Source organism: Bradyrhizobium sp. CCGUVB23 (genome assembly GCF_024199885.1).
Lineage (GTDB): Bacteria > Pseudomonadota > Alphaproteobacteria > Rhizobiales > Xanthobacteraceae > Bradyrhizobium.
Genome location: NZ_JANADQ010000001.1, coordinates 7,157,051 through 7,271,192 on the forward strand (window position 1 = coordinate 7,157,051; position 114,142 = coordinate 7,271,192).

Below are 114,142 nucleotides of genomic sequence, written 5' to 3' on the forward strand. Positions count from 1 at the left end.
TCGTCACCGGCACCTATATGGACTACGCGCTGCCGCGCGCGGCCGACGGTCCGGCCTTCGTGTTCGAGACCCACAACGTTCCCTGCAAGACCAATCCGCTGGGGGTGAAGGGCGCGGGCGAGGCCGGCGCGATCGGCTCGTGCCCCGCGGTCGTCAATGCCATCGTCGAGGGCCTCTGGCGCGAATACAAGATCGACCACATCGACATGCCGGCAACGCCGGAGCGGGTGTGGATCGCCATCACCGAGCACCATCGCCGTCACAGCCTCTAATGCGTGATCTCCGCACGCGGGAATAAAAGCCCGCGGCGGGGTTCTATTCAGGGATGGGCCATGCCTCCCGCAATGCGGAGCATGGCCCTCTCTTGAAACGCCTGCGAGCCCGGAGAAATACCAGATGAAACGGACGATTATTGTCGTGGGCGCCTTGTTGCTGGGTGCCGGCGCCGTGATGGCGCAGCAGGAGATTGCCGTTCAGCAGGACAATCTGATGCGCTCGCAGGCCAAGAGCCTGTATGACGTCATCCAGAAGATGTCGAAAGGCAACATTCCCTACAATCAGAAAGCGGTCGACCAGGCGCTCGCCGACCTGGAACAGAGCGTCGCTAAGATCGCGAAGACGTTCGAAGTCAATCCCAAGGAGGATGTGGTCAACGCCACCTACGGTGCCTCGCAAAAGGTTTGGCAGAACAAGGCCGACTTCGACTCCAAGATCCCGCCGGTGCAGAAGGCGATCGCGGACGCCAAGGGCAAGGTCCACAACGTCGCCACCCTGAAGGCCGCCTACACCAGCATCAACGACCGCTGCAGCGACTGCCACGAGACGTATCGCGTGAAGTTGAAGTAGCCTGTCGGCCCCGTGCGGGCCGATAGAGCTCGTAGCCCGGATGAGCGAAGCGATATCCGGGGCAGGTGTCCCCGCATGTCGCTTTTCTCATGCGGGCTACGCAGATTCCCACGCTCGTCATTGCGAGGAGCAAAGCGACGAAGCAATCCAGAGTCTCTACGCGGAAAACTCTGGATTGCTTCGCTGCGCTCGCAATGACGAGATTGTCGCACACCTCCGCGACACTCTCACTGCCAACGCCCGCGGAGGAAATTCTTTCGAAGGGCCCGGCGAGTCGCTGTCAGCGCGCGAAGTATGCGCTATCCTGAACACCAGCCGCCGCGACGTTGACGATGAGTCGTTGGATGCCGGCGCATCCAATTCCTGACTGCTTTCGATTGCAGGGTTCCAGCGCACGGCGAGGATCCGAATCAAGAACAGCGAGACAGGCCATGGCAAAACCGTTCCCGTCCAAGACCCACATCGGCAACCATATGCTGCATCCGGAAACCCTGATGCTGACCTATGGCTATGATCCGCAACTGTCGGAAGGCGCCATCAAGCCGCCGGTGTTTTTGACCTCGACCTTCGTGTTCAGGACGGCCGAGGACGGGCAGGACTTCTTCGATTTCGTCTCCGGCCGGCGCGAGCCGCCGGAAGGGATGGGGGCAGGCCTCGTCTATTCGCGGTTCAATCATCCCAACAGCGAGATCGTCGAGGACAGGCTCTCTGTCTATGAGCGCACCGAGAGCTGCGCGCTGTTCTCATCCGGCATGGCGGCGATCGCGACCACGATCCTCGCCTTCGTCCGCCCGGGCGACGTCATCCTGCACTCCCAGCCACTCTATGGCGGGACGGAAACCCTGCTGACCAACACGCTCGCACGCCTTTCGATCAGCGCCGTCGGCTTTGCTGATGGCATCGACGAAGGCGCGGTCAGCCAAGCCTCCGAGGAGGCCATCCGAAGGGGCCGCGTTGCGATGATCATCATCGAAACCCCGGCCAATCCGACCAACGGCCTCGTCGATATCGCGATGATCCGCCGCGTTGCCGACGCCATCGGCAAGGCCCAGGGCCACACGCCGATCATCGCGTGCGACAACACGCTGCTCGGCCCTGTATTTCAGCGGCCGATCGAGCACGGCGCGGATATTTCGCTGTACTCGCTGACCAAATATGTCGGCGGTCATTCCGACCTCATCGCCGGCGCCGCGCTCGGCGCCAAGGCCGTCATCAAGGGCGTCAAGGCGCTGCGCGGCGCCATCGGCACGCAGCTCGATCCGCACTCGTGCTGGATGATCAGCCGTTCCCTGGAGACGCTGAGCATCCGCATGGAGAAGGCCGACGGCAATGCGCGGCTCGTGGCCGACTTCCTGCGCGACCACCCCAAGGTGGCGAAGGTCCACTATCTCGGTCACCACGAGGAGACGTCGCCGGCCGGACGCGTGTTCGCAAGGCAGTGCCTCGGCGCGGGATCGACGTTCTCCTTCGACATCGTCGGCGGCAAGGCGGCGGCCGTGAAATTCCTCAACGCGCTGCAAATCCTCAAGCTGGCGGTGAGCCTAGGTGGAACGGAGTCGCTGGCCAGCCTGCCTGCGACCATGACCCATTCCGGCGTTCCCGCGGACATCCGCCAAAAGATCGGCGTTCTCGATTCCACGATCCGGCTCTCGATCGGCATCGAAAACCCCGCGGACCTGATTGCTGATCTCACGCAGGCGTTGAGCGTGGCTTAGGCGCGGTGGAGGTGTCACAGCGGATTCGACGTTGGCGATGCACGGGTCCTCGAGCTGGCAATCTAAAGAGCCTGATGGGCCGACGGTAGCTGTTCGACAAAGCCATGGATCGCGGAGGCGGTGGGCGCCGCGCGCGAGTCTGTTCCGAAATCTGAAAGCTGACGCGAGACGGGTCAAGAAATTGCCATTGGCTGCGACGATATCAGGGCGAGGCGGGGATGAACCTGATCGGGGTGGAACTGAAAGGACTCGCGAATGGCAAAGAACACGATTTGCCTCTGGTACGACAAGGACGCCGAAACTGCTGCCCGCTTTTACGCCGAGACGTTCCCCGACAGCAAAGTGAGCGCCGTCCGCCGTGCGCCCGGTGACTATCCATCCGGCAAGGCGGGCGATGTGCTGACGGTCGAATTCACGGTGGCCGGAATTCCTTGTCTCGGCATCAATGGCGGTCCCATGTTTAGCCATAGCGAAGCCTTCTCGTTCCAGATCGCGACCGACGATCAGGAGGAGACAGACCGCTACTGGAATGCCATCGTCGGCAATGGCGGGCAGGAAAACGCGTGCGGCTGGTGCAAGGACAAATGGGGCATTTCCTGGCAGATCACCCCGCGGGTGCTGATGGAGGCGCTCGCAGCCGGCGGTGGCGAAGCAAAGCGCGCGTTCGACGCGATGATGGGAATGAAGAAGATCGACGTCGCCGCGATCAAGGCGGCCCGGCGCGGCTGATTTGCGCTTGCAGCTCGCAGGACGCGCTGCGAGCTGGTCACCGCTTTCGCTCGCCCCGCATATCATTGCCGTCCTGATGAAGAACCAGATGGGAGATTTGTCCTGTGTCGGTTGCGAAGAATTCCAGCCGGACGTCGACAATCTTCGCGGAGAACATGGTCTGAGACTCGGCAAAGAGCGGCAGCTTGCGCTGATGGGTCGCCTGCGCTGTCAGTTGCCCATCCTCCAGCGTGACGGCGATCGAAAATGTGGGCGTGATCTCATAGACGCCGACATAGGTCGCGAGAATGGCGGGGTCGACCTTGACGCTCGCCCGGACGATCGGATGGAAATCCGGCCAGCCATAGACCGAGGCGATACCGCGCAAGATCTCGTGGGCCAGGAGATGGCCGCCTTGTGCATTGGTCATCACGACCGCGCCGTTGCCGCTGCGCTGATAGGCGGCGAGCACGGCTTCGAAACCTGCGTCGATCCCGCCATGCCAGAAGAAGGGATTTTCGGGCGAGCCCCCGATCTCGAAACCGAGGCCATGCTTGCCAATGCCCGCATCGAGCATTTGCCTGGTCATATCGGTTGAGAGCACGTGGTTGGCATCGCCGCGCAGCGAGCGCTGGACCTCGATTGCGCACCGCGCGAGATCGGTCGGCGTCGTCCACAGCCCGGCGGCGGCCATTTCCGGATAGGTATGGAAGCCGCCTTCTATGGGCGCACCGTCTGCTTTGTAGGGTGTTGCGGCCTGGACGCGGAGCTCCACCGGCAGCGGTTGTTCGTAGGTGCTGTGGGTCATGCCGATGGGCGCCAGCACGGTGTCGCGCAGCAGTTCGGGAAAGGGCTGTTGCGAAACGTCGAGCAGCAATTGCTGCATCACCATGTAGCCGCCGCCCGAGTATTTCCAACGGCTGCCGGGGACGGCCTCGAGGCGGATGGGAGCAGTGTTGGCGGGCGTCACACCATCGAGAATCTGGACGAGCGTGGGAACGGCTGCACCCGCGGCGTAGCCCGGAAATCCGTGCACAGTGAGTCCGGCGGCGTGACTGAGCAGCTCGCGCAGCGTGACCACGGCTCCCGGTGCGGCCGCGCTCGGCGGAATTGTCCAAGAAGTCAGTGCCTGATTGACGTCCGCATCGAGCGAGAGCTTGCCTTGTTCGACAAGATGAAGCGCAGCCATCGCGGCGACGGGCTTGCTGATGCTTCCGGCCTGGAAGAGCGTCTCGGTCGTGACGGGATCGCCTCCTGCCTCGACGACCCCAAATCCCTTCGCCCATTCGATGGCACCCTCATGGATAACGGCAATGCTGACGCCCGGCACATGGTAGGCGGCCATGCGGTCCGCGAGCGCTTGGCAGGCGCGAGGGTCGCCCCGCTCGACCACCTTCGTCATGAGGCGCGCGCAGACTTCGCCGATGCGACGCTGGATGTCGGGCGAGGGCATGGTTTAAGTCGCGATGCTTACGGGGTGAAACGATAGTCCGGCGAGGCACAGCAGTGCTGCCAGCAGGCCGGCTCGCAGCACAATCATGGATTGCTTCCTATGGGCCCGTCAACGTTAGCCGAGCTCGATCATGCAGGCGAGAGAAAAGTGGGCCGTGAGCTGAGTTTAGAATTCGCCTTCGACGACGAGCACATTTCGGCCCGTCCGGCCTGATTGAGCGCTTTGCTCCGCAGCCGTCATGTTGCGGATTCAACGGGTAGCTCGATGACGCACTGCAAGCCGTCAGGCCGCAAATCGAACCGCGTCGTCGCCCCAAGCTGTCCGGGGAGTGCCTGTTCGAGCAGCGTCCGGCCGAACCCGTGTCGATGCGATACGACCAGCTCGGCGAGCTTGCGTCTGCGTTCGCTCCATTCGAGACGCAGGGCGGGCTTGTCGGTGCTCGCCAGCTTCCAGCGGATCTCCAGGGTGCCGCCGGAGCCGTTGAGGACACCGTGCTTGATGGAGTTCGTGCCCAGTTCATGCAGGGCGAGCGAAAGCATCTGCACGGAATCCCGAGGAAGGGCCAGGTTCGGACCTCCAATCGAGACGTCGGAGGAGTCCGTTACGCCCAGCGAATTCATTTCCATGTGCACGAGCTCATCAAGGCCAATCGCTTCCGACTCCTCGCGGGAGAGAAGGCCCTGAACCCGCGAAAGCGCGCCCAGGCGCCCGTTGAAGTCGCCTGCATAATCGTCAAGCGACGTGCTCGTCGCGCGTGTCCGTTCCGAGATTGACCGGACCACAGCGAGCAAGTTGCGACTTCGGTGCTGCAATTCTCGCACCAGAAGCTCCTTGGCTCGCGCGGAGCGCTGTTCCGTCTCGATGCTCCGGAGGGCCGATATTGATCCCGCCAGCTCAGCGGCGACCAGCATCAGGAAATCAAGATATTCTGAATCGAGATGCAGGCGCGAATTGGCGCCGATGAGCAACGCGCCCACCAGGTTGTTACCGGGGCTCTTGCGCAAAAGCGGCAATGCGACGAGTTGCGTCGTCGGTTCAGGCCAGCTGCCGCCCGGCAGCGCGAACCGCGGTTCGGGCGATCGCTCGATGATCCGCAGCGCGCGCGTCTTGAGGACATTGACGATGCCCCATACATCGTCGGGTGATAGGGCCGACAACGAGGACGGAAACAGGGCGCGATCGATCTGGCTTGCAGCGACAAGCCGAGCGTGCCCGCTCTCGTCGGCGATGAACTGAACGGCGAACGGGATGTCGGGATTGTCGGAACAGAGCAGATCCAGGAGATTCTGACAGGTCTCCTCGATCGTCACGTCACCCGTCGTTGCTTCGATCGTCGCCTTTGACAATGCACCCAAGACACGCATCCGGCGCTCGGTCAGGATGCGCGCGGTCGTTTCAACGACGGCCGTGAGGACGCCGACGATCTTGCCGGTGGCATCGATCAGCGGACTGTGTGAGTACGTGAAATAGCATTCCTGCATGTATCCGTGGCGGTCGCTCGCCAGCAGCAGGTCTTCCGACCAGCTCGCAACGCCTTTGAGCGCGCTTTCGAATTGTTGACCGACTATCGGCCAGGTGTCGGGCCATGAGTCCGCGCCTGGTCGGCCGAGGCCATGGCGATGCTTGGTCTCGCCGAGGATGGGCTGCCACGCATCATTGTACAGCATGATGAGCTGCGGCCCCCACCAGACGACCATGGGAAAGCGGGAATTGAGGCAAGTTGCGACTGTTGACTTGAGCGTGTCCGGCCATTGCGCGGGTACACCGAGCGGTGACGTCAACCAGTCGTGCGCGCGCATCAGCGCGCCCATCTTGCCGCCTCCGTTGAGGAAATCGGTCGAGTGCCCGCCCATGACCTGACCTTGTCACGTGCCCGAACGGTCGCTTGGCCCAGCCATTCAAACGGCAATCCGGCGCGAACTCTGCATTGTGTTCGAAAAGTCGGCCGCCTGCACAACGCGTGCGACCAACGACCATAACCCGAAATCACCAGTCAAACCATCGAATTTCGCCAGGCCAAGGCGGACTGCGCATCGGCGTCCGGTGCTGATCAATTTCGATCAAGCAGACGATGCCGGCGCGTGGCACACTGCGCATACTCTATTCGTCGACAGCACATTGGTTCAGCAGCAGCGGTCGAGACTCACATGTTCCGCGTGACGGCAGATACATTGCAGGCCTACCTCGATTTCGATCCAGAGCGAAAGCATGACCTGGTCAACCTTCACAAGCTGATCGTCCAGGCCGCTCCGGCTCTCAAGCGGTTTTTCCATAAGGGAACACAAGCGGGAGAGGCGGGTATGCGGATGAAGATGATCGGCTATGGAAAATTTCGCTATGCGATCAAATCCGGGAAGACCACCGAATGGCCGGTGATCGGTGTTGCTCTTCAGAAGAACTACATCAGCGTCTACGTGGCGGTGACCCGGCAAGGCGCGCCGATCGTACCCGGATATGCGGGACAACTCGGCGAATTGCGAATGGGTGGAAACAACTTCAGTTTCGAGAGGTTCGATGATCTGAAGCAGAAGGCGATGTCGCTGCTCTTCACGGAAGTTGCCGACATCTTCGCGTCGGATCCGGAGAACCCTGTTCGATACATGCAGGGCTCGTGACGTGCCTCGCAGGAGCTAGGGGATGACGGCGAAACACCTTGCTCCGTCATTGCGAGCCAACGGGTCCGCGCAACGCGCGGCCCGATGACAGGCTCCGCGAAGCGATCCAGACTGCTGCCGCGGAAAGATTCCTGGATTGCTTCGCTGCGCTCGCAATGACGACGTTGAAGCAGGTTTGCGCCCGCCTCTTCGGTCGTAGGCCGGAAAAAGACCGGACGCTCCTGCGAACGCCCGGCCTCATTTCGTGGCAAGATAATGCAGCGCTTACTTCGTCACCTGGCCGCGAATCTCGCCGCCCGGGTTCGCTGCGGTGTGGATGTTGACGTAGTATTTGCCGCTGAGCAGATCGGCGGCTTGCGCGTCGGTGAGCGTCGCTTCGCCCTTGACGGGGCTCGACGCAGCATTCGGGATCGCGACTGCGACGCCAGCGTTCTTGCCGGACTCGGCCGGGCCGTGGAAGTGAGCGGCGGTCGCGGGGCCCGAAAGTCCGGAATAGGTGACGGTCCAGGAGAGTTTCTTGCTGGCGGCATCATAATCCAGATCGGCCGTGCCAGTGCCGCTGCTGGTCGTCGCAGGCACCTCGGCCTTGCCGTCCAGTGTCGCCTTCAGTTTCTCCGCGCAGGCGGGTCCGGCAAACGCAAATGCAGCCGTCAGCGCGAGCGTGGCAAAAAGGGGCTTGTTCATGGTTCTCTCCCTGTTGACCTCGAAAGGTGGCAAACCTCCAAACAGTGCGATTTGGAATTTATTCCCGTCGGGCGTTCAAACCATCTAAATTATTCGTGGCTGGAGCGGCCGCGGCCACGCCTTTAAGTTCGCCGGACATCGATGGATCTCACGAATGTTGCGACGAACAATCATTGCTGCGCTGCTTGCCGCCGGTCTCGGCCTCGCGCTCTATTGGTGGCTCACGGCGCCGGTCGCACTGGCGCTGCCGGCGACCTCGCGCGCGCCCGATCTTGTCAACGGCCAGGAGCTCTTCAACGCCGGCGGCTGCGCGGCCTGCCACGCTGTGCCGAACCAGCCCGACCGCCTGCGGCTCGGCGGAGGCCTTGCCATCGGCTCACCGTTCGGCACCTTCTACGCACCGAACATCTCGCAGGACCCAAGCGACGGCATCGGACGCTGGAGCGAGGTCGATTTCGTCAATGCGGTGATGAAGGGTGTTTCGCCTGATGGCTCGCACTACTTTCCGGCGTTTCCCTATACGTCCTACGCGCATGCGAAGGTGGACGATGTCCGCGATCTCTTTGCCTATCTGAAGACGCTGCCCGCCGTGTCGGGCAGGGTGCGCGATCACGACCTGCCGTTTCCGTTCAACATCCGCCGCAATGTCGGGGTCTGGAAATGGCTGTTCATGGACGGCGCGCCGTTCGTGGCGGATGCTGCGCGCTCGCCGCAATGGAATCGCGGCGCCTATCTCGTGAACAGTTTTGGCCACTGCGCCGAGTGCCACAGCCCGCGCAATCTGCTCGGCGGCCTCATCACGTCGCAGCGCTTTGCCGGCGGCCCCAGTCCGGAAGGCGAGGGATGGGTGCCGAACATCACGCAAAAGGGAATCGGCGACTGGAGCGAGAAGGACATCGCCGATTTCCTCGAGACCGGCGACATGCCAGAGGGCGACAGCGCCTCCGGCGCGATGCGGCCCGTGATCAAGAATCTCGCGCAGCTCACGGCCGAGGACCGCGCCGCGATGGCCGAATATCTGAAATCGCTGCCGCCGGTCGAGGGACCCAAGCCGCCGCCGAAGCGGAAGGAGGGCGGCTAGCGGCCGCCAAATGCCTTGAAGGTGATGATGGTGAGGGTGTCCTGGATGCCCGGCAGGATCTGCACCTTCTCATTGATGAAGTGGCCTATGTCGGTGTCCTTGTCGACATAGAACTTCACCAAGAGGTCGTAGTGACCCGCCGTGGAATAGATCTCGGAGGCGATCTCGGCTTCGGCGAGCGCGTTGGCGACCGTGTAGGACTGGCCGAGCTTGCATTTGATCTGGACGAAGAAAGGAACCATCGCGGCTACTCCGAAGGCATGATTTGGCGGCTAATAGGCCAAAATCGGCCGACTTTAGCAAGCGAACTTGCTGCCCCCGGGCGCAAGCCAGCTTGCTGCCCCCGGATCTGCGGGTTAGGACAGAACATGGCCCCGATCCAACGAAAAGGCGCGCCATGACGACGCCCACAGCGCTGACCATCGCCGGCTCCGATTCGAGCGGCGGCGCCGGCATCCAGGCCGACCTGAAGACCTTCGCCGCGCTCGGCGTCTATGGCGCCTCCGCGATCACGGCGCTGACCGCGCAAAATACCAAAGGCGTGACCAGCATTCATGCGGTGCCCGTCGCGTTCGTGACCGCGCAGATCGATGCGGTGTTCTCCGATCTCGATGTCCGCGCGGTCAAGATCGGCATGGTGGCGCAGGCCGTGAGCATCGATGCGATCGCCTCCAGCCTGACGCGATGGTCGCCGCGGCATGTCGTGCTCGATCCCGTGATGGTCGCGACCTCCGGCGACCGGCTGCTGGCGGCAGAAGCCGTCGAAGCGCTGCGCAAGAGACTCATTCCGCTCGCGTCGCTGATCACGCCGAACCTGCCCGAGGCTGCCGCGCTGCTCGACGAGAAGGTGGCGGAGAGCGAGGCCGGGATCGAGAGCCAGGGGCGACGCCTGCTCGCGCTTGGCGCTCGTGCGGTGCTGATCAAGGGCGGGCATGGGACAGGTGCCGAGAGCATCGACTATCTCGTCAGCGCGGATGGCTTGATAGCGCTCGCCGCGCCGCGGGTCTCCACCAAAAATACCCATGGCACTGGCTGCTCGCTGTCGTCTGCCGTCGCAGCAGGTCTCGCCAAGGGCGAAGACCTCGCGACCGCCGTGCGCAATGCCAAGGCCTGGATCAGCGCGGCGATTGCGGCTGCCGACCGCTTCAGCGTCGGTCACGGCCACGGACCGATCCATCATTTCCACAAGCTCTATTGACCTCGGCCGCGATGGCGGCGGCGGCCGCGCGCGGCCCGCTGGCGTTAACCAACAAACCTATCGGTTTCCGGTGTTTTGCGGAGGCGTCTGCGACGCCATGTCGCCTGATTGTCGCATGCGGCTGATATCCGCGGGGAGGGCGAGGCAAAGTTTGATTCGTATCTGAGGGTGCCTCACAGGTTCAATCGGTCATCCCCCTGTCACGGGACATTGTTACAGGCTGATGCATGGGAAGTTACGATATGAGTGACGAGAGTCCCGAACGGCGCTTTCGGACCTTGTTCATCTCCGACGTTCATCTCGGGGCCCGCGGTTCGCAAGCCGATCTTCTGCTCGACTTCCTGCGCTACCACGATGCCGACACCATCTATCTCGTCGGCGACATCGTCGATGGCTGGGCGCTGAAATCAGGCTGGTACTGGCCGCAATCGCATAACGATCTCGTCCAGAAACTGCTGCGCAAGGCGCGCAAGGGCGCCAAGGTCATCTACATCCCCGGCAATCACGACGAGTTTCTGCGGAACTATTACGGCACGCATTTCGGCGGCATCGATGTGGTCGAAAACACCGTCCACACCGGCGCGGACGGCAAGCGTTACCTCGTGATCCACGGCGACATCTTCGACCTCGTGGTGCAGAACGCGCGCTGGCTCGCCCATCTCGGCGACAAGGCCTACGATTTCGCGATCCAGGTGAACCGGCTCGTCAACTTCTTCCGTCGCGCCTTCGGCGTGCCCTATTGGTCGCTGTCGCAATGGGCGAAGCTGAAGGTCAAGAACGCCGTCAACTATATCGGCGCGTTCGAGCAGGCGCTTGCCGCCGAAGCACGGCGCCACGAGGCCGACGGCGTGATCTGTGGCCACATCCACTATGCCGTGATCCGTGACGAGAACGGCATCCGCTACATGAATTGCGGCGACTGGGTGGAGAGCTGCACCGCCTTGGCCGAGCATGACGACGGTCAATTCGAGATCATCACCTGGGCCGACCAGTTGCGAAAGGCCGCGCCGGTCGTGCCGGTGGCCGCAAGAGCTGCGTGATGCGCATCCTGGTCGCGACCGACGCCTGGCACCCGCAAGTCAACGGTGTGGTTCGGACGCTGACCAAGCTCGCCGACGCCGCGAAGGCGCTGGACGTCGAGTTCAGCTCCCTCACCCCGCAATCGTTCCGTACCTTCGCGATGCCGAGCTATCGCGACGTGCGGCTCGCGATGCCGCGGCCAGCGAAGATCGCAAAGCTGATCGAGGAAGCGCGTCCCGACAGTATCCATATCGCGACCGAAGGGCCGATCGGCCTCATGGTCCGCCGCTATTGCCGGCAGCGCAAGCTGCCGTTCACGACGAGCTTCCACACCCGCTTTCCTGAATATGTCCGGGCCAGGGTGCCGGTTCCGGGATCGCTGATCTGGCGGGCGCTGCGCCGCTTCCACGCGCCCAGCCGCGCCGTGATGGCGGCGACCCCGGCACTGGCGCGTGAGCTCAGCGAGCGCGGCTTTGACAATGTCGTGCTGTGGCCGCGCGGCGTCGACAACAAGCTGTTCTATCCCCGCGCCATCGATCTCTGCTTTCCCGCGCCGGTGTTCCTCTGCGTCGGCCGCGTCGCGGTGGAGAAGAATCTGGAAGCATTCCTCGACCTCGATCTGCCCGGCACCAAGGTGATCGTCGGCGACGGCCCGGCGCGCGCTGGCCTGGAGCAGGCCTATCCCCAGGCGATCTTCTTAGGCGAAAAGCACGGCGAGGCGCTGGCCGAAATCTATGCCGCGGCTGACGTGTTCGTGTTTCCGAGCCGGACCGACACCTTTGGCCTCGTGCTCCTCGAAGCGCTGGCGAGCGGCCTGCCGGTCGCGGCCTTCCCGGTGAATGGGCCGCGGGACGTGATCGGCGATGCGCCGGTCGGGGTGCTGGACGAGGATCTGCGCAGCGCCTGCCTCGTCGCACTCGACATTTCCAGGCAGGCCTGCGTCGAATTTGCCGCCAATCATACCTGGGAGGCCTCGGCGCGCGCCTTCGTCGACAGCATCCGGGCCGTCGGCGCCGTGCTGCCGCACGCAGGCGGACGGGAACAGCCGCGCTTCGTCGCCTGATACTCTCACGCGGCGGTGTCTTCCCAGCCGTGGGCGGCCGGGATACAAATTACCCATGACGGAACAGCCCCTCCCGGTCGGACCCGCCGACATCGATGCCGCAGCGCGCGTGATCGCGCCCTTCGCCATCCGCACCCCGCTTTTGTCCTTTCCTGTGCTCAACGAGCTCGTCGGTGCAAAGGTGTTCCTGAAGCCGGAGATGTTGCAGCGGACCGGCTCGTTCAAGTTCCGTGGCGCCTTCAACAAGGTGTCCTCGATCCCGCAGGACAAGCGCAGCGGCGGCGTGGTCGCGTTCTCGTCAGGCAATCACGCCCAGGGTGTGGCGGCCGCGGCAAAGATCCTCGACATGCAGGCGACCATCGTGATGCCGTCGGATGCGCCGCTCTCCAAGCGCGAGCGCACCAAATCCTACGGCGCCGAGGTCGTGCTGTACGATCGCGACCGTGACGATCGCGAAGCGATCGCACGCGGCATTGCCGAGAAGCGCGGCGCGACGCTGGTCAGGCCCTATGACGATCCCTACGTCATCGCAGGGCAGGGTACCGCGGGCCGCGAGATCGCCGAGGACATGGCGGCGCTCGGTATCGCGCCCGATATCGTCGTGGCGCCGGCCTCCGGCGGGGGCCTGATCGCGGGCGTCGCGACCGCCGTGAAAGCCCGCTATCCGCAGGCCCAGCTCGTCGTGGCCGAGCCCGAAGCGTTCGACGATCACAAGCTCTCGCTCGCCGTAGGTCACCGCGAGGCGCATGCGCCCGCAGGACGCACGATCTGCGACGCGCTGATGGCGCTGATCCCGGGCGAGATGACCTTTGCCATCAACGGCAAGCTGTTGTCGCGCGGCGTCACCGCATCGGACGCGGAGGTCGGCGCGGCCGTTGCGTTTGCCTATCGCGAGCTGAAGCTGGTGGTCGAGCCCGGCGGTGCCGTCGGCCTCGCCGCGCTGCTCGCGGGGCGTCTCGATGTTGCCGGCAGGAACATCGTCATCGTGCTCTCGGGCGGCAATGTCGACGCCGATTTGTTCGCCGAGCTCGTGGCCTGATTCTTTGTCGGTTGGTGTGAGTCGAAGAGCTCCGTTTACCTCTCCCCGCTGGGGAGAGGTAAAAACCGAGATCGTACTTAATCACACGCGACCCTGACATGGGAGAGAGGGCGGAGCATCGCTGCTCTGCCCTTCGTCATTGTTGCAGTTCGTGATGATCAGTGCATGAAGCCGACGCGGCGATTCATGCCGGCGTTCGCCGGTGCCTGATTCATCGTCTGGGCATATTGCGGCTTGAAGTTGTTGTTCATCGCGCCGCCGCCCATCCGGTTCGGCATCGTGTTGAGCTGCGGATGGTTGGTCCGCGCCTGGATGTTGTTCGGCGGATTGTTGTTCTGCTTGACGATACCGGTATTGCCGTTGCCGGTCCGGATCGGCTGGTTCTGCCTTTGCACGTTGTTGGTCTTCACGTCGATGTTCTTGATGTCGACGTTCGAACCGCCCTTGCCCGCGGTCGTGATCTTGCCGGTGTTGCTGGCGTTGTTGCCGGCATTCGTGGTGTTGGTTACCGGCAGCGTCACGATCTTGCCGACGGTCCCGTTGTTGGTCGTGCCATTGGTCGGCGCAGGCAGGGTGACGATCTTGCCCGGAAGCTGCGACGGCGTGGTGTTCGGCTGGTTGTTGGAAGGCGGCGTGCCGATCTGGCCGCCATTGCCGAGCTTGCCGATGACGTTGCTGTCGATCGGGATCGGCTTGTTCTGCGCGCCGCCATTGCCCTGCTGCGCGAGTGGGATGTACTTGGTCGGACCGAGATTGCCGAGCTTCAGCGTCGGCGCGATGGTCTGCGGCGCTAGGAAATGCGTCGCCTGCATCAGCGGGATCTTCTTCGGCTCGACCTGGAGCTTCAATGCCGGCGTCGCATAGGGGCTGCTGGCGTAGCTGTCGTGGAAGTTCTTGTAGGCGAGCGGCGAGTTGGCGAGAACGGCCTTGTGCCAGGCTTCCACCATCAAGAGGTTGGCGAGCAGCCAGCGGATGTGGTCGCACAGCGGGTCGTGCGGGTACATCCGGACGAACTCCTGATAGTACTCAGGATTGCCCTCGGAGAGCACGTAATCGTAGGCCTGCCGCGCGGAGCGGCTCGGCAGGTTGGACGCCATCTGCACGACCGGCGACTTCACCGGCGGGCGGTTGGCGGCAACCGCGGTGTCGCCGAAGAAATAGAAGTCGCTCGTCAGCGATGAGCTTTCCCACGGCGTCTGCTGGCCGTCGGTGGTGTGGTTCACCTCCAGCCGCACCCGCTTGAACAGCTGCTCGATCGGCACGTTCGGTTCGCGCGCGACGTTCAGGAAGGCCTGGGTGTAGGGACTGTGACCGCCCCGGCCGTCGAGTGCCTCCGCGCCCGGCGCAGTCGAGTAGCCGACGATCGAGCCGTTCGGCGCGTCGACGATGGCAAGGCCACGACTGGCGTCGGTCAGGTATGGGAACGGATTGTTGCGGCAGGCATCGAGAATGACGATGCGCATGCGGCTCGGGATCGTCTCGAGCGTCGACATCACGTCGACGAGGCGCACCGAGTTGTTGACGAGCTCGGTGGGGCTCGAGACCTTTGCATCGACCGGCACGAGATAGTTCTCGCCGGCAAGCTGCACGCCGTGACCGGCGTAGTAGACCATCGCAACTGTGTTGGGTCCGCGCGCGGCGACCTTCGCGGAAAAGTCCTGCACGACCCTCAGCATGTCATTCTGGGTCAGGTCGGTCGCGGAAATCACCTCGAACCCGGCGGAGTTGAGGAATTGCGCCATCGACTGCGCATCATTGTCAGGGTTCGCGAGCTGCGGCGCGTTCTGGTAGTTCGAATTGCCGATCACCAGCGCGACGCGCTGCTCCGGGCCTTGCAGCGCGGTAGGCGCGGCATTGCCCTGCTCGACGATCGCGGTCTGCGCGGAAACGGGACTGCACGCAAAGCCGAACAGGCTTCCGAGCAGGCCCGCATACATCAGCAACGATTTGAAACGGAACATAAGCGTGCTCCCCTAGGGACTAATCTCGATGTGAGATTGGTTGCGGGGACGCTAGACCGCGTTCAGGGGAGAGGGACGTGATGCCGGTCACCCAGGCGGCGGACGTGATCTGGGTCACACTGGCGCCGGCCGTGGTTAGGGAAAGCTCCTGACGACCTCGATCAGGCCGACAATGGCGGCGTTGAATGCGTCGAGATCTTGTGCAGGGATCCAGTATTCCAGATGGGATCGACCGCCTGCCTCCTGCACGTCGTACCTGTCGATGTAGCTCCGCTTGATCCGGAAGCGCGTCACGAAGCCTGCGCCGCTCGCAGGCACATTCCAGTCGCGCGCGATCTTGATCGCGTAGTCCTCGGTGAGTACCGGATAGAAGATCGGCTGATCCGGCAGGCGCGGTGGGAAAGCGCGCATACCCGCTTGTTGGATCAGCTCAAGCTCCTTCGGTCCGACTGGCCGCCAGAGGGTGAGAGTGTCTTCGTCAGCCGGCATTGTTGGGCCTGTTGGATGAGCTCGGGCTATTGCGGTGACAGTTGTTGTAGCGCGCTGTCTCAAGGCCGTCATTGCGAGCGGAGCGAAGCAATCCAGAATCCCTCCGCGGAAAAGTCTGGATTGCTTCGCTCCGCTCGCAATGACGGAGCAAGATGCGTCAGCGTGATTCTCCGACTCACACGAATGCGCTGCGTTTACGAGAAGAACGCGATCTTCTCGGCCTGGGTCATGCGACGGATCGGCGCCAGCGGATCGTTGGCGGGTGCGCGGGGCTTTTGCAGCATGCCGCTCGCAAGTATCGTCGAGCCGAGCGACGGCTGCTCCGGCAGCGGCGAGGGCATGGGAAGGGGCGAAGTCTGCGAAGCCGCCTGTAGCGTCGCATGTAGAGCTGCCAGGGCCTCTGCTGGCGCCGGGCGCTCCATGATCGCGACCGCGGGCTCGAACGGCGCGACTGGCGCGATCGATTGGGCTGCGATCGACTCGGGCAAAGCTGGCTCTTGCAAGACCGGCTCCGGCAAGACTGGATCGGACAAGTCTGGCCCGGCGGCGACGGGCGCCTCGACAGCGGCTGCGACTTCAACAGGCTCGGCGATCGCCTCGTCGAACTCGGGATCGGGCGCGGCCATCTCCATCGCGATCCGCTCGAGAATGGCTTCGTCTTCCGCCTCGGCTGCGGCATCGAACGGAAGCTCGTCGGCGGCATCCGCGAGGGGGGCAGGCTCGGCAACGCTCTCTTCGATCGCGACGCGGCCTTCGGCGACCTTAGCGATTCCGGTCTCTCCAGCGACGTCCATCGCCTCACTGATGGCCGTCTCATCGGCGACCTCGGCCGCAGCAACTGTGGCCTCAGGCTCGGAAACTGTCGCGACCGCCTGCGGCATCTCCGCTGCGGGCGGCTCGCTTGCCGCCATCGCCACCTCGGCATCCGCCATCGCGAGCATCTCGGGCGCCGGAGCAGGTGGGGGGTGAGTCGCCGCCGCGTCTCCCGTTTCGACCCGCTCGACATGGTCCCTGAGCAGATCGAAGGCGGCCTTGAGGTCGGTGCGGGGGTCGATGGTCGAAGTCTGACCACAGGCGGCCTCGATGGCCGCGAGCTGCGAATCAATCAGGTCGCAGATTCGCCCGTCGGCGCCGATCTCGCGCCAGCGCCAGGAGATCTCCTTGATGATGCGCACACCGCGGTGGATCGGCCCGAGGCTGGTCTCGAGCAGAGCGGGATCGAACGCCGCGATCGCGATCGTCTCGGCCTCGCGGATGGCGCGGCGGATCGCCACGAGCGCCTCGGGCAGCCGGTCCTCGACGACGGGTTGGCGCTGTGCTGCAAGGGTTTCCTCGATCTTTGCGACCGCGTCGAGCACCATGCGCGTGTCGGCGTTGCGGTTGCGCTTGGCGTATTCGCCGAGGAACCAGCGGCCGCGCGCGGTCTCCATGAAGGCTTCGCGGATCGCATCGTAGTCCTGCTCGTTCGGCTCGGCCGCGCGGGCAGACATAGGCGAGAGGGCGAATGCTTCAGTGGCCATGGCAATCTCGTCGCGCAAATCAGTGCGCGTTACAGTAACGATCATCACGATATCGACCGAATCGCAATTGGTTTGATGAAGAGCGAATCACAAATCCCCATCGCAGCGGCGCAAGGCCGGCGATTCGCCGTGTACCTGGCACTGTTCTACAGCGTCTCGTTCGCCGTCCTCGGCACGCATCTGCCCTTCTTCACGGTGTGGCTGAAGGCGGTCGGCATCGAGCCGGCCTGGATCGGAATCATCAGCGCGGTCCCTGCGGTGACGCGCTTCACCACACTGCCCTTCGTGACCGGCTTCGCCGAGCGGCGCCAGGCCGTGCGCGCGGCACTGATCCTGACCGCATTCGCGTCGGCGATCGGCTTCGCGCTGGTCGGCACGCAGCATCAGCCCCTGCCGGTGCTGCTGCTCTACATCGTCACCTGCTGCTTCTGGACGCCGCTGCTGCCGCTGACGGACGCCTATGCGCTGCGCGGCGTCGCCCGCTACAAGCTCGACTACGGGCCGTTGCGGCTATGGGGCTCGGTGGCCTTCATCGCCGGCGCGCTCGCCTGCGGGCTCCTGGTCGATGTGATCGCCGCGCGCGAATTGATCTGGATCATCGTCGCGCTTGCGGCGCTCACTGCCTTCACCGGCCTTTCGCTTCAGCCGCTGGATGAGTCGCGACGAAAGAGCGCAGCCGCGCATGGCGGCAAGCGCCTCCTGCGCGATGCGAGCTTCCTCGCGATCATCGCCTCGGCGGCGCTGATCCAGAGCAGCCATACCGCCTACTACACCTTTGCCTCGATCAACTGGCAGGCTCACGGGCTCGGCGGGCTGACGATCGCCGGCCTGTGGGCGCTCGGCGTGTTCGCGGAGATCATCGTCTTTGCGGTGTCGCCGCGGCTTTCGCTGCATCCCTCTCTGCTGGTGGTGATCGGCGGCCTGAGTGCGGTGGCGCGCTGGTCGATCACAGCGCAGGAGCCTCCAGTCGCAGTGCTTGCGATGGTCCAGCTCGCACACGGGCTGAGCTTTGGCCTCACCCAGGTCGGGGTCATGAACCTGCTGGTGCGTCACGTGCCCGCGCATCAGATGGCGCGCGGGCAGGGCTACTACGCGGCGACCAGCGGGCTGTTGAGCTCGACGACCTCGATCATCTCGGGCGCGATCTACGCGCGCTATGGCGAGGCGCTGTATTACCTGATGGCCGCGATGGCCGGCACGGGCGCAATGCTGATGTGGACTGCGCGGCACCGCCTGTTCGCTCATCCCCAGAGCGATGCCTCCGGCGGATAGACGAGGCTTTCGTCATAGCGCAGGCCGTGATCGCGATCCCTTGCCAGCAGCAGCGGCCCGTCGAGATCGACGAACCGCGCCTGCGGCGTCACCAGCATTGCGGGCGCCATCGACAGCGAGGTCGCGACCATGCAGCCGACCATGATCTCGAATTCCAGCGCTTGCGCAGCATCGGCCATCGCGAGCGCTTCGGTCAGGCCGCCGGTCTTGTCGAGCTTGATGTTGACGGCGTCGTAGCGCTCGCGCAGGGGCGCGAGCGAGGTGCGGTCATGCACACTCTCGTCGGCGCAGACGGCGAGCGGCCGCCTGATGCGCGCCAGCGCCTCGTCCTGGCCGGCCGGCAGCGGCTGCTCCACCAGGGTGACACCGACGTCGGCGCAGGCAGCCAGGTTTTGCTCGAGATTGGCCAGCGTCCAGGCCTCGTTGGCATCGACGATCAGTTCCGATTCGGGGGCGGCCTTCCGCACTGCGGCGATCCTTTCAGGATCGCCTTCCCCGCCGAGCTTGATCTTCAGGAGCGAGCGGTGCGCCGCCTTGGCCGTCGCCTCGGCCATCGCCTCAGGGGTGCCCAGTGAGATCGTGTAGGCGGTGGTGCGCTCCCCCGGAACCGGGCGGTCGAGCAGGTTCCACGCCCGCAGGCCCGCCTCCTTGGCCTCCAGATCGATCAGGGCGCAGTCCAGGGCGTTGCGGGCCGCCCCAGGGCCCATCGCGGCCTGCAGGGCGCGCCGGTCCAGTCCGCCCCGGATCGCCTCCTGCATGGCCTGGAGCGCCCTCAGTGTGGCCTCCGGGGTCTCCCCATAGCGCGCGTAGGGCACGCATTCGCCGCGGCCGGTCAGGTCGCCCCGGCTCACCTCGGCCACGACGGTCACGGCCTCGGTCTTGGCGCCCCGGCTGATTGTGAAGAGGCCGGCGATCGGGAAGCGCTCGATTCGCGCCGCCAACATTGGAAGTTTGCTGGAAGTCATTTAGAACTCTGGCAATTTCTGAACCGGCTGGTTACCTGATGCAACTAACTATGGCTGGTTGGGGATACCTTCTTCAAGGTAAGGGCGCGTGCGCAACCATCTCTTCTCATCCGAACCCTTCGCTAGGGAGCGGACATCTTGAACGGCGATCCAAAGCTGGAGCGGATTGCCAAGGGCAACTCGCTGGCACTTTGCGCCACGGGAGCCTGGACCGCGAGCTTCGCGCCGGCCCTCGAGCGGATGGTGGCTGACGCCGAGAAGCTTGCCGGCAGCCGGCCGAACATCTTCATCGACGTCTCCGAGGTCTCCAAGCTCGACACCTTCGGCGCCTGGCTGATCGAGCGCTTACGCCGTAGCCTGACGCAAGGTGCAGCCGAGGCCCAGATCGCAGGGCTCTCGGCGAACTATTCGAGCCTCGTCGACGAGGTGCGGCGGGTCAAGGCGACGCCGGTCATCGAGACCGGCGCCATTACCATCACCGGCATGCTGGAGCAGATCGGCCGCGGTGTCGCCGGCCTCACCGGGACCGTGACCGATCTCGTCGACATGCTCGGCGCGGTGCTCGCAGCCAGCGGTCGCGTACTGATCCGCCCGCGCTCGTTCCGTCTGACCTCGACGGTGCATCACCTCGAGCAGGTCTGCTGGCGCGCGGTGCCGATCATCGTGCTGATCACCTTCCTGATCGGCTGCATCATCGCGCAGCAGGGCATCTTCCACTTCCGCAGGTTCGGCGCCGACATCTTCGTCGTCGACATGCTGGGCGTGCTGGTGCTGCGCGAGATCGGTGTGCTGCTGGTCGCGATCATGATCGCCGGACGCTCCGGCAGCGCCTACACCGCCGAGCTCGGCTCGATGAAGATGCGCGAGGAGATCGACGCGTTGCGCACCATGGGGTTCGATCCGATCGAGGTCTTGGTGCTGCCGCGCATGCTGGCGCTGGTGCTGGCGCTGCCGATCCTTGCCTTCCTCGGCGCGATGGCCGCGCTCTACGGCGGTGGGCTCGTCGCCTGGCTCTATGGCGGCGTCGATCCCGAAGCCTTCCTGCTGCGCTTGCGCGATGCGATCTCGATCGATCATTTCATCGTCGGCATCGTGAAGGCGCCGGTGATGGCGGCGGTGATCGGCATCGTCGCCTGCGTCGAAGGCCTTGCCGTGCAGGGCAGCGCGGAATCGCTCGGACAGCACACCACCTCGTCGGTCGTGAAGGGCATCTTCTTCGTCATCGTCATGGATGGCGTGTTCGCGATCTTCTTTGCATCGATCGGGATGTGATGATGGCACCCGAAATCCAGGACCCCATCATCCGCGTCCGCGACATCACCGTGCAGTTCGGCGCGACGCGCGTGCTCGACGGGCTGAACCTCGACGTCAAGCGCGGCGAGATCCTCGGTTTCGTCGGCCCGTCCGGCGCCGGCAAGTCGGTGCTGACGCGCACCATCATCGGCCTCGTGTCGAAGGTCGCCGGCCGTATCGAAGTGTTTGGCGTAGATCTGGATTCGTCCAATAGCTCGCAGCGCCGCGGCGTCGAGCGGCGCTGGGGTGTGCTGTTTCAGCAGGGGGCGCTGTTTTCCTCGCTGACCGTGCGGCAGAACATCCAGTTTCCGATGCGCGAATATCTGAAGGTCTCGCAGCGCCTGATGGACGAGATCACCATGGCCAAGCTCGCCATGGTGGGCCTGAAGCCGGAGGTCGCCGAGCGCTTTCCGTCGGAGCTGTCGGGCGGCATGATCAAGCGTGTCGCGCTGGCCCGTGCGCTGGCGCTCGACCCCGAGCTCGTGTTCCTGGACGAGCCGACCTCGGGCCTCGATCCGATCGGTGCCGGCGATTTCGACGAACTGGTCAGGACGCTCCAGCGCACTTTGGGCCTGACCGTTTTCATGGTAACGCACGACCTCGACAGCCTTTACACAGCTTGCGATCGCATCGCCGTTTTAGGGAACGGTAAGATCATTGCGGCAGGGTCGATCGCCGACATGCAGGCCTCGCAGCATCCCTGGTTGAGGCAGTATTTCCATGGCAAGCGCGCCCGCGCGGTCATGAGCTGAATATCCGGAGCACTTCATGGAAACGCGGGCGAATTACGTGCTGATCGGGTCGTTTACGCTGGCGGTGATCGCCGCGGCGATCGGCTTCGTGCTGTGGTTCCAGTCGCTGCACACCACCAAGCAGCGCAGCCCCCTGCGGGTCGTGTTCGAGGGTCCGGCGGCGGGCCTGCGCAACGGCGGCAGCGTCAACTTCAACGGTATCCGGGTGGGGGAGGTGGTCTCGGTGAAGCTGGACAACCCGCGTCGGGTTGTCGCACTCGCCATGGTCGAGAACAACGCCCCGATCCGCAAGGACACCCTGGTCGGCCTCGAATTCCAGGGCCTGACCGGCGTCGCCGCAATCTCGCTGAAGGGCGGCGAGGAGGCGGCCCCGCCGCCGCCGCTCGACGAGGACGGCATCCCGACGCTCACCGCGGACCCCAACAAGCTCCAGGACGTCACCGAGGCGATCCGCGGCACGCTGCAGAACATCAACAAGCTCGTCGCGGACAATCAGGAGTCGGTGAAGAACTCGCTGAAGAATCTCGAGACCTTCACCACCTCGCTGGCGCGCAACTCCGAGCGCATCGATGCCGTCATGGGCAAGGTCGACGGCGTCATGCTCAAGGCCGACAGCCTCATGCTCGGCCTCAACACGCTCGCCGGCGGCAAGGATGGCGGTGAACTCTTCCAGGCCGTGAAGTCGATCCGCGAGCTTGCCGATGATTTCGACAAGCGCTCGGGCGCGCTCATGACCGACGGCCGCCGTACCCTCGGCGACATCAGCCGCGCCGTGAACAATTTTGACCGCAACCCGACCCGCGTCCTGTTCGGCGCCAGCAACAGCAGCGCGCAACAGGCCCCGCCGCCGGCCGAACCGCCGAAGCCGGCGCCTGCACCTGCTAATGCGCGCGCCACAGCGCCAGCTCAGGCTGCGCAGGGGCAGAAGCGGCAGTAGGCTCACCGTTTGCGGAATCGGGTCTTCGAACTGTCCGGAACGTAGATGTTCAAATCGATGGCGATGCGCAAGTCGGCCGCTACCCTCAGGAGTTGAAATTCAAGAGTATCGCCGGCGTGCTCGTCGCAGAACCATCCGACGAAGAGGCTGATCGGGCCCCCAGTTGCGGACAAGGTTCTGAGAGCGCGACGATGCGGTTTGAGCCGCCTAAGTACGGTCCGTATTCGCTTTGCGAGCGGCTCGCGCTTGTCTCTTCCGAAAGGGATCGAGCAATAGGATCCCGTGCCTCGACCGCCAATGCGCGTTCCCTTGGGAGTTTGCCGTTCGTCGCCCGCCGTCCACATGATTGCCGGCGTGAGGCCTAGCCGGCTGCAGATGACGGATAGGTCGCGCGTGCGATGGCTGATGTGTAGTGCAATGTCCATCAGCTGCGGTGACATCACGAATTGCAGTTTCTGTTGCGTGGCTTCGTCAAACGAAAACGGAGGCCGCGAGGCCTCCGCATTCTAGTTCGTTGCTGTCTGCCGCTTACCCCAGCCGTCCCGCCGAGTGAGCGAGCAGCGTGTAGACTAGGCCCGTCTCCGAGGTCAGGTGGCCGCGCAGCTCCTGCGGGCCGCGGCCGTCGCGGGCGACTTCGTCGAGCAGACGCTCGAACTCCGAGATGTAGCGGTCGACCGTGCCCTTGAAGTTGCGGTCGGCGCGATACTTGCGGGCGACCTCGTCAAAAGCCTTCTGGCCGGCGGGCGTGTAGAGGCGCTTGGTGAAGGCCTTGTTCTCGCCGCGCTGGTAGCGGTCCCACATCTCGGCGGCGAGGTTGCGGTCCATCAGCCGGCCGATGTCGAGCGACAGCGACTCCAGCGGATTGCCGTTACCTTGCGGCGCCTGAGGCGGCTGCTGCTGCGGACGGCCGCGTGGTGCCTCACGGCCCGTCGGAGCCGCCGGGCCGGTATCGGCGCGGTTCAACAGATCCGACAGCCAGCCGTCGCGGCTTTGGTCGTTGCCGGCCGGCGCGACCGGCGGGGCTTCAGTGCGGCGAGAGGCGGGCACGCCGAGGTCCGGCGGCGGCAGGGTCGACGCGCTGCCGGTGTCGCGGATGCGCGTTTCGGTGCCGCGGCTGACGGCGGTCGCCAGCATCGGCTCTTCCTGACGCGCAACCGAGGCGCGGCCCGCGGTCGTGACGTCGAGGCCACGGCCGTGCTGGGCGACGATGCGGTTGAGCTCGGCGAGGGCCTCGATCTGGTCAACGATCACCTTGCGCATCTGCGCGGTGCTTTCGGCGGCCTCCTGCGGCATCTCGAGCACGCCGCGGCGCAGCTCGTTGCGCGTGGCCTCGAGCTCGTTGTGCATCTCGAACGCCATCTGCTTCATGCTGGCGACGAGGTTGCCGAACTTCTCGGCCGACTGCTTGAACATCGTGTCCGCCTCGTCGGTGGTCTGGCGGTAGATGTCGTGCATCGCGTCGATGGTCTGGCGGTGCTCCTCTTCGGAAGCCACGCGCACCGCCTCGAACTGGCGGGTGATCGCGGCAGATCCCGCACCGGCGGTCTCCGCTACGACGCGCGCGATGTCGCGGGCACGCTCTTCCGCAGCGGCAAGCGACTCATCGAGCAGGCCGGTGAAGCGCGACAGCCGCTGGTCGAGATCGGCGGTGCGCAGGTCGATCGTGGTGACCAGCGATTCCAGCGCCTGCTTGCGCTCGGCGAGCGAGGCGGTGGTGTTCTTGTTGCTCTGCTCGACGACAGCGGCGGCATCGACCAGCGCCTTGCCGTGCGCGTCGAACTGGGTCGAGAGCTCGCCGAGGTCGACCAGCGCCTTCGTGGTCTTGGTGTTGAAGACGTTGAGCTGCTCTTCGAGGTTCTGCGTCGCCGCGCCGTTGCGCGCGGTGACGTCGTTCATCGCCGAGACGAAGTCGGCGACGCGGGTCACCAGCGCACGCTCGAGCGAGTTGAGGTTGTCGTGCGCACCGGTCAGCACCTCCTGGAGGAGGATGTTGCCTTCGCGCAGGCGCTCGAACAGGGCGACGGTGTCGGTGCGCAGGATCTTGCTGGTCTCCTGCATCTCGGTGACCGCCGCGATCGAGACCTGGCGCGACTGGTCGATCGCCGCGCGCGAGGCCTGCTCGAGGTCCCTGAGCGACTTGTTGACCGCGCCGGTCGCGACTTCGCTCGCCGCGTTGATGGTGCGTGCGACCTCGTTGCCGTTGCCCGACATCGACTGCGAGAACGCCTGGCCGCGCGTCTCGATCGACTTCAGCGCGTCGGAGGTGACGCGGTCGATGTCGAGCGTGAGCTGGCTGGTCTTCGAGCCGATCGCGTCCACCAGCGTGCCGCGCTTGGCGTCGATCAGGTTCGACAGGCGGTCGGCCTGCTGCTGCACATAGGTGACGATCTCGTCGGTCTTGGCCGTCATGGCCTGGCCGAAGGAGCCGCTGGCGGCGAGCACCGAGCGCTCGACGTCGGCCGAGCTCGACTTGACCCGCGCGCTCGCCTCGTTCGAGGCGGTGATCAGCGCATTCTGGGCGTTCAGTGCGCTGGTCTGGATGTCGTTGGTGGCGTTCGAGGTCGCCGTGCCGAGCGCGCGCTCGATGTCGGTCGAGATCGCGCGGATCTGGCTGGCTGTATCCGCCGACGTCGCGGTCAGCGACGACTGCGCCTCGCGTGCGCTGTTGAGGATCGCCGCCGCGGTATCGGCGCCGACCGCGGTGAGCGTGCGTTCGATGTCTGAAGACAGCGACTTGATCTGGCTCGCCGCTTCCGAGGAGGCGGTGACGAGCGTTCCTTGCGCGTCGCGGACGCCGGCCGTGAGCGCCTCGATGGTGGCGCCGCCGGCCATGGCCAGCGAGCGCTGCATCTCGGCGGCGAGCGATTTGACCTGGCCGGTCTGCTCGGCCGAGACCGCGAGCAGGGTGCTCTGCGCGTCACGGGCGCTGGTCGTGATCGTCTCCGCGGTGGACTGGCCTGCCTGCGACAGCGAGCGCTGCACTTCGGCCGCGAGCGACTTGACCTGGCCGGCGGCATCCGAGGACGCGGTAACGAGGGTGTTCTGGGCCTCGCGCGCGCCGGCCGTGATGGTCTCGGCGGTCGAGGTGCCGGCCATCGAGAGCGAGCGCTGCACATCGGAGGACAGCGCCTTGATCTGGTTCGACGTCTCGGTCGAGGCCGCGATCAGCGTGCTCTGTGCGTCGCGTGCCCCGGCGGTGATGGCCTCGGCCGTCGTGCTGCCGGCCAGCGACAGCGAGCGCTGCACGTCGGCCGTGAGCGTCTTGACGTGGTTGGCGGCATCGGAGGAAGCGGTGATGAGGGACGTCTGCACCTCGCGCGCGCCGGCCAGGATCGAGGCAGCGGTGGCCGAACCCGCCGCCGACAGGGTGCGTTCGACGTCGGCCGACAGGGACTTGATCTGGTTGGAGGCTTCGCCCGATGCGGACACCAGGGTCGACTGCGCCTCGCGGGCGCTGGTCAGGATCGAGTTCGCTGCGCCCGTGCCGACGGCAGTCAGCGCGCGCTCGACCTCGGACGAGGTCATCTTGAGCTGTGCGTTGACGTCCGAGGACACCGTCATAAGCGACTGCTGGGCGGTCCGCGCGCCGGTCTGGATGGTCTCGCTGGTGTTGACCACGAGGTTGGTCAGCGAACGCTCGGCGTCCTCGACATGCGAACGGATGGTGGTGGAGATCATCTCCGCGCGCGACATCAGGTCGTCGCTGGCCTGGCGTCCACTGCTCTCGATGCGGCCGGCCACTGCCTCGACCCGCGAGCCGAGCAGGTCCTCGAACTGCGCAACGCGCACGTCGATGTCGTTGGCGACCGAGCCGACCTTGGTCTCGATGGCCTGGTGGATTTCCTGGAAGCGCGCGGCGACCGTGCTGGTGAGAAGCGAGCTGCGGCCGTCGATCGTCTCGGTTACGCCGGTGATGCGGCGGTCGACAGCCTCGATCGCCTGCGCGGTGCCGTCGGACAGGGTGGAGGTCAGCAGCGTAAGCCGCGAGTCGACCGACTGCACCGCCTGCGCCGCCGTGTTGGTCAGCGAGAGCGTGAGCTCGGTGAAGCGCGAATCCATCGACTGCAGCGCCTGCGCCGCGCCGCCCGTCAGCGACGTGGTCAGGTGCGTCAGGCGGGCGTCGATCGACTGGATCGCCTGTGTCGCACCGTCGGTCAGCGACGCCGTGAGGTGGGTGAGGCGCGAGTCGATCGACTGGATCGCCTGCGAGGCACCGTCGGTCAAGGACGTCGAGAGCGCGCCGAGGCGGTTGTCGATCGTCTCGGTGACGGACTTCGCGCGCGTGTCGAACGACTGTTCCAGCGCGACGACCCGGCCGCCGAGTTGATCGTCGAGGGTCTTGAAGTGGCCTTCGATCACACCGTCGAAGTTGGCGAGCTTGCTGCCGAGCGAGCCGTCAAGATTGGTGACGCGTTCGCCGAGCGTGGTTTCGAACTGCACCAGGCGCTGGTCGAGCGCCGCGGTGATCTCGCCGCCGTTCGAGGTGAGGCGGGTGTCGAAATTGTCGACATAGGTCTTCAGCGTCTCGGCGATATCGGTCGTACGCTGGCCCATGCGCTCGACGATCTCGCCGCCGAAGGTCTTCACCGTACGGTCGAACTCGGAGATGTGGCGGGTGATCAGCGCGCCCAGCGTGCCGGAGTCGCGAGCGAACCTCTCCACGAGGTCGGCGCCCTGGTTCTTCACCAGCTCGTCGAACGCGCTCATCTGCAGGGAGAGGGAATCGTGCGCGGTCTCGGTCTGGCTCACGACCTTGGCGACCAGCGTGTTGACGGTGGCGTCGAGCGCCTCGCTCGCCTTGTCGCCGCTCGTCATGATGTGGCCGGCGAGCCGGTTGCCGGCGTCGTCGATCTTGGCGGAGAGGTCGTTGCTGCGCAGCTCGAGCTCGAGCAGGAGCGAGTCCGAGGAATTCTTCAGGGAGTCGTGGACCTGCTCGGTACGCTCCGAGATGCCGTCGACGATCGCCGACGAACGCTGCTCGAACTCGCCGGTGATGCGATCGATGCGCTCGTTCAGCATCTCGTGGACGCGGTCGGCGAGGTCGACGAACTCGTCGTGGACGTGACCGGTCTTGAAGTTGAGGCTGGTGGTCAGCCGCTCGCTGGCGTCGAGGACCGCGCGCGTGGTCTCGTTGCTGGCTTCCTCGAGACGGTCGAGCAGGTCGCCGCCGCGCTCGCCGAGCGCGAGGATCATGTTATCGCCGGCATTGCTCAGCGCCTGCGTGATGTGGGCGCCGCGCTCTTCCAGGGCGCCGGTGATGGATTTTGCGACCTCGTCGACGCGTGAGGCGATCGCGTCCGAGATCAGCGCGATGTCGTGGCGCAGGTCGATCTGCACGCCGGAGATGGCGCTGCGGACCTGCTCGGCCTGGCCGACGAGGTTGTCGCGCTGATGGGCGATGTCCTGGAGCAGGGCGCGGATGCGGACTTCGTTGTCGCTGTAGGCGCGCTCGAGGGCGGCGACTTCGTTCGCGACCAGCGTCTCCAGTTCGCCGGCGCGCGCGATCGCGCGCTCGATGCCGTCGCCCATTGCCGCGACCTCGCGGCGGATGGCCTGGCCGACGGTGACCATGGAATCGGAAGCCGAACCCTCCGGCTCGGAGAAGCGGATCGCGACCTGCGCCATGGCCTGCGCGATCATGCGCATTTCCTGGCCGCGCCAGACGAGGCTCGCGAGGAAGTAGAACAGCATGATGGGCGCGAAGAACATCGCGACGAGGCCGGCGATGACCAGCACGCCGCCGCTCTGGCCCATGGCGGCATGGATCGATGGCAGGAAGCCGACGGTCAGCGCGGCGCAGGCCGCAAGCCAGATCCCGGCGAAGACAGTTGCGAAAGTGTAGACGCTGCGGGCAGGGCGGCCCTTCTGAAGCGCCTGGAGGAGCTGGCCGATGGTCTCGCGGTCGTCATTGGCGGCGCGGCGCGGCGTGCGCGGCTCCTCGATCGGGTCGAACACCGGCCGATCGGTCGCGGCAGGGCGCGCCTCGAAGGTCGGCTCGTCGAACGCGGGAGGCGGCAGCGCCGGAGGCCCATTCTCGGTCCGTACCGCAGAGGCGCGGCTGGTGTCCGCAGCCGTGTCGCTGATGTTCAGGGCTTCCTGGATTGCAGAAAGCGCGACTTCCGTGGGGTCTTTGACCTTCTTGGGAGTATTCGCCATGTTCAGTTTGAGCCCTCGTTACTTGTACACGTCCCCCGCGAGGCCCGCGCATTCCGCAAGCTCACAGACCGGTGCATGCCGCTAACGCGGATCCATTGCCGTCCTCCACCCGAGACGGCTTGTCCGCCAATTTCCGCAACATCCTATTGGCAGAGCGCTGCGAATGAAATGGCCGCGATTAAGACAATCTTAATCATCGTTAACAGGATCGGGCCGTAAGGCCTTAGCAATAAATGAAATTTTCCACGGAACTCTGCGGATTGCGGCAACTTTTCGTCAATATGAGGGCGGAATTGGGTAAAATAGGCATAACGTTCCATTAACCATTTCCGTGGTTGGGTTAGGTCGAAAGCTTCGCCGCCAGACCGGCGCGTTGCCAGCGATGCCGGGGCCCGCGCCATGATGCCTGATCTGCAACGGATGGACTGGATGCCCTCGCCGCCGCTTGCTCCGCTCGACCATCCCCTCGATCTCGACCATCTCGCGCGCATGACCCTCGGGGATGCCGAACTCGAATCCGAGGTGCTCGCGATGTTCGTGGAGCAGTCGAGCCGCCTGATCGCGGCGATGGCGGCGCTCCCCGCAGATGCACCCGCGCTGGCGCACATGCTGAAAGGCTCGGCGCGGGGAATCGGCGCCTTTGCGGTGGCGGACGCAGCCGCTGAACTCGAATGCGCAATCCGGACCGGTGACAATCCGACCCGCGCCTTCGCTGTGCTGAGGGAGGCGGTCACTGAGGCCCGCGAAGCGATCGAGGCGATCCTGCGCCGCGCCTGAGGGCGGTCCCCAAATCCATCGGATTGCCGGAGACTGGCGCACTAGCGCTGCGCCAAGCGACCCGTTATAGGACAGCGCGGACCCTCCCTCATTCCCAAGACTCCGGCAGCACGAGCACACATGGCCAAAATCCACTATGTCGACCACAAGGGCGAAACCCGCACGGTAGAAGTCGAGAACGGCGCGACCGTGATGGAAGGCGCCATCCGCAACGCCATTCCCGGGATCGAGGCCGAATGCGGCGGCGCCTGCGCTTGCGCGACCTGCCACGTTTATGTCGACGAAGCCTGGCGCGAGAAGGTCGGCAGCCCGACTCCGATGGAAGAGGACATGCTCGACTTCGGCTTCGACGTGCGCCCGAACTCGCGCCTGTCCTGCCAGATCAAGGTGTCCGACGAGCTCGACGGGCTCGTGGTGTCGACGCCGGAGCGGCAGGCCTAACTAAAGAATCTAGACCTTCGACGGCGCGACCTCGATGCCGCGCTTGTGCCAGGGCTTGAGCTTCTCGATGACCTCGGCGGTGAGGGGCGTCGGCCGCCGCGAGGCCTCTTCGATGAGGACGCCGACCGAAATCGCGGAGGCAACGCATCTGCCTTCGGAGAACACGACCTGCTCGAAGGTCACCGACGTCCGTCCCAGTTTCACGACGCCGAGCCCAAGCTCGATCGTGCCCGGCCAGCGCAGCTCGGCGCGGAAATGGATGTCGAGCCGCACCATGATCCAGGCGAGCCCCGGCGGCGTCAGCCCGATCTTCGGGTCCTTCATCAGCGTGACGCGGCCGGTCTCGAAATAGGTGGCATAGACGGCGTTGTTGACGTGCTGGTTGGGATCGAGATCGCCGAAGCGCACATTGTCGCTGAGGCGATAGGGGAAATCCGCAAGTCGCGGCGCTGAATCCAGGCGGCTTGGTGCATTCACCGGTTGATCTCCGTCATTTCCTCCGCCGTTACATCCCAGTTATCCTGTCCCGGCAAGTAGCCCTGCCGGCAGGCGGCCAATGCTTTTATGCCTTCCCTGGGCCGTCGGCCTTGGCTAGACAGGAACTGCCCTTTCCGTTGCCTGCCGGGCGCCGTCCAACCGATAACGACCGATAAAGAGACGACATGAGCGACGCGATCAAAACCGATGTGCTGATTATTGGCGCCGGCCCCTGCGGTCTGTTCGCCGCCTTCGAGCTTGGCCTTCTCGACATGAAGGCGCATTTCGTCGACATCCTCGACAAGGTCGGCGGCCAGTGCGCCGAGCTCTATCCGGAGAAGCCGATCTACGACATTCCCGGCATTCCGCATGTCTCGGGGCAGGGCCTCACCGGAGCGCTGATGGAACAGATCAAGCCGTTCCATCCGACCTTCCATCTCGGCGAGATGGTCGAGAAGGTGGAGAAGATCGGCGATCCCGCGTTCCGCGTTACCACCGATGCCGGCAAGGTGTTCGAATGCAAGGTGGTGGTGATCGCCGCCGGCGGCGGCTCGTTCCAGCCCAAGCGCCCGCCGGTGCCGGGAATCGAAGCCTATGAAGGCACCTCGGTGCATTACTCCGTGCGCAAGATGGAGCAGTTTCGCGACAAGGAGATCTTGATCGTCGGCGGCGGCGATTCCGCGCTCGACTGGACGCTCAATCTGCATCCGCTGGCTAAGCGCATCACGCTGCTGCACCGTCGCGATGAATTCCGGGCCGCGCCTCACAGCGTCGAGCAGATGCGCGCGCTGGTGGCCGCAGGCAAGATGGATTTGAAGCTTGGTCAGGTCACTGCATTGTCCGGCTCTGACGGCAAGCTCGCCGGCGCCACGATCAAGGGCAACGACAACAGCGTCACCGAGATCGCCTGTGACACCATGCTGCCGTTCTTCGGGCTCACCATGAAGCTCGGCCCGGTCGCGAACTGGGGCATTGCGCTCGAGAACAATCTGGTGCCGGTCGAGACATCAGCGTTCGAGACCAACGTCCCCGGCATCTTCGCGATCGGCGACATCAACACCTATCCGGGCAAGATCAAGCTGATCCTGTGCGGATTCCACGAGGGCGCGCTCATGGCGCAAAAAGCCCATCGCTACGTCTATCCGGAGAAGCGGCTGGTGTTCCAGTACACGACGTCCTCGTCCAGCCTGCAAAAGAAGCTCGGAGTCAATTGATCCGGGCCGGAACGGGGAGAGCATCTCTCCCATGTTTCTGGTGCTGGAACCCTTCGCGAAATAGCCTTAGTCTGCGGCCATTCCAGTCGTGGGTTAACCAGGTGATCATAATGCGGAATATCTTTTCCAGCTTCCGACTGCTCTCGCTCGTCGCGCTCGGCCTCGCGCTGTCGCTCGCGATGCCGCGGCCCGTCGCAGCGCAGGCCCAGCAGCCCACGGCTGCGGGCCTCTGGCAGAAGATCGAGGACGGCAAGCAGGTCGGGTGGTTTCTCTTCATCGACCACAACGGCATCTTCGAAGGTGTGATCGCAAAGACCTTCCCGCGTCCGGGCGATGATCCGAACGAGGCCTGCACCAAATGCACGGATGATCGCAAGAATGCGCCGGTGCTCGGCCTGTCCTTCGTGCGCGACATGAAGCGTGATGGCCTGAAGTACGAAGGCGGCAACGTGCTCAATCCGCGCGACGGCAACATCTGGAAGGCCAACATGAAGGTCAGCCCGGATGGTCAGACGCTCACCTTGCGCGGCTATCTCGGCATCTCGCTGCTCGGCAAGGACGAGACCTGGACGCGCCTGCCGGATGCCAACATCGCGCAGCTCGATCCTGCCATCGTCGCAAAATATCTCCCCGCGCAAGCCGTCGCCGCAAAGCCGCCAGCGCCCGCCGCGAAGAAGGGCGGCGCGATGATGGCGCCGATGAAGCAGTAGGGCGCGCGCCGCGACACTGGTCGCGCAATCTCTCGCTCAACATACCGCTGCCATGCCCCGCCACCGGGTCTCGCCTTCGGCGAGCCCGTTGACAGGGTCCGGCGGGGCATCCAGTACGCTGCGGCTTATCGATTCATCACGGACATCTCGGAGTGCTGGATCGCCCGATCAAGTCGGGCGATGACACCGAGGGTGTGGCATACACGCGCCCCAATCTCGTCATTGCGAGCCACCGGGTCCGCGCAAAGCGCGGCCCGATGAAAGGATCCGCGAAGCAATCCAGAAATTCCTCCGCGGTAACACTCTGGATTGCTTCGCCGCACTCGCAACGACGCAGGTAGGCGACAGCTCATGGGAATGCAGTCCTGTTTGCATGAGTCCAAAGGCGCATGCCGCCGATGTCCCCAACAGTAGTTCCCCGGAATGTGTTTTGGCGCCCGTTTTGCATAGTGGTCGGGAAAGCTGCTGGGGGAGCGAATCGCTATTTCTCCACGCCTGCCGGTCCGTGGCAGACGAATAGCGGCGCTTGCGCCCCGCGGTGACACCGACCCGCGGAGACGAAGGAATGTTTGCAAGACATTGTGCCGCACTCGTGCTTGGCGTGATCATGCTGGCTACGACCGCGTTCGCGCGCGACGACGGGCGCTATGCCAATTCACCGCTCAAGCCCTGGTTCGAGAGCCTGCACAGCCAATACGGGCAATGCTGCTCGGACGCCGATGGCTACGTCATGGCCGACGTCGATTGGGAGTCCGACAACGGCCATTATCGCGTGCACATCGACGACGAATGGGTCGTGGTGCCTGACGGCGCCGTCATCACCGAGCCGAACAAGATCGGCCGCACCATGGTGTGGAAGCACTATGTCGACGGCCACCCACGCGTCCGCTGCTTCATGCCGGGCAGCATGACGTAAGGCGTTTCAGCCAATGTGCGGTCTGATCTGATCCGCGCGGAACGCGCGCGATTGACGTGTGCACGATCTTTTACGGCGGCTTGCACCCAGGCGTCGCGCGAATGGCTTGCTTGAGCAATTTTTCCTGGGCGCCGGATAACGGGGCCTCGTTGGCACACAAATGCATGGCTTCGCAGGCTGTGCTGGGCGTACCAGGCCACGACGTGCGTCCCGCGATCGCGCTGTCGCAGCGCTTCCATGCGGTGTGGCCGTCCCACGCGATCCGGCTCGGAAAAATCTCTTCCAGGATGAGGGCATAGAAGAGCAGCGGCAGCGGCCACATCATCACAAGGGCTGCGATCACGAACCCGGCGATGCCGGCCGCAATAGCGCGTTTTCTCCTGATCATCCGACCGCTTGCGTTATTTCCGTATACGGCGCGCCATCGAGCGCGCCGCGACCGCCGATTAGCGGGACTCGTTGTCCGAGTTTGCGCTCGCGACTACCCTGACGCGCGGCGAGAGCACTGTGATCTGCGCGGGCGAGGCGGGCATGCCTTCGACGGTCAGCATCGGCGTGGAGGCCTGCTCCTGAACGCCAGTGGCGCCGAGCAACTGGACCTGCGTCGCAGAAATCGGAAATGAGTTCACTTCGTAAGAGGGAAGCTCGCCGGCAAATGCGCCGGCAGTGCTGGCAATCATCGCGCCGGCAATGGCAATCATCGAAAGAATCCGCATTGCAAGTCTCCTTGGGAAGATGAGCACTCGGAGAGTTGGTCGCGATAACGCCTGAACAGGTTCGCAAATCCGCGCAGCGTGAGCGGAGATATTTGGTTGCGAGATGTGAAGCGCGATGAAGCGATCCGGAAACGCCGTGCCGCTGCGTTTCAGGACGGTTTCGCGGAGGTCCGTCGCATGCGACCTGTCGCCAGTCGGCGAGAGTAGTTACGCGCGCCCCAAATGGCCTCATACCTGTGGTACCCCCGCCGCGTCTCGCGCGTTATCGGCAGCCAACTCGGGAGAGCAGAATGGCTGTCGAGACCGAACTGAAGTTCCGCGTACCCGTGCGCCACTTCAAGACGTTGGCGAACGGACGCATGGCGGGCGGCAAGATCGGACCGCGATCCGAGAACGATCTGGTGTCGACCTACTTCGATACCAGAAAATGCAAGCTGAAACGGCACGGCCTCACGCTGCGCGTGCGCGATGACGGCGACAGGCACGTCCAGACGGTCAAATCGGCCAACGGTGCGCAGTTCGGCCGCGGCGAATGGGAGGCGGAGATCAAGAACAGTGCGCCGAACCTCGGCAAGGCGCAGGGCACTCCGCTCGAGCCGTTTGCATCCGGGAAGTTGCGTCGCAAGCTGAAACCCGTGTTCGAGACATCGGTGCACCGCATCACGTTGCCGCTTCGCACCAGGAAAAGTGAGATCGAACTCGCCATCGATCGTGGACGTATCGTCGCCGGGCAACACTCCAGCCCGGTCGAGGAGCTTGAACTGGAACTCAAGAATGGCCTGCTTGTCGATTTGTTCCGCGTCGCGAGGTCGATCGAACGGAAATCGCAAGCCGAGCTCGATCTGAAGTCGGACCGGGGTTATGCTCTTGCGCGCGGCGAGGAGCATCCGGTTCTTTCCGCCGCAAGCATCGCCTTGAACGCCGACTTGAATGCGGGTGATGCCTTCCGGACCATCGGTCGCGCAACGATACGCCATTTCTCGGGTAACGCCGACGCCGTCCGCAATGGCGATCCGGAAGGAATTCACCAGATGCGGGTGGGATTGCGCTGCCTGCGCGCGGCGATCTCGTTATTCTCGAAGGTCCTGTCCGGGGCGAGCACGGACAGGATCAAGCAGGAACTGAAGTGGCTCACCAACGAACTCGCGCCGGAACGTGAGCTCGATGTCTTCGTGACGGAGAATATCGAGCCTGCCACGCGCGACGTGCTGTTGCGCAGGGGCGGCAAGGCGATCAAGAAGGAGTTCTGTGCCAGGCGCGAGCGCGCTTTCGCGCGCGCAAAAGAAGCCGTCAACACGCAGCACTACCGGTCCTTGCTGGTCGATACGCTGCAATGGATCGAGGCCGACCAAACGATTGCGACTGAAGATGCGAAGACGCCGATCCGCAAATTCGCCGGCAGGCTGCTGCATCGCCGCATCAAGAAGCTGCGCAAGCGGGGACGGCATCTCGACGAAATGTCTGCCCAGGAGCGGCACAAGCTGCGCATCAGGGCCAAGAAGATCAGATATGCGATCGAGTTCTTTGAAAGTCTTTTTCAGTCTCGGAGCGAACGGAAGCAGGTGGCAGCGTTGTCCAGGCATCTGAAAAAGATTCAGAACGCGTTTGGCTCGCTCAACGATTTTGTCGCGCATCGCGACATGGCTGTCGACGCAGCGCTCAAGGCGCGGGCGCCACGCCATGAAGGGCGTGCGCGTGCCTTTGCCTCGGGCGTGGTGCTCGGCCGGGAGGACCAGGCGGTCAAGCCGCTGGTGAAGGTTGCAGAAAAGGAGGTGCGGGGTTTGGAGGCGATTTGAAAGGTGCGCCGCATCGCCGGCGTTTTGCCTTTCACTCCGCCGTCATTCCCCGCGACCCGGCTACGCCAAGGCTTCGCCGGGGTTTGCAACGTTGGCTCGCCGAAGCTTTAGCGTAGGCGGCAAGCGGGGAATCCAGTACGCCGCGGCTTCTCCGTATTCGTCACGGTCTCTGGAATACTGGATCGCCCGGTCAAGCCGGGCGATGACGCCTGAGCGTGCTGCCCGCGTCTGAATTCGCGACTTAAGTCACCGGCGCGGGATTGAACAGCGTCAGGTCGTTGTGGATGCCCCAACGGTCCGACCAGGGCTTGGTGCGGCCGCTGGCGACGTCGAGGATCAGGCGGAACAGGTCCCAGCCGGTTTCCTCGATGGTTTTTTCGCCGGTGGCGATGCGGCCGGCATCAAAGTCGATCAGGTCCTTCCAGCGCCGTGCAAGCTCGCTGCGCGTCGCGACCTTGATCACGGGGGCGGCCGCGAGGCCGTAAGGCGTGCCGCGGCCGGTGGTGAACACCTGCAGCGTCATGCCGGAGGCGAGCTGAAGCGTGCCGCAGATGAAATCGGACGCAGGGGTTGCCGCAAACAGCATGCCCTTCTGCGTCGCCTTTTCGCCGGGCGAGAGCACGCCGGTGATGGCGCTCGAGCCGGACTTGACGATCGAGCCGAGCGACTTCTCGACGATGTTGGCAAGCCCGCCCTTCTTGTTGCCGGGCGTGGTGTTGGCGCTGCGGTCGGCGCCGCCGCGCGCGAGGTAAGAGTCGTACCAGGCCATCTCGCGCACCAGCGCGCGGCCGACGTCCTCGTTGATCGCGCGACGGGTGAGCAGCTGGATGGCGTCGCGCACTTCGGTGACTTCCGAGAACATCACGGTGGCGCCGGCGCGCACCAACAGATCCGCGGCGTAGCCGACGGCGGGATTTGCGGTGACGCCGGAGAAGGCGTCACTGCCGCCGCATTGCAGGCCGATGACGAGATCGGAGGCGGGGCAGGTCTCGCGCTTGCGCGCGTTGAGAATTTTCAGGCGCGCCTCGGCCTGGGTCATGATCGCATCGACGATCGCACCAAAGCCGTCGAAGGCTTCGTCCTGCATGCGTACGATGGCGTCATTGACGCCCTCAGGCACGAGCCGCTCGGGCGCGAGCTTCTCGCAGCCCAGGCCAACCACGAGAATCTCGCCGCCGAAGTTCGGGTTCAGCGCGAGGTTTTGCAGCGTGCGGATCGGCACCACCGCGTCGGGCGCGGTGATCGCGACACCGCAGCCATAGGCATGGGTGAGGGGAACGACGTCGTCGACGTTCGGATATTTCGGCAACAGCTCGGCGCGGATGCGCTTGACCGCATATTCCATCGTGCCCTTGACGCATTGCACGGAGGAGGAGATGCCGAGGATGTTTTTGGTGCCGACCGAGCCGTCCGGATTGCGATAGCCCTCGAAGGTGTAGCCTTCGAGCGGGGGCAGCGGGGCGGGGACGGCGGTGGAGATTTCGAGCTTGTCGAGCGCAGGCGCCTCCGGCATGCGGATGCGCGCCTCGTCGACCCATTCGCCGGCCAGGATCGGGGAGAGAGCATAGCCGATCACCTCGCCATAACGGATGATCGGCGCGTCTTGCGCGATATCGACCAGCGCCGTCTTGTGGCCTTGCGGCACGAAGGCACGCAGCGTCAGCCCGCAGGCAAAGCGGGAGCCGGCGGGAAGCCCGAAATCATTGACCACGATCGCGACATTGTCGCGCTCGTTGAGCTTGATGTAGCGGGGCTGCTCTTTCGCTGCGACTGACTGGTCCATCTGCTCTTGCCTCAGAACTTGAAGTCGTAGGGTGGGCAAAGGCGCAACGCGCCGTGCCCACCATGCTTCACACCGAACATAAGCGGTGGGCACGCTTCGCTTTGCCCACCCTATGATATCTACGATCGCATCATCAGCCGGGGAATGTGTAGCCGGTCTTCACCGTGGTGTAGAATTCGCGGGCGTACGAACCCTGCTCGCGGGCGCCGTAGCTCGATCCCTTCCGGCCGCCGAACGGCACGTGATAGTCGACGCCGGCGGTCGGCAGGTTGACCATCACCATGCCGGACTCGCTGTTGCGCTTGTAATGCGTGGCGTATTTCAGGCTGGTGGTGCAGATCCCGGAGGCGAGGCCGAACTCGGTGTCGTTGGAGATCGCCAGCGCTTCCTCGTAGTTCTTGGCGCGGATGACTGCAGCGACGGGACCGAAGATTTCCTCACGCGCGATGCGCATGTTGTTGTTGGCCTCCGTGAACAGCGCCGGCTGGAGATAATGGCCGGGCGTTTCGCGCTTGAGCAGCTCGCCGCCCCAGGCGAGCTTTGCGCCTTCGTCCTGGCCGATCTTGATGTAGCGCAGGTCCTGGTCGAGCTGGCTCTGATCGACGACGGGGCCGATATGGACGCCCGCCTTGAGTGCGTCGTCCACCGACAGGCCTTTCAGGCGCTCGGCCATCGCCGCGACGAAGCGGTCATGGATGCCTTCGGTGACGATCAGGCGCGAGGACGCCGTGCAGCGCTGGCCGGTCGAGAAATAGGCGCCGTTGACGGCGACCTCGACGGCGGTCTTGAGGTCCGCATCGTCGAGCACGACCAGCGGATTCTTGCCGCCCATCTCGAGCTGGAATTTCTTCATGGGGTTCGAGAGCACGCAGGCCTGCGCGATCTTGCGCCCCGTCTGCACCGAGCCGGTGAAGGAAATCGCGGCGACGTCGGGATGGTCGAGCAAGGTCTGGCCGACCACGGAGCCGGAGCCGACGACGAGGTTGAATACGCCGGCCGGAATGCCGGAGCGGGTGATGATTTCGGACAGCGCGTGCCCGGAGCCCGGCACGAGCTCGGCCGGCTTGAACACCACGGTGTTGCCGTAGCAGAGCGCGGGCGCGATCTTCCAGGCGGGGATCGCGATCGGGAAGTTCCAGGGCGTGATCATGCCGATGACGCCGACCGGCTCGCGGGTGATCTCGACCTCGAGGCCGGGACGCACGGAGGCGCCCTTCTCGCCGATCAGGCGGAGCGCTTCGCCGGCGAAGAACGCGAAGATCTGGCCGGCGCGGGCGACCTCGCCAATGCCTTCGGAAAGGGTCTTGCCTTCCTCGCGGGCGAGCAGGCGGCCGAGCTCTTCCTTGCGGGCGAGGATTTCGGTCGAGATCCTGGTCAGCGCGTCAAAGCGCTCCTGCGGCGTCGAGCGCGCCCAGGCCGGGAAAGCGGCCTTGGCAGCCGCGATGGCCTTTTCGGTCTGCGCCTTGTCGGCCTTGGCATATTCGCCGACGACGTCGTTGGTGTTGGAGGGGTTGATGTTCTTGGTGATGCCGGAGCCGTCGACCCATTCACCGCCAATGAAATTCTTCAAGATCGCAGTCATCTTTTTCCTCCAGGGAAGTTTTTAGCGCACGAGGCAAGGACGCTTGTCGTCGAAGGTCCAGCCGGGGATCAGGTACTGCATGGCAATAGCGTCATCCCGGGCACCAAGTCCATGCTGCTTGTAGAGGCCATGCGCGGCTTCGATGGCTGCCCGGTCGATTTCAATGCCCAGGCCCGGTTTGTCGGGGATGGCGATCTTGCCGCCCTTGATCTGGAGCGGCTCCTTGGTGAGCGCCTGGCCGTCCTGCCAGATCCAGTGGGTGTCGATCGCGGTGACGTTGCCGGGGGCGGCGGCGCCGACATGGGTGAACATGGCGAGCGAGATGTCAAAGTGGTTGTTGGAGTGCGAGCCCCAGGTCAGGCCGTTGTCGCGGCAGGTCTGGGCGACGCGCACCGAGCCTTGCATGGTCCAGAAGTGGGGGTCGGCCAGCGGGATATCAACCGCACCGAGACGCAGCGCATGGGAGAGCTGGCGCCAGTCGGTCGCGATCATGTTGGTCGCCGTCGGCAGCCCGGTGGCGCGGCGGAACTCGGCCATGATCTCGCGGCCGGAGAAGCCGGCTTCGGCGCCGCAGGGGTCCTCGGCATAGGCGAGGATGCCATGCATGCCCTTGCAGAGCCGGATTGCCTCATCGAGCGACCAGGCGCCGTTGGGATCGAGCGTCACGCGCGCATTCGGAAAACGCTTGGCGATCGCAGTGACGGCCTCGATCTCCTGCTCGCCGCGCAAGACACCGCCCTTCAGCTTGAAATCGGCAAAGCCATAGTGATCGTGGGTCGCTTCCGCGAGCCGCACGACGGTCTCCGGCGTCATCGCTTCCTGATGGCGGAGATTGAACCAGTCCGGCTTGCCGGTCTCGCCATCGACATAGGCGAGACTCGTCCTGCGGCGGTCGCCGACGAAGAAGAGATAACCGAGCGTCTCGACGCTCTTGCGATGCTGGCCTTCGCCGAGCAGGGCTGCGACGGGCAGGCCCAGATGGTGGCCGAGCAGGTCGAGAAGTGCGGATTCCACCGCGGTCACGGCGTGGATCATCACGCGCAGGTCAAAGGTCTGCTTCCCGCGGCCGCCGGCATCACGGTCGGCAAAGGCGGTGCGGATTTCGGCGAGGATGTTGTTCAGGGCGCCGACGGTCTTACCGATCACGAGATCGCGGGCGTCTTCCAGCGTCTTGCGGATCTTCTCGCCGCCCGGCACCTCGCCGACGCCGGTGTGACCGGAGTTGTCGGTGAGGATGACGATGTTGCGGGTGAAGAACGGCGCATGCGCGCCGCTCAAGTTGAGGAGCATGCCGTCGCGGCCGGCGACCGGGATCACCTGCATCGACGTGACGATTGGTGCGCCGGCGACTGACGCGCTGGAGACTTCGACCATCGGCTGCTCCTCCCTTTTTTCGTTTCGCTATTCTGCCGCCTGTTGTGCCGATTGCGCGGCGGGCAGGTTTTGCACGAGCGCGGTGAGTTCCGCCATCTCCTGCTCGGTGAGATCAGTGAGCGGTGGGCGGACCGGACCGGAGTCGCGGCCGATCACCTTCATGCCGGCCTTGATGATCGAGACCGCATAGCCCTTCTTGCGGTTGCGGATGGCGATCAGCGGCAGGATGAAGTTCTTCAGGCCGGCGTGAATGGCCTCATGATCGCGCTTGCGTACGGCGGCGTAGAACCTGGTCGCAAACTCCGGCACGAAGTTGAACACGGCCGACGAGTAGGTCGTCACGCCCATGTCGAGATAGGGCAGGGCAAACGTCTCGGCCGTGGGCAGGCCGCCGATATAGGTGAGGCGGTCGCCGAGCTTGGTGTAGACGCGGGTCATCAGCTCGATGTCGCCGATGCCGTCCTTGTAGCCGACGAGATTCGGGCAGCGCTCGGCGAGGCGCGCGAGCGTGTCGGGCTGGAGGATTGCATTGTCGCGGTTGTAGACGATGACGCCGATCTTCACGGCGGCGCAGATCGCCTCGACATGGGCGGCGAGGCCCTCCTGCTCGGAATGGGTGAGATAGGGCGGCAGCAGGAGCAGGCCGTCGGCGCCGGCCTTTTCAGCGCCGATCGCGATCTCGCGTGCGGTCGCGGTGCCGTAGCCGGTGCCGGCGAGCACGGGCACGCGGCCCTTGGTCTCGTCGACGGCAACCTTCACCACTTGCGGAACCTCGGTCGGCGTCAGCGAGAAGAACTCGCCGGTGCCGCCGGCAGCGAACAGGCCGGCGACGTCATAGCCGCACAACCAGTCCATGTTGGCGCGGTAGGTCGCCTCGTCGAAGGAGTAATCCGCCTTGAACGGCGTGACGGGGAAGGACAGGAGGCCGGAGCCGATCTTCTGGGCCATCTCCTGCGGGGTCATCTTGCTCATGGGCGCTGCTCCCTTTGGGTTTTGAAGGCGGCGCGCAAACGGGCACGCCGGTTGTTCTGGAAGACGCGCGAACCGCTGCGTCCATGGGCCGTTACTTAAGAGACCGTTCGATGCGCGTCCAAGCCAAAGCCTATATCGAATGATGCATATTCAGCATCAATCTTCGATCGTCTCCGCGGCGACCAATTCGCTCGCGATTTTCACCAGTGCCGACAGCAACGGGTTCTCGTCCTCGCGCCGCCAGACCATGAAGAGCTCGACCGGAACGCGCGTGCGCAGTTTGAGCGGCCGCAGGCGCACGTCGGAGATCTTCAGGCTCGCCGCCGCCGCCGGCACGATGGCAAGCCCGAGCCCGGCCCGCACCATGGCGAGGATCGAGTGGATCTGGCTCAAATGCTGGACATAGCGCGGCAGCACGTCGGCGCGGGTGAAGAGCGCGACCAGCAGGTCGTGGAAGTAGCGGCTCTCATAGGGCGAATACATCACGAAGGGCTGGTCGTCGAAATCCTTGATGGTCACCGACTCAGCGCTCGCCAGCGGATGCTTCTTGGGGATCGCCGCGAGCAGGGGCTCGGCGACGACACGGCGGCTGGCAAGCTCCGGCCGCGCGATCGGCGGCCGCAACAGTCCGGCATCGATCTGGCCGGAGGCGAGCGCCTCGAACTGGTCGCCGGAGACCATCTCCTTCAGCGAGAAATCGACCTCGGGCAGTCTGGCGCGGCAGGCGGCGACGAGCTCGGGCAGGAAGCCGTAAGCGGCCGCGGCCGTGAAACCGATCTTCAGCGAGCCGGTCTTGCCGAGCGCGATGCGGCGGGCGACCTGCGAGGCGCTCTCCGCGAGCTTCAGGATGCGCCGCGCCTCCGGCAGGAAGCTGCGTCCGGCCGGCGTCAGGCGAACCGAGCGGCTGGTGCGCTCCAGCAGCGGCGCGTCGATGATGTGCTCGAGCACCTGGATCTGCCGGGACAGCGGTGGTTGGGTCATGTTGAGTCGCGCGGCGGCGCGGCCGAAATGCAATTCCTCCGCCACGGTGACGAAGCAGCGGAGCTGGTTGAGGTCGAACATCGATACTTGCCTTAGATGGATAAGGCGTTTCCCCGGCACTTCTAGCATCGATAACCTCCGAAACAAAGACGGCGGCTGTGAAGCCGCCGTAAGTTGCCTGGTCCGTTCCGGTTTCGCCGGAGCGCTCAGGAGGAACGCTTAAGCACCACCCGCTGGATCTGGCCGACGACCACGAGATAGGCGAACGCGGCGACCAGCGCGTTGACGCCGACGAAGACGAGGGCGCCGTTGAACGAGCCGGTTGCGGCCACGATGTAGCCGATCACGATCGGGGTGGTGATGGAGGAGAGGTTGCCAAAAGTGTTGAACAGGCCGCCGGAGACGCCGCCGGCTTCCTTGGGCGAGGTGTCGGAGACGACTGCCCAGCCGAGCGCGCCGATGCCCTTGCCGAAGAAGGCGAGCGCCATGAAGCCGATCACCAGCGCCTGGCCGTCGACATAGTTGCAGCCGATGATCACCATCGACAGCAGCATGCCGCCGACGATCGGGATCTTGCGCGCCATGGTCAGCGAGCCGGTCTTGCGCAGGATCGCATCCGAGATGATTCCGCCGAGCACGCCGCCGATGAAGCCGCAGAGCGCCGGCAGCGTCGCCACGAAACCCGCCTGGAGGATCGACAGGCCGCGCTCCTTGACGAGGTACACGGGGAACCAGGTCAGGAAGAAATAGGTCAGGGTGTTGATGCAGTACTGGCCGAGATAGACACCGAGCATCATGCGGTTGGAGAGAAGCTGGCGGATGTGATCCCATTTCGGGCCCGAGTCCGGTGCGTGCTCCTCCTTGGGCGCGTCGAGATCGACCAGCGCGCCGCCTTCCTTGATGTAGTCGAACTCGGCCTCGTTGATGGAGGGATGCTCCTTGGGGCCATAGATGGTCTTGATCCAGACCAGGCCCATGACGACGCCGAGCGCGCCCATCACGAAGAACACGTAGCGCCAGCCGTAGTCATGCGCGATCCAGCCCATCAGCGGCGCGAAGATCACGGTCGCGAAATACTGCCCAGAATTGAAGAAGGCCGATGCCGTGCCGCGCTCATTGCCCGGGAACCAGGCTGCCACGATGCGGGCGTTGGCGGGGAAGGAGGGCGCCTCCGCAATGCCGACTAGGAAGCGCAGGGCGAACAGCATGGCGACCGCGGTGCCCGCGCCGAGGAAGCCGACCCAGCCCTGCATCAGCGTGAACAGCGACCAGACGATGATGCTGAAGGCATAGACGATGCGCGAACCGTAGCGGTCGAGCAGCCAGCCGCCCGGCACCTGCGCGATCACATAGGACCAGCCGAACGCCGAGAAGATGTAGCCCATGGCGACGGGATCGAGATGGAGCTCCTTGGAGAGCGCGGGTCCGGCGATCGACAGCGTGGCGCGGTCGGCATAGTTGACCGTGGTGACCAGGAACAACATGGTCACGATGAAAAGCCTGACGCGGGACCTCTTCACGTCCGCCGCGGACACTACTGCGCTCATGCGCACGCCTCCTCAGAATAAATGCTTCCTCAGGGACGACTCCTAGAGGGGCGCGCAGGAAAGTGTCCAAGTTGAAGGGAGTATCGATTGATACCGTTTTTGGATTGATGGGACGGCAGGGGGAGGAACGGCACTCTCGCGGGCCGAACATCATACCCACACGCATCGCTGTCATTCCCCGCGACCAGGCTACGCCAAGGCTTCGCCGGGGTTGGGGACTTTGGCTCGCCGAAGCTTTAGCGTAGGCGGCAAGCGGGGAATTCAGTGGGCCGCGGCCTCTCCGCATTCGTCACGGCCCCTGGAATACTGGATCGTCCGCTCCAGTACGCAATTGCGCACAAGGCGGACGACGACACCGAGAGTGTGCTTGCAGCGCGGCCTACTGCCGCGCGCCCGGCAGCAGCGGCGCCAGCAGGCCGCGGGTGAAGCCGGGCGGCACGGCGTCGAGGCCAAGTACGGTGCTTGCGGCCGGCAGGGTCGCGTCCGCCATCGCGGCGTGGCCTTCGGCTGAGGGGTGCACGGCGCCGCCATAGACGGCGGAAAGCACGCCCCAGGCGGCGTCGTGAATGTCGTTCGGCTGGCTCGCAGCGGGCAGGCCTTGCGGATAGGTCATCGCGGCGAAATAGCTGTCATTGGCGTCACGGATCCAGCGCGCGCGCGGCAGGTAGGCTCGATATTCGGATGCGCCGCGGCCGCACAGCATCGGCTGGCTCGCGGCGGTGACGATGTCGGGGTTGAAGCTCTGGCCGTTCTCGGCAAAACAGGCGCGGTCGAATTCGGGGTCGGAGCCGGCATGCGCGCAGAAACCGTGGTCGGCGAACAGGCCCTGATGCGTATCGACGAAGGTCATGCGGTCGGATTCCGGATCGCGGCACAGCGCGCCTTGCGTGCAGGTCGCGAGCCCCTTGAGCTGCGGCAGGAATTCGGTGTCGACATAGGTCGAGACCCGGGCAAGCCGCTGCGGATCGGCGTTGAAGGCGGGATGGATGTCGAAGCCGGCGCGGCCGCCGCGACAGGGCACGCCGCCGTCTGCGAGCGCCGGATTGGCGTAGGAGACATAGACGACGTGCGAGAGGTCGCCGTCGACCAGCGGCTTGAGCGCCTCGCGCAGCTTGACGAAATTCCTGGGCAGCTCGCGCGTGAGCGCATCGCGTGAATCGTCGACACCAGCCATCACCCCGGAACGCGTGAACAGCGCGCGTTCGGTCGCGGTGTCCACGATCACGTCGGCGACGAGGCCGGAGAAATAGACGTCGTTGGCGCCGATCGAGAGCAGCACGAGGTCGAGCTTGCGGTCCGGCTGCCGTTTCCTCGCCGCAGTGAGCGCCTCACGCAGCTCGGCCACCTGCGCGTTCACGCTGGTCTGGCAGGTCCCGCTTTTGCCGGGCGGGCATTCGCGCGCACGCTGCGAGCCCAAGAGCCCGTCGCTGATGCTCGCACCGGTGCAGGCGAGCGGCAGATAGGTCACGGCGATGTGGGGGTAGCGGACCGCGAGCGCGAGCGCGGTGCGGCTCTGGTAGCTGTAGAGCGAGCGATGGCAGGGGGCGTTGAACCAGAGCGCGCCGTAGCGCTGCCAGTTGGTAAGGGTGTCGGGCGCCTCGCAGGCGCGCCCGCCCTTGAAGCCGGCGCGGCTCGGCCGGTAGTACTGCCCGCCGGCAGTGCCGAGATAGGATCGGAAGCAGAAACCGTCATCGGCCAGCGCGATCGGCCGGTCCGGATTGCCTTCGCCGGAGGCGATGCTATCGCCCAGGCCTGCAATGAAGACGTCGCGGACCTGGATCTCGGTCTGGATGCGCTGGGTCGGGTCGGAGCCGGAGGAGACGTCGACCGTCGCCACCGTCTGCCTGCCATAGCGCACGCGCAGGTTCACCGGCTCGGCGCAATCGAAGGTGGAGGCCTGCGGCCCGTCTCCATCGTCGAACGACCAGGCGCAGATGGCCCCGACCGGCACGGCACCGGTCAGGCGCACGGTCACGGGGTGGTCGACCGGGGTGATGTAGTTTTCTTTGACGTTGTCGCGGGCGCAGGGCTGGTTGACCCGGCCCTGGAGGTCGATGCAGAGGCGGTTGACCATGTTGCGGGCCCAGCCGCGGCCCTCGCTCTGCATCTCCAGCGACTGCTCGGTGGCGAGGATGCTGCGGTTGCGGGCGTTCTCGACATGGAGCAGGAAGTCGCGCTCCTCGCGGAACAGACGGAAGCGGTTGCGGACTTCCCAGGTGATCTGCAGGTTGCCGTCCTGGGCGGTAGCGCGTTCAGCCGGCAGAGCGCCGAATATCCCGACAAGCAGGGCGCCGGCAAGGAAGGTGCGGAGGTTGGCTCGGATCATGGCCCGCGCTTTCAACGTCAAAGTTGAGGCGGAAATAAGAGAGGCTTCCTCGAGCCGCCTTCGACGTTTGTCTGACCGGTTTATGGGCCGCCGTCCAGCGGCTAAAGCGCGAATGATCATCGCGCCTTAGCTATTGTTTGAGCATGATCTCCGCGACTAGCGCTTGCTGGCCTGCCGCAGCGACCGTTCGCGCTCCATCTGCGTCACCTGCTTGGGCAGGTTGGCCTGCGCGCAGGCCTCCGCCAGCCTCCGCCGTTCCTGCCAGGGCTCCACGACGTTCATCCAGAGCTCGCGCGCTCCCATGATGGAAATGGCGAGGCCGAACGGGATCATGAAATAGAGGATGCGGAAGACCAGGAGGGTGGCCAGGAGCTGCTCGCGGCCGAATTCGGGGAGCGCTAGCAGCATGGCCGCGTCGAATACGCCGATGCTGCCGGGGGCGTGGCTGGCAAACCCCAGCAGCGTCGCCAAGATGAACACCACCGCCAGTGACATGAAATCGATTGGCGGGGTGGACGGCACCAGGAGGTACATCGCCATGGCGCAGAAGCCGAGGTCGACCACGCCGATCAGGATCTGCACGAGCGTCAGCGGCGCGGACGGCAGCACCACCTTCCAGCCCTTCTGGCCGAGCTCGCGGCGCTTCTCGCCCATCGACAGCCAGACCAGATAGGCGGTGATGGAGGCAAGGCCGCCAAGGGCGATCAGGCGGTTGATCGCGGAGGGGAGCTGATCCATCGCAGAGGCGGCATCGGGATGGATCGCCATACCGATAGAGAGCACGAAGATGTTACCGAGCCAGAAGGTGAGGCCGGAGAGGAAGCAGATCTTCGCAACGTCGATCGCGTTCAGCCCGTAGTCCGAGTAGATCCGGAAGCGGATTGCTCCACCGGTGAAGACGGTCGCGCCGATGTTGTGGCCGATCGAATAGGAGGTGAAGCTGGACAACGCTGCGATGCGGTAGGGGACGTGTTTCTTGCCGATCGTTCGCAGTGCGAAGAAGTCGTAGAAGGTCAGCGTACAGAAGGCGAAGAAGACGCAGAGCGCCGCAAGGCCGATATTGCCGCGGGGGATCTCGGTTAACGCGGTCAGGATGACGCCGGTGTCGATGCCCTTGAGGGTGCGCACCAGCGTGGTGATCGCGAAGGCGATGATCATGACGCTCGCGGCAATGCCGAGCCGACGCCAGCCGATCCATCTCTTGAAGCCGCGTTTCAGCGCGGGCAGCACGTCCTGCATTCATCCTCCCGGCGGGGGCAAGCAACTCGTAAAACCCGCCCAATCGAGCGGGTGCCGATTGAACGCGATGGCGCCCAAAGCCTAGCGCCGATCGCAGCCATATATCCTAGTTCCTTAAGGCAAAAACAGCGACTTGTGCAGCCCTTGACAACGGAAGGTTCTGCGTTCCGGCATCCCTTTCGTCATACGTCCTACACATTGCCGCGCATTAAGGATTGCGAGTCGCGGCATTGCCGTTTCATTGCCCGCATTTTGCCAAACCGTAGCGCGGTTCGCCTTGTTCCAGCGCAAGGTTTTCGATCCTTTCGGAACGTCCCTCACGCGTGTCGGTTAGCGGTGCATCAGCAACCGAACACAGCGTGATAGCGGCCTGCATACGCAGGCCGGCGCCGCTCTGTTCCGAAGCGCAAGGACTGGAACGATGGGACTGTTCACCAAGGACATCAAGACCATGAACGACCTGTTCGTGCATCAATTGCAGGACATCTACTACGCCGAGCAGCAGCTCACCAAGGCGCTGCCGAAAATGGCAAATAAGGCGACCGACCCGCAGTTGAAGCAGGGCTTTTTGACGCACCTCGATGAAACCAAACAGCACGTGAAGCGGCTGGAAGAGGTGTTCAAGATGCACGGCGTCGAGGTGAAGGCGATCGATTGCCCGGCGATCGACGGGATCATCGAGGAAGCCAACGACACCGCCGGCGAGGTCGCCGACAACGCGGTGCTCGATGCGGCCCTCATCAACGCCGCGCAGGCCGCCGAGCACTACGAGATCGTCCGCTATGGCAGCCTGATCGCCTGGGCCAAGCAGCTCGGCCGCAACGACTGCGCCGCAGTGCTCGCCAAGACGCTCGAGGAGGAGAAGGCGACCGACAAGAAGCTGACCTCGATCGCCGAGACCAAGGTGAACATGCGCGCGGCGAGCTAGACCCACGTCGCCTAAGGGAACGCCGCGCGCGAGGCGCGGCGTTTTTCGTGACGCAGCGCAGGCATCATTCGTTCATTATCGAAACATGATGTGAGCTGAGGGTGTAATCTTTCGCGTGGTGCTGCAATCGGGATGCCAGCATGCGAACCAACTTCGCCAATACCAATATCGCCTACGAATCCGCGGGGAGCACGCAGCGCTCGCGCCTTGCCACCTCGCTGACGCTTGCTGCGATGAGTCTCGGCTATGGCGTGGTGCAGCTCGATGTCACGATCGTCAACACCGCGCTGCATGCGATGGGCACCGCTCTTGGCGGTGGGGTCGCCGAGCTGCAATGGGTGGTGAGCGCCTATACCATCGCCTTTGCCGCCTTCATCCTGACTGCGGGCGCGCTTGGCGATCGCATCGGCGCCAAGCGCGTCTTCATGGCGGGCTTCGCCATCTTCACTGCGGCCTCGCTCGCCTGCGCGCTGTCGCCGAACGCCACCGTCTTGATCGGCGCGCGGCTGATCCAGGGATTGGCGGCAGCGATCCTGGTGCCGAATTCGCTGGCGCTGCTCAACCATGCTTATCCGGACGAGAAGCAGCGCGGGCGCGCCGTCGCGGTCTGGGCCGCAGGCGCCAGCCTCGCCCTGACGGCGGGCCCGTTCGTCGGCGGAGGCCTGATCACGCTGGTCGGCTGGCGCGCGATCTTCCTGGTCAACCTGCCGATCGGACTTACCGGCCTCTGGCTGACCTGGCGCTTTACCGATGAGACCACGCGCTCACTAGCGCGCGAGATCGATCTGCCCGGCCAGTGCGCGGCGATCGGTGCACTGGGCGCGCTCGCCGCCGCGATCATCGAAGGTGGCGCGATCGGCTGGGCGCATCCCGCCGTGATCGCAGCCTTCATCGCCGCCGCTGTGCTGGCCGCGCTGTTCGTCTGGCGGGAGCAGCGCACCGCGCAGCCGATGCTGCCGCTGTCGCTGTTTGGCAACCGCATGTTCGCGCTGACCTCGCTCGTGGGCCTGCTCGTGAACGTTGCGATCTACGGACTGATCTTCGTGCTCAGCCTCTACTTCCAGGAGGTCAACGGGCTGTCCGCCTGGTGGACCGGGCTCGCCTTCGTCCCGATGATGGGCGCGGTGCTGCCGGTGAATTTGCTGGCGCCGCGCGTTTCCGAGCGGATCGGAGCTTGCAGGACCATGATCGTGGGCGCGTGCGTCTCGGCGCTGGGCTGCCTCTTCATGCTCGGCATGGCTGCTGACACGAGCTACTGGGCGATCGCCGTGCAGATGATCGCGATCAGCGGCGGCCTCGGCCTTTTGGTGCCGCCCCTGACCTCGACGCTGCTCGGCAGCGTCGAGAAGGCCCGCTCGGGCATCGCGGCCGGCGTGCTCAATGCGACCCGGCAGACCGGCAGCGTGCTTGGCGTTGCGCTGTTCGGCTCGCTGGTGGCGGGGAACTTCATGACCGGCCTGCACGCCTCGCTGACCATTGCGGCAGCGGTCCTGCTGCTGGCCGCGACAGCGATCTGGCGCAGCGCGCCAGCCGTTGGTTAACCCGGAGTATGCTGCCTTGCGCTCACAGCTTTGGTTCACCATGAGCCGAACCGGTACGTAGCCGGTTACCGACTGTCCACCTCTCGTCCCTTTAGTGCAGGTACCGAAAATGGACCTGCCATATGTACCAAGTTCTCTATTGTCTGACGGATGAGCATGACTGGGGCCTGGTCGCGCTGGGCGGCGCGGTATGCCTGCTCGCCAGCGCGGCGGCGATCAGCCTGTTTCATCGGGCGCGCGCCACACAGGGCACTGCGCGTCTGGTCTGGCTTTCGCTCGACGCTATCGTCAGCGGTTGCGGCATCTGGGCGACGCATTTCATCGCGATGCTGGCTTACGGGCCGGGCGCCGGCGCGGCCTACAACATTCCGGTGACGGTCCTGTCGCTGATCTTCGCGATCTCCGTGACCTTCGTGGGCCTGAGCATCGCGGTGTCATCCAAGCGCACGCCCTGGGTCCTGCTCGGCGGTGCCATCGTCGGCGGCGGCGTCGCGGCCATGCACTACACCGGCATGGCGGCGCTGGAGATGCCCGCGCGCATCGGCTGGGCGAGCGGCACGGTGACGGCTTCGATCCTGCTCGGAATCGTGTTCGGTGCGGCTGCTATTTATGTCGCAGCACGGCGCGATGACCTTTCGCATGCCGTGAGCGCTACCGGCCTGCTCACGCTCGCCATCGTCTCGCATCATTTCACGGCGATGGGGGCCGTCGAGCTGACGCCGGATCCGACGCTCGCGATCAGCGGGCTGTCGATCGCGCCGGCGACGCTCTCCCTGCTCACCGCGAGCGCCGCGGCCGCCATCATCGCCATCGCACTCGTGGCCGCCATCCTCGACCGCCGCGCCAAGGGCCAATTGGGGCGCCAGCAGGTCGTGCTCGACACCGCGCTCGAGAACATGTCGCAGGGGCTTTGCATGTTCGACAAGGACGGCAGGATACTCCTGTTCAACGAGCGCTACGCCGCGATGTTGCGCCGGACCGACATGCAGCTCACCGGCCGCCTGCTGCTCGAGGTGATGCGCGAAGAGCAGGCGCGGGGACACTGGCAGGGCGATCCGGATCAGTTCTTCGCCCAGCTCGTCGCCGACGCCCGCGACAACCGCACCACGACCACGATCGTCAGCAGGTTCAACCGCTCGATCCGCGTCGTCAACCAGCCGATGCAGGGCGGCGGATGGGTCGCGACCTTCGAAGACATCACCGAATGGCTGGCGGCACAGGAGAAGATCTCCCACATGGCGCGCCACGACGCGCTGACCAATCTGCCGAACCGCGTGCTGTTCCACGAGCAGCTCGAGCAGGGCTTGCGCCACGCCAGGCCAGGCGATCAGCTCGCGGTGCTGTGCCTCGATCTAGATCACTTCAAGGACATCAATGATTCACTCGGGCATCCGATCGGTGACGCGCTGCTCAAGGAGGTCGGCCGCAGGTTGGCTGCCTGTGTCGGCGAGAAAGACACCGTGGCTCGGCTCGGCGGCGACGAATTCGCCGTGGTCCAGCTCGGCAAGGAGGAGGAAGCGGCGGCCACCGCACTCGCCGGACGACTGGTCGAAGTGATTTCCGCGCCCTACGAGATCGCCGACCATCAGATCATCATCGGCGTCTCCATCGGCATCTCACTGTCGCCGCAGGATGGCAGCAATCCGGATGAGCTGTTGAAGAACGCCGACCTCGCGCTGTACCGCGCCAAGGCCGACGGCCGCGGCACCTATCGCTTCTTCGAGACCGGCATGGATGCCCGCGCGCAGGCGCGGCGGCTGCTCGAAATGGATCTGCGGGCGGCGCTGGGCAGGAACGAGTTCGAGGTCCACTACCAGCCGATCCGCGATGTGGCCAAGGATCGCGTCGTCGCCTTCGAGGCGCTGAGCCGTTGGAATCACCCGCAGCGGGGCCTTATCTCGCCGGCCGCCTTCATCCCGCTAGCGGAAGAGACCGGCCTGATCGTGCAGCTCGGCGAGCAGGTGCTGCGTAACGCCTGCGCCGAAGCGGCCACCTGGCCCGAGGAGATCGGCGTTGCCGTCAACCTGTCGCCGGTGCAGTTCAAGAATCCGAACCTGGTCGCCTCGGTGATTGAGGCGCTGGCCTCCTCGGGGCTCGCCGCCGAGCGCCTCGAGCTCGAGATCACTGAATCCGTGCTGCTCCAGAACAGCGAGGCGACGCTTGCGATCCTGCACGAGTTGCGCGCGCAGGGCGTGCGGATCTCGCTCGACGATTTCGGCACCGGCTATTCCTCGCTCAGCTACTTGCGCAGCTTCCCCTTCGACAAGATCAAGATCGACCGCTCCTTCGTGTCCGAGCTATCGACACGCGCAGATTCCATGGCCATCGTCCGCGCCGTCACCGGCCTCGGGCGCAGCCTCGGAATCGCGACCACGGCGGAGGGCGTCGAGAACGATACGCAGCTCGAGCTCTTGCGGCGCGAGGGCTGCACCCAGGCGCAAGGCTATCTGTTCAGCGCGCCGCGACCGGCGTCCGAGGTTGCGATGATGCTGGCGAAGCCCCGCCTGCGCGCGTCTGCCTAAGGCGCGACGAGACTAGGATGAATCGTCATCGCGCTTCAGGCTGTTGTTTAAGCATGATCTCCGCGCAAACGCGTTCCGCGTTTGTCGCGAGGGAAAACCGCTCCACACTTTTCCGGATCATGCTCTGAACGTCAGGCCCTGCGGAGCGCGAAATGCGCACCGCAGAACGCCATCACCGCGCCGAGGCACAGTGCGGCGAGGCCTGCCAGCACACCGGAGATGGTCGGGATCGGGCTTGGTGCGGAGGCCGCCTGTCCGGCGCCGGCGAGCAAGAGCACGCCGACCGCGATCAGGAACTGCCGCATCCTTTGCGGGATTTGGCCCGAGACGGCGCTCTGCATCAACGTTGCAGTGAAGTAGCCGCCCGAAAAGCCGACGGTGGCGATCAGCCACCACGCGATCGCCGCACCCGCCGGCATGAACTCGTGCGTGTCCGAGCGCCAAAGCCCGCCGAGGTCGAGCCCGTAGCGTGCGCCCAGCATGTGCACCGCGAGCGCCAGCAGTATGCCCGCGATCAGCGCGCCGCCGAGAATCAGGTGACGGGGAAAAAAGGTCGTCTCAGCCATGCCTGATTTGTAGGATGGGTGAGGGCGGTCGCGCAAGCCGACCGGGCCGCGCGCGAAGTTGATAAGGATCGAAATGTCCGAGGTTCAGGAGGCCGCCCCGCAAGTCACGAGCGAGCAAGTCACCAGCTACGCCTACAAGGCGTCGCTGATTGGCTCGGCGCATCGTTTCGAGCTGACGGAAGAGGGTCTGTCCTGGCAGATCGCAGGCCGCTCCGGCCTGTGGCGCTATGCCGAGATCTCGGCGATCCGGCTGTCATACCGGCCCGTCTCGATGCAGCAACACCGGTTTCGCGCCGATCTCCGCCATGCCGATGGCGGCCGTCTCGCGATCCTGTCGACGACATGGCAGACCGCGGCGCTGATGGCGGCTCAGGATCACGGCTTTCGCGATTTCATCGTCGCGCTGCATGCGCGCATGGCGAAGGCGGGCAGCCGGGCGAGGCTGACCGCAGGCCTCGGACGCATCGCCTACACGGCAGCGCTCGCGCTGCTCGCGATGCTGGCGGTGGCGATGGCCGGGCTTCTCATCCGCGCGATCACGACCGGCGAATGGACGGGCGCGCTGTTCATCATCGGCTTCGCCGCCCTGTTCACCTGGCAGATCGGCGGTTTCATCCGGCGCAACCAGCCGCGCAACTACAGCTTTGACCGGCTGCCGGAAGCACTGCTGCCGTAGGGGCGGCTGCAATCGCCGGTTATCAAACGTGACTTCGCGGAATCGGGCCTGTGTCGCATCCTCATCGTCATGGACCGCAGCACCCGAATGCCGACGGCGGATGAGATCGCCACAATCAATGCCACGCATCTGATCGAGACGCCGCTTCGGCCGGCCGACCTGTTGTTCCTGTTCGGCACCCGCGAGGACGTCGCACTGCGCGCCGATACCGCAGCCCGGCTTTGGCGGGACGGCTATTTCCGCCGGTCGATTGTCAGCGGCGGAGTGACACCGGGCTCGGAGCAATCCGAGTGCAAGCTCATCAAGGCGGCGATGGTCGAAGCCGGCATCCCGGCAGGCCGCATCCTCGAAGAGCACCGGGCGATGAATACCGGGGAGAACGTCGTCTTCTCGCTGCCGGTCATCGATGCGGCGCTCGGGCTGCAAAATATTCGCAGCGTGATTTGCCTCGGCAATACCTGGACGGCGCGTCGCTACCCGATGACGCTGCACCGGCACTGGCCGGAGGTGACCAAGATGCTTCTGACGGTCGACAGTTTTGCGACGCCGCGCGGGCTCTGGCACACCGATGCCGAGTTGCGCCGCCGCGTCCTGCACGAATGGGAAAAGATCGAGCCGTACAAGGCGAAGGGATTCATCGCGGAGTGGCCGACGGCGTGAGAGGCGGGCGCGCTACTCCGTCGAATCGAAATCCTCTTCCTTCGACCGCAGCATCGCCGATAGCGTACGCAGACCCGCATCGAGCTGTTCGAAGGTCGGTGCGCCGAGCGCAAGGCGGACGGCGTTGGGGGCGTGGCCGTTGGCGATGGCGAACGTTGTGGACGGCGTCAGCGCGATGTCGCGGCGGCCGGCCGCGGCCACCAGCGTCTGCGAGCGCCAATGCGGCGGCAGCGACAGCCAAAGATGATAGGCTTTCGGGTCGGCCTGGATATCGAAGCCGGCAAGCCGCTGCGCCGCCAGATGCTGGCGCTTGCCCGCATCGATGCGCTTGAGGCGCGACAATTCGGCCGCGGTGCCGTCGGCCATCAGCCGCTGCCCGGCCGCGAAGGCATAGCCGGACGCAGTCCAGCCGCCTGAGCGCACCGAAGCCAGCACGCTTTCACGCAAATGGGGCGGGGCGACGATGAAGCCGAGCGCGAGCCCCGGCGCGACCTTCTTCGACAGGCTGTCGAGCACGAGGCAGCGGTCCGGCGCCAGCGCGGCGAGCGGCGCCTCGTCGGCGAGGAAGCCGTAGACGGTGTCCTCGATGATCGGAAGGTCAAGCTTCTCGGCGACGCGCAGCACGTCGTTGCGGCGCCCGAGCGGCATCGTGATGCCGAGCGGGTTCTGCATCGTCGGCTGGAGATAGAGCGCGGCGAGATGCGCCTCGCGATGCGCCTTCTGGATCGCGTCGGGGCGGACGCCGTGCTCGTCCGTCGCGAGCGGCACCAGCGTGATGCCGAAGCGCGCGGCGATGCCCTTGATGAAGGGATAGGTCAGCGCCTCGACGCCGCAGCGTCCGCCCGCAGGCACGAGCGCGGCAAGCGCGGCGGCGATGCATTGCCGTCCGTTCGAGGTGAAGACGAGGTGGTCGGCGGCCGGCGCCCAGCCCTTGCGCGCGAGGAATGATGCGGAAATGCTCCGAGCTGCCTGCGTGCCGGTGCTCGTCGCAGGCCGCAGCGCGACCTCGAGGCCCTCGGGGCGCTCGAGACCGGCGAGGCTCTTTGCGATCATCGCCGATTGCTGCGGCAGGAGCGGATAGTTGAACTCGAAGTCGATGCGCGCGCCACGCGGCTCGGCGGGAGCTGAGACGCCGCGCCGCGCCTCGCCCGAAATGAACGTGCCGCGGCCGACTTCGCCGACCACGAGGCCGCGACGCAGCAGCTCCGTATAAACCCGGCTCGCGGTCGAGACCGCAATGCCACGTTCATAGGCGAAATTGCGCTGCGGCGGCAGGCGGTCGCCCGGCTTTAACGCGCCGTTAGTGATATCGGCGGCAATGGCATCGGCCAGCTTCACGTACTCGAACTTGGACACTATTGCACCGAGAGCAATGTTTTCCTTGCACCGAGCATTGTACTGGAGCATTTAAGTTCCATCAAGTTCCGCGATTGAGCCCCGGCTGCGCGAGCAATCCGAGGGCAATGAAGGAGCAGGCGCCGATCAGCGTCTGTGCCGGCGGCATCGCTTTCGCCGCGCGGGACGATTGCCGGAGAAGAAACATGACCACCATCTCGCAAACTGCCGGGCAGCCTCTCAGCCCACCCTCGTCAGGCGGATTCCTCCGCTCCCTCGTCAACGGCGCCTCGGCGCTGCTCGACTTCCTGGAGCGCCGCACCGCCATCAAGACGCTGAACGAGCTCGACGACCGCGCGTTGCGCGATATCGGGATCACGCGCTCGCAGATCGAGGATGCCGTTTACGGGCAGGTGAAAGCCGGGCTGACGCGGTATCTATAACCACCTGGGGGGATCAAGCGATTGCAGCCTGTCCCCATGCTTCGCCAAAAGCTCGATCGTCATCGGAACGGTCGGGCTTGCGGCGCGGCCTCGTTGAGGCGCCGTGTTCGCGCCGGTGTCGAAGGCCGAGACGTCGCACGTGCATGGCGACGTTGTCGGCGAGTGCCGCGATCCGTGTCGACGCCTGCTTGACGACGAACAGGATTGTCGTGACGCGGCTCAACACGCCAAGCAGGAACAATACCGAGAACACGTCGATATAGGCAAGGAGATCGCCAACCAGCATCAGCTCGGGCGGGATCGGGATCCTGTGGTAGTAGGCCAGGACCAGAATGACGACGGGGATGAAGGCGATCACCTGCCGCAGTGTCAGCCTGTCCAGAGCCGCGGCCAATTGCACGACCAGCACCTCCCATAGCGCATCGCCGATCGCGAGCGGGACCTCGTAACTCCATTTGCGCCACCAGTCCCGCATGCAATTGCTCCGAGGTGTTTATCTGAGCAGAAGCTAGTGCCTGACCACCAGCACCGAGCATTTGGCGTAGCGCACGACGTGGCCGGCATTCGAGCCGAGGAAATAGGTCCGCATTGCCGGGCGATGCGAGGTCATGACGATGAGGTCGGCCTTCATATGCGCCGCTTCCTCCAGGATTTCGTGATAGATGCCGCCCTGCCGCACCACGCTGGAGATACGCGGGGCGTCGATGCCGGACTCTCGCGCGACGATGGCGAGCGCTTCCTCCGAGGTCTGGCGCTGCTGCTCGTCGAAATCGGCCGGCACATATTCGGCCAGCATCACCGGCGTCATCGGCAGCACGTTGAGCAGGCGCACCGTGCCGTTCCAGGTCTGCGACAGCGTCGCCGCCGTCGCGATCGCAGGTTTTGCGAGGTCGGTGTCGGCGAGGTCGATGGGCACGAGAATGGACTTGAACATCTGCGCCTCCCTGTCATTCAACGGCCCAAGATACCGTCCCAAGACGGCGCCCTGTTGCCCCTAAGCCTGCTTCAGCAGCTTGGGGCTGACGAACAGCACCAGCTTGCCGTGGCGGTACGCCACGTCACCCCAATCCTTCACGTCAAAGTCGAAGACCGCAAGCCCTGCCGTGGGCAGGTTGTCGTGGAGAGCCTTGCGGCCGGCGTGGTCGCCGCTGCCTGCGAGCATCAGCGCCAGCTCGTGCATGCCGGGATTGTGGCCGACCAGCATCAATCGCTTCGGGTTCGCGGGGATGGTTGCAGTGCGAATGGTTTCCAGAAGCTGCGCGGGGCCGGCGCCGTAGAGTTCCGGCAGCAATTCGACCTCCGGGGCTTCGACGCGGTCCTTCATCGCGTCCCAGGCGATGTCCCAGGTCTGTCTGGCCCGGACGGCCGGTGAGACCAGCACGGTATCGGGGAACGGCGGATGATGGGCGATCCAGTCGCCCATCTGGGCTGCGTCCCGATGGCCCCGGTCATCGAGACGGCGGTCCTGGTCACGGCCGCTCGGTGCGTCAGTCTCGGTCTTGGCGTGACGCAGCAGCATCAAACGGCGCATGGCATTCTCGAATCATCCCGGTCGTAATTAATGTACAGGCACAGGTTCAGGTTCAGGACAAGGTGACAAGCGCCTGACCGGTGCCTTAAGAAAACGACATGAGCGAGACTTACACAAGCGTGTCCCAGGAAGAAGCCGGCTTTCGCGAGCGCGAGCGGCTGTCGTTCGATCTCGACGCCGACATCTGCGTGATCGGCGCGGGGCTCGCCGGGCTCACGATCGCGCTCGAGGCGGCTCGGCTCGGGGCCAGCGTCGCGGTGCTGGAGGGCCGGCATGTCGGCTGGAACGCCTCCGGCAACCAACTCGGCACCGTGATGCCGGGTTTTGCGCTGCCGCTCGCCGACCTGATCGAGCGCATCGGTTTCGAGGACGCGCGCGAACTCTGGGCGCTGTCGAAGGAGGGCGCCGAATTCGTGCGCGCCAACGCCACGGAGGCGACGATGCCTGGGATCGGCGTGAGCGACGGCGTGCTCGAGGTCTCCAATGTCGATGCCGGCGACCGGCTGATCAGCCGGCTCCAGATGCTGAACGAGGATTTCGATACCGAGGCCGAAGGCTGGCAGGCCGACCGCGTGCGCGCGGTGCTCAAGACCGACCGCTACTTCCACGGTGTCTACTATCCGAGGGCGTTGCAGGTCGACGGCCGGAAATATGTCCACGGGCTCGCGGCCTTGGCTCGGCGGGTCGGCGCGCGCATCTTCGAAGACACCCCGGTCGTCAGCATCGATCATTCCGGCATCCGCAAGCGCATCGTGACTCCGTCGGCGCGCCTGCGCGCAACGCATATCGTGCTCGCCGGCAACATCCATCTCGGCGCGCCGCTGAAGCGCCTGTCGGACACGCTGCTGCCGGTCTGGCGCTATGCCGGAATCACCGCACCGCTCGGCGAACGCCTCTCCGAGATCCTCGCCTTCAAGGGATCGGTGATGGATACCGACGGCATCGACCATTTCAGAATCGTCGATGGCGATCGCTTGATGTGGGAAAGCCCGGAAACCACCTGGGCCGCAAACCCGCAACGTTTCGGCGGCGCGATCAAGCGCCGGATCCGCACGATCTTCCCGGATCTCGGCGAGGTCGAGATCGCCGAAATGTTTGGCGGGGCCACCGGCCATACCGTGCACGGCATGCCGCAGATCGGGCAGCTCCGCAAAGGCCTGTGGGTGGCGAGCGGTTTTGGCCGCCAGGGCATGAACACCTCGGCGATGGCCGGACAGCTCATCGTCCGCAGCATCCTGCGGGGCGACGAGCGCTGGCGCCTGTTCTCGCCGTTCGAGCTGGTCTGGGCGGGCGGGATCACGGGACGGGCCGCCGGCCAGGTGATCGGGCTCTGGGGCAGGGCGAGCTCGGCCGCCGCCGGCTCGCTTGCCCGTTACCGCGAGCGGGCGCGGGTCAAGGAGCGGGAGCGCGACGCGAAACTGGCTGCGGCCAACCGCGCCGCCGGCACGGGTCCGCGGCGCGCGCCGCCTGGCGCGGTTCGCCCGGTTCGGCCGGCGCCGCCGCCGGAACCGGCGCCGCGTGCCGAGGAGGCCGTGTCGGAGGAGCAGGGCGTCTCGCAATAATTTGAGAAAAAACTCCGCCTGACGGTGTAACGTCGCGCGTTGAAGCCCGTATCTCAGCGCGTGGACAGGTGAAAAGTCCCCTCGCACGGAGAAAGAGATGTTTGACCGCCGCATCCTGTTGACGTCCGTCGCCGGCCTGTTCGGCCTGACGGCGTTCCGCTGGCTGAGAGCGACCCCGGCCAAGGCTGGAGAGAAGGCCGCGGAAAAATTCGAGATCGAGAAGACGGAGGCCGAGTGGCGCGCCCAGCTCACGCCTCAGCAGTACGAGATTTTGCGCAACCACGGCACCGAGCGGCCCGGTTCGAGTCCGCTTCTGAAGGAGCATCGCAAGGGCGTCTTCGCCTGCGCCGGCTGCGATCTGCCGCTGTTCGCGTCCGACACCAAGTTCGAGAGCGGCACCGGCTGGCCGAGCTTCTACCAGCCGATCGAGGGCAATGTCGGCAAGACCGAGGACCGCACCTACGGCATGGTCCGCACCGAGGTGCATTGCCGCCGCTGCGGCGGCCATCTCGGCCACGTCTTCGATGATGGTCCAAAGCCCACCGGATTGCGCTACTGCATCGACGGTTTTGGGCTCGTTTTCCACCCCGCGGCAGCGTCCGCGACGTAAGGGGTGTGCCCGGCAATTGTTGCCGGCCCGGCAATTGTGCCCCGGTCCCTCGGCCGGGGCATGTCTATTTAAATATTTGATTTCACTGAAATACCCGCATTGGCATAGGCCTTGCGACGTCTCCTTCGATTGCGGCCAAGAGTCGCGAACGGTCGGCCGGCCGTCGGAATCGAATTTGGAGACAAAGTTATGGGTATCTTCGATGCAATGAACACTTCGGTGGGTGGCCTGCAGGCGCAGTCCTACGCGCTTCAGAACATTTCCGGCAATATCGCGAACTCCTCCACCACCGGTTACAAGGGCATCGGAACCAGCTTCGAGGATCTGATTCCCAACTCCGAGGTGCCCAGCAAGCAGGTCGCCGGCGGCGTCACCGCGCACGCGCAGGCAACGATCACGACCCAAGGCACGATCTCGGCATCCAGCGTCGCCACCAACATGGCGATCACCGGCGACGGCTTCTTCTCGGTGGAGAAGGCTACCGGCGTCGTCGACAACGTGCCGGTGTTCGACGGCGTCACCTATTACACCCGCCGCGGCGACTTCCAGGTCAATGCCAACGGCAATCTCGTCAACGGCGCGGGCTACTATCTGATGGGCGTCTCGGTCGATCCGAAGACTGGCAATCCCACCGGCAGCGTGCCGACAGTGCTGCAATTCCAGAACAACTTCGTCCCGGCGCAGGCCACCACGGCCGTCCAGTATGCCGCGAACCTGCCGACAACGCCGAACACAGTGGCGAGCTCGACGGCGGCGAGCGGTTCGCTCGTGGCCTATGGCGGCCTCAATCCTGCCGACTTCGCGTCGAGCCCGTTGCCGTATCTCGATCAGACGGTCACCGGATCGGCCGTCAACAATAAGGCTTCGACGCCTGTTCCCATCACAGCCGCGACGAAACTGTCGGGTCCCGCGAACAGCGACTCGTTGACGACCAACTTCGCCGCCGGCGATACCATCGTGGTTGACGGCATCACGATCACTATCACCACGGCCGGCACCGGCCTGCAGGACTCGACGCACGTCCGCGCGGACGACACTGTCGGTGATCTGCTCACGGCGATCGGTGGGATCACCGGTGTGGCGCCGACGATCAGCGGCAGCGGCGCCATTACACTCCACACCGGCGCCATGCAGGACCTCAGCATCACGAGTACAGCGTCCGCCTTTTCCCCTTCCGCGCTCGGTTTCACGAGCCCCGTATCGCTGGCACGCGCCGCCAATCCCAGCGGCGGCACCGTGATCGGAAACGACATCGCGACTTTCACCAAAGAATCCATCAGCGGCGGCGCGGTGACGGCTTACAACGCGGCCGGCACGCCGGTGAATCTGCAACTGCGCTGGGCCAAGGTCGACAGCGCGTCGCTTGGCGCCGGGCACGCCGATACCTGGAACCTGTTCTATCAGGCCGATCCCAGTGCCACCAACACGAAGGTCGCATGGGTGAATACCGGCACCAATTTCACCTTCGCAAGCGATGGCTCGCTGGCCTCGCCGACCGGCTCGGGCATCACCATCAATAACGTCACCGTCGGTGGGCAATCGCTGGGCTCGGTAGCATTCAATCTCTCCGCCGGCTCGCTGACGCAATATGCGAGCTCGAGCGGAGCCGTGACCATCAACACCATCACGCAGAACGGCTACGCCGCCGGCCAGCTCCGCTCTGTCGCCGTCAACAATAATGGCCTCGTGGTCGGCACCTTCTCCAACGGCCAGAACCTCGATCTCGCCGCGGTGACGCTCTCGCACTTCAATGGCACCAACTACCTGAAGTCGCTCGACGGCGGCGCCTATGCAGTAACCGACGAGTCCGGCCCGGCGATCGCCGGCGCCTCCGGCACGATCAGCGGCTCGTCGCTCGAGGGATCGAATACCGACATCGCCGACGAGTTCACCAAGCTGATCGTGACCCAGCAGGCCTACTCGGCCAACACCAAGGTGATCACGACGGCGAATTCGATGGTGCAGGATCTTCTGAACGTGTTGCGCTGATCAGCGCTCACGCAGCGTAACCAGAGGCGGCAGTAACATGGGTTTGAGTTCATCCCTCGCCAGCGCAATGAGCGGCCTGCGTGCCAACCAGGCCGCGCTTGCGATCGTCTCCTCGAACGTCGCCAACGCGCAGACGCCGGGCTACGTCGTCCAGACGCCCAATCAGATCGAGGTTACCTCCGGCAGTTTCGGATCGACGGTTCTGACCACCGGCGTCGGCCGCGAGCTCGATCTCTACGTGCAGGGTCAACTGCGCACCGAGACCGGGGGCAGCGGCTATGCCGACCAGATGGCCAGTATCCTGGGCCAGCTGCAGAACGTCTACGGCACCCCAGGCGGCGACGGCACGCTGGAAAGCGCGCTCAACCAGTTCACGACCGCGCTGCAGTCGCTGTCGACGAGCGGAGGTTCGCTGTCGGCGCAATCGGTGGCGGTGACCGCGGCGCAGTCGCTGGCGCAACAGCTCAACGCCACGAGCAACGGCATTCAGACGCTGCGCTCCAATGTCGAGCAGGACATCGGCGCTACGGCGCAGCAGGCCAACACTGCAATGGCGCAGATCGCCGACATCAATACCAAGCTGCAGAGCCTGACTGCGAACGACCCATCGGCTGCGACGCTGATGGATCAGCGGGATGCTGCGATCGATTCGCTGTCGAAGCTCGTCGATGTCCGTGTCGTCACAGACAGCTCTGGCCAGGCCAACGTTTTTACCAGCACCGGTATCCAGCTCGTCGGCGCCGGGCTCGCCTCGCAGTTCACCTTCTCCTCACCAGGCGCACTCACCGCAAACTCGCTGTACGACCCTAACTCGGTCAAATCCGGCGTCGGCACTTTGAGTATCAAGCTGCCGAACGGCTCGGCGACCGACGTTGTCGCCAACAATGTTGTCTCTTCGGGCCGGCTTGCCGCCGACCTCAAGCTGCGCGACCAGACGCTGGTCCAGGCGCAGAACCAGGTCGACCAGCTTGCCGCGACGATGGCGAGCGCGTTGTCCGACAAGACCACTGCAGGCACTGCCGTGGCCGGACCGCCGTCCGGATTCGATCTCGACGTCTCGAACGTGGCGCCGGGCAATACTGTCAACCTGACTTACACGGACACGGCGACCAACACCCAGCAGCAGATATCGATCGTCAACGTGATCGATCCGGCGGCGTTGCCGTTGCAGAATGCCGCGAACGCCAACCCGCTGCGCGTCGGTGTCGATTTCTCCGGCGGCATGGCCTCGATCGTATCGCAGCTCAATTCCGCGCTGGGCGCAAACCATCTCCAATTCTCCAATCCGTCCGGCACGACGTTGCGGGTCGTGGACGACGGAACGGGCTCGGCCACCGTCAACGCCGCCTCGGTGACGAAGACGATCTCGTCGCTGACCTCGGGCAATCCGCAATTGCCGCTGTTCACCGATGGCACCGCGCTCTATACCGGCGCCATCGCCTCGACCGGCCTGCAGATGACCGGTCTTGCCGGGCGTATCGCGGTGAATTCGGCGCTGGTCACCGACCCCACCCGGCTTTCGGTCTATAGCACCTCGCCCGTGACGCCGGCAGGCGACACCACGCGCTCGGATTTCCTCTATTCGCAGCTCACCAATTCGGTGTTCTCCTATTCGCCGCAAACCGGGCTCGGCTCGTCGAGCCAACCCTTCAGCGGCACCGTCCCGAGCTACCTGCAGCAGTTCCTGAGTATCCAGAGCAACGCCGCGACCCAGGCGAAGCAATTGCAGCAGGGCCAGAGCGTCGTAGTCTCGACGCTGCAGGAGAAGTTCAATTCGACCGCGAGCGTCAATATCGACACCGAGATGTCGAACCTGATCCAGCTCCAGAATGCCTACGCCGCCAATGCCCACATCATGTCCGTGGTGCAAAGCATGATGAACACCTTGCTCCAGGCCCAGGGGTGAGAAGCGAAAGCGTGATGCCCGAGTGTAACAAAGCGTAGGGTGCGGAAAACATGTCGATCAGCAGCATTAATTATTCCTCGTCGGTTCTTGGCGCGCAGATCCGCAACATCAACCAGCAACTCACCGACCTCTCGACGCAGCTTTCCTCCGGCAAGCTGTCGCAGACCTATTCGGGCATGGGCAACAATGAGGGCTTTGCGATCGCCGCGCGAACGCAGCTTTCGAACATCTCTGCCTTCACGGACACGATCAGCAACGTCAACATCAACGTCAACCTTGCCAACACCGCACTGCAGTCGCTGGTGTCGATGCGTAACACGACGCAGTCGGCGGCCGCGAGCACCAACCAGGATATCAATTCGGCCGGTCAGACGGTCGCGCAGCTGACGGCGGCGGCGCAGCTCCAGTCCATGGTCGCGGTGCTCAACACGCAATCGGCCAACCACTACCTGTTCTCCGGCACCGCACTGAACACGCCGTCAGTGGCGAGCGCCAGCGACATCATCAACGGGACCACCACTCAGGCCGGCCTGAAGCAGGTGATGGCCGAGCGCCAGCAGGCCGATCTCGGCACCAACGGCATGGGGCGGCTGGTGCTGAGCCAGCCTTCGGCGACGTCGGTGCAGGTCGCGGAGGACGTTGCGGGATCGCCGTTCGGGCTGAAGCTCGCTGCGGTCTCCTCGACGTTCACTGGCGCCACCGTGACGGCTCCGAGCGGCTCGCCGGTCGCGGCCTCCGTCGACCTCGGCGCCAACAATCCCAACAACGGCGAAAACGTGAACTTCCAGTTCACGCTGCCCGACGGCACGAGCGAGCAGATCACGCTGACCGCAACCACCACGACGCCGGTACCGGTGGGCAGCTTTGCCATCGGGGCCACTCCGACTGCAACTGCAACCAATCTCAACAACGCGCTGAATAGCGCGATCAGCACGCTTGCCAACACGTCGCTGGTGGCTGCATCGGCGATAGAGGCCGGCGATAATTTCTTCAACACCGATGGCTCGGCGACGGGCGGCGCCAAGAACAACAAGGCGGCGGCGCCGGCTCCAATCACCGGCGCCACATTGCTGTCGGGCACGGCGCCTTCGGACTCCATCGGAACCAATTTTGCCGTCAATGACACCATCACGGTCAACGGCACGACGCTGACCTTCGTGGCGTCAGGCGCCACCGGCAACCAGCTCAACGTCACCGACAGCATCCAGACCCTGCTCAGCAAGATCGATCAGATCACCGGCACCTCGAAGCCGTCGACCGTCCATGGCGGCGTCATCACCATCAACACCAACGACGCGGCGAGCCTGAACATCACGAGCTCGAACAATGCGGCACTCGGCGCGCTCGGCTTCGGTGCGACGGTGACCGCCGCGACTCCCCCGCTGCGCGTCGGCAGCGTGCCGTTCGGTTCGGCGACGACACTGGTCAACGGCTCGGCCAATACGGTCAAATGGTACACTGGCAACTCCGGACCGGGCCCGGCGCGCTCCACCGCGCAGGCCCGGGTCGACGACTCCGTCACCGTGCAATACGGCGCGCAGGCCAACGAGACCGCGATCCGCTCGGCGCTGCAGGCGGTCGCCGTGTTCTCGACGTTCTCGACCTCGCCAACGGGCATGAATTCGCCCGGACAGATCTCGGCCCTGAGCTCGCGGGTGACGCAGCAATTGCTGCCGCAGCCCGGACAGCAGAAGATCGAGGACATCCAAGCGGATATGGCGATGGCCCAGAGCACGATGAAGGATGCCTCTGCCCGCCAGACCCAGGCTAAAGCAACGCTGCAGACCATCGTCGACCAGACCGAAACGGCCTCGCCCGACCAGGTGGCGAGCGAAATCCTGGCACTGCAGAACGCGCTCCAGGCCTCCTACCAGACCACCGCGAAGCTCGCGGATCTGTCGCTCGTCAAGTTCCTGTAAGGGAGCGTTAAGGCTCCATTAACCATGCCTGTTTACCTCTTGGTGAGGATTTGAGGCGTGGGGCCGTCGATGTCGGACAAGATGCAGCTCGTGGTGGCGCCCCCGTGCCTCGTCGGCCGGGTGTCGAGCATCTGCGCAAGCTCGGTCTTTGCGCAACAGCGACGTCACGTTGCAATTCGCACTGATCGCAGTCGCCGCGGCGTGAGCGGTCCGAGATGAGCGTCGGCGCGTCCCGCTGGCGGACTGAAGATGGTCCGCGCTACGGCCTACGCGACCTCTTTACGCCGCTTGAGGCGCTGCTCGTATCCGGCGGAGATCAGCGGCTGGCGATAGATCCCGTCACCCGCCTGAGCGACTACGGTTGCGCGCCGGAGCCCACGCCCGAGATCTGGAATTTCGCTTCTTCGACAGCATCGTCGATCTCCGAACGCGCCTATCACCGGGCGGCGCTGGCGCGCGAAGAGCTGGTGCACAAAACGTTGTTCGACGAGGTCGAGGTCGCATTCGATGCGCGCAATGAAGACATGCGCGACGAGTTGCGCAGCCATCTGCAGCTCGCCCCGCGCGTCGATATCGTGTTCTCGCCCTCCGGCACCGATTCCCAGCTCCACGCGCTGTTCCTGGCCCGCGCCACGCTCGGCGCGCCGCCGGTGACGATCGTTGTCGGCTCCGATCAGACGGGAAGCGGAACCGTCTATACCGCGCGCGGGCGTCACTTCAGCACCAGAACAGCGAGCGGATTCGCAGTTCGCAAGGATGGTGCGATCGCGGACCTGGGCTGTGACAGCATCGCGCTGCCGCTTCTTGATGCCGCCGCGGATCTCGGACCGCGACCCGACGCGGACTCTGCCGTGCTTCGAGCGATCGAGACCACGATCGGGCAGGGCAAACGCGTGCTGCTGCAGATCATGGATTCTTCGAAGCTCGGCTGGCGCGCGCCGAGCGAAGCCTGTCTCGACGAGATCGCCAGGCGCTGGCCCGGCAAGGTCCAGATCGTCGTTGATGCCTGCCAGATGCGGCTCGGTCTAAAGCGGCTGCGCTCCTACCTCGACCGCGGCTATATGGTGCTGATCACGGGGTCGAAATTCTTCGGCGGTCCCGCCTTCAGCGGCGCGTTGCTGGTCCCGAAGGGATTGTCGCGCAGGGTCGACCGGGGCGTCGACGCGGCGCCCGGCTTCTCCGACTATGCCAGCCGCAGCGATTGGCCGATGGGCTGGGCCGCGCTGCGCTCACGCTTCGACAGCCGGCCGAATTTCGGGCAGTGGCTGCGCTGGGAGGCGGCGCTCGAGGAGATCGGCGGCTACTATGCCGTGCCGAGTCCGTTCCGCGCGAAAGCCCTTGGCGAGCTCAGGGCCGGCATCGAGAGCATGATCGCGTTGACGCCGTCGCTCGGCGCGATCCGATCGGATGCGGGACATGCCGGAGTCGATGACGAGGAGTTCACCCATCCAACGGTGTTTCCCTTCACGCTCAACCGTCACGGCAAGCTGGCCGCGATCGCCGACTACAACGCGCTCTATCGCACGTTGGCGCGCGACATGAACGACGAGATCAAGGGTACCGCGATGGACCGGCAGGTCGCCGCGCAACGCTGCCTCATCGGCCAGCCGGTTCGGCTGGAGCGACCGGACGGCGCAGTCTCCTGCGTGCTCCGCCTGTGCGTCGGCGCGCAACTGGTGACTGAAGCCTGGTCGGCGGACGCTGGAGATGCGCAACGGAATCTGCAGCGCATTCTCGACCGTATCGCCCATGTGCTGGTCAAGATCGAGCTGTTGCTCAACCGCGCCGACACCGCGGCACCTTTCATTCTGTCTGCGTCCGGAGCGTGACATGCAGCATCGTGCGTCTCAACGGATCGGCCTCACCGTGCCGCAATATGCCGACCGTATCGGCTTTGCGCGCTTGACGCATCAGGCCTTCGATGGCGTCGATCTGCGTCCCTTGCGCGACCGGTTCGTCGCCAAGATTGCGGAAGGAACGGTGCAGGCAGGCGAGGTGCTCGATCTGTCGCTGATCACTCAGCTCCTTGGCGACAAGAAGACGGGGCTTGCGATGCAGGCGGAGGTGCTCGCCTTCCATCAGCTGTTTCGCTCGCCCTGCGCCGTTGCAAAGCCCGCGCTACGCGTGCTCGCGCTTGCTGCAGCTATCGACATGGGCGGCAATACCCCGATCGAATTCCTGCTCGAGAGCTCGGACATCGAGCTGTTGACGCTCTACGTCGTCAAGGGCGTCGGCCTGCCGGAGCCGCTGCCGGATCACGACGTCGCCATCGTCGTCGCATCCGATTCCGAGGAGTGCCGCGAGGCGCTCGCGGCGATCGACGATGCTGCATCGCGCTGGCCGCGGCCGCTGCTAAACCGTCCGGACCGCATCGCCAACCTCGATCGCGACAAGCTGCATCGGCTGCTCGCCGGCGCGGCAGGCCTCGACATCCCCGCGACGGTCTGCGCGACGCGCGCGCAATTGTCGGATCTGTCGCAAGCGCGGATCCGGTGCGAGGACATCACGAGCGAGTTGCACTTCCCGATGATCGTGCGGCCGCGCGGCACGCATGCGGGCGTGGGACTCGCGAAGATCGACGATGCCGCGGCGCTGGCGGATTATCTGCCCGGGCGGCAGGAGCAGCAATTCTTCGTCGCGCGCTTCGTCGACTATTCCAGTGCCGACGGATTGTTCCGCAAATATCGTCTCGCCATCGTCGACGGTCGGCCCTACGCATGCCACATGGCGATCGCCGACCGTTGGGACATCTGGTACCTCAACGCCTACATGGCATTCAGCGAAGAGAAGCGCGCGGAGGAAGCCGTCTTCATGCGCGACTTCGATACTGCCTTCGCGAGCCGTCATCGTGTTGCGCTCGACGAGATGATCGCTCGCGTTGGACTCGACTATTTCACAATCGATTGTGCCGAGAACAGACGCGGCGAGCTTCTGATCTTCGAGGCTGACAACACGGCCGTGGTGCACAACATGGATTCGCCGGACTTGTTTCCGTACAAGCAGCCGCAGATGCACAAGATCTTTGCCGCGTTCACGGCGATGCTGTCGCGACATGCGAGGGCGGACGGGAGCGTGGCATGAACGAGATCGTTCGGGGCGATATCCAGAGCGCGCTTGCAGGGACTTCGCTCGATCCGCAGGATTGGAACGCGTTTCGCGCGCTCGCCCACCGCATGCTGGGCGAGACGATCGATTCGATAGCCAATGTGCGCGAGCAGGCGGTGTGGCAGCCTGCGCCGGACAGCGTTCGCGCGCAATTGAAAGCGGATGTGCCGCGCGGGGCAGCCGATCTCGGCGATGTCTATCGCGAGTTCTCCGACGTGATCGCGCCTTACGCGACCGGCAACGTCCATCCCGGTTTCATGGGGTGGGTGCATGGCGGCGGCACCGCGGTGGGCATGCTCGCGGAGATGCTGGCGGCCGGGCTCAACGCCAATCTCGGTGGCCGCGATCACATGCCGATCGAGGTCGAGCGGCAGATCACCGCATGGATGCGCGAGCTGTTCGGCTTCCCGCAAGATGCGAGCGGCATCTTCGTCACGGGAACGTCGATGGCGAACCTGATGGCGGTGCTGGTGGCGCGCACGAACACGCTGGGCACGCTTGCGCGTCAGCACGGCATCGGCAATGACGGTGCGCTGCTCACGGCCTACACGTCGAAGGCGGCACATGGCTGCATCGCGAAGGCGATGGACATCGCGGGGCTCGGCACCGATGCGCTGCGCCAGATCGATGTCGATGCCGAGCATCGCATCGACATCGCTGCACTGCGCGCGCAGATCGCCGTTGATCGCGAGGTTGGCTTCAGGCCGTTCCTCGTCGTTGCGTCGGCCGGCACCGTCGATATCGGCGCCATCGATGATCTCGCCGATCTCGCCCGATTGTGCCGCGAGGAGGGGATCTGGTTTCACGTCGACGGTGCGTTTGGTGCGCTCGCGATTCTTTCACCTGAACTTGCGCCGCGCCTTGCCGGCATCGAGCTTGCGGATTCCATCGCGCTCGATTTCCACAAATGGGGGCAGGTGCCCTATGACGCCGGCTTCCTGATGGTCCGCGACGGTGACAAGCATCGGCAGGCCTTTGCGCAGCCTGCGGCCTACCTGCGGCGCGAGGCGAGGGGGTTGGCGGCGGGCTCGCACTGGCCGTGTGATTTCGGGCCCGATCTGTCGCGCGGCTTCCGCGCGCTGAAGACCTGGTTCACGCTGAAGACCTTCGGCACTGACAGGCTGGGCGCCATGATCGCGCGCACCTGCGCGCTCGCCAAATATCTCGAGACGCGCATTCTCGCCGAGCCGCGGCTCGAACTGCTGGCGCCGGTCAACCTCAACATCGTCTGCTTCCGTTATCGCGCGACCGATGCCGACGAGATCAATCGCGAGATCGTCGCTGATATCCAGGAGTCCGGGATCGCGGTACCGTCGAGCACGACGATCGACGGCAACCTCGCGATCCGTGCGGCGGTCGTCAATCACCGCACGGACACGATGGACATCGATGCGCTGGTCGCCGCGGTGCTGGATTTCGGCGCGCGGCGCTCGGGCGACGGCCTGATCGAGATCGACGCACCGCCGCTTGCGGCGCAGTAATCTCTTGCACGATCTGAAATGAAGTCGGCCCCGGAGACGATCCGGGGCCGATCTCGTTTTGTGCAGAGAGTGCACGCCGATCAGGAGACAAGTGCTCAGGCCGCGGAGCTGACATTGCCGTTGGGGCGCATTGTTTCGTATTGCTTCCGCAGCTTCGCTTCACAGGTGATGCGTTCGTGTGGTGTGAGCTCGACTTTTGAGGGGCGTGCCTGTTCTCCATCAACGCTTCGGTAACGAGCGACTGTCGGGCTCCGCGCGAAGATGGCTGCCCGCTGCGGCATGCGAGCCATTGCTTCTGCAACATGTTCGTTGCTTGTTAACCACGATGACTGGCGCGATCTGCGATCGCCTTCGATCGCAGCAGGTGTTTCCGAGCGATCTTCACCCTTCTTAAAGCATGAGCTTCGAAGCCCGCCGGTATCCGGGGCATCCTACCGGTCAGATTCAGTTTTCGTTGATCAGTTGCTTCGTAGCGTCGGTGTACTCGGCCAAGAAGGCCGAAGTTGCGTAACGCCAGAAAGGTTGTTTCATGTCTCTCTCCAATATCACTCTGTCCGCCGCAGTCCGCCAGAACCTGCTCTCGCTGCAGGGCACCGCTGACCTGCTCGCGACCACGCAGAGCCGCCTTGCCACCGGCAAGAAGGTCAACAGCGCGCTCGACAACCCGACCAACTTCTTCACCGCCGCCGGCCTCGATGCTCGCGCCAGCGACATCAGCAACCTGCTCGACAGCATCGGCAACGGCGTGCAGGTGCTCCAGGCGGCCAACGAAGGCATCACCTCGCTCTCGAAGCTGGTCGATACCGCCAAGTCAATCGCCAACCAGGCGCTTCAGTTGTCCTCGGGCTATACCACGAAAGCTAACGTCTCCATCGCCGCGCCGACGGGCGCCGGCGCGCTGGGCGTCGCGGGTACGGCAACCGATCTGACCAACGCGGGCACCAACTCGCTGGAAGGCAAAACGCTGGTCTTCAAGACGTCTTCGACTGCCTCGACCACGCTGACCATCAGCAGCACGGCCGGTGCCGGCAACGTCAACTCGATCAGCAGCCTCAACTCGGCGCTTTCGGCGGCAGGTATTCAGCTGACCGCTAGCCTTAACACCAACGGCTCGCTGACCTTCACCTCGAGCAACGATGCCGCCTCCCAGACCATCACGGCCACAGGCACCTATGCCGCTCCGTCGGCCGGTTCCTCGAGCTCGGTGGACGTTTCCGGAACGGCGACCTTCGGCTCGGTTACCGCCGCGGTAGCCGATCCGGTGTCGCAGGCCTCGCGCTCGTCGCTGGTCGCGCAGTACAACCAGGTGATTCAGCAGATCACCACCACGGCGCAGGACGCCTCCTTCAACGGCATCAACCTGCTGAACGGCGACTCGCTGAAGTTGGTGTTCGACGAGACCGGCAAGTCGGCGACGACGATCCAGGGCGTGACCTTCAATCCGAACGGTCTCGGCCTGGGTTCGCTCACCTCCGGCACCGACTTCATCGACAACGTCGCCACCAACTCCGTGCTGACTTCGCTCAACACCGCCAGCACCACGCTGCGCTCGCAGGCTTCGGCCTTCGGCGCCAACCTGTCGATCGTGCAGATCCGCCAGGACTTCAACAAGAACATCATCAACGTGCTGCAGACCGGCTCGTCCAGCCTGACGCTCGCCGACGCCAACGAGGAAGCGGCCAACAGCCAGGCGCTGTCGACCCGCCAGTCGATCGCAACGTCGGCGCTGTCGCTCGCCAACCAGTCGCAGCAGAGCGTGCTGCAGCTGCTCCGCTAAGCGCGTCAGAATTCTCGATCCTGGGAGCGGCGGGGCTTCGGCCCCGCCGTTTTCTTTTGTCCGCGTGTTCTTTCGTTCGCGTGTCGTATTTGCATCCGGCCGGTCGCGCTTTAACCTCTGCTTAACTCGCCGGCCCGTCTTGACCGTCTGTTAACCATAATATTTCGAAAGCGCCGGCGCCGTTAACCAAGACCCGGCCGGCTTCATCCTTTGTTGACCATAGGATTCCTAGGGTTCCCGGCATGCGCGGCCAAGAAAGGCCGGCTGTTGATTTAAGCCAGAAAGGTGCCTTCATGTCTCTCTCCAACATCACCCTCACTGCCGCAGTCCGTCAGAACCTGCTCTCGCTGCAGGGCACCGCTGACCTGCTCGCGACCACGCAGGGCCGCCTTGCCAGCGGCAAGAAGGTCAACAGCGCGCTCGACAACCCGACCAACTTCTTCACCGCCGCCGGCCTCGATGCCCGCGCCAGCGACATCAGCAACCTGCTCGACAGCATCGGCAACGGCGTGCAGGTGCTCCAGGCGGCCAACACCGGCATTACCTCGCTGTCGAAGCTGGTCGATACCGCCAAGTCGATCGCCAACCAGGCGCTGCAGCAGCCGTCGGGCTATACCACGAAAGCTAACGTCTCCATCGCCGCGCCGACGGGCGCCGGCGCGCTGGGCGTCGCGGGTACGGCAACCGATCTGACCAACGCGGGCACCAACTCGCTGGAAGGCAAAACGCTGATCTTCAAGACGTCTTCGACTGCCTCGACCACGCTGACCATCAGCAGCACGGCCGGTGCCGGCAACGTCAACTCGATCAGCAGCCTCAACTCGGCGCTTTCGGCGGCAGGTATTCAGCTGACCGCTAGCCTTAACACCAACGGCTCGCTGACCTTCACCTCGAGCAACGATGCCGCCTCCCAGACCATCACGGCCACAGGCACCTATGCCGCTCCGCCGGCCGGTTCCTCGAGCTCGGTGGACGTTTCCGGAACGGCGACCTTCGGCGCGGTTACCGCCGCGGTGGCCGATCCGGTGTCGCAGGCCACGCGCTCGTCGCTCGTCGCACAGTACAACCAAATTCTTCAGCAGATCACCACGACGGCGCAGGACGCCTCCTTCAACGGTGTCAACCTGCTGAATGGCGATTCGCTGAAGATGGTGTTCGACGAGACCGGCAAATCGACGGTGACGATCGCGGGCGTGACCTTCAATCCGACCGGTCTCGGCCTGGGTTCGCTCACCGCCGGCACCGACTTCATCGACAACCTCGCCACCAACTCCGTGCTGACTTCGCTCAACACCGCCAGCATTACGCTGCGGTCGCAGGCCTCGGCCTTCGGCGCCAATTTGTCGATCGTGCAGATCCGCCAGGACTTCAACAAGAACATCATCAACGTGCTGCAGACCGGCTCGTCCAGCCTGACGCTCGCCGACGCCAACGAGGAAGCGGCCAACAGCCAGGCGCTGTCGACCCGCCAGTCGATCGCAACGTCGGCGCTGTCGCTCGCCAATACGTCGCAGCAGGCCGTGTTGCAGCTGCTGCGCTGACCTCGGCAAAATCTCACTACGAAATTGCGGCGGGGCTTCGGCCCCGCCGTCTTGTTTGCGGCGAGAACAAAGAAGAAAGCGACGAGGCCAGGCCCCGCCGCCGCAACTTTCTTGTCAGGAGCGTCGCCGAAACTAGCCGTCAGCGCAGGAGCTGCAGCACACTCTGCTGCGACGTATTTGCGAGTGCCAGCGCCGACACCGCGATCGACTGGCGGGTCGACAGCGCCTGGCTGTTGGCCGCTTCCTCGTTGGAATCCGCGAGCGTCAGATTGGATGAACCGGTCTGCAGCACGTTGATGATCTGCTTCGAGAAGTCCTGGCGAATTTGCACGATCGACAAATTGGCGCCGAACGCAGAGGCTTGCGACCGCAGCGTGATGCTGGCGGTATTGAGAGCGGTCAGCACCTTGCCGGTCAGCACGTTGTCCGTGAAATCAGTGCCGGGGGTGAGGTTGCTCAGGCCGAGACCGTTCGGATTGAAGGTGACGCCTGCGATCGTCAGCGTCGATTTACCGGTCTCGTCGAATATCATCTTCAGCGAATTGCCATCCAGCAGGTTGACGCCGTTGAAGGAGGCGTCCTGCGCGGTGGTGGTGATCTGCTGAAGGATCTGGTTGTACTGGCTGACGAGGGTCGCACGAGCCTGCTGCGACACCGGGTCGGGGACTGCGGCAACGACCGTGCCGCCGGCGCCGCCACCCGCGGCATTGGCGCTGATGTTGATGGCATCGAGCGCAGTGGGAGCCGTGGCGGCGGCCGTACCCGTGATCACCTGTCCCGCGCCGTCATTGGTCGATGTGAAAGTCAAGCTGTCCGGGCCGGTGATCGACGTCGACAGGTTGACGCCCGCATCCGCCAGCGCCTGATTGAGCTGGGCCAGTGACTGAACCTGCGCGGTCAGGGTCACCGGGTTGAAGCTCGACGGCGACGTGCCGATCGTGATCGTGACTGCGGTGCCGACGGAATTCGTGAACGTGTAGACGCCGCCGTTGAGCTTGCTGGTCGTGAGGTCTGCGGCAGTGGCCCCGCCGGTCGCGGTGGGAACGCCCGTGCCGGTGAACTGGATGTTGGATTTGGTGCTGTAGCCCGTGGGTTGCTGCAGTGACTGATTGGCGATCGACTTCGCAGTATCGACCAGCTTCTGCAGCGAGGTGATGCCGGTGTCGGCCGCCTGCAGGACCTGCACGCCGTTGCCGATGCTGTCGAGCAGGTTGCTGATGTCGCTGGCGCGGGCATCTAGACCGGCGGCGGTGAAGAAGTTGGTCGGATTGTCGAGCGCGCTGTTGACCTTCTTGCCGGTGGCAAGACGGGTCTGCGTGGTCGAGAGCAACTGGGCGGTTCCCTGCAGCGAGAGCAGGTTCTGGCGGACTGCCGCGGTAAGGACGACGTCGGACATTTGAATGGCTTCCCTAGGTGCGCACGCCAGCCTCCTGGTTCGGGCACACGTTTTTTGGTTCCAACCATCGGAGAGTGTGAAGAATAGCCTTTAAAATATGGTTAACTGCTGGTTATGAAACGTGGTTAATGAGACGTTGAAGCATCATCTCGGCCACTTCGTGTGCTTCGCTGGAGTCGGCGGCGGCCTGGTTATTGGCGCAGCGGCGCTGTTCAACCGTAGGGCACCGGGCGGTGTCGGTCTGCTCGGCAGAGTCAGAACGCCGATCAGCGCTGATTCGATCCAAAATGTCGTATTGCGGCGGCGGGCGGTTGTCGCGACTACCACTGCATTATTTTTGCGCGCTGGAGACTTACTTCATACAGCCGCCAGCGGCGATGCGCCTTTTGCTGACGCTAAATCGAGCAGCAAGTAAGTTAATCTTAATTGGCCTTCCTTAGGGATTATCAAGAGGAAATCCGGAAGCTTGTCTGCGGAAAAAAGGGGTTGCTGAGGTGACGAATGTCTAATGCTGCCGCTCAAGCCTATGCGCGCGTCGCGAATACCACTTTGTCTCCGCGGGACACCGAAGCCCAGGCATTGTTGATGGCTGCGAACAAGCTGCAGGCCGTCATGACCAATGCTGATGCGACCTACGCGCAGATGTCGGAAGCGCTGATCTTCAATCGCAAGCTCTGGACGATCTTTCTCAGCGAAGCGCAGCGCGATGAGAACCCGCAGCCGGTGCAGGTGCGGCAGAACATCGCCAATATCAGCGTCTTCGTGCTGTCCCAGACGGCGGCGCTGCAGATCAGCCCTCAGCGCGAGCATCTCAAGCCGTTGATCGAGATCAACCGCAACATTGCAGCCGGATTGAGTGGGCGCGCCTGAGAGGACGTGCCGGCGGGAGTTTTTGAGATGGTGGATTTCTTCAGCATCCTGAGCAGCAGCTACGCGTCGGCGCCAACGCCATCATCGTCCAAGACGAAGTATGTCCCGGTCGATCCCACTCTCTATACCGGGACGTGGACGGGCACATATTCCACCGGCGAGAAGTTCTCGCTTACGATCTCGGAAGTTCAAGGGTTTCGCGCCAAGGTGAAATACCAGAGCGGCACGGGTCCGATTCAATACCAGGATGTGTTGATCAAGGATCATGCCTTCCGGTTCGGCGACACCAAGTTCGCATTGACGAAGACAGGTCACGCCCAGATCGGGACGGTCGTCACTAATCCGGCAACGGGCGCCAGCGTGCTCAACAAGGCCCCCGCGACCCTCCAGTGACCGCGCCGGGTTCGCGTCACGCCGCGCGTCCGGTCCGTTTTTCCGGACCTGGGGAGTTAAGGTCTCGTTAACCAAACGAATTTACGGTTTGGCAACCGAAGCTCGCGCGTTGGGCCGGCTGGCTCCAAGCGAGCCACGGTCGACGAGGCGACATGCCCCGAGATTTGCGCGATTCGTTCGGTTGCAGGATCGGTTCAGTGCTAAAATGCGGGCGGTCGGGGGTGTGGTCGAATCACTCGCTCTTGTTTGAGAGCAGGAGGTAGCAGCGATGGCGCTGAAAGTTGAACTGAAGCCCTTCGAGCGAATTATCATCGGCCAAAGCCTCATCACCAACTCCGACACGCGCACCAAGCTATTGATCTCGGGGGAGGCGCCAATTCTGCGGGAGAAGGACATCCTGACCGCGGAGACCGCCAATACGCCGGTGAAGCGGCTCTATCTCTGCGTCCAGATGATGTACCTGGAGAACGACATCCCGAAATACCAGGACCTCTATGTGGGCTTCGTCAAGGATTTGCTGGAGGCGGTGCCGAGCCACAGAAAGTCGATTGAGACTGCGAGCAAGCTGATCCTGAGCGGCTCTCTCTACAATTCACTGAAAGAAATCCAGAAACTCATCAAACGTGAAGCGGAACTGCTGAATCAGGCCGTCTAGTTCTGCGGCTCATGCCCAAGCGTCGGTGGCCGTGAGGGTTGCGGGCCGCCGCGGCTAGGTCCAACGACTGATCGGTCTCACCTCTTCAGGCGCTGCGGTCTGTGGAGAGGGGATGCACCGCATCGGCCTTGTTGAGGTCGAGCGCGTGGAAATAGGCGCGGCGGCGCAGCATCGCTTCGTCCGGAAATTGCGTCACGACCGCGTCGGTCTCTCGATTGACGACCTGGAAGACGAAGGATGCGGCGGCCTGGTCGAACACGACCTGGCGCGACATGTTTTCATTCTGCTGCAAATCATTGCGTGCGCTCGCGCCAGCGTCGCTTGCGTTGACGGTCTGACGTGCCGGCAAATCGGTCGGCACAGCATCGTTCGCCGCCGGCCTCGACGTCGTTACGGGTAGCACGGGGGCCGGGATCCCCACCGGCCGGATGCTGAAATCTGTACTCATGGCGCCCTCCTGGTGCCTTGCGAGTCAAATCCCACCCCTTCACTCGGCGCAACTATGGAGGCTTACTGTTAAAGGTCCAGTTAGGAAATATGGCTAACGGTGCCGCTGATTCGCGGTGCAGATTTTCCTAGAATTGTGCGAAGTGCTCAGAGCGAGCGGCTGACCGAGAGCGGCGTGATGTGGCGCGGACCTGGTGCGGCGCGCCGGCCGGCGGCGGTGTAGGTGTTCGGCACGTTGCGCTTCTGGATCTCGGCGTTGACGCCGCGGATCACGCTTTCGGACACCGCGTGTGCGGTTGCGAGCACGGTGAGGTTGACCTGGAGCATGGCGCGGAAGGCATCGTGATGGCGATGCAACGTCGAGAGCAGCTCGGGCGCGGATTTCGCAAGCTGGGTCTGGTTCGCCTTGAGCTGGCTCACGGCGCCGACGTAGCGGCGGGACAATTCCTGCTTCTTCGATTCAAATGCCAGCGCTTCGCGCAGGCGGCCGGCACGCACCAGCTCGGTCTCCCGTTCGATCAGCCCGAGCAGCGCGCTCATCGCGTCCATCAGCTCCTCGGCGAGCTTGCGCGCCTCGGCGCTGCCCGGCGCGCTCGCGCTGCCGGGTGCAGCGGCAGCGCGAGGGGCGGGCACCGGCTGACGTGACGCGTTGAAGTGGTTCATGTCGTTTGTACCTTATGCCGTGCGGATGGTTTTCGCCTGCTGCAGGATGAGGGTGCGGTAGACTTCGCTGGCCACGCCGACGCCGCCGGCATTGGCGAAATTCTTCGAGTATTGCTCGGTCAGCATCGAGCGCCACACGCCGGTGCCGACCGTGTCGCCGAACGGGCCCTCGCCCTTCAGGCCCGACGTCATCTGCGAGAACATCGCGTTGAGGAACATGCCCTCGAAGTCGGTCGCGGTCTTCTGGGCCTTGGCCTGCTGCTGCGGCGAGACCTTTTGCAGGGCGCTCGCGAGCTCGAAGTCGGGCCGGCCGTTGCGGCTCTGCACCGCGAATGCGGAGGAGGCGATGGGGGCCGAATTGGTCATGCCGGTCTGCATCACATCACCTCGATATCGGCTTCGATCGCGCCGGCGGCCTTGATCGCCTGGAGAATGCTGATGAGATCGCGCGGGCCGATGCCGAGGCCGTTGAGGCCGTCGACGAGTTGCTGGAGCGAGACGCCGTCCTTGACGACCGCGAACTTCTTGCCGTCCTCGGTGACGCTGACGCCGGTGCGCGGGGTGACCACGGTGCGGCCGCGCGACAGCGGATTGGGCTGGCTCACCTGCAGGCTTTCGGAGATCGTGACGGTGAGATTTCCCTGCGCGACCGCGACGGTGGCGACGCGAACGTCGCGGCCCATCACGATGATGCCGCTTCGTTCGTCGATGATGATTTTTGCGGCGAGATCCGGATCGACCTGGAGCTGCTCGATCTCGGTGAGGAAGGCGACGACGTTGCCCTTGAACTCCGGCGGGATCGAGAGCTGCACGGTGGAGGGATCAATCGGCTCGGCGCTCTTGACGCCGAGATAGTCGTTGATGGCCGCCGCGATGCGCTTTGCCGTGGTGAAGTCGGCGTTGCGCAGTGCCAGCCGCACGTTCGGCAGGCGGTTCAGCGCGAACTCGATCTCGCGCTCGATGATGGCGCCGTTGGCGATGCGCCCCACCGTCGGCACGCCGCGGACGATTTTTGCAGCTTCGCCCTCAGCCTGGAAGCCGGAGATCGCGAGCGAGCCCTGGGCGACTGCATACACGTTGGCGTCGGCACCGAGCAGGGGGGTGACGAGCAGCGTGCCGCCCTGCAAGTTCTTGGCATCGCCGAGCGCGGATACCGTGACGTCCATGCGCGTGCCCTGCGTCGCGAAGGCCGGGAGATTGCCGGTCACCATGACGGCGGCGACGTTGCCGGTGCGGATGGTGGCACCGCGGATGTTGACGCCCATGCGCTCGAGCATCGCCTGCAGCGACTGCTTGGTGAAAGGGATGTTGTTGAGCGTGTCGCCGGTGCCATTGAGGCCAACGACGAGGCCGTAGCCGATGAGCTGGTTCTGCCTGACGCCTTCGATATTGGCGAGGTCCTTGATGCGCGAGGTCGCGCTTGCGGGCGCGGCCGAAAGCGCCAGCGCTGACAGCGCGGCACATGCCACCCCCAATAACCTTGCCCAACGCACGCTTGGCATCCTCTGCTCCCCGAGGCTCCTTTAGATCTCGGACCTTCTCGACACTCCCATGACAAGCTGGCCCGAACCTCTCTATGCGAGCGCTGTGCCAGCATGGTGAGTCAAGCTAGGTGACTGAATAGGTTGATTAAACTGCGCTTCATCAGCGCCAGCCGATGTTCTCCTTACGGAGCGAAACTGCCGCCTGTCGGCAGATTTTGCCGAGCCGTTTACGCCTCATTAACCATAATGCGGCGAAGCTGCCGTCATCGATCACGCGGATTCCTGCGATGCGCATCTACGGACCGAACGGCACCACACTTGGAGCGCCCGCCAGCCAGACCAGGCGGACGGGCTCCGGTACCTTCGTGCTGCCCGACACCTCCTCGACGCAGGAGACCAAGTCCGCATCCGCGCCGAAGGCCGCCGCCAACATCGATGCGCTGCTCGCGCTGCAGGGCATCGAGGAGGACCCGGTCGAGCGGCGCAAGCGCTCGGTCGCCCGCGGCAAGACCGCGCTCGACGTGCTCGACGATCTCAAGATGGGACTGTTGTCGGGCAATCTCGATGCCTCGACGGTCATGCGCTTGCGCGATGCGGCAGCGAACCTCAAATCGTCTTCGGGTGATCCCGGCCTTGATGCCGTGCTCTCCGAGATCGAGTTGCGCGTCGAGGTCGAGCTCGCCAAGGCCGGGCAGGGCTGACACGCGGTTCTCAGCCGCTCTGAAGACTCTCTCCTCGCGTCGTCGCCCGGCTTGACCGGGCGACCCAGTACGCCGCGGCCGTTGTTATGAATCTCGCTGCCCCTGGAATACTGGGTGCCCCGCCTTCGCGGCGCATCCAGTGGAATTTGCGGCGGTTGGTTACACACCTTGAACGGTAGTCACGCTGCTTCCTGTTTCTGCTGCGCGTCGTAGCGGCGCTGTGCGGCGAGGACGTCCTTCAAATTCTGCTCGGCCCAGTCGCGCAAGGGATCGACGGCGGCCGCTAACGTCAGCCCGAGCTGCGTGATCGAATACTCGACCGTCACCGGAACGGTTGCGATGGCGCGGCGCTTGATCAATCCGTCGCGTTCGAGTGACTTGAGAACCTGGCTCAGCATCTTCTGCGAAATGCCTTCAATCGTCCGGCGCAACTGATTGAAACGCATCGCATCCTCGCGCAGCAGCAACAGGATCAGCACCGCCCATTTGTCACCGACGCGATCGAGGATCTGGCGTGTCGGGCAATTGGCTGCGTAGACGTCGGGCTTCATGTCTTCGTTCCTCGCGAACTGTTCCGGTTACTCCTGCGTAAGCAGGTAAGCCAAAAGTGCTCTCTTAACACCAGCATTCTTTGCGATATCTAGTCACTGCTAGTTACCACAGAAGCGAAGGAGCCTTCCATGAAAATCGCAGTCACCGGGGCCTCGGGCCGGGCCGGTTCGGAGATCACCAGGGAACTGTCCCGCCGCGGCCATGCCGTCACCGCCATCGCCCGGAACCCGGAGAAGATCGCTCATCTGTCCAACGTCACCCCGACCAAGGGCGACGTGCTCGACCAGGCCGGGCTCGCCAAGCTGTGGGCCGGGCATGACGTCGCCATCAGTTCCGTTCACTTCCTGGCCAGCGACCCAGACAAGCTGATTGGCGCTGCCAAGGACTCGAAGGTGGGCCGCTACCTCGTGGTCGGCGGTGCCGGCAGCCTCGAGGTTGCTCCCGGCGTGAAACTGGTCACAACCCCCGGTTTTCCCGCCCAATACAAGGCCGAGGCGGAGAAAGGTTCCGAATTCCTCGACCTGCTGCGGCAGGAAAAGGAGCTGAACTGGACCTTCGTCTCGCCCTCGGCCCTGTTCGTGGAGGGTGAGCGGACCGGCAAGTTCCGGCTTGGGACCGATCAGCTTCTCGCAGATGCGAGCGGGAAGAGCTGGATCACCTTCGCCGATTACGCCATTGCGCTCGCCGACGAGATCGAGCGGCCTTCGCATCTGCGGAAGCGTTTCACGGTCGGCTACTGAGTGGATAACCGCCCCCAGGCGCTTGCCGATAAACCTGCCGGTGCAAGGACTTGGGGGCGGTAACGCCAAGATCAGGGAAATATTGTCTGTCACAGGAGGCCGCTATATAAGGCCCGGCTCAACGGACCCTGTTCGTTGCGAGTCGTCGCTTAGAAAGATAGGCCGCCCTTGGAAAAGTTGAAAAATTACCGACCGACCGAAAAAGAGCCTTTCATGAACGACCGGCAGAAGGAGTACTTCCGTTTGAAGCTCCTCGCCTGGAAGGATGAGATCCTCAAAGAGTCCAAGCTCACCCTGCAAGCCCTGCAGGAGGAGAACGTGAACCACCCCGATCTCGCTGATCGGGCTTCGTCCGAAACCGACCGTGCCATCGAACTCCGCGCCCGCGACCGCCAGCGCAAGTTGATCGCCAAGATCGATGCAGCGCTTCAGCGTATCGAGGACAACACCTACGGCTATTGCGAAGAGACCGGCGAGCCGATCTCGTTGAAGCGGCTGGAAGCCCGCCCGATCGCGACGCTGTCGGTGGAAGCGCAGGAGCGCCACGAGAAGCGCGAGAAGGTCTATCGCGACGAATAGACGTTGAGCCGTAAGCAGCGGCTCCGCATGCAAGACGCATCTGGCGCGCAGCGTCGCGCCGTGCTCGATTTTTTTCGTGCCGATATTGCACGCGTCCGGAACCCGGCATGGCGAACGCGAAAAATGAATCGCGATCAAGGGGCTAGACTCAACTCCTTCATGCTTACGTGAGCTCGCATGAGAAAGAGCCTTCACTTCAGGTGAGGATGTTTTTGCGAGTCCGGGCAACGGGATCGACTCGACTTTTAAGGATGCGACCGGCGGGACGAGACATCGTCGTCATCACGCATCCTGCACCTCTGAGCGCAGGTGCGCGCCGCCATAAATCCTGGACCAGCTCAACAACTCCTTAAAGGCCGGCAGCAGGGTTCGGTGGACAAATTTGCCTGCCCGCGAGAGAAGGGTTTGCGACATGAGCACTATTCTGGTCACGGGCGGGTCGGGTTTCGTCGGCATCCATGCCGTCCTGCAACTGCTGGCCGCGGGCCACGAGGTGCGGACCACGGTCCGTCGACCGGACCGGCAGGCCGATGTGCTGGCGATGCTGCGCGAAGGCGGTGTCGATGCGGCCGAGTGGCTCGCTTTCTTTATCGCCGACCTGACCCGGGACGAGGGCTGGCGCGAGGCGGTCGCGGGCTGCGACTATGTCCTGCATGTGGCTTCGCCGCTCTCGACCACAGTCCCGAAGGACGAGAACGAGATGATCATTCCGGCCCGCGACGGCACGCTGCGGGTGCTGCGCGCCGCGCGTGAGGCGGGCGTCAAGCGCGTGGTCGTCACCCCGTCGCTGGGCGCGGTCGGCTACGGCCATCCGCCGCGCGCAACGCCGTTCGACGAGACCGACTGGACCAATCTCGACGGTGCTGACGTGCAGCCTTACGTCAAATCCAAGACGCTGGCCGAGCGGGCGGCCTGGGATTTCGTCGCCCGCGAAGGAGGCGGCCTCGAGCTCGCCGTCGTCAATCCCACCGGCATTTTCGGTCCCGTGCTGGGGCCGGATTTCTCGGGCTCGATCGAGATCGTTAAATTACTGCTCAATGGCGCCATGCCGGCGGTGCCGCGGATCTATTTTGGTCTGGTCGACGTGCGCGACGTCGTCAACCTGCATCTGCGGGCGATGACCGCGCCCGAGGCCAAGGGCGAACGGTTCATCGCGGTCGCTGGGGAGACGCTGTCGCTGCTCGACATCGCCAACGTGCTGAGGCGGGAGCTGGGGCCGGCGGCGCGCCGGGTTCCACGCCTTCAGGCGCCGGATTGGCTGGTGCGCCTCGCCGCGACCGGCGTTCCCATGCTGCGCTATACCTTGCCGATGCTCGGCAAGGTGCGGCGGTCGACCAGCGCCAAGGCGAGGCGGCTCCTCGGCTGGCAAGCGCGCTCCAATGACGAGGCAATTCTGAGCTCGGCCGAGAGCCTGATCCGGCTTGGCCTCGTCAAGGCGTGACGCGCGCCCCTCCCGCAGCGCTTGTCAGGCGGGAGCGGGGATGGTGAAGTGCGGCCTTGAGTTGCGTAGCGTGGGAGTCGGCGCCGATGGACAAAATTCTCGCAGCCGCAAAGGCGATCGCGCTTGCGCGCCGCAACCATGCTCCCCTCGCGCCGCTCGAGGTTCCCCCACGCGATGAGGAGGAGGGTTACAAGATTCAGCGCGCGCTGCACGACCTGCTGCAACCACATGTCGGCTCGCTGGTCGGCTACAAGATCGGCTGCACCAGCCCGGTCATGCAGGACTACATGCAGATTGACCATCCCTGCGCCGGCGGCGTGTTCGAGAAGGTCGTGTATGACAGCCGCGCAAAACTGGCCGTCTCCGACTATGTCCGCGTCGGCGTCGAATGCGAGATCGCCGTGCGGCTGAAGCGCGACCTTGCCCCCGGCGAGGCGCCGTTCACCGCCGAATGGGTGGGAGAGGCGGTCGACGCCTACGCCCCCGCGATCGAGATCGTCGATGACCGTTATGTGAAATGGGAGACGATGGGCGCGCCGACGCTGATCGCGGATGATTTCTTCTCCGCCGGCTGCGTGCTTGGCGCCACGGTCGACCGCGCCAATGTACCCGATCTTCGGGCGGTCGCCGGCCGCGCCCTCGTCAACGGCGAGGAGGCGGGCAAGGGCACCGGCGCCGACGTGCTCGGCCATCCCCATAACGCACTCGCCTGGCTCGCCAATCATCTTGCCGCCGAAGGCAAGGGCCTGCATGCCGGCCAGCTCGTGCTCACCGGCAGCCTCGTGAAAACGCTGTGGCTGAAGGCCGGCGACAAGGTACGGATGGAGCTGGATGGGCTGGGCGTGGTGGAGGCGAAGTTTACGTGAAGGCATAACGTCATTCCCCGCCGTCATTGCGAGGAGCGAAGCGACGAAGCAATCCAGAATCCCTCCGCGGAAAGGCTCTGGAGTGCTTCGCTGCGCTCGCAATGACGGAGTGTGTGTTGGCGGCTGAGCGATTAGCCGTAACTCGCTGCCGCAACCACCAACAGCAATAATCATGCGGCCTCCGGCAGGGGAGCTACCGGAGGCCGCGTAGAACATCGCGTTGTGCCTAGGTTCACAACGAGATGTGGGAGCTCTTGAAGAAACTCTTAGAAGGGCAGCAGCACGTCCATCACTTGCTGGCCGTAGCGCGGCTGCTGCACGTCGGTGATCTGGCCGCGGCCGCCATAGGCGATGCGGGCCTGGGCGATCTTGCTGGAGTCGATGGTGTTGTCGCTCTGGATGTCCTCGGGCCGGACGATGCCGGCGACGACCAGCTCGCGGATCTCGTAGTTGACGCGGATTTCCTGCTTGCCTTCGACGACGAGGTTGCCATTCGGCAGCACCTGGGTGACGACGGCCGCGACGTTGGTCTGCAAGGCTTCCTGGCGCTGGACCGAGCCCTTGCCGTCGGCGGAGGACGTCGAGTCAGTGGTGAGAAGACGGCCGGGCAGGATCTTGAGCGGCTGTGTGATCGTCTGGCTGCCGATAAAATCGGTAATCCCCGAATCTTCCTTGGCGGTCCGGCTGCGCTGGGTCTCGTTGGCGATGTTGGCCTTGTCCGTGAAATTGACCGTCACCGTCAGGAGGTCGCCGACCTGATGGGCGCGCTGGTCCTTGAAGAAGGCGCGGCTGCCGTTGCGCCAGAGCGAGTTCGGATTGTAGGAGGCGACTTCCGGCTTCGGCATCGGCATCTGCACCGGCTTGTAGCCGGGCTGCGTCGTCGGATTGTCGATCGCGGACAGTTTCGGCTGTTCGCCGATCTGCGACAGACGGTCGATCGAGGAACACCCGCTCGCAAAGGCGAAAGTTGCGAGCAGCGTGCCGGAGAGGGCGATACGACGAAAACGGGCCGCGGAACGGAACTTGGACATGACTTACTCTGACTTGGCTTGTGCTTGCGCGATCTGGGTTGGCGAAACGGGGGCCTGGATCAGGCTTTGGGCGAGGGCGGCCGCTGCCGGCGTCTCCTCGCGCTTGAGGGATGACGTCTGCTCGACCGCAGGCGCGGCAGGCGCGGACTGGCTCGCGCCCTGCACAGTGACCTGGCCGCGGCCGGTGACGATGCCCTGGAGCGTGCGCTTGGACTGCATGTTGAGGACGGAGACGGTGTCGCCCTCGGAGCCGCTGTCGACCGCCTTGCCGCGGGTCGTGAGATAGAGGCCCGGCACCTGGTAGATGATGGTGACGTTCTGGTCGCGCTGCACGAGGTCGGGCTTTGCGATGTCGGCGACGCGGATCGGGGTGCCTGCTCGCATCGGATGACGGAGCTGCATGCCGACGGCACGCTCGCGCGAGGCCGCTTCGCCCTGAATGTCCGCCTTCGGGCGGCGCTCCAGCGTGACGTCGGACGACTTCAGCATCTCGGTGCGGTCGATGTCGCGGGTCAGCACGGCAACCTCGACGGTTTCAATCGCGGTGCCGGTCAGGCGCAGCCTGGCCGGCGCGAGGCTGTTCTCGTTGTTGATCTCGAAGCTCAGATCGAAGCGGCCGCTGCGCGCGTCGTAGCGCGTGGCAGTCGCCTGGAGCGCGCCGGTGTTGGAGGCGTCCAGCCGTACGTCGGAAACGCCGCGGTCGAAGGTAACGGTGATGTTGGCGGCATCCCCGAGGCCGAAGCGGCGCTCCAGCGCGGAGGCGACCGCGAGCTCGAGGTCCTTGTTGGCAAGCGTGCGCGAGAGCCGCGTGACCGTGACTTCCTTGAGGTCGCCGGTCATCACGCCGATCACCTGTTTTGCGCGCAGCACGCTCAGGACGTTCGCAACCGGCAGCGCGCCGGTGGTTCCGAGATCGGGTGAGCGATAGACCGGAATCTGCGCGGCCGACCCTGCATTGTCGATGAGGTCGCCGACCCGCACCACGTCGGAGGTGACGGTGATGCTGGCGCGCAGCGTCGGCGGCGCGATGCCGTCGTCGGCGGCGCATGCCGGCGCGGACAGCGCGAGCAGGGCGGCGAGGGTGGTGATGGTCTTGCGTATCATCGTCATTCCCTAGCGGAACAGCGCCGTGGTGGATTGCATCATCTGGTCGGCGGCGCTGATCACCTTGGCGTTCATCTCGTAGGCGCGCTGTGCGGCGATCAGGTCGCTCATCTCCGAGACGACGTCGACATTGGCCTGTTCGAGGCTGCCCTGCGTGATCGTGCCGTAGCCTTCGGAGCTCGCGGTGCCGTCCTGCGGCGCTCCGGAGGAGGGCGTCTCGGTGAACTGGTTGTTGCCGACCGGCTGGAGGCCCGCCTTGTTGATGAAGCGCGTCAGCGCGAGCTGGCCGATGATGGTGGAGGTCGAGGAGCCCGGGAGCGTCACCGAGACCTGGCCCTGCACGTTGACGGTGAGGCCGGAGGCGTTGTTCGGGATCGTGATGGTCGGCTGCACCGGGTTGCCCTGCGCGGTGACGATGCGGCCCTGATTGTCCATTTGGAAGGTGCCGTCGCGGGTGTACTGGTAGGTCCCGTCGGGCATCAGGACCTTGAAGAAACCTTCGCCCGAGACCGCCAGATCGAGATCGTTACCGGTCTGCGACAGCGTGCCCTGCGTCATGCTGCGCGGCGTGCCGACCGTCTTGACGCCGCCGCCGATATCGACGCCGACCGGCAGGATGGTGCCCTGGTCGGACGACTGCGCGCCGACGCGGCGAATGTGCTCGTAGATCAGATCCTGGAACGCCGCGGTCTGCTTCTTGAAGCCGGTGGTGCGCAGGTTCGCGATGTTGTTGGAGATGACCTGCACGTTGAGTTCCTGTGCCGCCATCCCGGTCGCAGCGGTGTGAAGCGCTTGCATGTCAATCGTCTCCTAATGGCGTTACGCTGGAACGTCGGCGAGCTTCTCGATCGCCGATTTGTGCATGTCGCTCTGCTGCTGGAGCAGGTTGGCGACCTGGGTGTACATCCGCATCACCTCGACCATGCGGCTCATCTCGCCGACCGCGTTCACGTTCGACTTCTCGATGTAGCCCTGGCGCACGGTGGACTTGGCGTCTGCCTGCTGGTTCGCCGAACCCTGGGCGTAGAGATTGGCCCCCTGCTTGGCGAGCTTCTGCGGATCGTCGAAGGCGACCATGCGGATCTTGCCGCGGATGGAGTCGACGCGGGCGGTGCCCTCGAGCACCGTCACCGTGCCGTCGGGCGCGACGTTGATGTCGTGGTCGGTCGGCTGGAAGGTGATCGGGCCGGCATTGCCGAGCACGAGATTGCCGTCCGAGGTGACGAGCTGGCCCTGGTTGTTGAGCGAGAACTTGCCGTCGCGGGTGTAGCGCTCGCCGCCGGCGGTCTGCACCGCGAAAAAGGAGTTGCCATCGACCGCGAGGTCGAGCGGGTTCTTGGTCTCCTCCATCGGGCCCTGGCCGACGTCGCGGAAGGTGCCGCGGTCCTGCACATAGGAGACCCGGCGGTCGGAGCCGACGAAATTGTCCTCATGCGCGCGCGAGCTGAGGAATTCCTCAAACAGCGTGCGATCGGCCTTGAAGCCGTTGGTGTTGGCATTGGCGACGTTATTGGCGATGACATCCATCTGCCGTTCCAACGTCATCTGCCGCGATAAACCGACCAGAAGCGCGTTCTGCATCGGATGGTTCTCCCCTGTGGAGGTCCTGCTTCGCCGCTCTCCCAAGCGTCTTGGCCGACCCGTCGATGAGACCTTCGGGCTCTCCCAAACCGTCCGGTCTCGGCCTTTCCTCAGCGAAAGCCGTGCCAACTCAGAAAGTCACGTATTTGCAAGCGCTTAAGTGTTCGGGAGGGGTGGGCGGGGAGCGGCAGAAAGGTTCTGTTGACCATGTTTGCCCGGCAGATTTTTCCTAGCGCGGGGGCAATCGAAAGGTTCTGTTAACCATCATTACCGTAGCGTTTGCAGCTGTGAGGAGCGCGTTGCGCGCTGGGGCATTTGTTTCGCGTCACTGGCCGACCAGAGGTTTCGCTCTCTTAAGACCCTTTATAGTGAGCGAGCGCGGCGACCATGGCAGAGAATGAAGCGGAAGGCGGCGCAGCCACTGACGGCACTGAGGCGGCCCCGCCGAAGAACAAGCTCAAGCTCATCATCATCGCCGTCGCCGCGCTGGCCATTCTCGGCGGCGGTGCGGCGACCTGGTTTCTCTTCCTCCGTCATGGCGATGACGAGCACCATGCCGAGGCTGCGCCGCCGCCGAAGCCGCCGGCCTTCGTCGACGTGCCCGACATGATGGTCAACCTCGCCGGCGCGCCCGGCGAGCGCGTGCAATATCTGCGGCTGAAGATCGTGCTCGAACTGAAGGAAGAGAAGCAGATCGAGGCGATCAAGCCGACGATGCCGCGCGTCACCGATATCTTCCAGACGTATGTGCGGGAACTCCGCCCCTCCGACCTCAACGGCTCCGCCGGCATCTTCCGCCTCAAGGAAGAGCTGACCAAGCGCGTCAACGCGGCGGTCGCGCCGATCCAGGTCAGCGCAGTGCTGTTCAAGGAAGTCGTGGTGCAGTGACGGTGCAAGTGAAGGTAATGGGCTAGCGCCATGGCGGGCAACGATCCAGTCGACCAAGATGCCATAGCCGCCCAATGGGAGGCCTCGCTCGATTCCGAGGATCCCGCGGAGGCCGCGAAGGCTGCTGCCGAGAATGAACTATCCGAGACCATGGCCCTGCAATGGGCGGCCATGGTCGAGGACGGCAGCCGCGATCTCGGCAACGGCAAGAACTCAGGCGAGAGGGTGCTGTCGCAGGAGGAAATCGACAATCTCCTCGGCTTCACCGTCGGCGACGTCACGCTCGACGATCATTCCGGCATTCGCGCGATCATCGATTCGGCGATGGTCTCCTACGAGCGTCTGCCGATGCTCGAAATCGTCTTCGACCGCCTGGTGCGGTTGCTGACGACCTCCTTGCGCAATTTCACCTCGGACAACGTCGAAGTCTCGCTCGACCGCATCACCTCGGTGCGTTTCGGCGACTACATGAACTCGATCCCGCTGCCAGCCGTGCTCTCGGTGTTCAAGGCCGAGGAGTGGGAAAACTTCGGCATGGCGGTGGTCGACTCCAGCCTGATCTATTCGATGATCGACGTGCTGCTCGGCGGTCGGCGGGGCGCGAGCCAGCTCCGCATCGAAGGCCGGCCCTACACCACGATCGAGACCGAGCTGGTCAAGCGGCTGGTCGAGGTAGTGCTGGCCGATGCCGAACAGGCATTCCGGCCGCTGTCTCCGGTGACCTTCACGATCGACCGGCTCGAGACCAATCCGCGTTTCGCAGCGATCAGCCGTCCTGCGAACGCCGCGATCCTGGTGCGACTGCGCATCGACATGGAAGATCGTGGCGGCAACATCGAACTATTGCTGCCTTACGCGACCATCGAGCCGATCCGGGGCGTCCTGCTCCAGATGTTCATGGGCGAAAAGTTCGGCCGTGACACGATCTGGGAAGGCCATTTCGCCACCGAGATCGTCCAGGCCGAGATTGCAGTCGATGCCGTGCTCTACGAGGCCGACATTCCGCTCAAGCAGCTGATGCGGCTGAAGGTCGGCGACACGCTGCCGCTGGACATGCGCGCGGATGCCAACGTGACCGTGCGCTGCGGCAGCGTCACGCTGACCGAAGGGCGGATGGGGCGCGTCGGCGACCGCGTCGCGATCCGCGTGACGAAACCCCTGCGCAAGCCAGTTACGACACTTGCGATGTTCGAGAAGGTCGACGAGCAGAACAAGATGATGGAGGCACCATGAACCACTCCTTAGGCATGGCGATCGAGACGCTGGTCGCAATCCTCCTGATGCTGACGATCGGCTACTGCATCCTGCTCAACAAGCGGCTGACGCGGCTGAAGGCGGACGAGCATTCACTGAAAGCCGTCATCGCCGAGCTGATCACCGCGACCGAGATCGCCGAGCGCGCGATCGGCGGGCTGAAGCTCGCTGTCCGCGACGTCAACGAGAATCTCGGCAGCCAGCTCGCGGCCGCAACGCAGATGTCCGACCAGCTCTACCGCCAGCTCGGCGAGGCCGACAACGTGGTGCGGCGCCTCTCCAAGATCGCCATCGCTGCGCGCCCCGTGACGAATCCGGAAGCTGCCGCAGCCCCGGTCGCCAAGCCCTCTGCGGCGAAGGCGGTGGCGGCGGCTGCCGAAGCGTTCTCCGAGCGCAGAAGGTCCAACGGGCTTGCCGCATAAAGTCGCTGTATGAAATCCTTTCGTAACATCCGCGTCATTCCCGTCGTACTGATCGCAGTTGCCGCCCTTGCCACGCTGAAGGTCGCCGGCCTCGTGATCAACGGCGGCTATGTGTTCGACTACCAGCCGAAGACGACCAAGAAATCCTGGGCACAGGAGAACCTCAACTTCCCGACTGGCCGCGAAGATCCCGACATCACCGGCTCGACGCACGGCGCGCCGAAGGAGGCTTCCAAGGAAGATGCGCCGAAACCGGCCGCGCCCGAGACCAAGCCCGAAGGCCAGGTGATCAAGCCGGAAGAATCCCGCGAGCAGACCTCGCCTGCCGAGCGCGCGATTCTGGAGCGCTTGCAGAACCGCCGCCAGGAGCTCGAAGCGCGCCAGCGCGAGATCGACATTCGCGAGAGCCTGCTCAAGGCGGCCGAGAAGCGCATCGAGTCCAAGGTCGAGGAGATGAAGGCGGTGGAATCCCGCATCTCCACCACCGCGGCCGAGCAGAAGGCGGCGGAAGCTCAGCGCCTCAAGGGCCTCGTCACCACGTATGAGAGCATGAAGCCCAAGGACGCCGCGCGGGTGTTCGATCGGCTGGAGATGGGCGTGCTGATCGAGATCGCCACGCAGATCGCGCCGCGCAAGATGTCCGACATCATGGGGCTGATGTCGCCCGAGGCCGCCGAGCGGCTGACGGTCGAGATGGCCCGCCGCGCCGGTGGCGGAGGAGACCGTTCTGCCGATGCGGCCGATCTGCCCAAGATCGAGGGTCGCCCGACGCAAAAGCCGAATTGACCCCGGAGGAGCTTGCCGCTCCACCGCGATGGGGCTGGGGGCTGAGGTTCGCGGTGGAGCGGAGCCGGAGAACCCCAATACTCAAGCGAAGCACCCCGGCGAGGACCATCTGCGCCTGTGATTCGGGCGTGTTGGCGGCCAATCCGAGGCGTTGTTGGTTCGCGCATAGCCGCTCGTTCAGCGCACCACTTCCCCCCGCGATGCCTTCTCTGCAATGCAGCATCGGTCGCTGCGAGAATGGATTAAGACGCCATTAGCTTCTGCGGATCATGCTTCTCAGCATGAGAGTTGCAATGGCTGCACTTGTTGCTCTCCTCGCCCTTCATTACGTGGATGAGCAACTATTCGGCGCCCGGTATACCCGAGGCGCTACCGCGATGCTGTCTCAGATCATGAGGTCGTTCGGCTAGGGCGCGTTCAGACCGGTTGTCTAGTTCGCGACCCGCTGGTGAACCCTGCGATCTCCGATATCGGCAGTCGTCGCATCGAACCACTTCCCGGCGGGAAGCGGGGTGCCGCATCGTTGCTTGATCAGATCCGCCTTCGTGACCCGCGTCACCAGATGCAGAGTGCTATGGCAACAGGCGCACTCGTAGACCTTCAGTGCATATCCTCTGGCGACTGGAACGAGAGCTATGAGTGCTCTTGCCCTGCTGCATATGATGCAATTGGCTTCCCCGCGCATCGATCGAGCCCCCGCCTGATCAATCGAAATCGGATCGTCACGATGCTATCTCATTCTGAGTCGCTCATCGGTTGCAACGTCTCAACGGTTGAGCGGGCGCGCTCGCAAAACCTCACCGCGCAGCCCGTCCTCACTCATGAAGTGAGCGACGAAGAGCCGCATCGCGTTGCAGATGCAATCAGATGGCGCTTCACGTTCTGAACGTGCGATGAGTTGACGCGCGCAAAATGTGAGATGGACGACAGTCGCGCAGCGCAGACTGGGACTAAGCTAGGGCCGTTCGCAAATCAGTGGCGCGGAGAGAGCGATGAACTACTGCTCATCCATAGCGGAACGCGCAATTGAGGCCATCAATCGTTTACTGATCGTGGCGATGACGTCCGCCTGGACATCGACCTTGGATCATCAGCACGCATTGCCGTCCTCTGAGGAAGACGACAGTGACGGTGACGTTTGTTCCCGGCAGCAGAGCTCCTCGGCGCCGGATTGGATCGGCAGGCCACATTGAAGGAGCCTCGCGGCATAGCCGCAGGTTGCGCTTAACACGCGACGTTGTGAGGCGTTGAACGATGCAGTGCCCGGCCTGATTGGGTCAGCGATTTCCGATCCGGGCGCGCCAACGTGCTTCGAAAGTGTCGTAGTCCACGGCCCACGCTTGCGAGTTCAAGGGATTGGCCGGGCTTGCTGCCGCCGCGCCTCTCACGTCCGCTTCCAAAACTGGTCGTGCCGAATTCTGCTTCGACCACTCCAGCTCCGATTTGGGGAGCATAGGCTTACCCTCGTACCAGCATTTCCTTCCATCGATGATGCGATAGGACCACCAGCGGCCCTGCGTCGACGAGGGCATCGCGCTGCTGCATTGTTGCTTCGCCACTGCATCGGGTATCCCGGCTGGCAAAAGCCAGGCCGCGCACGCGGTAAGGGCGATCGATCGGAGCCGGTTCCTCATTGGTCCGCAAAGGAACTGCTTCGCTGCTGTAAACGACTTACAGCGACGACCAGCTCGGGACGTTCGAGAACTTCGATCAGCTTGTCGAGAACACGCTCTGTGCTCTGAGGTCGCGGCTGGAGGTATTCTTCGAGGATCGATTGCGCTTCGCTAATCGCATCAAGTGCCAATTGTTGATCGGTCATCACTTCTTACCCATCCACAAATTCGCCAAGAATAGAGGTGAAAAAGATCAAGTCACTTTTGGGGAATATTCACGTTTTCCTTAGGCCTATGATCAAATTTTGTTTCGATCGGAACCTGAGCCATAGAGCCTACCGGTCGAAATTCTTCACACCATCAGCTCGTGGTGGAAGGCGGTCTGAGCGCTTGCCTCATGAACGGCCGGATTCAGCAGGTCAGCGGAGTCGTGCACGGGTGCAAGCGGTTCAACTGCTTGCACTCTGAGAAGTCCCGTGGGTGCGGTGTTTGCATCGACCGACGAAGGGGTAGGGAGCAGCTCCGTGAGCGCAACAGCGCCCGAGCCTTTGGCATCGGCAATTTCGTCCCTGAAGCGAAAGACCACTTCGGCGCTGAGCGCCGTGAGAAGATGTGAGTCCACGAGCGAGGGGGCAGGATCGGACAATTCGGAATGATCCGCGGCGGACTGAATGGGTGCGATGCCTTGCTCGCTTCTTGCGCCGGAGACCGGATTGGCCACGAACGAAAAAACAAAATGGTCGCTGTTGGCGAGATCGTTGGCATCGAGCGCGCTGATCGTCTCAGGCTTCGATTCAGCCTGACCGGTGTCGTCCGCACTCTTGGCGGCCGTCGTCGGGCTGCTGGAACCGGCCGCGACCACGTCGGTTTGGCTGGCGTCGTGCGTTGAGTCTGGACTGGCTGCCGAGTGGAGTGCCTGGCTGGCGTCGCTTGCGCTCGCCGTGCCGTCTTGTTTCGATGCGCCATCGGTTGGTGGCGGATCCGCTTGCGTTGCGGTGGCCGAGCTGTCGAGGTTCCGGAAGCCTGCGCCGTGGATGGTAATCGTCACCACCTGCGGGGTCCCGTCGATCGTGGTCACCGTGAAAGTATCGGTCAGCGTGTCGCACGCCTTGAGCGCCCGGACCGCGCAGTTGTCCTCGTCGAGCGTGTAGGTCCAAACGCCCGCCGCCGTCATCGTGAAGGTGCCATAGCCGTGCGTGGTGCACTTTGGCGCGCAAACCGCGGTGAACATGTTGGACGGATTGTCGACATCGGTGTCGGTGAGCGTGCCGGTGGCCTTCGGTGCCTCCGGCGTCTTGCAGACGGGTTCGGTTACCGAGCCCGTCGTGGTACCGGAGATGATGGCGGGGTCGTTGGCGCCCTGGATGGTGATCGTCACCACCTGCGGCGTGCCGTCGATCGTGGTCACTGTGAAGGTGTCGGTGAGCTTGTCGCAGACATTGAGCGCCTGCACCGCACTGTTGCTGTTGTCGAGCGTGTAGGTCCAGACGCCCGCTGCCGTCATTGTGAAAGTGCCGTAGCCGCCTGAGCTGGCCTTGGGTGAGCACACTGCGGTGAACGTGTTGGGCGGATTGTCGACGTCAGTATCGGTCAGCGTGCCGGTCGCAGTCGGCATACCCGGCTTGCAGCCGGCGGCCTCGACCACGCATCCGGTTGTCTTGCCGCAGATGATGGCGGGATCGTTGGCGCCATGGATGGTGACCGTCACCACCTGTGGCGTGCCGTCGATCGTGGTCACGGTGAACTTGTCGGTCAAGGTGTCGCCGACATTGAGCGCCTGCACTGCGCACTTGCTGTTGTCGAGCGTGTAGGTCCAGACGCCGGCCGCCGTCATCGTGAAGGTGCCGTAGCTGCCCGCTTCGGGACAGCCGATCGCCACGAAGGTGTTGGGCGTATTGTCGACGTCGGTGTCGGTCAGCGTACCGGTCGCGGTCGGAATTCCCGGCTTGCAGCCGGCTGCCTCGGTCACTGAGCCGGTCGTGTCGCCCGAGATGATCGCGGCATCGTTGGCGCCGTGGATGGTGATCGTCACCATCTGCGGCGTACCGTCGATGGTCGTCACGGTGAAGGTGTCGGTCAATGTGTCGCCGACATTGAGCGCCTGGACCTTGCTGTTGGCGTTGTCGACTGTGTAGGTCCAGAGGCCCGCCGCGGTCACGCTAAACGTGCCGTAGCCCCCCGTGCTGGCCTTCGAACTCACGACCGTGAAGGTGTTGGGCGTATTGTCGACGTCTTTATCGGTCATCGTGCCGGTTGCGGATATGCCAGGCGCCGTATTGGCGACGCCGCCCGCTTCGGTTGACGAGCCGGTCGTGACGCCGGAAATGACGGCGGCGTCATTGACGCCATCGATGTTGATTGTGAAGGTCTGAGCAGTGGTAAGGTTGCCGTCCGACACTGTAATGACGAAATCGTCGGTCGTTGGCGCCGTCAGCGCGTTGATGGCGTCACTGTTCGGTACGAAGGTATAGGCGCCGCTGGCGCTGTTCACATAGAGCGTGCCATAGGGGCTGCCTTTCGACACATCATACGTCACTCCACCCACGACCGTATCGCCGGCGGTCCCGCCGCTGATGCCGAAAAAAAGTGGCGCGTCACTGGTGCTGCTGGCGCTGAACGTTCCGCTGGTCGCAGTGAAGGTGTCAAACACAACCGTATCGAGTTCGACCGGTCCCGACTGAATATTGAACGTCGGCGGCGAATGAAGGATGATGGGATTGTCGGGAACGACGACGGTGCTGGGCAGCACGATCGGAAGCGAATGTAGCTGCGCAGGGCCATCAGACTCGATGAAATTGATTGGCTCCAGCGGCAGCGTCTCCGGGAAGGGAGTCGTGCCCGAGCCCTTTGCCTCGATCTCCTTCGAGAGATTGGCCCACACGTCATGCTCCGCCGCCTGGAGCTCCTCCATGCGAGCCGGAGTATTGACGACCTGGTTGATGCTGACTGAAGACCCGATCTTGTTGAGCACGACCGTCTCGCCGGGATCCTCCACGATGATGTGTCGTGGGATCGCCTCCTTTGTCACAAGCTCGAACGCGCCGTGCTCGACGTCCTTGTACGTGATGCTGTCATTGTCCAGGAACGTGATGTTCGCGTCTGCGGCCTCGGCGCTCTTCAACATCGAGAATATCAATGTTCCGAGCGTCAGCATTCCGAGCCCGCCCGTATGGATCCGACCGCGAATGCTCCCAACTGGGGTGTCGACCGTCAGGGCACCGTTCTTTGCCGACTGGCCGGCAACGAAAGCAAAGGTGCCGTTGGATATCCTGAAATGGGCGGAACCGGAGGTGCCGTCGAGATCGCAGCCGAATTCGCTCACCTCCATGCGAGCGCCGCTGGAGAGGTTGAAGAGGGTGTCGTCAATGAAGCGGATGCCGATCTGCCCGTCGTCGGCAGTCTCGATCACGTCACCAAGGCAGAGTGGATCGCCAACCATGACTTCGGTGGCGACACCGCTCGCGCGCCTGAGGGTGCCGCAACCGATTGCCGTGTGAACGGTGCCGATTATCTTCGGAGGCGGGACCACGGAGGTCACGTCTCCGGCCTCAACGCCGGACGCAACTAACATAGCCTTCGACCTCGTCAGTCGAGGAATTCAGGCTCAGCGCGGCGCCGTTTTTCTTTCGCTCTGGTCTGCCCTCGCCACGAGGTCAACAAATCATGGCGCCGGCAGCCCGAGGCTCGCCCGCCGAAATCCTGATCGAGATGACCCAAGTCGATTCAAGAAAGAGACGCGTTCAGCGCGAGGCCGCCGTGAACTACTTTCGTACCGCTGAGTATCCGGCCCCTTCCATCGAAGCGATCTGCTCTTCCAAATAAGAGGTATTGCAATTTCGCGGTATTCCGAACCTGCGGAACAAAAATATGCCGCCGGGGTGGATTTAACAACAATTAAATTATACTATTTGCCGTCCTACTCGCGAATTTTGAAAGATCGTAGAGGACTGGGGCGAAGATCTTCTCGACGAAGGGGGAGGTCATGCGTGCATATTCGATATTCGGATTGGTGGCCGCCTTTGTTCTGACGCTCGCCGGTTTCTTGCCCGATGCTGCGCGCGCGCAAGTCGATTCCGCCAAGCCCGTCCTTCAGAACTTTTCATCGAAGCCAATTGGCAAGGTCGTAACCGCCGCGGGCTCGGTCACGATCGAGCACGCGAACGCGGTCGTCGTTCAGGCCAACGTGCCCCCCCAAGCCAATCAGACGAAAGCCGGCGATCTCGTCTATCTGGGGGACGTGGTACAGACGGGGGATGACGGTCGGGTTGGCATCAACTTTACCGATGGCAGCTCGTTCAATCTGTCGAGCAACGCGCACATGACCTTGGACGAGTACGTCTACGACCCGAACGGAAAGTCCAATTCGACTTTCTTCAGCCTCGCCAAAGGGACGTTCACCTTCGTTGCCGGCAAAGTCGCGAAAACTGGTGACATGAAGGTCGACACCCCGGCCGCAACAATGGGCATCCGAGGCACCACGCCGCATGTCGAGATATCCGACAACGGGTCGGTGAAATTCTCTACCCTCATCGAAGAGGGCAAGAGCAAGAGCAAGGTGACAAAGAAATCCGCCGCGTCCACCGGGCCATCCGAACAGAAAGCCGACCGCAAGCTCAACTTGAACATCTGCCGACGGTGCTAGAAGCCTTTCACCAGGGATGGAAGTTTCCTCAGTCCGTGATCGGGATTCCCGATATGAAGCCGAGTGCGACAGGAACCATCACCGGCGGCGTGGCGTCCGGTCTCATCCTGCTATTGCTCGAGCTGCCGGCGGTGGCGCAGGCGCCGAAGCAGGAAGGGGGTTATCTCAAGACGATCGAGCTGTGCAACAGCGTCGGGCGCGCCTCGCTCGAAGCGCGAATTGATGGTTGCACCGCGTTCATCGACGCGCACCCAGGCGCGACGAAGGCCTTGGCCATCGCACATAATAACCGTGGCAACGCTTATGCCGAAACGGGACACTATGACCGAGCCATCCACGATTTCGATCAATCGATCGAGCTCAACCCGGGCTATACCAAGGCCTTCAACAACCGCGGTGTGGCCCAACTGATGAAAGGCGAATACGACCTCGCGATCGCGTCATTGGATGAGGCCATCAAGCTCAATCCCAACTACGGCGAGGCCTTCGCGAACCGTGCAGAGGCCAACCTGCGAAAGAACGCGTACGATCGTGCGGCGCAAGATTACGACGCGGCCATTCGCTTGCGGCCAGATATGGCTGGCGCGTGGAGCGGACGCTGTTGGGCCCACACAATGCAGGGCGCTCTACAGGCTGCGCTCGAAGACTGTAACAAGGCGCTGCAATCGGGATCGGGCAATGCGGCAACGTACGATTCACGTGCTCTGGTCCTCCTGAAAATGGGCCAGCTCGCCGCCTCCATCGATGACTACAACTCGGTGCTGCGGCTCGAGCCGAAGCTTGCGAGCGCGCTTTATGGGCGCGGGCTCGCCCGGCTCAAACAAGGCGACAAGGCTGGCGGTGACGCCGATATCGTGGCGGCACAGACAATTCAGCCCAGGATCGGCGACGATTTCGTGCGCTACGGGCTGCGGTAGTTGCTGAGGCCCGCATTCGCAAACATGGACTGCGACTGTCGAGGTATCAAAATCCGGTATTCAGGCGGGTTCGGTGGTGCTTAGATTTCACCTACGTCATGACGTGACGGGCGCTGGCTTACGGACTCCGCCCGCCGCTTTGGAATAGCAATGCCCTTGAGGCCCGCCTCCAACTCTTGAAGCCTTCCGTTCTTCCCCACACTCGGGGGCGGGCCTTTGTCTTTCAGCAGGCCGTGGGTCGCGAACCATGACCCGAACATACGGAAGTCATCGTCCGGTTCAGTTCAGGCGAATGGCGGACTTCACTGGGCCTGGTCCTCACGGACCGCCCGGTTGCCGGCGGATGTCTTCCAGCAGGCGGCGCATCGCCTCGATCTGTTTGCCGAAGCCTGCCCAATCGCCGGATTTCAACCGCTCCATTGCCTGATCGTAGTGCGCGAGCGCCTCCTGCGCTCGTGCCGCCGTTGCTCCTTCACTGGGCAACTCCGCGGTCCCACCCGGCGCTGTCGTTGCGGGCCCGCCGTTCGCGAAGAGCGCCGACAAAGCTTCCTCAAGCGTTTCCTTCATGACGACGTGCTCGCCATAGGCGGCAATCACCCGTTTCAGTTCCGGCAAATGCCCTTGCTCGGCCCGCAGATAGAGTGGCGACACGTAGAGGATTGAATTCTCGATTGGGATCACGAGCAGGTTTCCCCTGATTACCCGCGATCCCATCTGGTTCCATAGCGAGATCTGCTGGGAGATCTCCGTGTTCTGATGAATGCGCGCCTCGATCTGGAACGGTCCGTAGACCAGCTTCTCCTTGGGAAATTCGTACACGATCAGCTTGCCATAGCCGGGCTCGTCGCAGCGCGCAGCCAGCCATGCGATCATGTTGTCGCGGCGGCTCGGTACCATCGGGATCATCAGAAAGAACTCGGCTTGAGCTTCGCCGGGCAGCCGCATGATGATGTAGTAGGGCGCCATCGCCGTCGTGCCGTCCATCGAAGAGATGCCGTCGCCGGCCGGCTGGCGCGGGAATTGCCAGAGGTCCTCGCGGTTGTAGAAAACATCGGCAGATTCCATGTGATAGGTTTGGAAAAGCCGAGCCTGGATGAGGAAGAGGTCCTCGGGATAGCGAATGTGCCTTTGCAGATCGGGAGGCATCGCCGTGAACGGCTTGAAGAGAGCCGGGAAAATTCGACGATAGGTCGCGGCGATCGGGTCCGCCTGGTCCATCAGATAGAAGTCGACAGTGCCGTTATAGGCATCGATGATTACCTTCACTGAATTTCTGATGTAGTTGAGATTGAGGCCGGACGCGCGCTGCGCATAGGGAAAATATTCGCTGGTCGTGTAGGCGTCCTGAATCCAGAACATCCGGCCCTCGCTGACGACGAGGTAGGGATCGCGATCCAGAACCAGGAACGGGGCGATCGTGCCGACTCGCTCCTGGATCTTGCGCCGGATCATGATCCGGCTGCCGTTGCCGATGTAGTCAGAAAGAAACAGGTTCACGTCATTGAAATAGTGAGCGAAGATCAGTCGCCGCACCATGCTCGACAGCGGGACGCCGCCGGCGCCGTCATAGGACGCGTAGACGTTGTCCTTTCCCTTGGGATAATCGAACTCCGGCACGGTCGCCTTGACGATGACGTAGTCCTCGGTCTGCTGCCCGTAGTAGATGCGCGGCTCGCGAATGTCGGGACCTCCCTGAGCAACCGGAGGAACATCGTGCAGGTAGAGGAGCGGAAGCCCTTCGCTGCTCTTCTGGGTGACCGGGCTCAGCACCGCACCATTGCCATGGGTGAACAGGATGTGGCGGTTGACCCAGGTCTGCGCGTTGGGCGGCAGCAACTCGGAATTCAGCTCGCGGGCCGAGAGGATCACGCTCTGGTAGGTGCCGCCGAGCCAGTAGCGGTCGACATCGAGGTTGCGCAGCTTGTAGTAGGTGCGGATCTCCTGCAATTGCGCGTAAGTGTCGGCCAATGGTTGCCAGTCCCACAGCCTTATATTCGCGATCGTGGCCTTGTTGGCCTCGAGCGTGTTGAAGGTCAGCGTCTGTTCCGCAGGGAACGGCTTCGGTGAGATCCGATTGAGATTGTAGGCCTCCCGGGTCAGCGTGATGTTGCGTTCGATATAGGGACGCTCCCAGTCCAGCTCGTTTGGCCTGACGTAGAAGCGCTGAAAGACTGCCGGGATGATGCCCGATAGCAGGAATGCGGCGCTGAAGAGCAGCGCAATCGCGGCGGTGGGGAGGCGGTAGGTGCGCACCCACAGGTTCGCCCATGCGGCCAAGGCGGCGACGATCGACAGCGCGATCAGGATCCAAAGCACCGGCAATTCGACGTTGACGTCGGTATAGCCTGCGCCGACCACCACGCCGTTGTCGCCGAACAGCAGGTGGTAGCGGTCGAGCCCGTAGGACCACGCCTTCACGGCGAAGAAAAGCCCAAGCAGTGCCGAACCGTGGGAGATCGCCGCCGGCGACATTCGCTGAGCCCGGTCCTCGATGTCGCCATGCACCCAATAGACAAACCCGGCAAACAGCGCGCTCATGACGAGCGTCAGCATTGCCCAGTTCTTGACGGCGACAAAGGCGGGCAGGGAGAAGAGGTAGAAACCGATGTCCTTGCCGTACAAGGGATCGTTGCTGCCGTACGGCACTTGATAGATGAACCGGAGCAGCGTGCTCCAGTTGCCGACCTCGCCCCAGGCGACAAGCAAGGCGACGAGGCAGCTACTGGCGGCGATCACGCCACGCCACGGCAGTCGCTCGCGCAGGAATTCAAGCGGATCGGGCTGAGCCGCAGCGGCTCCAACTGTTGGGACAAAGGCCGCTGGCAACCGGGTTCGCCGCCCGGCGAGACCAAGAGCAATCCGCGCGTTCACCCACAATACGGTGGCAGTCGCTGCGAAAACGACGAGGAAGCCAGCAGTTTTGGCGCCGATCGTGATCCAGAAGACCTGCCTGTAGCCGATCGAGGCGAACCACATCCAGTCGACCAGGACGTCGCTTACGAGAGCGAGCAGGATCAGACCAATGACGATGGCGATGGCCGCGATAATGAACCCTGCCGCAGCACTGCGCCGCGGCGCCTTCTGGCCGGGTCCGGCGATCCCGATCGTCATGTCCGCACTATAGCAGAACGGCAGCCGGGGCGGCGCTCCGTGGACGTGCGACCGATGGCGCTACTTCCCACCGCCGGGGGCCCTCGACTGGCCGTTTCGGGAACGCTGGTGCGGCGCAGCGAGCGCCGGTCAAATCAATCCGACAGCATTAACAAGTCCTTAATTGGCGAAACCTTACAGTCGAGGGCACAGGCCGGCCCCATTGCCGGCATGAATCGTCGGACCGGATGAAATGCCGCCAATGGCGCGACAGGCTGCCGCTGGATTTTGGTCGCGAGCCCGCGCCTTGGTGTTGACCTCGGCGCCGGGCGTGCAGCGTCATGTCCGCGTGCTGTCCGTACTGGCCGCCTGCCTATTGGTGGGCCTGGCCTTGCCCGCGCGCGCCGAGCCGGTGCGGGGCGAGGCGACCTTCTCGGCCGGCGGCGGTTTTGCGCGCCTCGTCATCAAGCTCGGCGAGGACGTTTCGTCCGAGGTGACGACCGCGGGATCGATCCTGATCATCCGCTTCGAGCGACCGGTCGATGTACCGGTCGACCGCATCCCGGAGGGTGCCCCCGACTACGTCAACTCCGCTCGCCGCGATCCCGACGGCGGGGCGATCCGGCTGTCGCTCGCGCGCCGCGTCACCGTCAACACCATGAATGCCGGCGAGCGGACCTTCGTCGACCTTCTGCCCGAGGGCTGGAAGGGCGCGCCGCCGAGCCTGCCGATGGACGTGGTGAAGGAACTCTCCGATCGTGCGCGCGCCGCGGAGCGCGCGCTGCGCGCCCAGCGCGTGGCCGCCGAGACCAAGAAGCGCCCGCCGATCCGCGTCCGCGCCTCGGTGCAGCCGACCTTCGTGCGCTTCGTCTTCGAGATGCCCGACGGCGTCGGCGTCTCCTCGGTGCTCAACGAGCAGAAGCTGACGCTCGCCTTCAACGCCAATCTCAACTTCGATCTCGCCGACGCGGTCGTGGCGGCGCCCCCGAACGTGGCCTCGATCAAGCAGAAGGCGGACATCGACCAGACCAATGTCGAGATCGCGCTGATCGGCGAGGCCGACGTGCACTCTTTCCGCGACGACAAGAACTATGTCGTCGACGTCGCCTTCCAGCCGGACAAGAACAAGGCCGCGACGACGGCCGAGCAGGTCCTGGCGCCAGCAAAGCCGGTCGCGACGCAGGGACCGCACGCGGCGGTGGAGAAGAAGGAGATGCCGCGCGAGATCGCGCCGCCGACCTCCGAGACCATCGCGCGCGAGGCCAAGATCGAGGTGAAGCCTGAGGTCGCGGGCGCGGCGCCGGCTGCCGAGGCGCCGAAGCCCGCGCCGGTGCTGGCCGCGCCCGAGCCTGTCACGGCTCAAGCTGCGCATTCGGCCGAGGCGCCGAAACTCGCGCCGGCGGCTGCAGAGGCCGCAGCGCCGGCTGCTGCGCCAAAACCGTTAGCACCGATGGCCGCCGAAGCGCCGAAGGAGCCGGTCAAGGACGCGCCGAAGGACATGGCGAAAGCCGCACCAGTCGAGGCGCCGGCTCCGGCCGTCGCGCAAGACACCGCGCCGAGCGTCGATGCCCGCCGCGACAGCGACGGCCTGCGCGTGACGTTCCCGCTCTCGGTCGCAACGCCCGCCGCCGCATTCCGGCGCGGCGACACCGTCTGGCTGGTGTTCGACACCCAGAAAGCCATCGACGTCGAGCCGATCCGCGCCAAGGGCGGCGCGATGATCGGCGAGGTCAGCCGCACGCCGCTCGACAAGGGCCAGGCCATCCGCATCCGCCTCAATCGGCCGCTGGTCTATTCGCTGTCGAGTGAGGAGAACGGCAAGGAGACCAACTGGCTCCTGACGCTCGCCGACAAGATCCAGGCAACGCCGCTGCCGCTAATGATGATGCGCAACATCACTGACCCGGCGCTCGCCAATATCGCTATCCCCTTCGCCAATCCGGGCATGCTGCACAAGCTGACCGATCCCGACGCCGGCGACACGCTCTACGTCGTCACCGCGCCGCGGCCGGTCCGCGGCTTCATCAAGCGGCAGGACCTGGTCGATCTCTCGCTGCTCGAATCCGCGCACGGCATCGCCATTCGTCCGAACTCCGACGAGGTCGGCGTCGAGGTCGGCTCCGACAAGGTGATCCTGGGCAAGAAGGGCGGGCTGACGCTGTCGCCGGTCGACGTCTCCGCCGAGCGCGCGCCGACCGCGGTGCGGCCGGTCTTCAACATCGAGGAATGGCGCAAGGGACAGTCCGAGCTGTTCATGAACCGCCAGAGCGCGCTGGTCGCCGCGATCGCGGCGGTCGAGCCGGCGCAGCGCTCGATCCCGCGGCTTGACCTCGCGCATTTCTACATGTCGCGCGGCATGTATCACGAAGCCAAGGCGATGACCGACGTCATGCTGGCCGATCCCCTCAACAAGGAGGAGTCCTCGGCGCTGATCATGCACGCGATCGCGAGCATCCTCATTGGCCGGCCTGGGCAGGGGCTGAAGGATCTCGCCAATCCCGTGATCGGCAACAGTCACGACTCGCAGCTCTGGAAGGCGCTCGCCTATGCGCGGCAAGGGAAGTGGGCCGATGCGCGCGAAAAGTTCAAGAACGTCGAGTTCGCCATCGCCTCGCTGCCGCTCGACGTCCAGCGCATCGTGACGATGGATGCGATGCGGGCCTCGCTCGAGGTGAAGGACTATGCCGGCGCCTCCAAGCGGCGCAGCGAGCTCGAGGTCGTCGGCGTGCCGCCGGACATGGCGCCGTCCTTCGCGGTGCTGCGCGGCAGGCTCGCCGAAGCGCTCGGCCACGACAAGGACGCGCTCGACGACTACAAGTTCGCTGTCGGCTCGGACGACCGGCCGGCCGCCGCCGAAGCCAAGCAGCTCGAGGTCGCGCTGCGGCAGAAGCGCGACGAGATCACCAAGGATGACGCGCTGCGTGAGCTCGAGACGCTGGCGATGACCTGGCGCGGCGACGCCATCGAGGTGAAGACGCTGCAGTTGCTGGCGCGGATGTATGCCGACATGGGCCGCTACCGGGATGCGCTCGCCGCGGCCCGTACCGCGACGATACTCCAACCGAATGCGGAAGCCTCGCGCCAGGCGCAGGACCTTGCGCAGGAGCTGTTCTCGCAGATCTTCTTGAGCTCCAAGGGCGACGATCTTCCGCCGATCGAGGCGCTCGGGATGTTCTACGAGTTCCGCGAGCTGACGCCGATCGGCCGGCGCGGCGACGAGCTGATCCGCAAGCTCGCCGATCGCCTGGCGTCTATCGACCTGCTCGACCAGGCCGCCGAGCTCCTGCAATACCAGGTCGACCACCGCCTCGAAGGCGCGGCGCGCGCGCAGGTCGCGGCCCGCCTCGCCATGGTCTATCTCGCCAACCGCAAGCCCGACATGGCCATCTCGGCGCTGCGGGCGAGCCGCATCAGCGATCTGTCCGGCGAATTGCGCCAGCAGCGCCTGCTGCTGGAGGCGCGCGCGCAGAGCGACGTCGGCCGCCACGACCTCGCGCTCGACATCGTCTCCAACGTCGCGGGCCGCGAGGCCATCCGCCTGCGCTCCGACATCTTCTGGGCGGCGCGGCGCTGGCGCGAATCCGCCGAGCAGATCGAGCTCTACTACGGCGAGCGTTTTCGCGACTTCAAGCCGCTCAACGCGGTCGAGAAGAGCGACGTGATCCGCGCCGCCGTCGGCTACGCGCTCGCCGACGATGCGATCGGGCTGTCGCGCTTCCGCGAGAAATACGCGCCGTTGATGAGCGAGAGCTCCGACCGGCTCGCCTTCGACATCGCAAGCAAGCCGGCGGCCGCCTCCAGCGCCGAATTCGCGGAGATTGCCAAGCTCGCGGCCAGCGTCGACACGCTCGACGGCTTCCTGCGCGAGATGAAGCAGCGCTTCCCCGACGCCACCGCCCGCGCGCCCATGCCGCCGCAGGCCAAGGACGAGACCGAGCACACCGGCTCGCTGCCCGCGATCCCGCCCGTGAGGCAGATCAAGATGACCCGCTAGGTCCTCCTACCTTCGGCCTCTCGACAGCCGCCCTCTGACGCGGCAATTTCCCGTTCAAGGCGCGGTCTCGACACGCGCCGATGCCGGGAGAAGCGTGGACATGAGCAAGCCCGTCAAGACCGAAGCCGAACTGATCGCCATGGCGAAAGCCGAATTGAAGGTCCATGCCGATTGTTCGGACGGCATGAAGATCATCGTTCTCCGCGATGGCGACAGCTGGGAGTTCCGCGACGAGTCCGACCAGGCCACCATCGACAAGCCCGGCTACCCCGAATGCGTCGCCATGCTCGTGCAGATCGGCGATCACCTCAGCAAGCAATATGACGTGAAGGGGTAGGGTGGGCAGCCGCAGCGCTGGCCGGCAATTGTTGTCGCAAGCTGCCGCCACATCCTCCGCAATGACGGGGAGGGGCCTGAGGTTCTCGACGAAAGCAGGAGACGTTTGCCCCGTGGCCGTCCGCCCGCTACCCCCCGTAACTCTGCACCAGGCTTCCCGCCACCAGCGACCAGCCGTCGACCAGCACGAAGAAGATCAACTTGAACGGCAGCGACACCACCGCTGGCGGCAGCATCATCATGCCCATCGACATCAGGACGGAGGCGACGACGAGATCGATAATCAGGAAGGGGAGGAACAGGAGGAAGCCGATCTCGAAGGCGCGCTTCAGCTCGGAGATCATGAACGAGGGGATGAGGATGCGGAGCGCGAGCTCGTCGGGGGTTGCCGGCGGCGGCTCGCCGGAGAGGTCCATGAAGAGTTTCAGATCCTTCTCGCGCACGTTCTTCTGCATGAAGCCACGCAGGGGGACTGAGGCACGCTGGAGCGCGTCCTCGACGCCGATCTGGTTGGCGACCAGCGGCTTGATGCCCTCGTCATAGGATTTCTGCAGGACCGGTCCCATCACGAAGAAGGTGAGGAACATCGCGAGCGCGATGATCACGGAGTTCGGCGGCGCGGTCGCGGTGCCCATGGCGGTGCGAAGCAGCGACAGCACGACCACGATGCGCGTGAACGACGTCATCATGACCAGGATCGACGGCGCGATCGACAGCACCGTGAGCAGCGCGATGAGCTGGATCGCGCGCTCGGTGACGCCGCCGCCCCCCTGGCCGCCGAGATTGATGCTGATGTCCTGCGCATGCGCAGGCGCCGCCAGGAGAGCGGCGCCGATCAGGACAGGAAGGAAAAAAACTCTACGCGGGAAAGCCGAGTGCCTCACGAAGATGGCTTCGGGCGGCCGAGCAGGGAGGCCATCTCGTCTTCGAGATTTTCAAAGCTCGTCTTTGCGGGTGCGGCCGGGGCAGGCGCCTCGTTGCGTGACGGGCGCACCGCGGGTGCGGGCGGCTCGGGCGCAACGGGAGGCGCGACCGTCTCGCCGGCGGGCCGGCGCAGGGCGGCCTCGAGCCGCTGCGCCATCTCGGCGAGATTCTGCTCGGCGCTCGAGGGCACGGCCGGCGAGGGAGGCGCCGGCGGGGCGGGAGGCGCCGGGGGAGGCGGTGGCGGCGCGGCGGCGCGCACCGGCGGGACCTTGGGCGGCTCGCTCTGGCGCGGCGGGCGCGGCATCATCGGCTCGCCGCGCGGGACACGCGGCGGCATCGGCTCGGGCCTGACCTGTGGCTCGCGCTCGGGGCGCGGCGTGACCGGCTCGGCGGTGAAGCCGGCGAACGGATCACTGCGACGCTCGGCGAGCGCAGGCGCAGGCGCAGGCCGGCGCACTTCGTCGGCGAAGGAGGGACGCGCAGGCCGCGGCGACGGCTCGGGCATCTGCGGCTCGGGTTGGTCGAGAAGCTCGGGGCGCGGCGAAGGCTCATCCCAAGCGGCGGGTTCCGGCAATGGAGCGAGGCGCGGCGGCGGCTCGGCGTTCCCGGCCCGTTGCGGCAACTGATCGCGGCTCGGGGCTGCACGCACGATGTTGGGCTCGACGACGATGTCGGTCGGGCCGCCGATCATCAGGAGATGCTCGACATTGTCGCGCCGGACCAGCACCAGGCGGCGACGGCCATCGACGGCGGCGGCATCGATCACGGCAAGCCGGGGCATCCGGCCGCGCTGGGTGTTGGCGCCCAGCCGGTTCGTCGCGAATCGGCGAACCAGCCACGCGGCCAGGCCGATCAGCGCCAGAACGACGATGAACGCTAAGATAAAGGTCAAAGGGCCTTGCATGCTTGTCCCCGGCAAATGGCGCTTGTCTCATGCGGCCAATGGTCGAAATCCATCCCGACCACAAGCCCGCGACGCCCCAGAAGTTCGATCCCTTAACACCTCACGGCAAGTTCTGCCGTCCCCAGTTCTTAATAACCCATGAATCGCCCGATCCAAAACGACTTCTTGGGGATTGTTCCGGAGCCAAGCGATTGGGTTAACGAGCGTTTTGGAAGCGTAGAATCACGGGGCGAAACCTTGGCGTCTCAAGGAGGGATATCTGCCGCCAACCTCTTAACCAGCCATTAACCATACACGCGGCAAATTCTGCCTAGCTCCGGGCCTGATCCGGGGCAAGGAGCCGCAAGCCATGTCCATCAACGACCTTCCGGTGCTCTCGGCGCTTCGCACCAAGATGCAGTGGCACCAGGAACGCCAGCGCGTCCTGTCCGAGAACGTCTCCAATTCCGACACGCCCAACTTCCGGCCGCGCGACCTGGTCGATCCCAAGTTCGACAAGGCCGGCGCGGTCACCGGCTCCATGGGGCCGCTCGCGATGGCCCGCACCAGCGCCTCGCACATGACGCCGTCGGGCGCGCCGTCGAGCTTCGACCAGAACAAGAATGCGGGCTTCGAGACACGTCCTGCGGGCAATGCCGTCAATCTCGAGGAGGAAATGATGAAGTCCGCCTCGAACCAGATGGATTACGCGGCCGCGACCTCGCTCTACTCCAAAAGCCTGCACCTTCTGAAGACCGCGATCGGTAAAGGTTAGAGCTAGCGGAAGCGCATCATGGCGAATGACAGCAGCGACTTTGCCCGCTCGATGGCGATTGCGACCTCCGGCCTGCGCGCGCAGGCCGGGCGCATGCGGGTGATCTCGGAGAACATCGCGAACGCGGACTCCACTGCTCAGACCGCCGGCGGCGATCCCTACCGGCGCAAGGTGCCGACCTTCTCCTCCGCGCTCGACCGCACGCTGGACGCGCAAGTCGTCACCCTCGGCAAGATCAAGCCCGACCAGTCCAACTTCCGCGTCAAATACGAGCCGAACAATCCAGCCGCCGACGCGAGCGGCAACGTCAAATATCCGAACGTGAACTCGGTGGTCGAAATGACCGACATGCGCGACGCGCAGCGGTCCTATGAAGCCAATCTCAACATCATCAGTGCAACGCGCCGGATGATCCAGCGCACGCTCGACATCCTCAAGGCCTGAACAGGAGGCTCAAAGCCATGGCTTCACCGACGATTGCCGCGAACGCCTACGCCAACCTCGCGCGCGTGCTGGAGAACAGCGCCGCAGGCAAGGGATCGGAGACGAATGGCCCGTCCTTCGCCGCGCTGCTCAAGGACTCCATCGGCAGCGTCATGGACTCCGGCCGCAAGTCCGATGCGCAGACCGTGGCCATGGCGAGCGGCAAGGCCAACGTCATGGATGTGGTGACGGCGGTGGCCGAAACCGATGTCGCCGTCTCGACCCTGGTGTCGGTTCGCGACCGGGTGATCCAGTCCTATGAAGACATCATGAAGATGGCGATCTGAGTTTCTCACACTCGTCATTGCGAGCGCAGCCAAGCAATCCAGAATCTTTCCGCGGATGCCTCTCTGGATTGCTTCGCTGCGCTCGCAATGACGGGAGAGGGCGTGGCTCCCTCGCGACAGCGGTGGGAAGGCGAGTGTTGAATAGAGGATTTTGCAATGACCGGACCTGAAACGCTTGACGTGGCGCGGGATGCGATCTGGACGATCGTGATCGTGTCGTCGCCGCTGATGGTGGTGGGGCTCGTGGTTGGTGTCGTGGTGTCGCTATTCCAGGCGCTCACGCAGATCCAGGAGCAGACCCTGATCTACGTGCCGAAAATCCTCGCGATCTTCGCGACCATGCTGCTGGCGCTGCCGTTCATGGCCGACGCGCTCCACTCCCACATGCTGCGGATATCGTCGCGAATCATCGGCGGCTGAGGCACAATGCGTGTGTCATGCGCATCGACATCTCGCTGCTGCCGGCGCTCGCCGCAGCCTTCATGCTCGCCTTCGCCCGGGTCGGCGCGATGGTGATGCTGCTGCCGGGGCTGGGCGAGACCAACATTCCAACGCGCATCAAGCTGTCGATCGCGCTGCTGCTCACCCTGATCATCCTGCCGCTGCATCGCAACGCCTATCATGTCGACATGGGCTCGATCTCCTCGCTCCTGGTGCTGATGCTGCATGAGATCGCGATCGGCATCGTGCTGGGCGCGACCGCGCGCGTGACGCTTGCCGCCCTCCAGGTCGCCGGCGCCGTGATCGCGCAGCAGATGGGACTCGGCTTCGTCACCTCGGTCGATCCGACGCAGGGCCAGCAGGGCGTGCTGGTCGGCAACTTCCTGACCATGCTGGGCGTGACGCTGCTGTTCGCGACCGACAGCCATCATCTCGTGATCGCCGCGCTCAACGACAGCTATGCGATCTTCGCGCCGGGCGAGACGATGGCAAGCGGCGATGTCGCTTCGCTGGCGACGCGCGCCTTCGCCGCCGCCTTCCGCCTGGGCTTGCAGCTCTCCGGACCGTTCCTGGTGTTCGGCCTCGTCTTCAATATCGGGCTTGGCGTGCTGGCGCGGCTGATGCCGCAGATGCAGGTCTATTTCGTCGGCGTGCCGCTCTCGATCTTCGCCGGCTTTTTGGTGCTCGCCGTGGTGCTCGCGGCGATGATGGGTACCTTCCTCGACTATTTCATCGGTGTGATGCACCAGATGATGCCGCTGAAATAAGAGGGATCGCTAGTGCCGCCGATTTGAAGTTCCTCCAGTGTTTGCCGCGAGTTCTGTGAGGAACTTCAAATCGATGAGCGGCACTAGCCAAACTAAAGTCTTGTAGCGCCCTTCTGCTTTCCGAAGTTCGTGCACGGGGGCCGCGAAAGTGACGAACTTCGGAAAGCGGGCGCTACGTGGCTGAAGACAACGATCCCGAGAGTCAAACAGAAGACCCGACACAAAAACGTCTCGAGGAGGCGCTCGAGCGCGGCGACGTCGCCAAGAGCCAGGAGATCAACACCTGGTTCATGATCGCGGGCGGCACGCTCGTGGTCTCGACCTTCTCGGGCTCGGTCGGCAGCGGGCTGGTGACGCCGATGCGCAACCTGCTCGCCAATTCCTGGATGATCAAGACCGACGGCGGGAACCTGCTCGCGCTGATGCAGCAGATCGAAGTCGCGGTGGTCGCCGCGGTCGGCGTGCCATTGCTGATGCTGGTGTTGGCGGCCATCGCCGGCAACATGCTCCAGCACCGCCTGGTGTGGTCTGCCGAATCCCTGAAGCCCAAATTCAGCAAGCTCTCGCCCGCCGCCGGCATGAAGCGCATTTTCGGCAAGCAGGCGGCGGCGAACTTCCTCAAAGGCATCGGCAAGCTGATCGTGCTCGGCGCGGTCATGACCATGATCCTGTGGCCGGAGCGGCACCGCATGGAGGCGATGGTCAAGCTCGACCCGGTCGCCATGCTGGGCGCCACCACCAACATGACCATCCATCTGCTCGGCGCAGTGGTCGCGGCGCTCGCGATCATCGCGATCGCCGACTATTTCTTCCAGTATCGCAGCTGGTTCCAGCGCCAAAAGATGTCGCTCCAGGAGATCAAGGAGGAGTTCAAGCAGTCCGAAGGCGACCCGCACATCAAGGGCAAGATCAGGCAGCTCCGGCAGCAGCGTGCCAAGAAGCGCATGATGGCGGCGGTTCCGAAGGCCTCCGTGATCATCACCAACCCGACCCACTATTCGGTGGCGCTCTCCTACGAACGCGGCATGCAGGCGCCGATCTGCGTCGCCAAGGGCGTCGACAATCTCGCCTTCAAGATCAGGGAGGTCGCCCGCGAGCACGACATTCCGATCGTCGAGAACGTGCCGCTGGCGCGCGCGCTCTATGCCACCGTCGAGATCGACCAGGAAATCCCGGTCGAGCACTACCATGCTGTTGCCGAGGTCATCGGCTACGTCATGCGGCTGAAGCGCGGATTCGGCGCCGGACGGCAATAAGGCACCCGAAAAGTACCGGAAATGGCCGTAAACTGGGAATCAGCGTACGTTTCGCCCTTGCCGCCCTTGCGCCTGCGGGTCCGATTCAGGCAGGGAGGGCCCGTTGCGCGCGGTTCGCGCATTCTTTTCCTGCCGACAGGCTGCGCTGACCTGGGATGACCGCCGAAACCGACCACAACGTGTCACGCGAGCCTGTTGCGGTGCATGAGCCGCCGCAGCGCTCGGGCAGCATCGCGCTGGTGTTCCTGGTGGCGGCGACGCTCGTGGCAGTCGCCGTCGGGCTGATGACGCTCGGCCGGACGCAGGCGCAGCCCTATATCCTCGGCATCCTCGCCGTGCTGGCGATGGTCGGTCTGTTCAACCTGTTCGCCTTTGCGGCCGGCATCGTTCGTTTCGCCGACCGCAATCTCGACGATCCCATCATTGCTCGCATTTCCGATCATGCCTTCGACGGGCTCGCGGTAACCGATCCGCGCGGCCATGTCGTCTATTCCAATGCGGCCTATCTGACCATGACCGGCGCTTCCGGCCCGCAGGACGTGCGGCCCGTCGAGCGCGTCTTCATCGGCAACCCTGATGTGTCGGAGGCCGTGTTCCGCCTGCTGAAGGCCGCGCGCGAAGGCAAGCGGCAGCAGGAAGAGGTGCGGATCTCCGGCCATGACGGCAGCCAGGGGCGCTGGCTGCGCATGCGGGTGCGTCCGCTCGGCACGGGCAAGCGCGAGGCCAGATATGCGGTGTGGTCGATCGCCGATATTACCCGCGACCGCGAGCGCCAGGAGGACGTGTTCCAGGAGCTCCAGCACGCGATCGAATATCTCGATCACGCGCCGTGCGGCTTCTTCTCCGTCAATCCGGCCGGCGAGCTCGCTTACGTCAACGCGACGCTCGCCAACTGGCTCGACTATGATCTCGCCGAGATCGGCTCGGGCGGCCTCAAGCTCACCGACATCGTTTCCGGTGATGGCGCCTCGCTGCTGACCTCGATCGTGGCGGTGCCGGGTGAGGTGAAGACGGAAGTCTTCGACATCGACCTGCGCATGCGAACCGGCAAGACCATGCCGGTGCGGCTCTACCACAAGCTGGCCTTCGGAGCCGACGGCACGCCTGGCCCGTCGCGTACCCTCGTGATCAGCCGCGCCCGCGACGAGCGCAGCGATCCCGACCGCGCCGCCGAGGTGCGCTTCATGCGCTTCTTCGACCACACGCCGATGGCGATCGCCACCGTCGATCGCGGCGGCAACGTCGTGCGGGCGAACGCGCGTTACGCCAAGCTGGCGCAGGGCCTTGGCCTCGACAGCGCCGGCAGGTCGATCTTCCGCGCGATCAATTCGCGCGATCGGAACCTGCTGATCGCGGCGATCAACCAGGCCGCCGAAGGGAAGGGCGACATCGCGCCGGTCGAGGTTGCGCTGGAGGGAACGAAGGAGCGCTGGGGACAGTTCTTCGTCACGCCGGTCGACGAGGGCGAGAACGACGCCGAGGCCGCGATTGTGCACATGCTCGAGACCACCGAGCGGCGTGCGCTGGAGAACCAGATCAACCAGTCGCAGAAGATGGAGACGGTCGGCCAACTCGCCGGCGGCATCGCCCACGACTTCAACAACGTGCTGTCCGCCATCATGATGGCGAACGACTTCCTGCTCAACGCGCACAAGCCGACCGATCCGTCGTTCCAGGACATCATGCAGATCAAGCAGAACGCGACGCGGGCTGCGACCCTGGTGCGGCAGCTGCTGGCGTTCTCGCGCCGGCAGACGCTGCGGCCGCAGGTGCTCGATCTCGGCGATGCGCTCTCCGATCTCACCATGCTGCTCCGCCGGCTGATCGGCGAGAAGGTGAAGCTCGATCTCGTCCACGGCCGCGACCTCTGGCCGGTCAAGGTCGACGTCTCCCAGTTCGAGCAGGTCATCGTCAATCTCGCCGTCAACGCGCGCGATGCGATGCCCGACGGCGGCAAGCTGATCATCCGCACCGCCAACGTCGCCACGGACGAAGCGGGCAAGCTCGCCTATAAGGGCATGCCGGCGGCCGATTATGTGCGGATCGAGGTCGCCGACACCGGCACCGGCATCCCCGCCGACATCCGCGACAAGATCTTTGAGCCGTTCTTCTCAACCAAGGAGGTCGGCAAGGGCACGGGGCTCGGGCTGTCCACCGTCTACGGCATCGTC

The 114,142-nt window shown here is 64.3% G+C and carries 102 protein-coding genes (2 of these 102 cut by a window edge); 60 read left to right on the forward strand and 42 right to left on the reverse strand.

The window, feature by feature from the left end:
- The 4 genes from NLN62_RS33095 to NLN62_RS33110 all read left to right on the forward strand — a co-directional run.
- On the forward strand, positions 1–272 hold the 3' portion of the coding sequence (locus tag NLN62_RS33095; protein WP_254111592.1) for a xanthine dehydrogenase family protein molybdopterin-binding subunit. The gene continues 2,038 nt to the left of window position 1, outside the view; only the last 272 of its 2,310 coding nucleotides appear in the window; its start codon lies off the left edge, out of view; the stop codon is at positions 270–272.
- A gap of 124 nt (positions 273–396) precedes the next feature.
- Positions 397–846, forward strand: coding sequence for a cytochrome c (locus NLN62_RS33100; protein WP_027528605.1), 450 nt, complete (start codon positions 397–399; stop codon positions 844–846).
- Between the two features lie 431 nt (positions 847–1,277).
- Positions 1,278–2,561 (forward strand): cystathionine gamma-synthase family protein, encoded by a 1,284-nt coding sequence (locus NLN62_RS33105; RefSeq protein WP_027528606.1) that lies wholly within the window; start codon positions 1,278–1,280, stop codon positions 2,559–2,561.
- Positions 2,562–2,816: 255 nt separating this feature from the next.
- A complete protein-coding gene (locus tag NLN62_RS33110) occupies positions 2,817–3,290 on the forward strand; it encodes a VOC family protein (RefSeq protein ID WP_027528607.1) in 474 nt (157 codons plus the stop codon).
- A 37-nt stretch (positions 3,291–3,327) separates the two neighbouring features.
- Here NLN62_RS33110 and NLN62_RS33115 read toward each other — a convergent pair whose 3' ends face one another.
- Positions 3,328–4,722 carry a serine hydrolase gene (locus tag NLN62_RS33115; RefSeq protein WP_254111594.1) on the reverse strand — a complete coding sequence of 465 codons (1,395 nt, stop codon included), beginning with the start codon at positions 4,720–4,722 and terminating at the stop codon, positions 3,328–3,330.
- A 236-nt stretch (positions 4,723–4,958) separates the two neighbouring features.
- Positions 4,959–6,575, reverse strand: coding sequence for a PAS domain-containing sensor histidine kinase (locus NLN62_RS33120; protein ID WP_254111596.1), 1,617 nt, complete (start codon positions 6,573–6,575; stop codon positions 4,959–4,961).
- A gap of 228 nt (positions 6,576–6,803) precedes the next feature.
- Between NLN62_RS33120 and NLN62_RS33125 the strand changes: the two genes are divergently transcribed.
- Positions 6,804–7,337, forward strand: a complete 534-nt coding sequence (locus NLN62_RS33125) for a hypothetical protein (protein WP_254111598.1) — start codon at positions 6,804–6,806, stop codon at positions 7,335–7,337.
- A 264-nt stretch (positions 7,338–7,601) separates the two neighbouring features.
- Here NLN62_RS33125 and NLN62_RS33130 read toward each other — a convergent pair whose 3' ends face one another.
- Positions 7,602–8,021, reverse strand: a complete 420-nt coding sequence (locus NLN62_RS33130) for a CHRD domain-containing protein (RefSeq protein ID WP_254111600.1) — start codon at positions 8,019–8,021, stop codon at positions 7,602–7,604.
- 154 nt (positions 8,022–8,175) lie between these two features.
- Between NLN62_RS33130 and NLN62_RS33135 the strand changes: the two genes are divergently transcribed.
- Entirely contained in the window at positions 8,176–9,102 is a 927-nt protein-coding gene (locus tag NLN62_RS33135) for a cytochrome c (protein WP_254111602.1), read from the forward strand.
- Here NLN62_RS33135 and NLN62_RS33140 read toward each other — a convergent pair.
- Positions 9,099–9,344: an Lrp/AsnC ligand binding domain-containing protein gene (locus NLN62_RS33140; protein ID WP_027528612.1), complete on the reverse strand. Its 246-nt coding sequence runs from the start codon at positions 9,342–9,344 to the stop codon at positions 9,099–9,101. The genes NLN62_RS33135 and NLN62_RS33140 overlap by 4 nt on opposite strands.
- Before the next feature lie 155 nt (positions 9,345–9,499).
- On the opposite strand from NLN62_RS33140, the gene thiD reads away from it, so the two are divergent.
- From thiD to NLN62_RS33160, 4 genes are all read left to right on the forward strand, one after another.
- Positions 9,500–10,300: a bifunctional hydroxymethylpyrimidine kinase/phosphomethylpyrimidine kinase gene (gene thiD / locus NLN62_RS33145; RefSeq protein WP_254111604.1), complete on the forward strand. Its 801-nt coding sequence runs from the start codon at positions 9,500–9,502 to the stop codon at positions 10,298–10,300.
- 227 nt (positions 10,301–10,527) lie between these two features.
- The gene (locus tag NLN62_RS33150) at positions 10,528–11,340 is read left to right on the forward strand and encodes a UDP-2,3-diacylglucosamine diphosphatase (RefSeq protein WP_254111606.1); all 813 of its coding nucleotides are present in this window, start codon (positions 10,528–10,530) and stop codon (positions 11,338–11,340) included.
- The gene (locus tag NLN62_RS33155; RefSeq protein WP_254111607.1) at positions 11,340–12,383 is read left to right on the forward strand and encodes a glycosyltransferase family 1 protein; all 1,044 of its coding nucleotides are present in this window, start codon (positions 11,340–11,342) and stop codon (positions 12,381–12,383) included. Before NLN62_RS33150 ends, NLN62_RS33155 begins: the two co-directional genes overlap by 1 nt.
- Positions 12,384–12,438: 55 nt before the next feature.
- Positions 12,439–13,422, forward strand: coding sequence for a threonine/serine dehydratase (locus NLN62_RS33160; protein ID WP_254111608.1), 984 nt, complete (start codon positions 12,439–12,441; stop codon positions 13,420–13,422).
- Positions 13,423–13,580: 158 nt separating this feature from the next.
- Here NLN62_RS33160 and NLN62_RS33165 read toward each other — a convergent pair whose 3' ends face one another.
- The 3 genes from NLN62_RS33165 to NLN62_RS33175 all read right to left on the reverse strand — a co-directional run bounded on the left by NLN62_RS33165 (position 13,581) and on the right by NLN62_RS33175 (position 17,392).
- Positions 13,581–15,383, reverse strand: a complete 1,803-nt coding sequence (locus NLN62_RS33165; RefSeq protein ID WP_254111609.1) for a caspase family protein — start codon at positions 15,381–15,383, stop codon at positions 13,581–13,583.
- Positions 15,384–15,518: 135 nt separating this feature from the next.
- A complete protein-coding gene (locus NLN62_RS33170) occupies positions 15,519–15,872 on the reverse strand; it encodes a hypothetical protein (RefSeq protein WP_027528618.1) in 354 nt (117 codons plus the stop codon).
- Between the two features lie 194 nt (positions 15,873–16,066).
- On the reverse strand, positions 16,067–17,392 hold the full coding sequence (locus NLN62_RS33175) for a hypothetical protein (protein WP_027528619.1): 1,326 nt from the start codon (positions 17,390–17,392) through the stop codon (positions 16,067–16,069).
- Between the two features lie 75 nt (positions 17,393–17,467).
- On the opposite strand from NLN62_RS33175, the gene NLN62_RS33180 reads away from it, so the two are divergent.
- Positions 17,468–18,664, forward strand: coding sequence for an MFS transporter (locus NLN62_RS33180; RefSeq protein WP_027528620.1), 1,197 nt, complete (start codon positions 17,468–17,470; stop codon positions 18,662–18,664).
- On the opposite strand, the gene dgcA is transcribed toward NLN62_RS33180, so the two are convergent.
- Positions 18,634–19,629, reverse strand: a complete 996-nt coding sequence (dgcA, locus tag NLN62_RS33185) for an N-acetyl-D-Glu racemase DgcA (RefSeq protein ID WP_027528621.1) — start codon at positions 19,627–19,629, stop codon at positions 18,634–18,636. The two genes, NLN62_RS33180 and dgcA, sit on opposite strands and share 31 nt — an antisense overlap.
- Positions 19,630–19,767: 138 nt before the next feature.
- Here dgcA and NLN62_RS33190 point away from each other — a divergent pair, with 138 nt between their 5' ends.
- Genes NLN62_RS33190 through NLN62_RS33200 form a run of 3 tightly spaced genes read left to right on the forward strand, consistent with a single transcriptional unit; the run spans position 19,768 to position 22,611 of the window.
- A complete protein-coding gene (locus NLN62_RS33190; protein WP_254111610.1) occupies positions 19,768–20,901 on the forward strand; it encodes an ABC transporter permease in 1,134 nt (377 codons plus the stop codon).
- A 2-nt stretch (positions 20,902–20,903) separates the two neighbouring features.
- Positions 20,904–21,674 carry an ABC transporter ATP-binding protein gene (locus tag NLN62_RS33195; protein ID WP_027528623.1) on the forward strand — a complete coding sequence of 257 codons (771 nt, stop codon included), beginning with the start codon at positions 20,904–20,906 and terminating at the stop codon, positions 21,672–21,674.
- Positions 21,675–21,690: 16 nt separating this feature from the next.
- Entirely contained in the window at positions 21,691–22,611 is a 921-nt protein-coding gene (locus NLN62_RS33200; protein WP_254111611.1) for an MlaD family protein, read from the forward strand.
- A gap of 2 nt (positions 22,612–22,613) precedes the next feature.
- On the opposite strand, the gene NLN62_RS53685 is transcribed toward NLN62_RS33200, so the two are convergent.
- The 3 genes from NLN62_RS53685 to NLN62_RS33210 all read right to left on the reverse strand — a co-directional run bounded on the left by NLN62_RS53685 (position 22,614) and on the right by NLN62_RS33210 (position 29,087).
- On the reverse strand, positions 22,614–23,051 hold the full coding sequence (locus NLN62_RS53685; RefSeq protein ID WP_371933055.1) for a DUF4279 domain-containing protein: 438 nt from the start codon (positions 23,049–23,051) through the stop codon (positions 22,614–22,616).
- A gap of 88 nt (positions 23,052–23,139) precedes the next feature.
- Complete coding sequence (locus NLN62_RS33205; protein ID WP_254111613.1) at positions 23,140–28,767, reverse strand: negative regulator of septation ring formation; 5,628 nt, start codon at positions 28,765–28,767, stop codon at positions 23,140–23,142.
- Positions 28,768–28,910: 143 nt separating this feature from the next.
- Positions 28,911–29,087 carry a hypothetical protein gene (locus tag NLN62_RS33210; RefSeq protein ID WP_156944986.1) on the reverse strand — a complete coding sequence of 59 codons (177 nt, stop codon included), beginning with the start codon at positions 29,085–29,087 and terminating at the stop codon, positions 28,911–28,913.
- A 79-nt stretch (positions 29,088–29,166) separates the two neighbouring features.
- On the opposite strand from NLN62_RS33210, the gene NLN62_RS33215 reads away from it, so the two are divergent.
- Both NLN62_RS33215 and NLN62_RS33220 read left to right on the forward strand, forming a co-directional pair.
- A complete protein-coding gene (locus NLN62_RS33215; RefSeq protein ID WP_027528625.1) occupies positions 29,167–29,544 on the forward strand; it encodes an Hpt domain-containing protein in 378 nt (125 codons plus the stop codon).
- A 120-nt stretch (positions 29,545–29,664) separates the two neighbouring features.
- Positions 29,665–29,985 carry a 2Fe-2S iron-sulfur cluster-binding protein gene (locus NLN62_RS33220; RefSeq protein ID WP_027528626.1) on the forward strand — a complete coding sequence of 107 codons (321 nt, stop codon included), beginning with the start codon at positions 29,665–29,667 and terminating at the stop codon, positions 29,983–29,985.
- A gap of 9 nt (positions 29,986–29,994) precedes the next feature.
- On the opposite strand, the gene NLN62_RS33225 is transcribed toward NLN62_RS33220, so the two are convergent.
- Positions 29,995–30,462 carry a thioesterase family protein gene (locus tag NLN62_RS33225; RefSeq protein ID WP_027528627.1) on the reverse strand — a complete coding sequence of 156 codons (468 nt, stop codon included), beginning with the start codon at positions 30,460–30,462 and terminating at the stop codon, positions 29,995–29,997.
- 185 nt (positions 30,463–30,647) lie between these two features.
- Between NLN62_RS33225 and NLN62_RS33230 the strand changes: the two genes are divergently transcribed.
- From NLN62_RS33230 to NLN62_RS33240, 3 genes are all read left to right on the forward strand, one after another.
- Positions 30,648–31,676 carry an NAD(P)/FAD-dependent oxidoreductase gene (locus tag NLN62_RS33230; protein ID WP_027528628.1) on the forward strand — a complete coding sequence of 343 codons (1,029 nt, stop codon included), beginning with the start codon at positions 30,648–30,650 and terminating at the stop codon, positions 31,674–31,676.
- A gap of 110 nt (positions 31,677–31,786) precedes the next feature.
- Complete coding sequence (locus tag NLN62_RS33235) at positions 31,787–32,386, forward strand: DUF2147 domain-containing protein (RefSeq protein ID WP_027528629.1); 600 nt, start codon at positions 31,787–31,789, stop codon at positions 32,384–32,386.
- Between the two features lie 565 nt (positions 32,387–32,951).
- Positions 32,952–33,302, forward strand: coding sequence for a hypothetical protein (locus NLN62_RS33240; protein ID WP_027528630.1), 351 nt, complete (start codon positions 32,952–32,954; stop codon positions 33,300–33,302).
- 70 nt (positions 33,303–33,372) lie between these two features.
- On the opposite strand, the gene NLN62_RS33245 is transcribed toward NLN62_RS33240, so the two are convergent.
- Positions 33,373–33,690, reverse strand: coding sequence for a hypothetical protein (locus NLN62_RS33245; RefSeq protein WP_254111614.1), 318 nt, complete (start codon positions 33,688–33,690; stop codon positions 33,373–33,375).
- 58 nt (positions 33,691–33,748) lie between these two features.
- Positions 33,749–34,018: a hypothetical protein gene (locus tag NLN62_RS33250; RefSeq protein ID WP_254111616.1), complete on the reverse strand. Its 270-nt coding sequence runs from the start codon at positions 34,016–34,018 to the stop codon at positions 33,749–33,751.
- A 290-nt stretch (positions 34,019–34,308) separates the two neighbouring features.
- On the opposite strand from NLN62_RS33250, the gene NLN62_RS33255 reads away from it, so the two are divergent.
- Positions 34,309–35,814 carry a CYTH and CHAD domain-containing protein gene (locus NLN62_RS33255; protein WP_254111618.1) on the forward strand — a complete coding sequence of 502 codons (1,506 nt, stop codon included), beginning with the start codon at positions 34,309–34,311 and terminating at the stop codon, positions 35,812–35,814.
- 241 nt (positions 35,815–36,055) lie between these two features.
- Here the strand turns inward: NLN62_RS33255 and garD are convergent, their stop codons facing one another.
- From garD to NLN62_RS33295, 8 genes are all read right to left on the reverse strand, one after another.
- The gene (gene garD / locus NLN62_RS33260) at positions 36,056–37,597 is read right to left on the reverse strand and encodes a galactarate dehydratase (protein ID WP_027528633.1); all 1,542 of its coding nucleotides are present in this window, start codon (positions 37,595–37,597) and stop codon (positions 36,056–36,058) included.
- A gap of 133 nt (positions 37,598–37,730) precedes the next feature.
- Complete coding sequence (locus NLN62_RS33265; protein WP_254111620.1) at positions 37,731–39,179, reverse strand: aldehyde dehydrogenase family protein; 1,449 nt, start codon at positions 39,177–39,179, stop codon at positions 37,731–37,733.
- A 21-nt stretch (positions 39,180–39,200) separates the two neighbouring features.
- The gene (gene gudD / locus NLN62_RS33270) at positions 39,201–40,553 is read right to left on the reverse strand and encodes a glucarate dehydratase (RefSeq protein WP_254111622.1); all 1,353 of its coding nucleotides are present in this window, start codon (positions 40,551–40,553) and stop codon (positions 39,201–39,203) included.
- 27 nt (positions 40,554–40,580) lie between these two features.
- Positions 40,581–41,525, reverse strand: coding sequence for a 5-dehydro-4-deoxyglucarate dehydratase (kdgD, locus tag NLN62_RS33275; protein WP_254111623.1), 945 nt, complete (start codon positions 41,523–41,525; stop codon positions 40,581–40,583).
- 156 nt (positions 41,526–41,681) lie between these two features.
- The gene (locus NLN62_RS33280) at positions 41,682–42,587 is read right to left on the reverse strand and encodes a LysR substrate-binding domain-containing protein (protein WP_027528637.1); all 906 of its coding nucleotides are present in this window, start codon (positions 42,585–42,587) and stop codon (positions 41,682–41,684) included.
- 125 nt (positions 42,588–42,712) lie between these two features.
- Positions 42,713–44,053 carry an MFS transporter gene (locus NLN62_RS33285; protein WP_254111624.1) on the reverse strand — a complete coding sequence of 447 codons (1,341 nt, stop codon included), beginning with the start codon at positions 44,051–44,053 and terminating at the stop codon, positions 42,713–42,715.
- 379 nt (positions 44,054–44,432) lie between these two features.
- Entirely contained in the window at positions 44,433–46,379 is a 1,947-nt protein-coding gene (locus NLN62_RS33290; RefSeq protein WP_254111625.1) for a hypothetical protein, read from the reverse strand.
- A 156-nt stretch (positions 46,380–46,535) separates the two neighbouring features.
- The gene (locus NLN62_RS33295; RefSeq protein ID WP_027528647.1) at positions 46,536–47,618 is read right to left on the reverse strand and encodes a YbhN family protein; all 1,083 of its coding nucleotides are present in this window, start codon (positions 47,616–47,618) and stop codon (positions 46,536–46,538) included.
- A 421-nt stretch (positions 47,619–48,039) separates the two neighbouring features.
- Here NLN62_RS33295 and NLN62_RS33300 point away from each other — a divergent pair, with 421 nt between their 5' ends.
- From NLN62_RS33300 to NLN62_RS33310, 3 genes are all read left to right on the forward strand, one after another.
- Positions 48,040–48,546, forward strand: coding sequence for a ferritin-like domain-containing protein (locus NLN62_RS33300; protein ID WP_027528648.1), 507 nt, complete (start codon positions 48,040–48,042; stop codon positions 48,544–48,546).
- Positions 48,547–48,686: 140 nt separating this feature from the next.
- Positions 48,687–50,087 carry an MFS transporter gene (locus NLN62_RS33305; RefSeq protein WP_254111626.1) on the forward strand — a complete coding sequence of 467 codons (1,401 nt, stop codon included), beginning with the start codon at positions 48,687–48,689 and terminating at the stop codon, positions 50,085–50,087.
- Between the two features lie 122 nt (positions 50,088–50,209).
- Positions 50,210–52,609, forward strand: a complete 2,400-nt coding sequence (locus NLN62_RS33310) for an EAL domain-containing protein (protein ID WP_254111628.1) — start codon at positions 50,210–50,212, stop codon at positions 52,607–52,609.
- Positions 52,610–52,740: 131 nt separating this feature from the next.
- On the opposite strand, the gene NLN62_RS33315 is transcribed toward NLN62_RS33310, so the two are convergent.
- Entirely contained in the window at positions 52,741–53,175 is a 435-nt protein-coding gene (locus tag NLN62_RS33315; protein ID WP_027528651.1) for a hypothetical protein, read from the reverse strand.
- A 73-nt stretch (positions 53,176–53,248) separates the two neighbouring features.
- Here NLN62_RS33315 and NLN62_RS33320 point away from each other — a divergent pair, with 73 nt between their 5' ends.
- Positions 53,249–53,851: a hypothetical protein gene (locus NLN62_RS33320; RefSeq protein WP_254111630.1), complete on the forward strand. Its 603-nt coding sequence runs from the start codon at positions 53,249–53,251 to the stop codon at positions 53,849–53,851.
- 87 nt (positions 53,852–53,938) lie between these two features.
- Positions 53,939–54,511 carry a YdcF family protein gene (locus NLN62_RS33325; RefSeq protein ID WP_254111631.1) on the forward strand — a complete coding sequence of 191 codons (573 nt, stop codon included), beginning with the start codon at positions 53,939–53,941 and terminating at the stop codon, positions 54,509–54,511.
- Positions 54,512–54,523: 12 nt separating this feature from the next.
- Here the strand turns inward: NLN62_RS33325 and NLN62_RS33330 are convergent, their stop codons facing one another.
- Positions 54,524–55,867 carry a PLP-dependent aminotransferase family protein gene (locus NLN62_RS33330; RefSeq protein ID WP_254111633.1) on the reverse strand — a complete coding sequence of 448 codons (1,344 nt, stop codon included), beginning with the start codon at positions 55,865–55,867 and terminating at the stop codon, positions 54,524–54,526.
- Positions 55,868–56,052: 185 nt separating this feature from the next.
- On the opposite strand from NLN62_RS33330, the gene NLN62_RS33335 reads away from it, so the two are divergent.
- A complete protein-coding gene (locus NLN62_RS33335; protein ID WP_035665484.1) occupies positions 56,053–56,289 on the forward strand; it encodes a DUF1127 domain-containing protein in 237 nt (78 codons plus the stop codon).
- A gap of 13 nt (positions 56,290–56,302) precedes the next feature.
- Here the strand turns inward: NLN62_RS33335 and NLN62_RS33340 are convergent, their stop codons facing one another.
- From NLN62_RS33340 to NLN62_RS33350, 3 genes are read right to left on the reverse strand one after another with little or no spacing between them, the layout of a single operon-like run.
- Positions 56,303–56,764 (reverse strand): hypothetical protein, encoded by a 462-nt coding sequence (locus tag NLN62_RS33340; protein ID WP_027528655.1) that lies wholly within the window; start codon positions 56,762–56,764, stop codon positions 56,303–56,305.
- Positions 56,765–56,797: 33 nt separating this feature from the next.
- Positions 56,798–57,223, reverse strand: coding sequence for a universal stress protein (locus tag NLN62_RS33345; protein WP_027528656.1), 426 nt, complete (start codon positions 57,221–57,223; stop codon positions 56,798–56,800).
- Positions 57,224–57,283: 60 nt separating this feature from the next.
- Positions 57,284–57,820: a histidine phosphatase family protein gene (locus NLN62_RS33350; RefSeq protein ID WP_027528657.1), complete on the reverse strand. Its 537-nt coding sequence runs from the start codon at positions 57,818–57,820 to the stop codon at positions 57,284–57,286.
- A 98-nt stretch (positions 57,821–57,918) separates the two neighbouring features.
- On the opposite strand from NLN62_RS33350, the gene NLN62_RS33355 reads away from it, so the two are divergent.
- The 10 genes from NLN62_RS33355 (at position 57,919) to NLN62_RS33400 (ending at position 73,710) form a co-directional block, all read left to right on the forward strand.
- Complete coding sequence (locus NLN62_RS33355) at positions 57,919–59,382, forward strand: FAD-binding oxidoreductase (protein WP_254111635.1); 1,464 nt, start codon at positions 57,919–57,921, stop codon at positions 59,380–59,382.
- A 97-nt stretch (positions 59,383–59,479) separates the two neighbouring features.
- The gene (gene msrB, locus NLN62_RS33360) at positions 59,480–59,992 is read left to right on the forward strand and encodes a peptide-methionine (R)-S-oxide reductase MsrB (RefSeq protein ID WP_027528659.1); all 513 of its coding nucleotides are present in this window, start codon (positions 59,480–59,482) and stop codon (positions 59,990–59,992) included.
- Between the two features lie 189 nt (positions 59,993–60,181).
- Positions 60,182–61,981 (forward strand): flagellar hook protein FlgE, encoded by a 1,800-nt coding sequence (locus NLN62_RS33365; RefSeq protein WP_027528660.1) that lies wholly within the window; start codon positions 60,182–60,184, stop codon positions 61,979–61,981.
- A 37-nt stretch (positions 61,982–62,018) separates the two neighbouring features.
- Positions 62,019–63,887: a flagellar hook-associated protein FlgK gene (gene flgK, locus NLN62_RS33370; protein WP_254111639.1), complete on the forward strand. Its 1,869-nt coding sequence runs from the start codon at positions 62,019–62,021 to the stop codon at positions 63,885–63,887.
- A gap of 50 nt (positions 63,888–63,937) precedes the next feature.
- Entirely contained in the window at positions 63,938–65,806 is a 1,869-nt protein-coding gene (locus NLN62_RS33375; protein ID WP_254111640.1) for a flagellar protein, read from the forward strand.
- A gap of 215 nt (positions 65,807–66,021) precedes the next feature.
- Complete coding sequence (locus NLN62_RS33380; RefSeq protein ID WP_254111641.1) at positions 66,022–67,635, forward strand: hypothetical protein; 1,614 nt, start codon at positions 66,022–66,024, stop codon at positions 67,633–67,635.
- Between the two features lies 1 nt (position 67,636).
- The gene (locus NLN62_RS33385; protein ID WP_254111642.1) at positions 67,637–68,887 is read left to right on the forward strand and encodes a RimK family alpha-L-glutamate ligase; all 1,251 of its coding nucleotides are present in this window, start codon (positions 67,637–67,639) and stop codon (positions 68,885–68,887) included.
- Positions 68,884–70,392 carry an aspartate aminotransferase family protein gene (locus NLN62_RS33390; protein ID WP_254111643.1) on the forward strand — a complete coding sequence of 503 codons (1,509 nt, stop codon included), beginning with the start codon at positions 68,884–68,886 and terminating at the stop codon, positions 70,390–70,392. The genes NLN62_RS33385 and NLN62_RS33390 overlap by 4 nt, the downstream gene beginning before the upstream one ends.
- 529 nt (positions 70,393–70,921) lie before the next feature.
- A complete protein-coding gene (locus NLN62_RS33395; protein ID WP_254111645.1) occupies positions 70,922–72,169 on the forward strand; it encodes a flagellin in 1,248 nt (415 codons plus the stop codon).
- Between the two features lie 293 nt (positions 72,170–72,462).
- Positions 72,463–73,710, forward strand: coding sequence for a flagellin (locus NLN62_RS33400; RefSeq protein WP_254111646.1), 1,248 nt, complete (start codon positions 72,463–72,465; stop codon positions 73,708–73,710).
- A gap of 139 nt (positions 73,711–73,849) precedes the next feature.
- Here the strand turns inward: NLN62_RS33400 and NLN62_RS33405 are convergent, their stop codons facing one another.
- Positions 73,850–75,106, reverse strand: a complete 1,257-nt coding sequence (locus tag NLN62_RS33405) for a flagellin (RefSeq protein ID WP_254111647.1) — start codon at positions 75,104–75,106, stop codon at positions 73,850–73,852.
- Positions 75,107–75,242: 136 nt separating this feature from the next.
- Here NLN62_RS33405 and NLN62_RS33410 point away from each other — a divergent pair, with 136 nt between their 5' ends.
- The 4 genes from NLN62_RS33410 (at position 75,243) to flbT (ending at position 77,024) form a co-directional block, all read left to right on the forward strand.
- A complete protein-coding gene (locus NLN62_RS33410) occupies positions 75,243–75,521 on the forward strand; it encodes a hypothetical protein (RefSeq protein WP_254111648.1) in 279 nt (92 codons plus the stop codon).
- An 86-nt stretch (positions 75,522–75,607) separates the two neighbouring features.
- On the forward strand, positions 75,608–75,976 hold the full coding sequence (gene flaF / locus NLN62_RS33415) for a flagellar biosynthesis regulator FlaF (protein WP_027526339.1): 369 nt from the start codon (positions 75,608–75,610) through the stop codon (positions 75,974–75,976).
- A 27-nt stretch (positions 75,977–76,003) separates the two neighbouring features.
- Positions 76,004–76,369 (forward strand): hypothetical protein, encoded by a 366-nt coding sequence (locus NLN62_RS33420; RefSeq protein WP_027526338.1) that lies wholly within the window; start codon positions 76,004–76,006, stop codon positions 76,367–76,369.
- A gap of 268 nt (positions 76,370–76,637) precedes the next feature.
- Positions 76,638–77,024 (forward strand): flagellar biosynthesis repressor FlbT, encoded by a 387-nt coding sequence (gene flbT, locus NLN62_RS33425; protein WP_027526337.1) that lies wholly within the window; start codon positions 76,638–76,640, stop codon positions 77,022–77,024.
- Positions 77,025–77,109: 85 nt separating this feature from the next.
- Here the strand turns inward: flbT and NLN62_RS33430 are convergent, their stop codons facing one another.
- The 4 genes from NLN62_RS33430 to NLN62_RS33445 all read right to left on the reverse strand — a co-directional run bounded on the left by NLN62_RS33430 (position 77,110) and on the right by NLN62_RS33445 (position 79,636).
- Positions 77,110–77,472, reverse strand: a complete 363-nt coding sequence (locus NLN62_RS33430) for a hypothetical protein (RefSeq protein WP_027526336.1) — start codon at positions 77,470–77,472, stop codon at positions 77,110–77,112.
- 146 nt (positions 77,473–77,618) lie between these two features.
- Complete coding sequence (locus NLN62_RS33435) at positions 77,619–78,134, reverse strand: hypothetical protein (protein ID WP_027526335.1); 516 nt, start codon at positions 78,132–78,134, stop codon at positions 77,619–77,621.
- A gap of 12 nt (positions 78,135–78,146) precedes the next feature.
- Positions 78,147–78,512, reverse strand: coding sequence for a flagellar assembly peptidoglycan hydrolase FlgJ (gene flgJ / locus NLN62_RS33440; protein ID WP_254111650.1), 366 nt, complete (start codon positions 78,510–78,512; stop codon positions 78,147–78,149).
- Positions 78,512–79,636: a flagellar basal body P-ring protein FlgI gene (locus NLN62_RS33445; protein WP_254111652.1), complete on the reverse strand. Its 1,125-nt coding sequence runs from the start codon at positions 79,634–79,636 to the stop codon at positions 78,512–78,514. The genes flgJ and NLN62_RS33445 overlap by 1 nt, the downstream gene beginning before the upstream one ends.
- Before the next feature lie 269 nt (positions 79,637–79,905).
- Here NLN62_RS33445 and NLN62_RS33450 point away from each other — a divergent pair, with 269 nt between their 5' ends.
- Entirely contained in the window at positions 79,906–80,319 is a 414-nt protein-coding gene (locus NLN62_RS33450; RefSeq protein WP_254111653.1) for a flagellar assembly protein FliX, read from the forward strand.
- A gap of 179 nt (positions 80,320–80,498) precedes the next feature.
- On the opposite strand, the gene NLN62_RS33455 is transcribed toward NLN62_RS33450, so the two are convergent.
- Positions 80,499–80,870, reverse strand: coding sequence for a helix-turn-helix domain-containing protein (locus NLN62_RS33455; protein WP_027526331.1), 372 nt, complete (start codon positions 80,868–80,870; stop codon positions 80,499–80,501).
- 129 nt (positions 80,871–80,999) lie between these two features.
- Here NLN62_RS33455 and NLN62_RS33460 point away from each other — a divergent pair, with 129 nt between their 5' ends.
- The 4 genes from NLN62_RS33460 to NLN62_RS33475 all read left to right on the forward strand — a co-directional run bounded on the left by NLN62_RS33460 (position 81,000) and on the right by NLN62_RS33475 (position 84,497).
- Complete coding sequence (locus tag NLN62_RS33460; RefSeq protein WP_254111654.1) at positions 81,000–81,611, forward strand: NAD(P)-dependent oxidoreductase; 612 nt, start codon at positions 81,000–81,002, stop codon at positions 81,609–81,611.
- A 213-nt stretch (positions 81,612–81,824) separates the two neighbouring features.
- Complete coding sequence (dksA, locus tag NLN62_RS33465; RefSeq protein WP_085966600.1) at positions 81,825–82,190, forward strand: RNA polymerase-binding protein DksA; 366 nt, start codon at positions 81,825–81,827, stop codon at positions 82,188–82,190.
- Positions 82,191–82,602: 412 nt separating this feature from the next.
- Complete coding sequence (locus NLN62_RS33470; protein WP_254111655.1) at positions 82,603–83,631, forward strand: aldehyde reductase; 1,029 nt, start codon at positions 82,603–82,605, stop codon at positions 83,629–83,631.
- Positions 83,632–83,717: 86 nt separating this feature from the next.
- Complete coding sequence (locus NLN62_RS33475; RefSeq protein WP_027526327.1) at positions 83,718–84,497, forward strand: 2-keto-4-pentenoate hydratase; 780 nt, start codon at positions 83,718–83,720, stop codon at positions 84,495–84,497.
- 266 nt (positions 84,498–84,763) lie between these two features.
- Here NLN62_RS33475 and flgH read toward each other — a convergent pair whose 3' ends face one another.
- The 4 genes from flgH to flgF are packed head-to-tail and all read right to left on the reverse strand — an operon-like array spanning position 84,764 to position 88,213.
- On the reverse strand, positions 84,764–85,528 hold the full coding sequence (gene flgH / locus NLN62_RS33480) for a flagellar basal body L-ring protein FlgH (protein WP_254111657.1): 765 nt from the start codon (positions 85,526–85,528) through the stop codon (positions 84,764–84,766).
- A gap of 3 nt (positions 85,529–85,531) precedes the next feature.
- On the reverse strand, positions 85,532–86,632 hold the full coding sequence (gene flgA / locus NLN62_RS33485) for a flagellar basal body P-ring formation chaperone FlgA (RefSeq protein ID WP_254111658.1): 1,101 nt from the start codon (positions 86,630–86,632) through the stop codon (positions 85,532–85,534).
- A 9-nt stretch (positions 86,633–86,641) separates the two neighbouring features.
- Positions 86,642–87,430 (reverse strand): flagellar basal-body rod protein FlgG, encoded by a 789-nt coding sequence (gene flgG, locus NLN62_RS33490; RefSeq protein ID WP_027526324.1) that lies wholly within the window; start codon positions 87,428–87,430, stop codon positions 86,642–86,644.
- A 21-nt stretch (positions 87,431–87,451) separates the two neighbouring features.
- A complete protein-coding gene (gene flgF, locus NLN62_RS33495; RefSeq protein WP_027526323.1) occupies positions 87,452–88,213 on the reverse strand; it encodes a flagellar basal-body rod protein FlgF in 762 nt (253 codons plus the stop codon).
- Between the two features lie 387 nt (positions 88,214–88,600).
- Between flgF and fliL the strand changes: the two genes are divergently transcribed.
- Genes fliL through NLN62_RS33515 form a run of 4 tightly spaced genes read left to right on the forward strand, consistent with a single transcriptional unit; the run spans position 88,601 to position 91,563 of the window.
- Entirely contained in the window at positions 88,601–89,101 is a 501-nt protein-coding gene (gene fliL / locus NLN62_RS33500) for a flagellar basal body-associated protein FliL (protein WP_027526322.1), read from the forward strand.
- A gap of 30 nt (positions 89,102–89,131) precedes the next feature.
- Positions 89,132–90,334 carry a flagellar motor switch protein FliM gene (fliM, locus tag NLN62_RS33505; protein ID WP_027526321.1) on the forward strand — a complete coding sequence of 401 codons (1,203 nt, stop codon included), beginning with the start codon at positions 89,132–89,134 and terminating at the stop codon, positions 90,332–90,334.
- Positions 90,331–90,777 (forward strand): DUF6468 domain-containing protein, encoded by a 447-nt coding sequence (locus tag NLN62_RS33510; RefSeq protein WP_027526320.1) that lies wholly within the window; start codon positions 90,331–90,333, stop codon positions 90,775–90,777. The genes fliM and NLN62_RS33510 overlap by 4 nt, the downstream gene beginning before the upstream one ends.
- 9 nt (positions 90,778–90,786) lie before the next feature.
- Entirely contained in the window at positions 90,787–91,563 is a 777-nt protein-coding gene (locus NLN62_RS33515; protein ID WP_027526319.1) for a MotE family protein, read from the forward strand.
- Between the two features lie 1,630 nt (positions 91,564–93,193).
- On the opposite strand, the gene NLN62_RS33520 is transcribed toward NLN62_RS33515, so the two are convergent.
- Both NLN62_RS33520 and NLN62_RS33525 read right to left on the reverse strand, forming a co-directional pair.
- Entirely contained in the window at positions 93,194–93,382 is a 189-nt protein-coding gene (locus NLN62_RS33520) for a hypothetical protein (protein WP_027526317.1), read from the reverse strand.
- A gap of 146 nt (positions 93,383–93,528) precedes the next feature.
- A complete protein-coding gene (locus tag NLN62_RS33525) occupies positions 93,529–96,714 on the reverse strand; it encodes a VCBS domain-containing protein (RefSeq protein ID WP_254111659.1) in 3,186 nt (1,061 codons plus the stop codon).
- Positions 96,715–97,158: 444 nt separating this feature from the next.
- Here NLN62_RS33525 and NLN62_RS33530 point away from each other — a divergent pair, with 444 nt between their 5' ends.
- Positions 97,159–97,818, forward strand: a complete 660-nt coding sequence (locus tag NLN62_RS33530) for a FecR domain-containing protein (protein WP_027526316.1) — start codon at positions 97,159–97,161, stop codon at positions 97,816–97,818.
- A gap of 113 nt (positions 97,819–97,931) precedes the next feature.
- Positions 97,932–98,735: a tetratricopeptide repeat protein gene (locus NLN62_RS33535; protein ID WP_254111660.1), complete on the forward strand. Its 804-nt coding sequence runs from the start codon at positions 97,932–97,934 to the stop codon at positions 98,733–98,735.
- 318 nt (positions 98,736–99,053) lie between these two features.
- Here the strand turns inward: NLN62_RS33535 and NLN62_RS33540 are convergent, their stop codons facing one another.
- On the reverse strand, positions 99,054–101,846 hold the full coding sequence (locus tag NLN62_RS33540; protein ID WP_254111661.1) for a UPF0182 family protein: 2,793 nt from the start codon (positions 101,844–101,846) through the stop codon (positions 99,054–99,056).
- Between the two features lie 241 nt (positions 101,847–102,087).
- Between NLN62_RS33540 and NLN62_RS33545 the strand changes: the two genes are divergently transcribed.
- Complete coding sequence (locus NLN62_RS33545; RefSeq protein WP_254111662.1) at positions 102,088–105,819, forward strand: lipopolysaccharide assembly protein LapB; 3,732 nt, start codon at positions 102,088–102,090, stop codon at positions 105,817–105,819.
- Positions 105,820–105,919: 100 nt separating this feature from the next.
- Positions 105,920–106,156 carry a hypothetical protein gene (locus tag NLN62_RS33550; protein WP_027526312.1) on the forward strand — a complete coding sequence of 79 codons (237 nt, stop codon included), beginning with the start codon at positions 105,920–105,922 and terminating at the stop codon, positions 106,154–106,156.
- A 127-nt stretch (positions 106,157–106,283) separates the two neighbouring features.
- Here NLN62_RS33550 and fliP read toward each other — a convergent pair whose 3' ends face one another.
- Entirely contained in the window at positions 106,284–107,039 is a 756-nt protein-coding gene (gene fliP / locus NLN62_RS33555) for a flagellar type III secretion system pore protein FliP (protein ID WP_254111663.1), read from the reverse strand.
- Complete coding sequence (locus NLN62_RS33560) at positions 107,036–107,983, reverse strand: flagellar biosynthetic protein FliO (RefSeq protein WP_027526310.1); 948 nt, start codon at positions 107,981–107,983, stop codon at positions 107,036–107,038. Before NLN62_RS33560 ends, fliP begins: the two co-directional genes overlap by 4 nt.
- Positions 107,984–108,332: 349 nt before the next feature.
- Here NLN62_RS33560 and flgB point away from each other — a divergent pair, with 349 nt between their 5' ends.
- The 7 genes from flgB to cckA all read left to right on the forward strand — a co-directional run.
- Positions 108,333–108,737 carry a flagellar basal body rod protein FlgB gene (gene flgB, locus NLN62_RS33565; RefSeq protein WP_254111664.1) on the forward strand — a complete coding sequence of 135 codons (405 nt, stop codon included), beginning with the start codon at positions 108,333–108,335 and terminating at the stop codon, positions 108,735–108,737.
- 18 nt (positions 108,738–108,755) lie between these two features.
- On the forward strand, positions 108,756–109,181 hold the full coding sequence (flgC, locus tag NLN62_RS33570; RefSeq protein WP_027526308.1) for a flagellar basal body rod protein FlgC: 426 nt from the start codon (positions 108,756–108,758) through the stop codon (positions 109,179–109,181).
- 17 nt (positions 109,182–109,198) lie between these two features.
- Positions 109,199–109,507, forward strand: coding sequence for a flagellar hook-basal body complex protein FliE (fliE, locus tag NLN62_RS33575; protein ID WP_027526307.1), 309 nt, complete (start codon positions 109,199–109,201; stop codon positions 109,505–109,507).
- Positions 109,508–109,663: 156 nt separating this feature from the next.
- Positions 109,664–109,927, forward strand: a complete 264-nt coding sequence (gene fliQ, locus NLN62_RS33580) for a flagellar biosynthesis protein FliQ (RefSeq protein WP_007612284.1) — start codon at positions 109,664–109,666, stop codon at positions 109,925–109,927.
- Between the two features lie 17 nt (positions 109,928–109,944).
- The gene (gene fliR / locus NLN62_RS33585) at positions 109,945–110,715 is read left to right on the forward strand and encodes a flagellar biosynthetic protein FliR (RefSeq protein WP_027526306.1); all 771 of its coding nucleotides are present in this window, start codon (positions 109,945–109,947) and stop codon (positions 110,713–110,715) included.
- 176 nt (positions 110,716–110,891) lie between these two features.
- On the forward strand, positions 110,892–111,971 hold the full coding sequence (gene flhB / locus NLN62_RS33590; RefSeq protein WP_254111665.1) for a flagellar biosynthesis protein FlhB: 1,080 nt from the start codon (positions 110,892–110,894) through the stop codon (positions 111,969–111,971).
- Between the two features lie 155 nt (positions 111,972–112,126).
- Positions 112,127–114,142, forward strand: the 5' portion of a protein-coding gene (gene cckA, locus NLN62_RS33595) for a cell cycle histidine kinase CckA (protein ID WP_027526304.1). The gene runs 570 nt beyond the window's last position; only the first 2,016 of its 2,586 coding nucleotides appear in the window; it begins with the start codon at positions 112,127–112,129; its stop codon lies off the right edge, out of view.

Coding starts and splice junctions, on each gene's coding strand:
- NLN62_RS33100 (WP_027528605.1), top strand. CDS start 397: ATGAAACGGACGATTATTGTCGTGGGCGCCTTGTTGCTGGGTGCCGGC.
- NLN62_RS33105 (WP_027528606.1), top strand. CDS start 1,278: ATGGCAAAACCGTTCCCGTCCAAGACCCACATCGGCAACCATATGCTG.
- NLN62_RS33110 (WP_027528607.1), top strand. CDS start 2,817: ATGGCAAAGAACACGATTTGCCTCTGGTACGACAAGGACGCCGAAACT.
- NLN62_RS33115 (WP_254111594.1), bottom strand. CDS start 4,722: ATGCCCTCGCCCGACATCCAGCGTCGCATCGGCGAAGTCTGCGCGCGC.
- NLN62_RS33120 (WP_254111596.1), bottom strand. CDS start 6,575: ATGGGCGGGCACTCGACCGATTTCCTCAACGGAGGCGGCAAGATGGGC.
- NLN62_RS33130 (WP_254111600.1), bottom strand. CDS start 8,021: ATGAACAAGCCCCTTTTTGCCACGCTCGCGCTGACGGCTGCATTTGCG.
- NLN62_RS33135 (WP_254111602.1), top strand. CDS start 8,176: ATGTTGCGACGAACAATCATTGCTGCGCTGCTTGCCGCCGGTCTCGGC.
- NLN62_RS33140 (WP_027528612.1), bottom strand. CDS start 9,344: ATGGTTCCTTTCTTCGTCCAGATCAAATGCAAGCTCGGCCAGTCCTAC.
- thiD (WP_254111604.1), top strand. CDS start 9,500: ATGACGACGCCCACAGCGCTGACCATCGCCGGCTCCGATTCGAGCGGC.
- NLN62_RS33150 (WP_254111606.1), top strand. CDS start 10,528: ATGGGAAGTTACGATATGAGTGACGAGAGTCCCGAACGGCGCTTTCGG.
- NLN62_RS33155 (WP_254111607.1), top strand. CDS start 11,340: ATGCGCATCCTGGTCGCGACCGACGCCTGGCACCCGCAAGTCAACGGT.
- NLN62_RS33160 (WP_254111608.1), top strand. CDS start 12,439: ATGACGGAACAGCCCCTCCCGGTCGGACCCGCCGACATCGATGCCGCA.
- NLN62_RS33165 (WP_254111609.1), bottom strand. CDS start 15,383: ATGTTCCGTTTCAAATCGTTGCTGATGTATGCGGGCCTGCTCGGAAGC.
- NLN62_RS33170 (WP_027528618.1), bottom strand. CDS start 15,872: ATGCCGGCTGACGAAGACACTCTCACCCTCTGGCGGCCAGTCGGACCG.
- NLN62_RS33175 (WP_027528619.1), bottom strand. CDS start 17,392: ATGGCCACTGAAGCATTCGCCCTCTCGCCTATGTCTGCCCGCGCGGCC.
- NLN62_RS33180 (WP_027528620.1), top strand. CDS start 17,468: ATGAAGAGCGAATCACAAATCCCCATCGCAGCGGCGCAAGGCCGGCGA.
- dgcA (WP_027528621.1), bottom strand. CDS start 19,629: ATGACTTCCAGCAAACTTCCAATGTTGGCGGCGCGAATCGAGCGCTTC.
- NLN62_RS33195 (WP_027528623.1), top strand. CDS start 20,904: ATGGCACCCGAAATCCAGGACCCCATCATCCGCGTCCGCGACATCACC.
- NLN62_RS33200 (WP_254111611.1), top strand. CDS start 21,691: ATGGAAACGCGGGCGAATTACGTGCTGATCGGGTCGTTTACGCTGGCG.
- NLN62_RS53685 (WP_371933055.1), bottom strand. CDS start 23,051: ATGTCACCGCAGCTGATGGACATTGCACTACACATCAGCCATCGCACG.
- NLN62_RS33205 (WP_254111613.1), bottom strand. CDS start 28,767: ATGGCGAATACTCCCAAGAAGGTCAAAGACCCCACGGAAGTCGCGCTT.
- NLN62_RS33210 (WP_156944986.1), bottom strand. CDS start 29,087: ATGGAACGTTATGCCTATTTTACCCAATTCCGCCCTCATATTGACGAA.
- NLN62_RS33215 (WP_027528625.1), top strand. CDS start 29,167: ATGATGCCTGATCTGCAACGGATGGACTGGATGCCCTCGCCGCCGCTT.
- NLN62_RS33220 (WP_027528626.1), top strand. CDS start 29,665: ATGGCCAAAATCCACTATGTCGACCACAAGGGCGAAACCCGCACGGTA.
- NLN62_RS33230 (WP_027528628.1), top strand. CDS start 30,648: ATGAGCGACGCGATCAAAACCGATGTGCTGATTATTGGCGCCGGCCCC.
- NLN62_RS33235 (WP_027528629.1), top strand. CDS start 31,787: ATGCGGAATATCTTTTCCAGCTTCCGACTGCTCTCGCTCGTCGCGCTC.
- NLN62_RS33240 (WP_027528630.1), top strand. CDS start 32,952: ATGTTTGCAAGACATTGTGCCGCACTCGTGCTTGGCGTGATCATGCTG.
- NLN62_RS33245 (WP_254111614.1), bottom strand. CDS start 33,690: ATGATCAGGAGAAAACGCGCTATTGCGGCCGGCATCGCCGGGTTCGTG.
- NLN62_RS33250 (WP_254111616.1), bottom strand. CDS start 34,018: ATGCGGATTCTTTCGATGATTGCCATTGCCGGCGCGATGATTGCCAGC.
- NLN62_RS33255 (WP_254111618.1), top strand. CDS start 34,309: ATGGCTGTCGAGACCGAACTGAAGTTCCGCGTACCCGTGCGCCACTTC.
- garD (WP_027528633.1), bottom strand. CDS start 37,597: ATGGACCAGTCAGTCGCAGCGAAAGAGCAGCCCCGCTACATCAAGCTC.
- NLN62_RS33265 (WP_254111620.1), bottom strand. CDS start 39,179: ATGACTGCGATCTTGAAGAATTTCATTGGCGGTGAATGGGTCGACGGC.
- gudD (WP_254111622.1), bottom strand. CDS start 40,553: ATGGTCGAAGTCTCCAGCGCGTCAGTCGCCGGCGCACCAATCGTCACG.
- kdgD (WP_254111623.1), bottom strand. CDS start 41,525: ATGAGCAAGATGACCCCGCAGGAGATGGCCCAGAAGATCGGCTCCGGC.
- NLN62_RS33280 (WP_027528637.1), bottom strand. CDS start 42,587: ATGTTCGACCTCAACCAGCTCCGCTGCTTCGTCACCGTGGCGGAGGAA.
- NLN62_RS33285 (WP_254111624.1), bottom strand. CDS start 44,053: ATGAGCGCAGTAGTGTCCGCGGCGGACGTGAAGAGGTCCCGCGTCAGG.
- NLN62_RS33290 (WP_254111625.1), bottom strand. CDS start 46,379: ATGATCCGAGCCAACCTCCGCACCTTCCTTGCCGGCGCCCTGCTTGTC.
- NLN62_RS33295 (WP_027528647.1), bottom strand. CDS start 47,618: ATGCAGGACGTGCTGCCCGCGCTGAAACGCGGCTTCAAGAGATGGATC.
- NLN62_RS33300 (WP_027528648.1), top strand. CDS start 48,040: ATGGGACTGTTCACCAAGGACATCAAGACCATGAACGACCTGTTCGTG.
- NLN62_RS33305 (WP_254111626.1), top strand. CDS start 48,687: ATGCGAACCAACTTCGCCAATACCAATATCGCCTACGAATCCGCGGGG.
- NLN62_RS33310 (WP_254111628.1), top strand. CDS start 50,210: ATGTACCAAGTTCTCTATTGTCTGACGGATGAGCATGACTGGGGCCTG.
- NLN62_RS33315 (WP_027528651.1), bottom strand. CDS start 53,175: ATGGCTGAGACGACCTTTTTTCCCCGTCACCTGATTCTCGGCGGCGCG.
- NLN62_RS33320 (WP_254111630.1), top strand. CDS start 53,249: ATGTCCGAGGTTCAGGAGGCCGCCCCGCAAGTCACGAGCGAGCAAGTC.
- NLN62_RS33325 (WP_254111631.1), top strand. CDS start 53,939: ATGCCGACGGCGGATGAGATCGCCACAATCAATGCCACGCATCTGATC.
- NLN62_RS33335 (WP_035665484.1), top strand. CDS start 56,053: ATGACCACCATCTCGCAAACTGCCGGGCAGCCTCTCAGCCCACCCTCG.
- NLN62_RS33340 (WP_027528655.1), bottom strand. CDS start 56,764: ATGCGGGACTGGTGGCGCAAATGGAGTTACGAGGTCCCGCTCGCGATC.
- NLN62_RS33345 (WP_027528656.1), bottom strand. CDS start 57,223: ATGTTCAAGTCCATTCTCGTGCCCATCGACCTCGCCGACACCGACCTC.
- NLN62_RS33350 (WP_027528657.1), bottom strand. CDS start 57,820: ATGCGCCGTTTGATGCTGCTGCGTCACGCCAAGACCGAGACTGACGCA.
- NLN62_RS33355 (WP_254111635.1), top strand. CDS start 57,919: ATGAGCGAGACTTACACAAGCGTGTCCCAGGAAGAAGCCGGCTTTCGC.
- msrB (WP_027528659.1), top strand. CDS start 59,480: ATGTTTGACCGCCGCATCCTGTTGACGTCCGTCGCCGGCCTGTTCGGC.
- NLN62_RS33365 (WP_027528660.1), top strand. CDS start 60,182: ATGGGTATCTTCGATGCAATGAACACTTCGGTGGGTGGCCTGCAGGCG.
- flgK (WP_254111639.1), top strand. CDS start 62,019: ATGGGTTTGAGTTCATCCCTCGCCAGCGCAATGAGCGGCCTGCGTGCC.
- NLN62_RS33375 (WP_254111640.1), top strand. CDS start 63,938: ATGTCGATCAGCAGCATTAATTATTCCTCGTCGGTTCTTGGCGCGCAG.
- NLN62_RS33380 (WP_254111641.1), top strand. CDS start 66,022: ATGAGCGTCGGCGCGTCCCGCTGGCGGACTGAAGATGGTCCGCGCTAC.
- NLN62_RS33385 (WP_254111642.1), top strand. CDS start 67,637: ATGCAGCATCGTGCGTCTCAACGGATCGGCCTCACCGTGCCGCAATAT.
- NLN62_RS33390 (WP_254111643.1), top strand. CDS start 68,884: ATGAACGAGATCGTTCGGGGCGATATCCAGAGCGCGCTTGCAGGGACT.
- NLN62_RS33395 (WP_254111645.1), top strand. CDS start 70,922: ATGTCTCTCTCCAATATCACTCTGTCCGCCGCAGTCCGCCAGAACCTG.
- NLN62_RS33400 (WP_254111646.1), top strand. CDS start 72,463: ATGTCTCTCTCCAACATCACCCTCACTGCCGCAGTCCGTCAGAACCTG.
- NLN62_RS33405 (WP_254111647.1), bottom strand. CDS start 75,106: ATGTCCGACGTCGTCCTTACCGCGGCAGTCCGCCAGAACCTGCTCTCG.
- flaF (WP_027526339.1), top strand. CDS start 75,608: ATGTCTAATGCTGCCGCTCAAGCCTATGCGCGCGTCGCGAATACCACT.
- NLN62_RS33420 (WP_027526338.1), top strand. CDS start 76,004: ATGGTGGATTTCTTCAGCATCCTGAGCAGCAGCTACGCGTCGGCGCCA.
- flbT (WP_027526337.1), top strand. CDS start 76,638: ATGGCGCTGAAAGTTGAACTGAAGCCCTTCGAGCGAATTATCATCGGC.
- NLN62_RS33430 (WP_027526336.1), bottom strand. CDS start 77,472: ATGAGTACAGATTTCAGCATCCGGCCGGTGGGGATCCCGGCCCCCGTG.
- NLN62_RS33435 (WP_027526335.1), bottom strand. CDS start 78,134: ATGAACCACTTCAACGCGTCACGTCAGCCGGTGCCCGCCCCTCGCGCT.
- flgJ (WP_254111650.1), bottom strand. CDS start 78,512: ATGCAGACCGGCATGACCAATTCGGCCCCCATCGCCTCCTCCGCATTC.
- NLN62_RS33445 (WP_254111652.1), bottom strand. CDS start 79,636: ATGCCAAGCGTGCGTTGGGCAAGGTTATTGGGGGTGGCATGTGCCGCG.
- NLN62_RS33450 (WP_254111653.1), top strand. CDS start 79,906: ATGCGCATCTACGGACCGAACGGCACCACACTTGGAGCGCCCGCCAGC.
- NLN62_RS33455 (WP_027526331.1), bottom strand. CDS start 80,870: ATGAAGCCCGACGTCTACGCAGCCAATTGCCCGACACGCCAGATCCTC.
- NLN62_RS33460 (WP_254111654.1), top strand. CDS start 81,000: ATGAAAATCGCAGTCACCGGGGCCTCGGGCCGGGCCGGTTCGGAGATC.
- dksA (WP_085966600.1), top strand. CDS start 81,825: ATGAACGACCGGCAGAAGGAGTACTTCCGTTTGAAGCTCCTCGCCTGG.
- NLN62_RS33470 (WP_254111655.1), top strand. CDS start 82,603: ATGAGCACTATTCTGGTCACGGGCGGGTCGGGTTTCGTCGGCATCCAT.
- NLN62_RS33475 (WP_027526327.1), top strand. CDS start 83,718: ATGGACAAAATTCTCGCAGCCGCAAAGGCGATCGCGCTTGCGCGCCGC.
- flgH (WP_254111657.1), bottom strand. CDS start 85,528: ATGTCCAAGTTCCGTTCCGCGGCCCGTTTTCGTCGTATCGCCCTCTCC.
- flgA (WP_254111658.1), bottom strand. CDS start 86,632: ATGATACGCAAGACCATCACCACCCTCGCCGCCCTGCTCGCGCTGTCC.
- flgG (WP_027526324.1), bottom strand. CDS start 87,430: ATGCAAGCGCTTCACACCGCTGCGACCGGGATGGCGGCACAGGAACTC.
- flgF (WP_027526323.1), bottom strand. CDS start 88,213: ATGCAGAACGCGCTTCTGGTCGGTTTATCGCGGCAGATGACGTTGGAA.
- fliL (WP_027526322.1), top strand. CDS start 88,601: ATGGCAGAGAATGAAGCGGAAGGCGGCGCAGCCACTGACGGCACTGAG.
- fliM (WP_027526321.1), top strand. CDS start 89,132: ATGGCGGGCAACGATCCAGTCGACCAAGATGCCATAGCCGCCCAATGG.
- NLN62_RS33510 (WP_027526320.1), top strand. CDS start 90,331: ATGAACCACTCCTTAGGCATGGCGATCGAGACGCTGGTCGCAATCCTC.
- NLN62_RS33515 (WP_027526319.1), top strand. CDS start 90,787: ATGAAATCCTTTCGTAACATCCGCGTCATTCCCGTCGTACTGATCGCA.
- NLN62_RS33520 (WP_027526317.1), bottom strand. CDS start 93,382: ATGACCGATCAACAATTGGCACTTGATGCGATTAGCGAAGCGCAATCG.
- NLN62_RS33530 (WP_027526316.1), top strand. CDS start 97,159: ATGCGTGCATATTCGATATTCGGATTGGTGGCCGCCTTTGTTCTGACG.
- NLN62_RS33540 (WP_254111661.1), bottom strand. CDS start 101,846: ATGACGATCGGGATCGCCGGACCCGGCCAGAAGGCGCCGCGGCGCAGT.
- NLN62_RS33545 (WP_254111662.1), top strand. CDS start 102,088: ATGGCGCGACAGGCTGCCGCTGGATTTTGGTCGCGAGCCCGCGCCTTG.
- NLN62_RS33550 (WP_027526312.1), top strand. CDS start 105,920: ATGAGCAAGCCCGTCAAGACCGAAGCCGAACTGATCGCCATGGCGAAA.
- NLN62_RS33560 (WP_027526310.1), bottom strand. CDS start 107,983: ATGCAAGGCCCTTTGACCTTTATCTTAGCGTTCATCGTCGTTCTGGCG.
- flgB (WP_254111664.1), top strand. CDS start 108,333: ATGTCCATCAACGACCTTCCGGTGCTCTCGGCGCTTCGCACCAAGATG.
- flgC (WP_027526308.1), top strand. CDS start 108,756: ATGGCGAATGACAGCAGCGACTTTGCCCGCTCGATGGCGATTGCGACC.
- fliE (WP_027526307.1), top strand. CDS start 109,199: ATGGCTTCACCGACGATTGCCGCGAACGCCTACGCCAACCTCGCGCGC.
- fliQ (WP_007612284.1), top strand. CDS start 109,664: ATGACCGGACCTGAAACGCTTGACGTGGCGCGGGATGCGATCTGGACG.
- fliR (WP_027526306.1), top strand. CDS start 109,945: ATGCGCATCGACATCTCGCTGCTGCCGGCGCTCGCCGCAGCCTTCATG.